This is a genomic window from Massilia sp. UMI-21 (genome assembly GCA_015277795.1).
In the GTDB taxonomy this organism is placed as follows: domain Bacteria; phylum Pseudomonadota; class Gammaproteobacteria; order Burkholderiales; family Burkholderiaceae_D; genus Telluria.
In genome coordinates this window covers 4,362,394-4,475,473 of the sequence record CP063848.1, presented here as the reverse complement: position 1 = coordinate 4,475,473, position 113,080 = coordinate 4,362,394, and the positions used below count along the sequence as shown (strand labels likewise).

At 65.8% G+C, this 113,080-nt stretch carries 104 protein-coding genes, 3 tRNA genes and 1 other RNA gene (1 of these 108 cut by a window edge); 51 read left to right on the top strand and 57 right to left on the bottom strand.

The annotated features are described in order from the left end of the window. Window positions 1–788: the end of a glucokinase gene (locus IM543_19770; protein QOY93753.1), read on the top strand. 1,069 nt of this gene lie to the left of the window's left edge; the window shows 788 of its 1,857 coding nt (coding positions 1,070–1,857); its start codon lies beyond the left edge, outside the window; the stop codon is at window positions 786–788. Window positions 789–826: 38 nt separating this feature from the next. Here the strand turns inward: IM543_19770 and IM543_19765 are convergent, their stop codons facing one another. The 4 genes from IM543_19765 to groES all read right to left on the bottom strand — a co-directional run bounded on the left by IM543_19765 (window position 827) and on the right by groES (window position 6,049). Beyond that, window positions 827–3,256, bottom strand: a complete 2,430-nt coding sequence (locus IM543_19765) for a VCBS repeat-containing protein (GenBank protein QOY93752.1) — start codon at window positions 3,254–3,256, stop codon at window positions 827–829. A 152-nt stretch (window positions 3,257–3,408) separates the two neighbouring features. Continuing rightward, window positions 3,409–3,873: a hypothetical protein gene (locus tag IM543_19760; protein ID QOY93751.1), complete on the bottom strand. Its 465-nt coding sequence runs from the start codon at window positions 3,871–3,873 to the stop codon at window positions 3,409–3,411. A gap of 175 nt (window positions 3,874–4,048) precedes the next feature. Further along, the gene (gene groL / locus IM543_19755; protein ID QOY93750.1) at window positions 4,049–5,695 is read right to left on the bottom strand and encodes a chaperonin GroEL; all 1,647 of its coding nucleotides are present in this window, start codon (window positions 5,693–5,695) and stop codon (window positions 4,049–4,051) included. A gap of 63 nt (window positions 5,696–5,758) precedes the next feature. Beyond that, window positions 5,759–6,049 carry a co-chaperone GroES gene (groES, locus tag IM543_19750; GenBank protein QOY93749.1) on the bottom strand — a complete coding sequence of 97 codons (291 nt, stop codon included), beginning with the start codon at window positions 6,047–6,049 and terminating at the stop codon, window positions 5,759–5,761. Window positions 6,050–6,441: 392 nt separating this feature from the next. On the opposite strand from groES, the gene IM543_19745 reads away from it, so the two are divergent. The 5 genes from IM543_19745 (at window position 6,442) to IM543_19725 (ending at window position 8,569) form a co-directional block, all read left to right on the top strand. Continuing rightward, window positions 6,442–6,687 carry a hypothetical protein gene (locus tag IM543_19745; GenBank protein QOY93748.1) on the top strand — a complete coding sequence of 82 codons (246 nt, stop codon included), beginning with the start codon at window positions 6,442–6,444 and terminating at the stop codon, window positions 6,685–6,687. Beyond that, a complete protein-coding gene (locus IM543_19740) occupies window positions 6,684–6,995 on the top strand; it encodes a cell division protein ZapA (GenBank protein QOY93747.1) in 312 nt (103 codons plus the stop codon). Before IM543_19745 ends, IM543_19740 begins: the two co-directional genes overlap by 4 nt. 45 nt (window positions 6,996–7,040) lie before the next feature. Further along, window positions 7,041–7,221: non-coding RNA, 6S RNA (ssrS, locus tag IM543_19735), on the top strand. Between the two features lie 65 nt (window positions 7,222–7,286). Beyond that, on the top strand, window positions 7,287–7,766 hold the full coding sequence (locus IM543_19730) for an EVE domain-containing protein (GenBank protein QOY93746.1): 480 nt from the start codon (window positions 7,287–7,289) through the stop codon (window positions 7,764–7,766). Further along, window positions 7,766–8,569 (top strand): sulfite exporter TauE/SafE family protein, encoded by an 804-nt coding sequence (locus IM543_19725; protein QOY93745.1) that lies wholly within the window; start codon window positions 7,766–7,768, stop codon window positions 8,567–8,569. The genes IM543_19730 and IM543_19725 overlap by 1 nt, the downstream gene beginning before the upstream one ends. A 69-nt stretch (window positions 8,570–8,638) precedes the next feature. On the opposite strand, the gene IM543_19720 is transcribed toward IM543_19725, so the two are convergent. The 4 genes from IM543_19720 to IM543_19705 are packed head-to-tail and all read right to left on the bottom strand — an operon-like array spanning window position 8,639 to window position 13,597. Beyond that, the gene (locus IM543_19720; GenBank protein ID QOY93744.1) at window positions 8,639–9,529 is read right to left on the bottom strand and encodes a DUF2167 domain-containing protein; all 891 of its coding nucleotides are present in this window, start codon (window positions 9,527–9,529) and stop codon (window positions 8,639–8,641) included. Window positions 9,530–9,582: 53 nt separating this feature from the next. Next, window positions 9,583–11,805, bottom strand: a complete 2,223-nt coding sequence (locus IM543_19715; GenBank protein ID QOY93743.1) for a xanthine dehydrogenase family protein molybdopterin-binding subunit — start codon at window positions 11,803–11,805, stop codon at window positions 9,583–9,585. Then, window positions 11,805–12,293 carry a (2Fe-2S)-binding protein gene (locus IM543_19710; protein ID QOY93742.1) on the bottom strand — a complete coding sequence of 163 codons (489 nt, stop codon included), beginning with the start codon at window positions 12,291–12,293 and terminating at the stop codon, window positions 11,805–11,807. The genes IM543_19715 and IM543_19710 overlap by 1 nt, the downstream gene beginning before the upstream one ends. Next, window positions 12,290–13,597 (bottom strand): c-type cytochrome, encoded by a 1,308-nt coding sequence (locus IM543_19705; protein ID QOY93741.1) that lies wholly within the window; start codon window positions 13,595–13,597, stop codon window positions 12,290–12,292. Before IM543_19705 ends, IM543_19710 begins: the two co-directional genes overlap by 4 nt. Before the next feature lie 82 nt (window positions 13,598–13,679). On the opposite strand from IM543_19705, the gene IM543_19700 reads away from it, so the two are divergent. Both IM543_19700 and IM543_19695 read left to right on the top strand, forming a co-directional pair. Beyond that, window positions 13,680–14,024 carry a hypothetical protein gene (locus tag IM543_19700; GenBank protein ID QOY93740.1) on the top strand — a complete coding sequence of 115 codons (345 nt, stop codon included), beginning with the start codon at window positions 13,680–13,682 and terminating at the stop codon, window positions 14,022–14,024. Window positions 14,025–14,120: 96 nt separating this feature from the next. Next, window positions 14,121–16,295 carry a response regulator gene (locus IM543_19695; GenBank protein QOY93739.1) on the top strand — a complete coding sequence of 725 codons (2,175 nt, stop codon included), beginning with the start codon at window positions 14,121–14,123 and terminating at the stop codon, window positions 16,293–16,295. Window positions 16,296–16,301: 6 nt separating this feature from the next. Here the strand turns inward: IM543_19695 and IM543_19690 are convergent, their stop codons facing one another. The 4 genes from IM543_19690 to IM543_19675 all read right to left on the bottom strand — a co-directional run bounded on the left by IM543_19690 (window position 16,302) and on the right by IM543_19675 (window position 20,712). Beyond that, the gene (locus IM543_19690) at window positions 16,302–18,599 is read right to left on the bottom strand and encodes a hypothetical protein (GenBank protein QOY93738.1); all 2,298 of its coding nucleotides are present in this window, start codon (window positions 18,597–18,599) and stop codon (window positions 16,302–16,304) included. 94 nt (window positions 18,600–18,693) lie between these two features. Then, entirely contained in the window at window positions 18,694–19,503 is an 810-nt protein-coding gene (locus IM543_19685) for a prolipoprotein diacylglyceryl transferase (GenBank protein QOY93737.1), read from the bottom strand. Between the two features lie 7 nt (window positions 19,504–19,510). Then, the gene (locus tag IM543_19680; GenBank protein ID QOY93736.1) at window positions 19,511–20,410 is read right to left on the bottom strand and encodes a LysR family transcriptional regulator; all 900 of its coding nucleotides are present in this window, start codon (window positions 20,408–20,410) and stop codon (window positions 19,511–19,513) included. A gap of 77 nt (window positions 20,411–20,487) precedes the next feature. Further along, window positions 20,488–20,712, bottom strand: a complete 225-nt coding sequence (locus IM543_19675) for a TIGR04438 family Trp-rich protein (protein ID QOY93735.1) — start codon at window positions 20,710–20,712, stop codon at window positions 20,488–20,490. A 174-nt stretch (window positions 20,713–20,886) separates the two neighbouring features. Here IM543_19675 and IM543_19670 point away from each other — a divergent pair, with 174 nt between their 5' ends. Beyond that, the gene (locus IM543_19670) at window positions 20,887–21,195 is read left to right on the top strand and encodes a c-type cytochrome (GenBank protein QOY93734.1); all 309 of its coding nucleotides are present in this window, start codon (window positions 20,887–20,889) and stop codon (window positions 21,193–21,195) included. A 79-nt stretch (window positions 21,196–21,274) separates the two neighbouring features. On the opposite strand, the gene IM543_19665 is transcribed toward IM543_19670, so the two are convergent. From IM543_19665 to folD, 9 genes are all read right to left on the bottom strand, one after another. Beyond that, window positions 21,275–21,997 carry an SIMPL domain-containing protein gene (locus tag IM543_19665; protein ID QOY93733.1) on the bottom strand — a complete coding sequence of 241 codons (723 nt, stop codon included), beginning with the start codon at window positions 21,995–21,997 and terminating at the stop codon, window positions 21,275–21,277. Between the two features lie 95 nt (window positions 21,998–22,092). Further along, on the bottom strand, window positions 22,093–23,661 hold the full coding sequence (locus tag IM543_19660; protein QOY93732.1) for an FAD-dependent monooxygenase: 1,569 nt from the start codon (window positions 23,659–23,661) through the stop codon (window positions 22,093–22,095). 133 nt (window positions 23,662–23,794) lie between these two features. Next, window positions 23,795–24,484, bottom strand: a complete 690-nt coding sequence (locus IM543_19655) for an MFS transporter (GenBank protein QOY93731.1) — start codon at window positions 24,482–24,484, stop codon at window positions 23,795–23,797. Window positions 24,485–24,563: 79 nt separating this feature from the next. Beyond that, a complete protein-coding gene (locus IM543_19650; protein ID QOY93730.1) occupies window positions 24,564–26,741 on the bottom strand; it encodes a gluconolaconase in 2,178 nt (725 codons plus the stop codon). A 95-nt stretch (window positions 26,742–26,836) separates the two neighbouring features. Further along, the gene (locus IM543_19645; GenBank protein QOY93729.1) at window positions 26,837–27,370 is read right to left on the bottom strand and encodes a transposase; all 534 of its coding nucleotides are present in this window, start codon (window positions 27,368–27,370) and stop codon (window positions 26,837–26,839) included. 84 nt (window positions 27,371–27,454) lie between these two features. Next, on the bottom strand, window positions 27,455–27,820 hold the full coding sequence (locus IM543_19640) for a hypothetical protein (protein ID QOY93728.1): 366 nt from the start codon (window positions 27,818–27,820) through the stop codon (window positions 27,455–27,457). After that, entirely contained in the window at window positions 27,817–28,242 is a 426-nt protein-coding gene (locus IM543_19635; protein QOY93727.1) for a DNA polymerase III subunit chi, read from the bottom strand. Before IM543_19635 ends, IM543_19640 begins: the two co-directional genes overlap by 4 nt. Window positions 28,243–28,290: 48 nt before the next feature. Beyond that, on the bottom strand, window positions 28,291–30,396 hold the full coding sequence (locus IM543_19630) for a M3 family metallopeptidase (protein QOY93726.1): 2,106 nt from the start codon (window positions 30,394–30,396) through the stop codon (window positions 28,291–28,293). A gap of 17 nt (window positions 30,397–30,413) precedes the next feature. After that, complete coding sequence (gene folD, locus IM543_19625) at window positions 30,414–31,322, bottom strand: bifunctional methylenetetrahydrofolate dehydrogenase/methenyltetrahydrofolate cyclohydrolase FolD (protein QOY93725.1); 909 nt, start codon at window positions 31,320–31,322, stop codon at window positions 30,414–30,416. 377 nt (window positions 31,323–31,699) lie between these two features. On the opposite strand from folD, the gene aceE reads away from it, so the two are divergent. The 3 genes from aceE to lpdA all read left to right on the top strand — a co-directional run bounded on the left by aceE (window position 31,700) and on the right by lpdA (window position 37,964). Next, entirely contained in the window at window positions 31,700–34,396 is a 2,697-nt protein-coding gene (gene aceE / locus IM543_19620; protein ID QOY93724.1) for a pyruvate dehydrogenase (acetyl-transferring), homodimeric type, read from the top strand. Between the two features lie 75 nt (window positions 34,397–34,471). Beyond that, window positions 34,472–36,112 (top strand): dihydrolipoyllysine-residue acetyltransferase, encoded by a 1,641-nt coding sequence (gene aceF / locus IM543_19615; protein ID QOY93723.1) that lies wholly within the window; start codon window positions 34,472–34,474, stop codon window positions 36,110–36,112. A gap of 10 nt (window positions 36,113–36,122) precedes the next feature. Next, window positions 36,123–37,964 carry a dihydrolipoyl dehydrogenase gene (gene lpdA, locus IM543_19610; protein ID QOY93722.1) on the top strand — a complete coding sequence of 614 codons (1,842 nt, stop codon included), beginning with the start codon at window positions 36,123–36,125 and terminating at the stop codon, window positions 37,962–37,964. Window positions 37,965–38,029: 65 nt separating this feature from the next. Here the strand turns inward: lpdA and IM543_19605 are convergent, their stop codons facing one another. From IM543_19605 to IM543_19590, 4 genes are read right to left on the bottom strand one after another with little or no spacing between them, the layout of a single operon-like run. Further along, window positions 38,030–38,800, bottom strand: coding sequence for a response regulator transcription factor (locus IM543_19605; GenBank protein QOY96770.1), 771 nt, complete (start codon window positions 38,798–38,800; stop codon window positions 38,030–38,032). After that, on the bottom strand, window positions 38,779–39,966 hold the full coding sequence (locus tag IM543_19600; GenBank protein QOY93721.1) for a histidine kinase: 1,188 nt from the start codon (window positions 39,964–39,966) through the stop codon (window positions 38,779–38,781). Before IM543_19600 ends, IM543_19605 begins: the two co-directional genes overlap by 22 nt. Then, window positions 39,963–41,456 (bottom strand): carotenoid oxygenase family protein, encoded by a 1,494-nt coding sequence (locus IM543_19595; protein QOY93720.1) that lies wholly within the window; start codon window positions 41,454–41,456, stop codon window positions 39,963–39,965. Before IM543_19595 ends, IM543_19600 begins: the two co-directional genes overlap by 4 nt. A gap of 9 nt (window positions 41,457–41,465) precedes the next feature. Then, window positions 41,466–41,879 (bottom strand): DUF2141 domain-containing protein, encoded by a 414-nt coding sequence (locus IM543_19590; protein QOY93719.1) that lies wholly within the window; start codon window positions 41,877–41,879, stop codon window positions 41,466–41,468. Window positions 41,880–42,112: 233 nt separating this feature from the next. Between IM543_19590 and IM543_19585 the strand changes: the two genes are divergently transcribed. Continuing rightward, on the top strand, window positions 42,113–42,430 hold the full coding sequence (locus tag IM543_19585; GenBank protein ID QOY93718.1) for a hypothetical protein: 318 nt from the start codon (window positions 42,113–42,115) through the stop codon (window positions 42,428–42,430). A gap of 68 nt (window positions 42,431–42,498) precedes the next feature. Here IM543_19585 and IM543_19580 read toward each other — a convergent pair whose 3' ends face one another. Together IM543_19580 and IM543_19575 are read right to left on the bottom strand one after the other, a co-directional pair. Next, window positions 42,499–42,684, bottom strand: coding sequence for a hypothetical protein (locus tag IM543_19580; protein ID QOY93717.1), 186 nt, complete (start codon window positions 42,682–42,684; stop codon window positions 42,499–42,501). A 133-nt stretch (window positions 42,685–42,817) separates the two neighbouring features. Further along, window positions 42,818–43,468: a TetR/AcrR family transcriptional regulator gene (locus IM543_19575; protein ID QOY93716.1), complete on the bottom strand. Its 651-nt coding sequence runs from the start codon at window positions 43,466–43,468 to the stop codon at window positions 42,818–42,820. 115 nt (window positions 43,469–43,583) lie between these two features. On the opposite strand from IM543_19575, the gene IM543_19570 reads away from it, so the two are divergent. The 9 genes from IM543_19570 to IM543_19530 all read left to right on the top strand — a co-directional run bounded on the left by IM543_19570 (window position 43,584) and on the right by IM543_19530 (window position 55,024). Next, entirely contained in the window at window positions 43,584–44,732 is a 1,149-nt protein-coding gene (locus IM543_19570) for an HlyD family secretion protein (protein QOY93715.1), read from the top strand. A gap of 21 nt (window positions 44,733–44,753) precedes the next feature. Continuing rightward, window positions 44,754–46,358 (top strand): DHA2 family efflux MFS transporter permease subunit, encoded by a 1,605-nt coding sequence (locus IM543_19565; protein QOY93714.1) that lies wholly within the window; start codon window positions 44,754–44,756, stop codon window positions 46,356–46,358. A gap of 33 nt (window positions 46,359–46,391) precedes the next feature. After that, window positions 46,392–47,840 carry an efflux transporter outer membrane subunit gene (locus tag IM543_19560; GenBank protein ID QOY93713.1) on the top strand — a complete coding sequence of 483 codons (1,449 nt, stop codon included), beginning with the start codon at window positions 46,392–46,394 and terminating at the stop codon, window positions 47,838–47,840. A gap of 79 nt (window positions 47,841–47,919) precedes the next feature. Further along, a complete protein-coding gene (locus tag IM543_19555) occupies window positions 47,920–48,969 on the top strand; it encodes a hypothetical protein (GenBank protein ID QOY93712.1) in 1,050 nt (349 codons plus the stop codon). Between the two features lie 56 nt (window positions 48,970–49,025). Next, window positions 49,026–50,741, top strand: coding sequence for a hypothetical protein (locus tag IM543_19550; protein QOY93711.1), 1,716 nt, complete (start codon window positions 49,026–49,028; stop codon window positions 50,739–50,741). A 182-nt stretch (window positions 50,742–50,923) separates the two neighbouring features. Continuing rightward, the gene (locus IM543_19545) at window positions 50,924–52,096 is read left to right on the top strand and encodes an MCP four helix bundle domain-containing protein (protein QOY93710.1); all 1,173 of its coding nucleotides are present in this window, start codon (window positions 50,924–50,926) and stop codon (window positions 52,094–52,096) included. Window positions 52,097–52,200: 104 nt separating this feature from the next. After that, window positions 52,201–52,935: a hypothetical protein gene (locus tag IM543_19540; GenBank protein ID QOY93709.1), complete on the top strand. Its 735-nt coding sequence runs from the start codon at window positions 52,201–52,203 to the stop codon at window positions 52,933–52,935. A gap of 152 nt (window positions 52,936–53,087) precedes the next feature. After that, window positions 53,088–54,083, top strand: a complete 996-nt coding sequence (locus IM543_19535) for a BON domain-containing protein (GenBank protein QOY93708.1) — start codon at window positions 53,088–53,090, stop codon at window positions 54,081–54,083. A gap of 116 nt (window positions 54,084–54,199) precedes the next feature. Beyond that, window positions 54,200–55,024, top strand: a complete 825-nt coding sequence (locus IM543_19530; GenBank protein QOY93707.1) for an HDOD domain-containing protein — start codon at window positions 54,200–54,202, stop codon at window positions 55,022–55,024. 9 nt (window positions 55,025–55,033) lie between these two features. Here the strand turns inward: IM543_19530 and IM543_19525 are convergent, their stop codons facing one another. Further along, window positions 55,034–55,981: a LysR family transcriptional regulator gene (locus tag IM543_19525; GenBank protein QOY93706.1), complete on the bottom strand. Its 948-nt coding sequence runs from the start codon at window positions 55,979–55,981 to the stop codon at window positions 55,034–55,036. An 88-nt stretch (window positions 55,982–56,069) separates the two neighbouring features. Between IM543_19525 and IM543_19520 the strand changes: the two genes are divergently transcribed. Next, the gene (locus tag IM543_19520) at window positions 56,070–56,654 is read left to right on the top strand and encodes a cysteine hydrolase (protein ID QOY93705.1); all 585 of its coding nucleotides are present in this window, start codon (window positions 56,070–56,072) and stop codon (window positions 56,652–56,654) included. Here IM543_19520 and IM543_19515 read toward each other — a convergent pair. The 4 genes from IM543_19515 to IM543_19500 form a co-directional block, all read right to left on the bottom strand. Then, a complete protein-coding gene (locus tag IM543_19515) occupies window positions 56,633–57,799 on the bottom strand; it encodes an MFS transporter (GenBank protein QOY93704.1) in 1,167 nt (388 codons plus the stop codon). The genes IM543_19520 and IM543_19515 overlap by 22 nt on opposite strands. Before the next feature lie 99 nt (window positions 57,800–57,898). Further along, window positions 57,899–58,510 (bottom strand): YigZ family protein, encoded by a 612-nt coding sequence (locus IM543_19510; GenBank protein QOY93703.1) that lies wholly within the window; start codon window positions 58,508–58,510, stop codon window positions 57,899–57,901. Window positions 58,511–58,632: 122 nt separating this feature from the next. Next, window positions 58,633–58,708 (bottom strand) — tRNA-Lys (locus IM543_19505). Between the two features lie 159 nt (window positions 58,709–58,867). After that, on the bottom strand, window positions 58,868–59,383 hold the full coding sequence (locus tag IM543_19500) for a hypothetical protein (GenBank protein ID QOY93702.1): 516 nt from the start codon (window positions 59,381–59,383) through the stop codon (window positions 58,868–58,870). A 167-nt stretch (window positions 59,384–59,550) separates the two neighbouring features. On the opposite strand from IM543_19500, the gene IM543_19495 reads away from it, so the two are divergent. The 5 genes from IM543_19495 (at window position 59,551) to IM543_19475 (ending at window position 67,447) form a co-directional block, all read left to right on the top strand. After that, the gene (locus IM543_19495) at window positions 59,551–62,385 is read left to right on the top strand and encodes a type VI secretion system tip protein VgrG (protein ID QOY93701.1); all 2,835 of its coding nucleotides are present in this window, start codon (window positions 59,551–59,553) and stop codon (window positions 62,383–62,385) included. 2 nt (window positions 62,386–62,387) lie between these two features. Continuing rightward, window positions 62,388–63,185, top strand: coding sequence for a DUF4123 domain-containing protein (locus IM543_19490; protein ID QOY93700.1), 798 nt, complete (start codon window positions 62,388–62,390; stop codon window positions 63,183–63,185). Continuing rightward, complete coding sequence (locus IM543_19485; protein QOY93699.1) at window positions 63,182–63,952, top strand: DUF3304 domain-containing protein; 771 nt, start codon at window positions 63,182–63,184, stop codon at window positions 63,950–63,952. Before IM543_19490 ends, IM543_19485 begins: the two co-directional genes overlap by 4 nt. Continuing rightward, entirely contained in the window at window positions 63,949–66,060 is a 2,112-nt protein-coding gene (locus IM543_19480; protein QOY93698.1) for a DUF2235 domain-containing protein, read from the top strand. The genes IM543_19485 and IM543_19480 overlap by 4 nt, the downstream gene beginning before the upstream one ends. A 376-nt stretch (window positions 66,061–66,436) precedes the next feature. Next, the gene (locus tag IM543_19475; protein QOY93697.1) at window positions 66,437–67,447 is read left to right on the top strand and encodes a hypothetical protein; all 1,011 of its coding nucleotides are present in this window, start codon (window positions 66,437–66,439) and stop codon (window positions 67,445–67,447) included. A gap of 140 nt (window positions 67,448–67,587) precedes the next feature. Here IM543_19475 and IM543_19470 read toward each other — a convergent pair. From IM543_19470 to IM543_19455, 4 genes are all read right to left on the bottom strand, one after another. Then, window positions 67,588–67,663, bottom strand: a tRNA-Lys gene (locus IM543_19470). 63 nt (window positions 67,664–67,726) lie between these two features. Beyond that, complete coding sequence (locus IM543_19465; GenBank protein ID QOY96769.1) at window positions 67,727–69,493, bottom strand: type II/IV secretion system protein; 1,767 nt, start codon at window positions 69,491–69,493, stop codon at window positions 67,727–67,729. Between the two features lie 79 nt (window positions 69,494–69,572). Further along, window positions 69,573–70,355: a spermidine synthase gene (locus IM543_19460; protein QOY93696.1), complete on the bottom strand. Its 783-nt coding sequence runs from the start codon at window positions 70,353–70,355 to the stop codon at window positions 69,573–69,575. A gap of 82 nt (window positions 70,356–70,437) precedes the next feature. Further along, the gene (locus IM543_19455) at window positions 70,438–70,944 is read right to left on the bottom strand and encodes a glycine zipper 2TM domain-containing protein (protein ID QOY93695.1); all 507 of its coding nucleotides are present in this window, start codon (window positions 70,942–70,944) and stop codon (window positions 70,438–70,440) included. A 399-nt stretch (window positions 70,945–71,343) separates the two neighbouring features. Here IM543_19455 and IM543_19450 point away from each other — a divergent pair, with 399 nt between their 5' ends. From IM543_19450 to IM543_19430, 5 genes are all read left to right on the top strand, one after another. After that, window positions 71,344–71,751 (top strand): barstar family protein, encoded by a 408-nt coding sequence (locus IM543_19450; protein QOY96768.1) that lies wholly within the window; start codon window positions 71,344–71,346, stop codon window positions 71,749–71,751. 74 nt (window positions 71,752–71,825) lie between these two features. Then, a complete protein-coding gene (locus IM543_19445) occupies window positions 71,826–72,473 on the top strand; it encodes a phosphoribosylglycinamide formyltransferase (protein QOY93694.1) in 648 nt (215 codons plus the stop codon). 25 nt (window positions 72,474–72,498) lie between these two features. Then, window positions 72,499–73,842, top strand: coding sequence for an RsmB/NOP family class I SAM-dependent RNA methyltransferase (locus tag IM543_19440; GenBank protein QOY93693.1), 1,344 nt, complete (start codon window positions 72,499–72,501; stop codon window positions 73,840–73,842). Window positions 73,843–73,851: 9 nt separating this feature from the next. Further along, window positions 73,852–75,177, top strand: a complete 1,326-nt coding sequence (locus IM543_19435) for a mechanosensitive ion channel (protein ID QOY93692.1) — start codon at window positions 73,852–73,854, stop codon at window positions 75,175–75,177. A 115-nt stretch (window positions 75,178–75,292) separates the two neighbouring features. Beyond that, window positions 75,293–76,507, top strand: a complete 1,215-nt coding sequence (locus IM543_19430; GenBank protein ID QOY93691.1) for a fatty acid desaturase — start codon at window positions 75,293–75,295, stop codon at window positions 76,505–76,507. Between the two features lie 76 nt (window positions 76,508–76,583). On the opposite strand, the gene IM543_19425 is transcribed toward IM543_19430, so the two are convergent. The 4 genes from IM543_19425 to radC form a co-directional block, all read right to left on the bottom strand. Continuing rightward, a complete protein-coding gene (locus IM543_19425; GenBank protein QOY93690.1) occupies window positions 76,584–77,318 on the bottom strand; it encodes a hypothetical protein in 735 nt (244 codons plus the stop codon). Between the two features lie 183 nt (window positions 77,319–77,501). Then, window positions 77,502–77,669, bottom strand: coding sequence for a 50S ribosomal protein L33 (gene rpmG, locus IM543_19420; protein ID QOY93689.1), 168 nt, complete (start codon window positions 77,667–77,669; stop codon window positions 77,502–77,504). 13 nt (window positions 77,670–77,682) lie between these two features. Continuing rightward, the gene (rpmB, locus tag IM543_19415; protein ID QOY93688.1) at window positions 77,683–77,919 is read right to left on the bottom strand and encodes a 50S ribosomal protein L28; all 237 of its coding nucleotides are present in this window, start codon (window positions 77,917–77,919) and stop codon (window positions 77,683–77,685) included. A gap of 174 nt (window positions 77,920–78,093) precedes the next feature. Then, window positions 78,094–78,765, bottom strand: coding sequence for a DNA repair protein RadC (gene radC, locus IM543_19410; GenBank protein ID QOY93687.1), 672 nt, complete (start codon window positions 78,763–78,765; stop codon window positions 78,094–78,096). A 111-nt stretch (window positions 78,766–78,876) separates the two neighbouring features. Between radC and IM543_19405 the strand changes: the two genes are divergently transcribed. From IM543_19405 to IM543_19380, 6 genes are all read left to right on the top strand, one after another. Beyond that, on the top strand, window positions 78,877–79,326 hold the full coding sequence (locus tag IM543_19405; protein QOY93686.1) for an FKBP-type peptidyl-prolyl cis-trans isomerase: 450 nt from the start codon (window positions 78,877–78,879) through the stop codon (window positions 79,324–79,326). 13 nt (window positions 79,327–79,339) lie between these two features. Next, the gene (gene ispH, locus IM543_19400; protein ID QOY93685.1) at window positions 79,340–80,281 is read left to right on the top strand and encodes a 4-hydroxy-3-methylbut-2-enyl diphosphate reductase; all 942 of its coding nucleotides are present in this window, start codon (window positions 79,340–79,342) and stop codon (window positions 80,279–80,281) included. Window positions 80,282–80,480: 199 nt separating this feature from the next. Then, on the top strand, window positions 80,481–81,410 hold the full coding sequence (locus IM543_19395) for a branched-chain amino acid ABC transporter permease (GenBank protein QOY93684.1): 930 nt from the start codon (window positions 80,481–80,483) through the stop codon (window positions 81,408–81,410). Between the two features lie 16 nt (window positions 81,411–81,426). Then, a complete protein-coding gene (locus IM543_19390; GenBank protein QOY93683.1) occupies window positions 81,427–82,638 on the top strand; it encodes an ABC transporter ATP-binding protein in 1,212 nt (403 codons plus the stop codon). Then, window positions 82,635–83,405: an ABC transporter ATP-binding protein gene (locus IM543_19385; GenBank protein QOY93682.1), complete on the top strand. Its 771-nt coding sequence runs from the start codon at window positions 82,635–82,637 to the stop codon at window positions 83,403–83,405. The genes IM543_19390 and IM543_19385 overlap by 4 nt, the downstream gene beginning before the upstream one ends. Continuing rightward, on the top strand, window positions 83,402–84,124 hold the full coding sequence (locus IM543_19380; protein ID QOY93681.1) for an ABC transporter ATP-binding protein: 723 nt from the start codon (window positions 83,402–83,404) through the stop codon (window positions 84,122–84,124). The genes IM543_19385 and IM543_19380 overlap by 4 nt, the downstream gene beginning before the upstream one ends. Window positions 84,125–84,181: 57 nt before the next feature. Here IM543_19380 and phaP read toward each other — a convergent pair whose 3' ends face one another. After that, on the bottom strand, window positions 84,182–84,766 hold the full coding sequence (phaP, locus tag IM543_19375) for a TIGR01841 family phasin (protein QOY93680.1): 585 nt from the start codon (window positions 84,764–84,766) through the stop codon (window positions 84,182–84,184). Between the two features lie 259 nt (window positions 84,767–85,025). Here phaP and IM543_19370 point away from each other — a divergent pair, with 259 nt between their 5' ends. After that, window positions 85,026–85,721 (top strand): nitroreductase, encoded by a 696-nt coding sequence (locus IM543_19370; protein QOY93679.1) that lies wholly within the window; start codon window positions 85,026–85,028, stop codon window positions 85,719–85,721. Window positions 85,722–85,872: 151 nt separating this feature from the next. Beyond that, window positions 85,873–87,066 carry a peptidase S11 gene (locus IM543_19365; GenBank protein QOY93678.1) on the top strand — a complete coding sequence of 398 codons (1,194 nt, stop codon included), beginning with the start codon at window positions 85,873–85,875 and terminating at the stop codon, window positions 87,064–87,066. Here IM543_19365 and IM543_19360 read toward each other — a convergent pair whose 3' ends face one another. Then, entirely contained in the window at window positions 87,067–87,861 is a 795-nt protein-coding gene (locus IM543_19360) for an IclR family transcriptional regulator (GenBank protein QOY93677.1), read from the bottom strand. Between the two features lie 155 nt (window positions 87,862–88,016). Between IM543_19360 and IM543_19355 the strand changes: the two genes are divergently transcribed. The 7 genes from IM543_19355 (at window position 88,017) to IM543_19325 (ending at window position 94,096) form a co-directional block, all read left to right on the top strand. Then, window positions 88,017–88,403 carry a diacylglycerol kinase gene (locus IM543_19355; GenBank protein QOY93676.1) on the top strand — a complete coding sequence of 129 codons (387 nt, stop codon included), beginning with the start codon at window positions 88,017–88,019 and terminating at the stop codon, window positions 88,401–88,403. Window positions 88,404–88,530: 127 nt separating this feature from the next. After that, complete coding sequence (locus IM543_19350) at window positions 88,531–89,169, top strand: peroxiredoxin (protein ID QOY93675.1); 639 nt, start codon at window positions 88,531–88,533, stop codon at window positions 89,167–89,169. A gap of 239 nt (window positions 89,170–89,408) precedes the next feature. Then, a complete protein-coding gene (locus IM543_19345; protein QOY93674.1) occupies window positions 89,409–90,182 on the top strand; it encodes a sulfite exporter TauE/SafE family protein in 774 nt (257 codons plus the stop codon). Window positions 90,183–90,302: 120 nt separating this feature from the next. Further along, window positions 90,303–91,151: a sulfate ABC transporter permease subunit CysT gene (cysT, locus tag IM543_19340; GenBank protein QOY93673.1), complete on the top strand. Its 849-nt coding sequence runs from the start codon at window positions 90,303–90,305 to the stop codon at window positions 91,149–91,151. Next, entirely contained in the window at window positions 91,148–92,077 is a 930-nt protein-coding gene (gene cysW / locus IM543_19335) for a sulfate ABC transporter permease subunit CysW (GenBank protein ID QOY93672.1), read from the top strand. The genes cysT and cysW overlap by 4 nt, the downstream gene beginning before the upstream one ends. Continuing rightward, complete coding sequence (locus IM543_19330) at window positions 92,074–93,156, top strand: sulfate ABC transporter ATP-binding protein (GenBank protein ID QOY93671.1); 1,083 nt, start codon at window positions 92,074–92,076, stop codon at window positions 93,154–93,156. The genes cysW and IM543_19330 overlap by 4 nt, the downstream gene beginning before the upstream one ends. Before the next feature lie 10 nt (window positions 93,157–93,166). Further along, window positions 93,167–94,096 carry a CysB family HTH-type transcriptional regulator gene (locus tag IM543_19325; GenBank protein ID QOY93670.1) on the top strand — a complete coding sequence of 310 codons (930 nt, stop codon included), beginning with the start codon at window positions 93,167–93,169 and terminating at the stop codon, window positions 94,094–94,096. A gap of 12 nt (window positions 94,097–94,108) precedes the next feature. Here the strand turns inward: IM543_19325 and IM543_19320 are convergent, their stop codons facing one another. The 5 genes from IM543_19320 to IM543_19300 all read right to left on the bottom strand — a co-directional run bounded on the left by IM543_19320 (window position 94,109) and on the right by IM543_19300 (window position 98,412). Further along, window positions 94,109–95,155, bottom strand: coding sequence for an aldo/keto reductase (locus IM543_19320; GenBank protein ID QOY93669.1), 1,047 nt, complete (start codon window positions 95,153–95,155; stop codon window positions 94,109–94,111). 18 nt (window positions 95,156–95,173) lie between these two features. Then, a complete protein-coding gene (locus tag IM543_19315; protein ID QOY93668.1) occupies window positions 95,174–96,211 on the bottom strand; it encodes a quinone-dependent dihydroorotate dehydrogenase in 1,038 nt (345 codons plus the stop codon). A 59-nt stretch (window positions 96,212–96,270) separates the two neighbouring features. Beyond that, window positions 96,271–96,999, bottom strand: coding sequence for an arginyltransferase (locus tag IM543_19310; protein QOY93667.1), 729 nt, complete (start codon window positions 96,997–96,999; stop codon window positions 96,271–96,273). 83 nt (window positions 97,000–97,082) lie between these two features. Further along, window positions 97,083–97,814: a leucyl/phenylalanyl-tRNA--protein transferase gene (locus IM543_19305; protein QOY93666.1), complete on the bottom strand. Its 732-nt coding sequence runs from the start codon at window positions 97,812–97,814 to the stop codon at window positions 97,083–97,085. Between the two features lie 16 nt (window positions 97,815–97,830). Continuing rightward, window positions 97,831–98,412, bottom strand: a complete 582-nt coding sequence (locus IM543_19300) for an NUDIX hydrolase (GenBank protein ID QOY93665.1) — start codon at window positions 98,410–98,412, stop codon at window positions 97,831–97,833. A gap of 173 nt (window positions 98,413–98,585) precedes the next feature. On the opposite strand from IM543_19300, the gene IM543_19295 reads away from it, so the two are divergent. From IM543_19295 to IM543_19285, 3 genes are all read left to right on the top strand, one after another. Beyond that, window positions 98,586–98,662: transfer RNA gene (locus IM543_19295), tRNA-Met, on the top strand. A gap of 445 nt (window positions 98,663–99,107) precedes the next feature. Further along, complete coding sequence (gene ltrA / locus IM543_19290; GenBank protein ID QOY93664.1) at window positions 99,108–100,475, top strand: group II intron reverse transcriptase/maturase; 1,368 nt, start codon at window positions 99,108–99,110, stop codon at window positions 100,473–100,475. Window positions 100,476–100,695: 220 nt separating this feature from the next. Further along, window positions 100,696–101,109, top strand: a complete 414-nt coding sequence (locus tag IM543_19285) for a DUF1851 domain-containing protein (protein ID QOY93663.1) — start codon at window positions 100,696–100,698, stop codon at window positions 101,107–101,109. 15 nt (window positions 101,110–101,124) lie between these two features. Here the strand turns inward: IM543_19285 and IM543_19280 are convergent, their stop codons facing one another. The 10 genes from IM543_19280 to IM543_19235 all read right to left on the bottom strand — a co-directional run bounded on the left by IM543_19280 (window position 101,125) and on the right by IM543_19235 (window position 113,037). Further along, on the bottom strand, window positions 101,125–102,009 hold the full coding sequence (locus tag IM543_19280; protein QOY93662.1) for a DNA-3-methyladenine glycosylase 2: 885 nt from the start codon (window positions 102,007–102,009) through the stop codon (window positions 101,125–101,127). Between the two features lie 9 nt (window positions 102,010–102,018). Then, window positions 102,019–102,909, bottom strand: a complete 891-nt coding sequence (locus tag IM543_19275; protein ID QOY96767.1) for a DMT family transporter — start codon at window positions 102,907–102,909, stop codon at window positions 102,019–102,021. Window positions 102,910–103,011: 102 nt separating this feature from the next. Next, window positions 103,012–104,037: an XdhC family protein gene (locus tag IM543_19270; protein QOY93661.1), complete on the bottom strand. Its 1,026-nt coding sequence runs from the start codon at window positions 104,035–104,037 to the stop codon at window positions 103,012–103,014. Between the two features lie 134 nt (window positions 104,038–104,171). Beyond that, window positions 104,172–105,251, bottom strand: a complete 1,080-nt coding sequence (locus tag IM543_19265; protein QOY93660.1) for a M48 family metalloprotease — start codon at window positions 105,249–105,251, stop codon at window positions 104,172–104,174. Between the two features lie 23 nt (window positions 105,252–105,274). Next, window positions 105,275–105,724, bottom strand: a complete 450-nt coding sequence (gene dut / locus IM543_19260; GenBank protein QOY93659.1) for a dUTP diphosphatase — start codon at window positions 105,722–105,724, stop codon at window positions 105,275–105,277. Between the two features lie 26 nt (window positions 105,725–105,750). Continuing rightward, window positions 105,751–106,971: a bifunctional phosphopantothenoylcysteine decarboxylase/phosphopantothenate--cysteine ligase CoaBC gene (gene coaBC, locus IM543_19255; GenBank protein QOY96766.1), complete on the bottom strand. Its 1,221-nt coding sequence runs from the start codon at window positions 106,969–106,971 to the stop codon at window positions 105,751–105,753. 42 nt (window positions 106,972–107,013) lie between these two features. Beyond that, complete coding sequence (locus IM543_19250; protein QOY93658.1) at window positions 107,014–107,550, bottom strand: lipoprotein signal peptidase; 537 nt, start codon at window positions 107,548–107,550, stop codon at window positions 107,014–107,016. Between the two features lie 87 nt (window positions 107,551–107,637). Then, complete coding sequence (gene ileS, locus IM543_19245; protein ID QOY93657.1) at window positions 107,638–110,559, bottom strand: isoleucine--tRNA ligase; 2,922 nt, start codon at window positions 110,557–110,559, stop codon at window positions 107,638–107,640. 102 nt (window positions 110,560–110,661) lie between these two features. Further along, window positions 110,662–111,633, bottom strand: coding sequence for a bifunctional riboflavin kinase/FAD synthetase (locus IM543_19240; GenBank protein QOY93656.1), 972 nt, complete (start codon window positions 111,631–111,633; stop codon window positions 110,662–110,664). Window positions 111,634–111,810: 177 nt separating this feature from the next. Then, window positions 111,811–113,037: a hypothetical protein gene (locus IM543_19235; GenBank protein QOY93655.1), complete on the bottom strand. Its 1,227-nt coding sequence runs from the start codon at window positions 113,035–113,037 to the stop codon at window positions 111,811–111,813. Between the last annotated feature and the right edge of the window lie 43 nt (window positions 113,038–113,080).

The following is a 113,080-nucleotide window of genomic DNA, read 5'->3' as shown; positions in this document are numbered from 1 at the left end:
GCCCGGCCGAGCAGCGGGTGGCAAGCCTGGTGCTGGAACAGCCACGCCTGGTGCTGAACGAGCCGATCGCCGAGATCGCGCGCCTGGCCGATGTGAGCCAGCCGACCGTGATCCGCTTCTGCCGCTCGCTCGGCTTCCAGGGCCTGGCTGACTTCAAGCTCAAGTTCGCGAGCAGCCTGACCGGTTCGATTCCGGTGCGCCACAGCCAGGTGCGCATCAGCGACAGCACCCACGATCTGTCGGCCAAGGTGATCGACAACACGGTGTCGGCGATCCTGCGCTTCCGCGACCAGCTCGATGTGCGTGCGCTCGACCGCGCCATCGAACTGGTGAGCCGGGCGCGCCGCGTCGAGTTCTTCGCGATGGGCAATTCGCGCGCGGTGGCGCTGGACGGGCAGCACAAGTTCTTCCGCTTTCGTATCCCGACCTCGCTGTACGGCGACTCGCACCTGTTCAAGCTGGCGGCCGAGCTGCTGCAGCCAGGCGACGTGGTCATCGCGGTGTCGAATTCGGGCAGCATCGCCGAGCTGCTCGAGGCCGTGGAGATCGCCCGCGCCGCCGGCGCCGACGTGATCGCGATCAGCAACAGCCAGTCGCCGCTGGCGCGCAAGGCCAGCGTCTGCCTGGCGGTGGACCATGCCGAGGACAGCACCATCTTCCTGTCGATGATCTCGCGCATCCTGCAGCTGCTGCTGATCGACATCCTGGCGGTCGGGATCTCGATGGACGGGCAGCATGGCGAGGCGAAAGCCGCGCGCAGCCTGCTGATCTCGCACCTGGATGGCTGATTGCTTGCCTGGACGGCGCCCGCCGTCCAGGCGATGGATCAGCCGTACGGCGTGTAGGCGAAGCCGTTCGCGATCAGGTCGGCCAGTGCCGCCTTGTTCTCGGCGCTTTCGCTGAAGCCGACCAGCACCTCGGCCACGGTCAGCGTTTTCGTATCCAGCATGCCGGTCCACCAGTCGATGCCGGCCTTCTCGCCCGGACGCTGCAGGACGTTCTCATAGAAGCGCGAGACGATCTCGAGGTTGCTGGGCGCGGTGCCGTAGGCATCCTTGAACTCGCTCGATGCGACGAAGCCTTCCGCCACCGTCTTGAGCGCGGCGCCGCCGTCCATCACGTTCATCCAGTAGCCGAGGCCACCCAGGTCGGGCGTGCGTGCGAAGGCGGCCTGGTAGACGCGGTAGGCCTGGCCGCCGGTGCCGTCGGTATCGAGGGCGAGGGCGCCGTCGCTGAATACCAGGCGCTCGATGTTGCTCAGGGTGTCGACCACGCCGCCGCTGCTCACGGTGAAGCCGCCGGCCGCCTTCTTGACGCTGTAATCGGCGCGCGCGCCGCCGTAGACCATCTTGTCCAGTCCCGCGCCGCCGTCGGCCTTGTCGGCGCCCTTGCCGCCATAAATGGTTTCGCTGGCGGCGCCGCCCACCACCTTGCCGCCGCTGTCGCCGAAGCGGTAGACCTGGCTGGCGCCGATCCGGTCGGCGAAGCTGTTCACGAGCACCGAGAAGCCCGCCGAGGTGGCTTCGACCAGGTCGGTCTTGCCGTCGCCGTTCACGTCCATCGCCAGCACGTGCTGGTTGGGCGTGCCGGTCCAGCCGATGCTGAACTTGCCGCTGCCGTCGTTCATGTACACGCGCGAGAAGCCGGCGTTCTGGCCGTCCACCACGATGTCCTGGAAGCCGTCGCCGTCGACGTCCACGGCGGTGGCCGAGAAGTACCAGGCGGTTTCCGTGCCCACGGTCTTCGACTGCGGCAGGCGCAGGTCGGTCTCGTCGCGGAACTTGCCGTTGCCCTCGTTGACGAGCAGCTGCAGGTAGGGCAGCTTGTAGAAATCGTCGTGGCTGCCGTCGTTGGTCGTGCTCAGCATCAGGTCGGGCAGGGCATCGCCGTTCAGGTCGATGGTTTCGATGCCGATCACGACCTCCTGGAAGCCGCCGGGGCGGGGCAGGGCAATCGGGGTCGCGTTGGCGAAGCTGCCCTTGCCGTCGTTGAGCAGGACCTGGCTCGGGTTCGGGTTGGGTCCCCAGGTGCCGAGCACCATGTCGTCCCAGCCGTCGCCGTTCAGGTCGCGCAGCATCGACCAGGTATTGCCGGCATCGTAGCCAGGCTGGCGCAGGCCGGCCGGCAGCAGCGACTGCATCGGCGTGAAGCGGCCGGCGCCGTCGTTGATCAGGATCTGGTTGGCGTTGCCGGTCGTCTCGTTCAGGGCATTGACCAGGATATCGATGTTGCCGTCGCGGTTGATGTCGCCCAGCGCGGTGCCGTGGTTCTGCTTCAGGGCCTGCGGCAGGCTGGCGGTGACGTTCTCCAGCTGGCCGCTCGCCCGGTTCGACAGGAACAGCCCATTCTGTCCGCCCGGGAAAGGCGCCTTGTCGAGGCCGAAATCGGGGGTGAAGATGTCGGTGATGCCATCCCGGTTGAAGTCGGCCGCGAAAATGCGGGGCACGAAATTCGCGTAAGGCACGCCGCCCTTGAACAGGCTGGCGGTCTGGTCGGTGAAACCGCCCTTGCCGTCGCCGAGCAGGATTTGCAGCGGCACGGCGGTCTCGCCCATGTCGCCGCGGGTGCGGGTCACCAGGATGTCGGCCACGCCGTCGCCGTTGAAGTCGCCCGCGCGCAGCTGGTTCACCGCGCCCATCTCGAACGAGGGCACGACCGCCTGCTGGCGCAGGAAGCCCTGGCTGTCGTCGAACATGTCGCGGGTGTAGCGGGCAGTGGTGCCGTCCGGACCCAGCAGCTCGATGGCATTGACGCCTTGCAGCGTGTCGGTGCCGGTCTTGCCGGCGGCTTGCTTGAGCACGGTGAAGGTGTCGGTGGCGGCCGAATAGCTGATCTTCACTTCCGAGGGAGCGACTTCCCAGTACTTGACGGTGTCCTGGCCGCCGCCGCCGGTCACCCGGTCCGAGCCGCCGCTGAGCCAGAATTCGTCGTTGGCGCTGCTGCCGGTGATCTCGTCGCTATGGGACGAATCCTGGATCGTGTGGACGTTGATCAGCGTGTCGACCGTGCCGAAGCCGTCCTGTGCGACGCCGGTCGCCAGGTTGACCTTGATGCCGGCCGGCGAGTTCCAGTAGGCGACCCCCGCCCAGGGCTGCAGGGAAGTGATGGTGTCGTTGCCCTGTTCGCCGATGACAGTGCCGGACGAGACGACGATGTTGTCGTCGCCCTTGCCGCCGAAGATGTTGGTCCCGCCCGGAATGCCGAGCTTGTCCTGGTCGATGGAATCGTTGGCGTCGGTGCCGATATAGTCTGCCATGGCTGTCTGTTCGTTATTAAAAAACAGCCATTAAAGTTTCTACAGCGCAAAAAGTCAAACCCTTTGGCGGCCACTGTGGCGTTCGCGTCAATGCCATCCGGCGCCGTAGTATGGATATGCTCGGCAGGCGGATTTCGTGGAACGAAAAGAAATCAGTCCGCGCTCTTGAGCCGCACCCGCGCGATATTGCGGCGCCAGTCCTGCAGGCTCTGGAGGCTGTCGGTCTCGGCGTCTTCCACCAGGATCTCGTCGCCCTGCTGGGCGACCAGGAAGCTCTCGCGGCGGCGCACGTCGTCGGCGCGGTTCTCGACAAAACTGAGCTGGTAGTACTGCTTGCCGTTGATCTCGCGCAGGGTCGGATCGTCCTCGATGACCGCGCCGTGGGCCTTGCCCTTCGAGCGCTTCTCGATCTGCCCGGACCAGGCCTTCAGTTCCGGCAGGGCGAGCAGGGCGGCCATGGCCTGTTCCCTGGTCTGTGCCGGGGCTTCCTGGACGGCGGCAGGGGCAGGCTTGGGCGCCTCGCGCTCGGCGCGTTTGCAGCCGGCCGCCGCCAGCGCCACCAGGACGGCGGCGGCCAGCAGCGACAGGGAAGGGCGGACGGGGGCGGGAGGGAACATGGGATGCCTCGTGAAATGACAGGGCAGTCTACACCGGGCGGTGTCTCCCAGCAATATGGGTGGCTGCCACGCCGGCCAAAAGAAAAAGCCTGCAAGGCGCGAACCTTGCAGGCTTTTCGGAACAGGGCGGCGCCGGAAGAACCGGCGCCAAGTCCCCCTTACAGGTCGTGGCAAATTACATCATGCCGTCCATGCCACCCATGCCACCCATACCGCCCATGCCGCCCATGCCGCCGGCCGGCTTGTCTTCGATGACTTCCGAGACCATGCAGTCGGTGGTCAGCATCAGGCCGGCGATCGACGCTGCGTTCTGCAGGGCCGAACGGGTGACCTTGGCCGGATCCAGCACGCCCATTTCGACCATGTCGCCATAGGTGCCGTTGGCGGCGTTGTAGCCGTAGTTGCCGGTGCCGGCGATGACGGCTGCGACCACGACCGACGGCTCGTCGCCGGCGTTCTGGACGATCATGCGCAGCGGCTCTTCCATGGCGCGCAGGACGATCTTGATGCCTGCGTCCTGGTCAGGGTTGTCGCCCTTGATGTCGATCGACGAACGTGCGCGCAGCAGGGCCACGCCGCCGCCCGGGACGATGCCTTCTTCCACGGCAGCGCGGGTAGCGTGCAGCGCGTCTTCCACGCGTGCCTTCTTCTCTTTCATCTCGACTTCGGTGGCGGCACCGACGCGGATCACGGCAACGCCGCCGGCCAGCTTGGCCACGCGCTCTTGCAGTTTTTCGCGGTCGTAGTCCGAGGTCGCTTCTTCGATCTGGACGCGGACCATCTTGACGCGCGCTTCGATCGATTCAGCCGAACCGGCGCCGTCGATGATGATGGTGTTTTCCTTGCCCACTTCGACGCGCTTGGCCTGGCCCAGCTCTTCCAGGGTGACCTTTTCCAGGGTCATGCCGACTTCTTCGGCGATCACCTGGCCGCCGGTCAGGATGGCGATGTCTTCCAGCATGGCCTTGCGGCGGTCGCCGAAGCCCGGGGCCTTGACGGCGACGGTCTTCAGGATGCCACGGATGTTGTTGACCACCAGGGTCGCCAGCGCTTCGCCTTCGATGTCTTCGGCGACGATCACCAGCGGACGGCCGGCCTTGGCCACTTGCTCCAGCACCGGCAGCAGGTCACGGATGTTCGAGATCTTCTTGTCGCACAGCAGGATGAACGGGTTCTCGTGAACGGCGACCTGCTTGTCCGGGTTGTTGATGAAGTACGGCGACAGGTAGCCGCGGTCGAACTGCATGCCTTCCACGATGTCCAGCTCGTCGTTCAGCGACTTGCCGTCTTCGACGGTGATGACGCCTTCCTTGCCGACTTTTTCCATTGCTTCAGCAATGCGCTCGCCGATCGAGGTTTCCGAGTTGGCCGAGATGGCGCCGACTTGCGCGATCTCTTTCGAGGTGGTGGTCGGCTTGGCGATCTTCTTCAGTTCTTCGACGGTGGCGGCGACGGCCTTGTCGATGCCGCGCTTCAGGTCCATCGGGTTCATGCCGGCGGCAACGAATTTCATGCCTTCGCGGACGATGGCTTGCGCCAGCACGGTCGCGGTGGTGGTGCCGTCACCGGCGTTGTCGCTGGTCTTGGAAGCGACTTCCTTGACCATCTGCGCGCCCATGTTCTGGAGCTTGTCCTTCAGTTCGATCTCTTTCGCGACCGAGACGCCGTCCTTGGTGACGGTCGGAGCGCCGAACGAGCGCTCCAGCACCACGTTGCGGCCTTTCGGGCCGAGGGTGACCTTGACTGCGTTGGCGAGGATGTTGACGCCTTCGACCATCTTGGCGCGCGCTGCGTCGCCGAATACTACTTCTTTAGCTGCCATGTTCTGTTCTCCGAATGATTTCGTGAATGTATTACGGGAGGAATGCGGAAAAGCTGGGACCGATTACAGGGCCACGACGGCCATGATGTCTTCTTCGCGCATGACCAGCAGTTCCTGGCCATCGACCTTGACGGCCTGGCCCGAGTACTTGCCGAACAGGACGCGGTCACCGACCTTCACTTCCAGCGGACGAACCGAGCCGTTTTCCTGCACCTTGCCGTTGCCGATGGCCAGGATTTCGCCCTGGTCAGGCTTCTCGGCGGCCGCATCTGGGATGATCAGGCCGGATGCAGTCTTGGTCTCCTGGTCGAGACGCTTCACGATTACGCGATCGTGCAGAGGACGAAGGTTCATGCAAAACTCCTTATTTTTCAGTGGTTTGACTAGCTATTCATGACCGCCGCCGGGTGGCGGCGGCCTGGGAATTTGGTAACAGCTGTTTGTTAGCACTCTCTGCTACCGAGTGCTAACGCATCGTGATTATAGGGACGATAACAAGCCATTTCAAGCGGGAATGTGAGGGACCGAACCGACTTTTTTGCGAAAACACACACAATGGATGGGTTGTACAATAGCCGTTGTGGCGTCCTGGACAATAGCCGGGCAGCTTACACCGGATGGCGCCGGCGCGCCGCACGGATGCCGAACGATGGCCATGGACGACCTGCGCGGGCCGGACGCCGTCCTTCCCGGGATCGACGTGCGATTCGGTTGACGGAAAAACCATCTCAGTCCTATAGTGTCGAATGATTTCTGAATTTCAAGACCTCTCCGACAAAATCGACCGGCTCGCCCAGCTGTCCCAGTCGCTGCGTGCCGAGAATTACCTGCTGCGCCAGGCCAACAGCCTGCTGAGCGCCGAGAACATCGCGTTCAAGGAACGTTTGATCGAGGCCCAGCGCCGCGTCGAAACGTTGCTCGAGCAGTTCCCCGCGCCGGAGGCTCCCGCGCCTGACGAGGACACCGGCGAATCGAACGAGGGCACGCAATGATTTACCTGGATTGCAGCATCATGGGCCAGCATTACCGCCTGGCCTGCCGCGAAGGCGAAGAGCGCACCCTGCGCGAAGCGGTCAGCTACCTGGACGGCAAGATGTGCGCCTTGCGCGACTCGGGCAAGGTCAAGGGCACCGACCGCATCGCGGTGATGGCGGCGCTGAGCGTGGCGGCCGAATTCCTGTCGGTGAAGTCGCCACAGGGCCCGCTGTCGGACATGTCGATCCTCGAAGTCAAGCAGAAACTGGAGGCGATGCACACCGTCCTCGACAAGGCCCTGGCGCCTCAGGAAAATCTGTCTTAAGTTTCGGATTCGGTTGACATGCTCGGCCAACAGAGTAAACTGCGCTCTACCCTGCGGTGTTCGAGATTTGTCATATATTCCTTGAACCATTCTTTCGCATAGGTTGTGGGACATGCTTGGTGGGCGCGAGCGTCACTAGTCTGACGAACCCGAAATTGAGCTGACTGCGACCACCTTGAGCCTTTTGGTTCGGGATGCCGGCAATAACGACACAGGCGGGGCTACACACACGAGCGGTTGCGCACTTCGGTACGCAGCCGCTTTTTTTTGGTTTTCGTTGGTGGAGATGGGATGCGCTATTGGTTGATGAAATCGGAGCCGGACGAAGTCAGTTTCGACGACGTGCTGGCCGCGCCGGAGAAGACCGTGTCCTGGTTCGGCGTGCGCAACTACCAGGCGCGTAACTTCATGCGCGACGCCATGTCGGCGGGTGACGGCATCCTGTTCTACCACTCGAGTTGCGCGGTGCCCGGCGTGGCCGGCATCGCGGAAGTGGCGAGCGGCCCGTATCCGGACGCGAGCCAGTTCGACCCATCCTCCCCCTACCACGACCCCAAGGCGAAACCCGAGGAACCGCGCTGGATCTCGGTCGACGTGCGCGCCGTGGAAGCGGGGCGCTACCTGCCGCTGAGCGAGTTGCGCGGCATCCCCGCGCTGCAAGACATGGTGCTGCTGCAGAAGGGCAGCCGGCTGTCGGTGTCGCCGGTAAGCCAGGCCGAGTGGAACGCCATTGTCGGTATGCTCAGGGCAAACCCGGAAGGGAAGCGCTGATGGACATCGGCCTGATCCTGGCGCTGCTCGCGATGGGCACCTTCGGCGGCTTCGCGGCCGGGCTGCTCGGCATCGGCGGCGGCATGGTGCTGGTCCCCTTCATCACGATGATCTTCACCGCGCGCGGCTTCGCGCCCGAGCTGACCATCCACATGGCGATCGCCACCTCGCTCGCGACCATCCTGTTCACGTCGCTGTCCTCGGTGCGCGCGCACCACCAGCACGGCGCGGTGCTGTGGCCCGTGGTGAAGCTGCTGGCGCCGGGCATCCTGGTCGGGTCCTGGGTCGGACCCTGGATCGGCAAGCAGATGGATGCCTCGGTGCTGGCCGCCTTCTTCGGCGTGTTCGTCGCCTTCTCGGCGACCCAGATGCTGGTCGGGAAAAAGCCGGCGGCCTCGCGCACGCTGCCGGGCAAGCCGGGCATGTTCGCGGCCGGGGGCGTCATCGGTACGCTGTCGGGCATCGTCGGCGCCGGCGGCGGTTTCGTGTCGGTGCCCTTCATGACCTGGTGCGGGGTGCGCATCCACAATGCGGTCGCCACCAGCGCGGCGCTGGGCTTCCCGATCGCGCTTTCGGGCACGCTGTCGAACATCTGGTTCGGCTGGGGCGAGCCCGGGCTGCCGGAACTGTCGCTCGGCTTCGTCTACCTGCCGGCGCTGGCCATCATCGCGCTGGCCAGCGTCACCATGGCGCCGCTCGGCGCGCGCACCGCGCACAAGATGCCGGTGCGCCGGCTGCAGAAGGTGTTCGCGGTGATCCTGTATGCGCTGGCGGCCTACATGTTCCGCAAGGCGTTCCAGTAGCGCCGCGGCGCCGGCTCAGGCCCCGATCCCCGCCAGCAGCGGCACGCCAAGCAGCCAGACCTTGGGCGATCAGGCTTCCGGCGCCTTGCCCAGGTCGACCGCGGCCGGCTTCTCGCGGCGCATGAACTTCCACAGGAAAGAGGCGAGGCCGGCGACGGCCAGGATGATCAGCTTCTTGAAGGCCACCAGCAGCGCCAGCAGCTTGCCGAAGAAGCCCAGCTTGGCCGCGACGCCGCCCGCGACCAGCGCCGCGATGCCGTATTCGGCCACCTTGTCGGTGCTGGCGTTGAAGTCGGCATAGCGGTGGCCCTGGTTGAAGTTGCTGAAGGCGGTCACCTGCCGCATCTCGCTGCGGATCTGCGCGAGCTGGTCGAGGCCGGCCACGGCGTTCAGCACCAGCACGCCCTCGCGTCCGAGCACGCGGATGTTGTAGTTCAGGCCGTTCGCCTGCGCGCCCTCGGTGCGCAGCTCCTTGGCCCAGTACAGCTTGTGCTGCGCCTTGTCGTAGTGCGGCTTCTCGGCCCAGCCCACCACCGTCATCGCGGGATAGCCCTGTTCCTTGCGTTCCTTGTTTTCCTCGGCCATGCCGTCCTGGATTTCCTTCAGCAGCTTGCCGTAGTCGATGCTGTCGGCGTCGTCGTCCTTGACGTGGCCGTCCTTCTCGTAGGTGACCACGACGCCCCAGCCTTCGTCGCTGAGCGGACTCACGCCGGACGGCAGGACCATGCCGAGCGTGGTGGCGCCGGGCGGATTGCCCCAGCCCTGTTCCAGCAGGCGGGCGGTGTCGGCCGGCGCCAGGTAGCGGAAGGCGGGCGGCAGGTCGAGCGTGGCGATACCGCCGGGCAGGGCGATCTTCCCTTGCTGGAAGTGGAGCGAGGCGAGGAATTGTTCGGCGGTGTCCTGCGCGGCAGCGGCGCCCAGGGTCAGGAACAGCAGGACGGCGGTAAGGAGTCGTTGCATGGCGGATTCCCGGGAAAAGGAATCCATACTACCGAAAAGACGTACATACAAACTCACCCATTGTCACCGTGCCGGCGCATGCGCGCGCGGTCCAGCGGCAGGTCGCGCACGCGCTCGCCGCAGGCGTCGGCCACCGCATTGGCCAGCGCCGCCGCGGCCGGTCCCTGGGCCGCCTCGCCGGTGCCCAGGAAAGGCTGGCCCGGGCGGTCCAGCAGGTGCACCGCGACCCGATCCGGCACCCCGTCGAAGCGCAGGATCGGGTAGCCGCCCCAGTCCTGGCTCAGTACCTGGGTGGCGTCGAAGCGCAGCTGTTCCAGCAGGGTCCAGCTGGCGGACTGGATGATGCCGCCCTCGATCTGGTTGCGTACCCCGTCCGGACTCACCACTTCGCCGCAGTCGACGGCAGCGTCCGCGCGGACGATGCGCACGAAGCCGGTGTCCAGCGCCACCTCGACTTCCAGCGCCACGGCGCAGTAGGCCGCGGAATTCTTGTAGCGGGCAAAGGCGAAGCCGCGTCCACGCCTGGCCGTGCGCTGGTAGCCGTTCCAGCCGAACTTCGCCGCCGCCAGCTTGACGACCTCGATGGCGCGCGGGTCCGCCAGGTGGCGCAGGCGGAAGGCCACCGGGTCGGCCGCGGCGAGCCGCGCCAGCTCGTCCATGAAGCTTTCGATCGCGAACACGTTGCAGTAGGCGCCGAGCGAACGCAGCGCCGAGGTGCGGAACGGGCCGGCCGGCTGGAAGCGGTGGGTCACGCGCGCATTCGGCAGCACGTAATAGGGGATGGCGTTGCGGTCGCCGCCGCCGTCCGGCTGCGGGATCGGCGTGGGCGGCGGCGGCGCGAACGGGCGCGCCAGCAGGGTGGCGGCCAGCAGGTTGCCGGCCCTGCCGGGGCGGGTGGCGTGGGCGCCGCTCCAGACCTCGTACTGCCAGTCGACGATGCCGCCTGTTGCATCGAGCGTGGCGGCGACATCCGCCACCATCGCCGGGCCGTAGGGCTCCCAGCCGTGTTCGTCCTCGCGCATCCATTGCACCCGCACCGGCAGCCCGGGGAAGGCGCGCGCCAGCAGCACCGCGTCGGCTGCAGCGTCGTCGGCGCCGTTGTGGCCATAGCAGCCGGCGCCCTCGCCGTGCATGCAGCGCAGGCTGTCCACGGGCACGCCCAGCAGCTCGGCCAGCGCGCGGCGCAGCGGGAACACGCCCTGCGAATGGGTCCACACCGTGTAGCGGCCTTCTTCCAGCAGCGCGATCGCGCACGAGGGGCCGACCGAGGCGTGCAGCTGCCAGGGCCGGGTGTAGCTGGCGCGGAGCCGGCGGCCGGCGGCGTTGGCGGCGCCGCGCGCCAGCACCTGCGTTGGCTGCGAGGGCAGGCTGCGCACCAGCGCTGCGAGCTCGCGTCCGGCCGGCAGCCTGGCCGGCAGCTCCCAGCGCGCCGCGCGCGCCAGCGCCCGGGCCGCCTTGATCGCGCGGAATTCCTCGTCGGCGATCACGGCCAGGAAGCGGCCGTCCTGCACCACTTCGAGCACGCCGGTCAGCTTCGCCACCGCGGCCGTGTCGACACCGAGCAGGCGCGCATCGGGGGAGGGCGGGCGCACCACGCGGCCGTGCACCATGGCCGGCATGCGGATGTCCTGGACGTAGGCCAGTTGCCCCTTGAGCTTGCCCGGGATGTCGACCCGCGGCAGCGTGGTCCCGATCCAGCGGCGCGCGTCGGGTGCCGGCGGCGGCACCGGAGGCGGCAGCGTGGCGCCGGCGCGCACGTGCAGGTCGCTGCCGGCCACCAGTTCGCTGAAGCTGACGCGCCGCCCGCCTGGTGCGCGAAACACGCTGTTGTCCTGCGCCAGCGCCGCGGCCGGCACCCCCAGGCGGAGGGCCGCCTTTTCATGCAGCAGGGCGCGCACCTGCGCCGCCGCGTGGCGGATCGCGGTGGCGCTGTCCTGCATCGAATGGCTGCCGGCCGTGTAGCCCTCGTCGGGCGTGCGCGCGGTGTCGGCGGTGATCAAGACCAGGCGCCCCGGATCGATCCGCAGTTCGTGCGCGGCCACCTGCAGCAGGGCGGTCTTGATGCCCTGGCCCAGTTCGACCTTGCCGGTGAAGACGGTCACCCGGTTGTCGCTGCCGACCCGGATCCAGGCGTCGAGCCAGGGATGCTCTGCCAGGCTGCCGGGCAGCGCGGCGGTGCCGGGCGCGGCGCGCAGCGGCAGCGCGAACGACAGGGTCAGGGCGCCGCCCGCCGTCAGGACGCGGCGCCGGGCCGGGTCGGGAGTCGTGCGCGGCATCAGTAGTTCCGGATCGGCTGGGCCGCGAGCACGTCGGCGGCGCGGCGCACCGCGCGCAGGATGCGCATGTGGGTGCCGCAGCGGCACAGGTTCGGCTGCATCCAGGCGCGGATCTGCGCGTCGCTGGGCGAGGCCACCTGCTCGAACAGGGCGGTGGCGCGCATGATCATGCCGGCGATGCAGTAGCCGCACTGCGCCGCCTGCTCCTCGATGAAGGCCTGCTGCAGCACGGAACTGGGTACCCAGCGCGTGCCGCCCGACTCCACCGTGCGCACCGCGCGGGCGCCGACCAGCGACACCGGCACCAGGCAGGACATCACCGGCTCCTTGTCGAGCATGACGGTGCAGGAGCCGCACTGCCCCAGGCCGCAGCCGAACTTGGCGCCGTTCAGTTTCAGGTCGTTGCGCAGCACGTAGAGCAGCGGCGTGTCGGCGTCGACCTCGACCTGCTGCGGCTTGCCGTTGACCTGCAGGGTAAATTTGCTCATGGCTTCCTCGCTTGTTGCACCGCCTGCTCGAGTTCCGGCCACGGCGCGGCCTGCGCGCCGTAGCGGCGCAGGTAGGCGGCCAGCGCCGTGAGCTGGGCGTCGCCCAGCACCGCGCCGAACGCGGGCATCCAGCGTCCCGCTTCGCCTGCCGGCGGCGCGATGCCCTGGCGGATGATCCGGATCAGGCTGCGCGGATCGGGGTCGTACAGCGCGACCGCTTTCTGCAGTTGCAGCGCGGCGCCCGAGCCGGGGCCGCGGCCGGCCTCGTGGCAGCTGGCGCAGGCCATCGCATAGGTGTCGTAGCCCAGGCGCATGCGCGCCAGGTCGGGATCCCGGTCGTCCGGCGCCGGCAGCGGGCCGTCCGCCTGCGCCGGGGTGGCGCGCGCCGGCGCCGCTTTCAGGTAGCCATGGATGTAGGTGGCGATGGCGGCGACGTCGGCGCCGTCGGCCCGGCCGAGCTGGATCGTCACCTCCTGCATCGGGCCGGCGGCGATGGCGTGCCCGGGGGCGATGCCGCTGCGCAGGTATTGGGCCAGATGCGCCTGGGTCCAGGGTAGTGGCGACGGCGAGTGCGCATTCAGCGCCGGCGCGTACCAGCCTTCGGCTTCGCCGCCTTCCAGCCGGCGCTCGAGATCGGGGCCGCCCAGCAGCGTGCGCGGCGTGTGGCACGCGCTGCAGTGCGCCAGGGTGTTGGCCAGGTAGGCGCCGCGGTTCCAGGCGGCCGACTGCCCGCTGTCCTGGCGCCAGGGCGACTGGTCCAGGTAGAGCAGGTTCCAGAACGCCAGCAGCGGCCGGAAGCCGAACGGGAAGCGCATTTGATTTTCGCGCGCCGGGGCCGCGATGGCGGGGCGCGTCATGAAGTAGGCGTACAGCGCGCGCATGTCGTCCTGCGCCAGCTTCGTATAGTGCGGGTAGGGAAAGGCGGGGTAGAGCAGGTGGCCGTCGCGCGCGACGCCCTGGCGCATGGCGCGGTCGAAGGCCGCCAGGTTCCAGTCGCCGATGCCGGTAGGCGCGTGCGGCGTGATGTTGGTGCTGTAGACGGTGCCGAAGGGCGTCTCCAGGCCCAGGCCGCCGGCGAAGGGCCGGCTCGGGTCCGCCGTGTGGCAGGACGCGCACATGCCGAGCCTGGCCAGATTGGCGCCGCGCTGCACCACAACCTGGTCGACGCGCTTCGCCGCGCTGTGCGCGGCTTGCGGGGCGATGGCGGGGCGCCACATGAGGAAGGCCGCGGCGAGCGCCAGCAGGACCAGCGCCGCCAGCGCCAGCCCCCATCGAACCTTGCGCGCGCGTGCCGGCCGCTTCATCTCGTGTTGCTCTCCTTGAAAGTGTGCGCACGGAGGATAACATGGGGCGAACCGGAGGGCGCCGCGGTGGTATGCTGGCGCCATGACTACCGATTCCGACATCGAGCTGTCCGGCCCCTTCCAGGCCAAGGACGGCAACGGCCGTACCCTCGACATCAAGGCGATCCGCATTTTTGACGAGGGCTACGGGATCATCGACGTATATGTCGACTTCAAGGCCAGGCTCGAGCCCGGGGCCCACAAGGACACGGTGCTGGTGCGCCAGATCGTCGAGCGCCTGCGCGCGCTCGGCTACAAGGGGCCGGACTTCGGCCATGGCGACCCGGGCCTGCAGGAGAGCAGCCTGATCGTGCTGGAAGCGCCCGAGGAATTCACCGCCTTCGCCAAGAGCCGCGGCTGGAAGAACCTGGCCGAAGACTTCGAGTAAGCGCCTGCCGCGCGCTGCGGCGGACCCGGCACTGACGCCGGCGATTTGCGCCGGTGTGTGCCTATAATGTGTTTTTTTTCGACACCGGTCCACTCCATGCTGCTGCGCCAAGGCTCCACCGTTTCGCTCCGGCGGCTGCTGGTACTGCTCACCGCTTTCGGGCTGTTGCCGCTGGCGCTGCTGGGCGTATGGGGCCTGCAACTGGTCGGCGAATACCAGCAGCGCGAGCAGCAGCGCTACCTGCTCGACCTGGCGCGCGCGCTCTCGAGCGCCGTCGACGCCGAAATCGATGGCGCCGTCGCGGTCCTGGGCGGCCTGGCGCGCTCGCCGGCGATGGCGGCCGGCGACCTGCGCACCGTCCACGACAGCGCGCGTATCCAGGTGGCGGCCCAGCCCGAGTGGCTGGCCGTGATCCTGACCGACGCCAGCGGCGCCATTCTGTTTCGCAGCAACGTGCCCTTCGGCGCACCGGCCGGCATCGTCGCCGACCCCGCCAGCCTGCGGCTGGCGACCGCCAGCCGCCAGCCGCTGGCCGGTCGCGTGGCGATGGGCAAGGGTGGCCGCGCCGCGTTCCCGGTGCGGGTCCCGGTCACCGATGATGCCGGCCGCCGCTACGTCCTGACTGCCGTGGTCCAGCCGGGCCGCATCCTGCGCGTGCTGGAGCGCCAGAAGGTGCCGCCCAGCTCCGTGATCGCGGTGATGGACGGCAGCCATGCCATCGTCGCGCGCTCGAAAGGCCAGCAGCGCGCGGCCGGCGGGCGGCCCAGTCCCTCGCTGCTGGCGCTGATGCGCGGCGGCCGGCAGGAGGCGGTGGGCGACACCGTCACGCTGGAAGGCGCGCAGGTGAGCACGGCTTTCACCCGTTCGCGCTACGGCTGGGTGGTGGCGATCGGCGTCCCCCCTTCGGCGCTGGCGCCGGCCTCGCTGCAGGGCATGGCGCTGTATGCGGTCGGGCTGGCCGCCTCGCTGCTGGCCAGCCTGCTGCTGGCAAGCATGCTGGCCAGCCGCATCGTGCGCTCCTTCCGCAGCCTGCAGCGCGGCACCGCGGCGCTTGGCGCCGGCCTGCCGGTCTCGGTGGCGCCGTCGCGCATCACCGAGATCGACGAGACCGGACGCGCGCTGATGGCCGCGGCCGGCCAGCGCGACGCCGACGAGGCCGAGCGCGCGCAGCTGCTGGCGTCGCTCGAACGCGCGCTCGAGGACAGCCGCGCCGCCGCCCGGGTCAAGGACGAATTCCTGGCCATGCTCGGCCACGAACTGCGCAATCCGCTCAGCCCCATCGTCGCCTCGCTCGACCTGATGGACCTGCGCAACGAGGCATCGAGCCAGCGCGAGCGCGTCATCCTGCGGCGCCAGGCCGGCCATCTCAAGCGCCTGGTGGACGACCTGCTCGACGTGTCCCGCATCACCAGCGGCAAGCTGCGCATCGAGCTGCGGCCGGTCGACCTGGCCGAGGTGGTGCGCCATGCGGTGGCGGCCTTCCCCGGCCTGGCCATCGATGTCCAGGCGCCGGGCGCGGCCTGGGTGCAGGGCGACGAGAGCCGGCTCACGCAGGTATTGAACAACCTGCTGTCGAACGCGGCGCGCTTCGGCAAGGGCAATGCGCAGGTGCGGCTGACGGTCGACGACGCCGCCACGACCGCGCGCCTGGCGGTGTGCGACGACGGCGTCGGCATGGACCGGGCCATGCTGGAGCGCGTGTTCGAACCCTTCTTCCAGGCGCCGCAACCGCTGGCGCGCCATACGGGCGGGCTCGGGCTGGGCCTGGCGATCGTGCGGCGCATCGTCGAACTGCACGGCGGGACAATCGCCGCCAGCAGCGAGGGCGTGGGCAAGGGCAGTTGCTTCGAGGTGGTGCTGCCGCTCGGCGCCCAGGCTGGCGGGGGACGAAAAAGCGCGCCGGCCGCGCTCGCGGAGGGCCAGGATGTGCTGCTGGTGGACGACAATCCCGATGCGCTGGCCGCGACCGCCGAGGTGCTGGCCTGCCTCGGGCACGCGGTGCGCACCGCGGACACGGCGCTGGCGGCGGTCGGGGAGGTGCGGCGCCGGGCGCCGGGCGTCGCGATCCTGGACATCGGCCTGCCGGACATGGATGGCTACGCGCTGGCGGCGCTGCTGCGCAAGGAGCAGCCGGGCTTGCGGCTGGTGGCGCTGACCGGCTACGGCCAGCGCGGCGACGTGGCGCAGGCGCTCGACGCCGGCTTCGACATGCACCTGACCAAGCCGGCGACGCTGGAAGACCTGCAGGGCGCGCTGAGCGCGGCCCGCTAGCCGCGCTCAGCGCGCGATGCCGATCATTTCGAACACGACGCGGGGCGATTGCGGATCGTTGGAATACAGTTCGTAGGTACCGGTGTAGGTACCGGTGACCAGGGTTTTTGTCTCCCAGTGCGAAAGCGGCTTGAATCCCATTTGCAGCTTCAGCGTGCCGCCCGGTGGTACGACGTGCACGATGTTCCCGACGTTCCCGAATCCGCTGGTGTCGTTGGGCGCGGGGGCGTCCATCGTGAAGCCCAGTCCACCCCAGCTGTCTCCCTCCGCACTGACCGGCTTGTTGGTGGACGTCACGTTTTCGGGCATGATGGACAGGCGCAGGCGCAAGTCGGCGGTGCCGGGGTTGGTGACGACGATGGTGCGGGAAGTCTTCGCGCTGGCGATGGAGTCGCCGAAGGCCAGCTCCATGATCGTGGGATGCGCGTTGAAATGCTTGCCGTCGATAACCAGCTTGGGCTGTGCGCCGCCAGGTTTCGCCCGGTGCGTGATGAACGGGTCGCCCTGCAGGCTGAGGGCGGGGCCGTTCATCTTGCCGGTCAAGGCTTCGGCGAAGGTGGCGCCGTAGGACAGCGACTGGTACATCGACTCGACGTAGCCCTTGTCTGCATCCGTCGAGGAGAAGACGACGGCGGTCGCTCCCATGACGAGCAGGGCGTCGCCGGTGGCCAGCATGGTCGTGCCGAATGAACCCGGTTGCAGGAAGTTCTGGGTCGAACAGGACTGCAGGTTCACGAACTTGGCGCGGATCGTGGAGGCGCCCAGCTCGGAGGCCGGGAAGGGGACGGAATCGGAGGAATAGAACTCGCGCGTGGGATCGGGGCCTTCGGCGACCACCAGGCCCCTGTTGCCGTGGCCATTGAAGCTGCACATCTCGGCATTGCTTTCCAGGCAGGCGCGGAAGCTGCCCAGGCGTTGCGCGCCGGTCCCGCTGTTCAGGTAGCTGACCTGGCCTGCGCCATACAGCGGCACGTCGGTCCACCAGCTGAGGGGATCGGGCCGTTCGAAATCGATGCGCAGCCAGAGCGCCTCGACGTGGCTGTAAGCCGGCTTCCAGCGCGCGTTCGCAGCGTCGGCGGCGCGGTGATAGGCGATCATCTGCTCCAGCTTCGCCCGCAGTTGCGCGTCCTGGCGCGCGCTGTCGGTGCCGCGCAGGATCGAGACCGTCATGCCGTTGCGGCAGGCCCGGTCCTCGCTGGTCATCCATAGATGGTCGGTCCCGCCCGGAATCTCCGACACCCTGTCGGTGCCCGGGGTGAAGCTGTAGCGGGTGCAGGCAGGCACCCGAAACGGATCGAGGTTGGGGACGGTGTCACCGTTGCTCAGGTCGATGTCCGTGGGGACCGCCACGTCGCCGACCAGGATGGCGCCATCCATCGCGCGCAACTGTTCACGCACCGCCGCGGCACTCCGGGCGGCTTCCCGCACCACGACGCTCCAGTGCGGACCATGGCGCCCGCTGCGTCCATTCAGGTCGGCAGCAAGCACGGTCGCCAGCGTGTCGAGGAGCGAACGCAGCGCGATGGCCTGGGCCGGCGCGACCAGCAGCGCCACCGTGTGGGGGACGGCCGGCACTTCGGCGTAGCCGTCCTGGACGATATAGGCACGCTGTGCGGAAAGCGCGGCAATGCCGGCGTCGACCCGGGCCGCGATGGCGGCCGCGGAGCTGTCGCTGTGCACGACACCCAGCATGTCGCGGACCAGCGCATTGCTGCCGGCGCCCGAATACAGCGCCCGTGTGGTTGGGCTATCGACCGCGCCGGTGAACACGGCGGCAGCGTCGGTCTTGCGCTGGAAGGTCGCCAGGTCGCTTCCCTGGGCGCCAGCCAGGATGCGCATGAGCGCTGCGGCGCGGTTCAGGCCATGCTGCCGGATGATCCCCGTCCAGTAGTCGAGCCCGGCCGGTTCCGCATCGCGGTTGAACCCCTGCCTGTACAGCGCCTCGATCAACAGGGCCGGCGAGTCGCCGTACAGGGATTGCGCTTCGGCGCTGTCCGACAAACCGTCGACGAGCGAGCGGATCCGGGCGTCGCTATCGTAGGCGGCGGCAAGGCCGCGCAGGTCGGCCGGCGCATGCAGGCGGAGCAGGACATCGGCATGCCAGGCCAGGCCGGCAGGATCGGCGGGGCGGCCGAAGAAGGCGACATACAGCTGTTGCACAAGAGGGAGGTAGGCGCTCGCCGAGGCCTGCGCATGGTGGACGGCGGCGAGCGTGGCCAGGCGTGGAAGCGGCGCATCCTGGGCGTTGCCGCCGCAGCCGCCCAGCGCCAGTATGGCGGCCAGGACGGCGAAAGACTTGTACATGGTGGGTCCGGTGTGACGGCTGTCGAATCCATCATCGTCACACCGAAGCGCCGGGCAGGCAAGGACGGGCGGGCAGTTTATGCCCGCGGCATGGTCAGGCGTGCGCCGGGCGCCCGTTCGGCTGGCGGTAGGCCCAGGCCAGCATCACCAGGGCGCCGACGATCATCGGCAGCGACAGCACCTGGCCCGAGGTGATCGGCATCCCGAGCACGGTGGTTTCCCAGTCCGGCACCCGGAAGTACTCGGTGGTGAAGCGCGCACAACCGTACAGCAGGGTGAACATGGCGCCCACCGCCAGGCGCGGGCGCTGCTTGCGCGCGTAGGGCCACAGGATCAGGAACACGACGATCCCGTCGAGCAGCATCTGGTACAGCGGCGACGGATGGCGCGGGCCCTCGACGCCCGGCCACAGCATGGCCCAGGGCAGGCTGGGGTCGGCCAGGCGGCCCGGCAGTTCGGCGTTGATGAAGTTGCCCAGGCGGCCGGCGGCATAGCCGAGCGGCACCATCGGCGCGATGAAGTCGTACACGTCGAGCAGGTTGCGCTTGCTCTTGCGCGCCCACAGCGCCATGGCGATCAGCACGCCCAGGAAGCCGCCGTGGAAGGACATGCCGCCGCGCCAGACCATGAAGATCTCGAGCGGATGCTGGAGGAAGTAGAGCGGCTGGTAGAACAGCACTTCGCCCAGGCGTCCGCCGAGCACCACGCCCAGCATGCCGTAGAACAGCATGTCGTCCAGGTCCTCGGCCTTCCAGCCCTGCGCCGCGATGTGCGGCTGGCGGATGCGCACGCGCCCCAGGATCAGGAACAGGGCGAAGGCCAGCACGTACATCAGGCCATACCAGTGGATCTGCACCGGTCCGATGGCGAAGGCAATGGGATCCGGCTGCGGATGAATCAGCATAATGGGTTCAATCTTTCTCGAGTAGTTCCAGGAAGCCCCTGAGCACGGGCGAGGCATGCTCGCGGCGCCAGGCCAGCCCCAGCTCGGCCAGCGGCGTGGGGTCGAGCAGGGCACGGTATTCTACGCCTGCGCGCATCAGGTTCGACACGGATTGTGGCACAAGTGCCAATCCCATGCCGCCGGAAACCAGGCTGACGATGGTCTGCATCTGCAGCGCTTCCTGGCCGATGACGGGGGTGATGCCGGCCGCGCGGAAGCACGACAGGATGGCGTCGTGCAGCGCCGGCGCCGCCGCGCGCGGGAAGATCACCAGCGGCAGCGGCGGCAGCTCGCGCAGGCGCACCGGCCCGTCGCCGCGCAGCAGCCCCGCCGGCACGCACAGGATCAGGGGCTCTTCCAGCAGCTTCATGTAGGCGAGCGCCGGGTTGGACAGATCGTCGGCCTGGCCCGTCAGCGGCGGGATCACGAAACCGGCGTCGATCCGGCCGCGCAGCAGGTCCTCGGCCTGCACGTCGGAGGTCGCTTCGCGCAGCACCAGGGCCACGTCCGGGAAGGCGGCGCGGTAGCGCTGCAGGATGGACGGCAGCACGCTGTAGTCGGCGGTGGAGACGAAGGCCAGGGTCAGGCGGCCTGCCTCGCCGGCGGCAACGCGGCGCACCAGTTCCGGCAGGGCCGCGGCGTCGCCCAGCAAGCGGCGCGCTTCCGGCAGCAGGGCGGCGCCGGCGGCGGTGAGCGCCACCAGGCGGCGGTTGCGCAGGAACAGCGAAGCGCCGAGCAGGTCTTCCAGTCCGGCGATGCTTTGCGAGAGCGGCGGCTGCGTCATGTGCAGGCGCTCGGCGGCACGGCCGAAATGCAGTTCTTCGGCGACCGTGACGAAATGGCGGAGCTGGCGGAGTTCGAGGTTCATTGATACGCGCCGTGTATGAATTTGGTCCGGTGATATGCGCAACATATCACACAAACGACGGTATCTTGTTGGCCGTGCTAGCGGCGCTTGAGGAAGCTTTGTTTCACGCGCGCCGCGCGGCGGCTGTTGAGGACGTGATGTTCTTTTTTCTTGTCGAGGCCCAGGGCTTTCTCGACGAACTCGAACCAGACGAAGGCGAACACCATCAAGGCGATAATGGTCCACCATGACAGGTCGGCAAAGCGCCAGACCTCGAACAGGCGCAGGCCGCTCAGGGCGGCGATCAGCAAAATCAGTGGCATGGAAGACTCCTTCACCGTGCATATTACAAAGAAATTCATTGCCTTGTGGAAAATTTCTGCTAGATGTGGGAATTCGTCAACATTGGCCTGTTACTGTCGTTACAGAGTGTATCGCTGCATGAAGCTGGGTGAAATTAACGGTAGAATGCATTTGTCATAAACCTGGAGAAACAAATGAAACGCTCGTTGCTGTTGTGTGTGGTGATGTCGGCCTTCGCGTCCACGGGCGCCTATGCCCAGGCCGATCTGGCGAAAGCCAAGAATTGCATGGCTTGCCACGCAGTCGCCAACAAGCTGGTCGGTCCGGCCTACAAGGACGTTGCCGCCAAGTATGCAGGCCAGAAAGGCGCCGAGGACAAGCTGGTGCAGAAAGTCATCAAGGGCGGCGCGGGCGTCTGGGGTCCGGTCCCGATGCCGGCCAATCCGCAGGTGAGCGAGGCCGAAGCCCGCAGCCTGGTGAAATGGGTGATGTCGCAGAAGTAATCGCTGCCCTGCGATGAATCGAGCGCGCCTGCGTCAGCATGGCGCGCTTTTTTTATGGCGTGCACGTCGCGCGCTGCCCCTATTTGCCGCCGATCCGGTAGATCACATCGACGCTCTGCGCCAGCCGCATCGCCTGCACCAGCGCCATGTCCGCCCTGGGGGGTGTGCGCCGGTCGCCGGTGTAGCGTCCGTTCGGATCGCTGGCCATGCCCATGGCCTGCGACAGGTTCTTCAGCGCGCCGGTCGACACGCCGGTGGCCGGCCCCAGCCTGGCGCCAACTCCGCGCGCGACGTTCTGGGCCTTGAGCTTGGCGGTGCCGAGCGCCTGGGCGAGCAGATCGCTCTCGACCTTGTCGCGGTCGCTGCGGCTGAAGGAGACCGCCAGCGATTCGATGTTTTTTACCACGAACAGCGCACGCAGCAATGGTGTCCACTGGCCGATGTCGCGTACGGTGACGTGCATGGCGACCCGGGTCTCCATCGGCACCGCTTGCCCCTCGGGCAGGGCGTCGACCTTGCGCGGGCGGCGCACGATATCCTGCACCAGCACGTCGTCCGCCGCCACGCCATGCTGGCAGAACAGCGCGCGGCTGACCTCGAGCTGCCCGGTGACGAGCTTCCAGGCGGCATCGGGATCCGCGTCGTAGGACACGATGTCCAGATCGAGCTCGCCGATGTCGGGCATCACATAGACCTCGGCTCCGGCATTCACGTGGATGAACGGATGGTTCGGGAGCTCGGCCGCCATGCCGGGGAAGGCAGTGGCGGCCAACAGCAGGGCGGCGGCGAATCGAGTCAGCATGGGCACTCCGTGGTGGGTAAGGAATGCCCGACAATAGATTATCTAGACACACTTGTCTACAACTTCCGGCGGCGTGTTCGCTGTTTATGCCTGGCTCATGGCGTGGTCGGACCAGGCTGGCACAGGCGGAAGCGCCGGTAGTCGATTTCGAAGAAATAGTCTTCCAGCGCCTGCGCCGAGGCGCCCGGGTCGCACAGCGCCACGTAGCCGTCCGGCCGCAGCAGGTAGCCGGCGTTGCGGCAGAAGCCGGCCTCGTCGTGCGCCGGGGTCCAGTCGAATTCGCGCAGGAGCATGCCGTGGCGCTTGCACCAGGCGCGCAGGTCGGGGTAGGCCTGGCCGTAGACCTGCACCTGCCAGTCGATCCGCGCCGGCGGGGCGAAGTTGTCCTGTCCCGCGCCGGCGGGCGCCACCCAGGGCAGCCGGTCGCCGCCGTGTATCCGGCCCGCCACGCCGCTCGACAGCGGGCTGTCGTGGTAGCTGATCGTGGTCTGCGACAGGATCCGGAAGATCATCTCGCGCACCGACGCGATGCCGTAGGCGGCGCTGGCGAACATCGGCGCGATCCGGGTGCGCACGAAGTCGGCGAAGCCGGAGTCGAGCGTGACGAAGCTGAACAAGCGGTCGGTGGTATCCACCAGCTTGCGGGCAAACGCGATGCGCTCCCGCTCGTAGGTGTCGAGCAGGCTGTCCGACGCGTCGCCGCGCACCACCGCGGCCAGCTTCCAGGCCAGGTTGATGGCGTCGCCGATGCCGGTATTCATGCCCTGGCCGCCTGCCGGGCTGTGCACGTGGGCGGCGTCGCCCAGCAGGAAAGCGCGGCCCTTGCGATAGTGGTCGGTCACCCGGTGGTGTACCCGGTAGGTCGAGAACCAGTGCACCTGCTCGACCTCCAGGCCCAGGCTGGCCATGGCGCGGTGGCTGACGTCGTTGAAGCTGAGCGCGCCGGCCGCATCGGTCATGTCGCCGTGCTCGTCGCGGATGGTCCCGACCAGGCGTCCGCGCCCGTGGTCGTCGTAGCCCAGGAAGATCACGAAGTCCGAGGTCTCGAGCGACAGGTGGATTTCGCCGTTGGCCGCCTGGCCGCGCGACTGCACGTCGGCGACGTAGAAGATGTGGTCGTAGGTGCCGCCGACGAAGCCGGTGCCGAGCCGGCGCCGCACGAACGAGCGGGCGCCGTCGCAGCCGGCCAGGTAACGCGCCGCGACCTGCAGGTCGGGCCCGTCGGCGCAACGCAGGCTGGCCAGCACCTCCTCGTCCTTTTCCTCGAAGGCGGCCAGTTCGGTGCGCCGCCGGATCGTCACGCCGGCGGCGTCGAGGTGGCGCACCAGCAGCTGCTCGTGCGCGTCCTGCGGATAGATCAGCACGTAGGGGTAGGGTGTCAGGCGGGCGCCGGCATCGCGCAGCGACAGCTGGGCGCGCCGCTTGCCGCGCACCCACAGGTTGATGCGGTGATTCGGCCGTCCCGCCGCGGCCACCTCGTCGGCCAGGCCGAGCGGGCGGTACAGCTCCAGCGTGCGCGCCTGCACCGCCATCGCACGCGAGGTCATGCCCGGCCCGTCGGTCCGGTCGACGATGCAGACCCGGATGCCCTGTTTTGCCAGCGCCAGCGCCAGCACCATGCCGGTGGGGCCTGCGCCGGCGATGAGCACGTCGTATCGGTCCATGATGACCTCCTGTTGCAAGCTCCTTGCACACCCTGTCTTTGGACAGATGCCGGAACGGCCGAAATGTTCCGCTCAAGGGGAGCTGCGCCCGGAAAATGGCTGGTCGAGACAGGGCGCCCCCTCGATGGGCGGATCAGAGCAGCCAGCGCCAGATGCCCGCCGCCCGGCCGGCCAGCGGTATATGCGCCCAGGTCGCCAGCAGCCAGACGACCAGTCCGCCGCCGAGCGCGTGGGCGCCGAAACCGCCGAAGCGCGCCCGGCCCTGGACGATGGCCGCGAACGGCCAGTAGCTGGTGCGCCCTTCCCAGGCCGGCCAGCCCTGCGGATCGAGCACTGCCTTCTTGCGGTCCTGGAGCGCCGCGCCGAGCAGGGACAGCACGATGATGGCCACGGCGACGATGAGGTTCCTGGTCACCGGATACACCAGGATGTGCACCATGCCCCAGATGGCGAAGGCCCACAGCATCGGATGCCGGGTGATGCCGTACACGCCGCGCGCCTGCGCGCCGGCCGCATTGTTGGCGCCGGGCAGGGCCGGGTTGCGGACAAACGAGCCGAGCAGCAGGATGGAAGCGGCCAGCATCAGGACCGTGGCCAGCGCCCAGATGCCGTCGCCGACGTCCCACAGCGGCGCCGTGACCGGCGCCTTCGGGTAGGCCCAGCCGATCGCGCCCAGGGTGCCGAAGGCCACCAGCGAATACACGGCCAGGAAAGCTTTTTCGCCCATGGCCCTGACCAGGGGGGCACGCAAGGGATGCGACAGCAAGAAATGCGATCCGACGAAGGCGCCGGCGCTTGCCAGCAGCAAGAATGTTCGGTCCATGCGCAGCTCCTATGTATTGACGGGTGGTCCCGACTATAGCAAATGCGCTCGTCGATGTCCTATGAAGACGTCTGGCGCTTCATTCAATCACGAGCGGCAAATCGCGCCCTTCGCGCGCCACCTGGCCGGCGTAGTCGGCGGCGTGGATGCGCAGGACGTACTCGCCCGGGGCGATGCCGCCGAGCTGCCAACTGCCGGCCTCCACCTCGCCGTCGCGCAGGCGGTTGTGGACCGCGTAGGCGAACTGGGTCGCCTTGCTGCCGTACACGGTGATGCCGCTGCTGGGGGCGTACACCAGCTTGACGGCTTCCGGATTGCGCGGCAGGCGGTCGTACACCTGGGTGATCAGCGGGCGCTCGAAACCGGCCACGGGCGTGCCGTCGGCATGCAGCAGCTGGTAGCCGAGCTTGTACAGGCCGAGGCGGCGGCGCGCCAGGTTGCCGTTCACCTGGTCGTAGGCGTCGACCACGATGTGCACCTCGCCCAGCGAGCGCGGCACGCGCAGGCGTTTGTCCGCCACCGGGCGCTTGCGCGTGCCCACGGGCGCACGCAGGCGCTTGCCGGCCGTGTCGAACAGGGCGATGCTGTTGATGTGCGGTGCCACCGTGTCGGTGAAGCCCACGAACGGCAGGCTGAGCGGATTGACCACCGCGCCGCCCTGGTAATAGTCGAGGTGGACGTGGGCCATCGCATTGATGGTGCCGAGCGGGTCGCCCACGGCGAAGCGGGTGCCGCGCGGCACCCGCACGCGTTCCGGCCTGCCGCGCTCGCCCGTCAATATCCGGAAGCGCGCATCGAGCGGCTTGCCACGGCGATCGCGCCCCACCCGCATGTGGATGTAGGACAGCGGACCGATGCTGATGCCTTCGCTGAGCGAGTCGAAGCCCCAGTTGGCGTAGGGGTCCGACACCTTTGCGGGGAGCACGGCCAGCACGGTCGAACCGACGTCGGCGCGCACGTCGAGGCCGGCGTGGAAGTGGTCGCGGCTTTCGCCGTTGTAGCTGCCGCGCACCTCGCCCATCACGCCGACCACCTCGTGCACGCTGTCTTGCGGGCCGACCGGCCAGGGCATCGCTTGCTGGCGCGCGACGGCCACCGGTTGCGGCCGCGCCGGCGCCGCTTCGCCCGGCCGCGGGCGCGCCAGCCGGTGCAGGCGGTGGGCTTCGGCATCGGCCACCACCAGGCTGCCGTCGCGCTCGACCGCGATGCCGCGCGGGCCGTAGAGCTGGACCTTGCCGTCGGGCCCGAAGCCGTCGCCGGAGGCCGGCAGGTCGGCATCCGGCAGCGGACCGATCTCGCCGTCGGGCGTGCGCTGCAGGATGCGCCCGCCGGAACCGGCGGCGATATACAGGTAGCCGTCGCGCGTCAGCGCCAGGCCGACCGGGCGCCGCAGCGCCGGGCGCCGCAGCGGCGCCCGGCGCTCGCCTTCGGGCGGGACCGCGATGGTGGTGACCGTGCCATCCAGGGCGATCCGGCGGATCGCGTTGTTGCCGGTATCGGCTACGTAGAGCGTGCCGTTGGTCGTGACCGCGACCGCGCTCGGGGTGTCGAAGGCGGCGGCGCTGCCCACGCCGTCGGCGTTGCCGGGCTTGCCGCTGCCGGCGATGGTCGTGACCGCGCCGTCGCGGCCGATGCGGCGGATGCGGTCGTTGTAGGTATCGGCCACGTAGACGACGCCGGCGTCGTCCACGGCCAGGCCGACCGGCCCGTTGAATTGCGCCGCGCGTCCGACGCCGTCACGCTCGCCCGGGCTGCCGTTGCCGGCCAGGGTGGTAACGCCGCCGTCCTTCGTGATCTTGCGGATGGCGTGGTTGCCGGTATCGGCGACGTACAGGTTGCCCAGGTGGTCGAAGGCGATGGCGGACGGCGTGTGGAAGGCCGCGGCGCTGCCGACGCCGTCCTGGAAGCCTTCGCGGCTGCCGGCGAAGGTGGCCACGCTGCCGTCGGGCGCGATGCTGCGGATGCGGTTGCTGATGCCGGCATCGGCGACGTAGACCGTGCCGCGGCGGTCGAGGGCGACGCCGAACGGGTCGTCGAAGCGGCTCGCCGCGGCGGGGCCATCAAGCATGCCGGGAATGCCGTCGCCGGCCAGGGTCGTGATGCGCGCGGGCCAGAAGGGCAGCGTCTTCGCCACCTTCGGGGTGAACACGGCGATGGCGCCCGGCTGGCGCTCGATGGTGTCGGTGAAATACAGGACGGCGCCGGCAATGGCGACGCCCGCGCCCGCGAGCGCGGCGATCAGGATCTTTCGGTTCACTGGAGCTGCCGGATGATTGCAGAGGCTGCAATCTTACCGTAGGGTGGACGGCTCCGCCGTCCGCGCGTCCAACTGACGTGCGCACTGGGGCGGCGCTATTCGAACTCCATACTGTCGCACGCCGCGTTGCCGCCCCATTCAATCGGATACACCCCATTGCGAACAAACCGCCCAAACGTCGTATACGGCCACGCCGATGCACTGCTTACCAATCCATGCTTGACCGGGTTGAAGTGAATGTAATCGACATGGCGTTCCATGTCGGCTTCGTTCCGGATCTGGTGCTCCCAGAATCGGCGCTGCCAGATCGCAGCCGCGCCTCGGTCCTGACGGGATCTCGACAGCGTCATGGGATACAGCCGCCCGCACGAGAACGAGACATGGTGCTTGATTTGCGACCAGCGGGACGAGAAGTCGGCGTCACCCTCGGGCAAGGTCCAGATGCAATGCAGATGATCAGGCATCAACACCATCGCATCGATAGCGAACGGCAGACGCGCACGCACGCGTTCGATGGCGTGGCGCAAGGCAAGCCGCACGGGCTCATCGCACAGGATGGGGCGGCGACGATGCGTGACGACCGTGAAGAAGTAGGTCGTACCGGTCAGGGAGCGGCGGTAGTAGGGCATCGACGCATGTTAGTTTGGCGCCGAAATTGTAGGGTGCGTCAGATCAAGCGGGAGTTGAACGCGCGGCCGGCAAAGCCGCCCACCCTACGTGCGCAGATACTCGAGCTCTTGCGTCACCGCCTGGCGCACGACCTCGCCCAGCGCCTCGTGCAGGCCGGTGCGCAGGTCGGCGGTGAAGCTGTCGAGGGTGCGCTGCATGGCGTCGGCCATGGCGTCGCGCACGCGCTGTTCGAGCACGAAGTCGACCCGGCCCTGCAGCTGCTGCAGCACGCGCTCGGTCACGCGGCGCTCCAGCACGCTCCATTCCTCGCCGGTCCAGCGCTCGCTGGCGCGGCGTTCCAGCCCTTCGGCCGCAGGCGCAGGCGCCGGCGCCGGCGTGGGCGCCATCGGCTCGGTGACGACTTCGGTCAGTACCGGGATGCTCGGGTCGAACGGGGCGTTCTGGTTCATGACTGTCCTGCGACGAAGTGGGTAAGCGGATAGTTCTGCTTCTTGTAGGCGACATAGCGCTGGCGCCCGGCGGCGGCGTCGTCTTCGTCGATCGAGATGATCTCGAACACGCGCGCGAATTGCCCCAGTTTAGCGGGCGTGCGGCGGGTGAGGTTGACCAGCATCTCATGATGCGGCAGTTCGGCGCCTTCGTCGGCGGTCACGATCACCGGCGTCTCGGCGGCCAGCGGGTCGCCGGCCAGCACGTGCGGGATGAAGTCGGTGCTGGACAACGTCCACAGCGCCGCGTTCAGCGCCTCGGCCTGCGCGGCATCCTCGGCCAGCAGCACGACCCTGGCTTTGGATGCATACGCCTTGCGGGCCAGGCGGCAGGCGTAGGCCAGCTTGTCGGGGATGTTGGTATGGAAGTCGATGCGGGTCATGTGCTTGCAAAAGAAGGGGGCGGCCATGAAGGGCCACCCTTTGGTGGATCAGGCGCCGATGTTGCTTTGCGCGCCGCCGCCCTGGATCATGCCGCTATGGCGCAGCAGCGCATCGATCGAGGGTTCGCGGCCGCGGAAGGCCCGGAACGACTCCAGCGCCGGACGCGAGCCGCCCACCGCCAGGATCTCCTGCTGGAAGCGCTTGCCGGTCTCCTGCAGCTGGCCCGACTCCAAGGCCTCTTCGAACGCGGCATAGGCGTCCGCCGACAGCACCTCGGCCCACTTGTAGCTGTAGTAGCCGGCCGCGTAGCCGCCCGAGAAGATGTGGCCGAACGAATGCTGGAAGCGGTTGAAGCTCGGCGGGATCATCACCGAGAACTGCCGGCGGATGTCGTCGATCAGCCCCTGCACCGTGCGCTCGGCTTTCGGATCGAAATCGTAGTGCAGGTGCATGTCGATCAGCGAGAACTCGACCTGGCGCAGCGTCATCATCCCGGACTGGAAGTTCTTCGCCGCCAGCATCTTGTCGTACAAGGCGCGCGGCAGCGGCTCGCCGGTTTTGACGTGCGCGGTCATCTGCTGCAGCTTGTCCCACTCCCAGCAGAAGTTTTCCATGAACTGCGAAGGCAGCTCCACCGCGTCCCATTCCACGCCCGAGATGCCCGACACCGACAGTTCCTCGACTTCGGTCAGCATGTGGTGCAGGCCGTGGCCGAACTCGTGAAACAGGGTGATGACTTCGTCGTGGGTGAACAGCGACGGCTGCTGCTTGCCGTCCACCAGCGCCGGCGGGGTGAAGTTGCAGGTCAGGTAGGCGATCGGGGTCTGCACGATGCCCCCGAACGTGACGCGGCGGCCGCGCGCATCGTCCATCCAGGCGCCCTGGTTCTTGCCTTCGCGCGCATACAGGTCGAGGTAGAACTGGCCGACCAGCTGGCCGTCGCGCTCGATGCGGAAGAAGCGCACGTCCGGATGCCATACCGGCGCGTCATCGGATTTGATCTGCACGCCGAACAGGTCCTGGATGACCGTGAACAGGCCCTGCACCACTTTCGGCTCGGGGAAGTATTCCTTCACTTCCTTCTCGGAGAAGGCATAGCGCCGCTCGCGCAGCTTCTCGGACGCATAGGCCACGTCCCAGGATTGCATGTCTTCGATACCCAGCTCGTCGCGCGCGAAGGCGCGCAGCTCTTCCAGGTCCTTCTCGGCGAACGGACGGGCGCGCTTGGCCAGGTCTTCGAGAAACTCGACCACGTGCTGCGGGCTCTCGGCCATCTTCGGCACCAGCGAGACCTCGGCGAAGCTGGCGTACTCCAGCAGCTGGGCTTCTTCATGGCGCAGCTGCAGCAGCTTGACGATGTTGGCGGTGTTGTCCCACTCGGCGGCCTTGCTGAACATGGTGCCGGCATCCGAGGCCTTGGTGCTGCTGGCGCGGTAGATGGTTTCGCGCAAGGCGCGGTTGTCGCAGAACTGCAGCACCGGGTAGTAGGATGGGAAGTGCAGGGTGAACTGCCAGCCGGCCTTGCCGTCCTTCTCGGCCGAAGCGCGCGCGGCGGCCTTGACGTCGTCCGGGATGCCCGACAGTTCGTCTTCGTTCTCGACCAGCAGCTTGTAGTCGTTGGTGGCGTCCAGCACGTTCTGCGAGAAGCGGGTGCTTGTTGCGGACTGCTGTTCCTGGATCTCGGCGAAGCGTTCCTTTTTATCGTCGGGCAGTTCGGCGCCGCCCAGGCGGAAGTCGCGCAGCGCGTTCTCGACGATGCGCTTGCGCGCCGGGCTCAGGCTGTCGTAGTCTGCGCCGGCGCGCAGCATCTTGTACTTGGCGAACAGCGCCTCGTTCTGGCCGATCGAGGTCCAGAACTCGATGACCTTGGGCTGGTTCTCGTTGTAGGTGGCGCGCAGCTCGGGCGTGTCCGCCACGTGGTTCAGGTGGTTGACCACGCCCCAGGCGCGGCCCAGGCGCTCGGTGGCTTCCTCGAGCGGCACCACGAAGCTGTCCCAGCTGATCTGGTCGGAAGGCGCTTCCAGCCGGGCGACCACGTCGGCCGCCTGCTTGATGAGTTGCTCGATGGCCGGGGTCACGTGCTCCGGCTTGACCTGGTCGAACCGGGTCAGGCCCGAAAAATCGAGGAGGGGATTGCTGGTAGCGATGGTCATGGCGTTCCTTTTAGGGTTCAGGCCACGCCGGGCTTCGGTTCCATTCCCGTTGCCTGGCTGGGGCAGTGTTGGCTACTGGAGTGCACGCGTTCTGCGGACTCCACGGTGTTCATCAACAGCATGGTGATCGTCATCGGTCCGACGCCGCCCGGGACCGGGGTGATGTGCGCCGCGACTTCGCGTACGCCGGCGTAATCCACGTCGCCGCACAGCTTGCCCGCGTCGTCGCGGTTCATGCCGACGTCGATCACGACCGCGCCCGGCTTGACCATATCGGCGGTCAGGGTGTTGCGGCGGCCGACGGCGGCGACCACGACGTCGGCCTGGCGGGTGTACAGGCCCAGGTCCGGGGTCGCGCTATGGCAGATGGTGACGGTGGCGTTGGCTTGCAAGAGCAGCAGGGCCATTGGTTTACCGACCGTGTTCGAGCGGCCGATCACGACCGCGTGCTTGCCGCGCAGGTCGATGCCGGTGGTGTCGATCAGCTTCATGCAGCCGTACGGGGTGCAGGGGCGGAAGCCCGGCAGGTTGGCGACCAGTTCACCGGCCGACAGCACCGAGTAGCCGTCGACGTCCTTGCTGGTGGCGATGGCTTCGATGACCTTGCTCGGGTCGATGTGCTTGGGCAGCGGCATCTGCACCAGGATGCCGTGGATGCTCGGGTCGGCGTTCAGGGCCGCGATGCGCTCGAGCAGGGCCGCTTCGCTCAGGTCGGCGTCGTACTTTTCCAGCACCGAGTGAAAACCGACGTCGCCGCAGGCCTTGACCTTGTTGCGCACGTAGACGTGGCTCGCCGGGTCCTCGCCGACCAGGATGACCGCCAGGCCGGGCTGCTTGCCGGCGGCGGTCAGTTTGGCGGCGCGCTGGGCGATTTCGCCGCGCAGTTGTTGGGAAAGGAGGACTCCGTCGATGTTCTGGGCTGGCATGTTTTGGCTCACGGCTAGGCAAAAAGCAAATTATAAGGCCGCCATCCATATCGCGCGCCGCGACGGGCGAAGCATTGTCATATTTAGTCGTTGGCTGGGCCGAAGGTGGGAGCACGTGCCGATCGCTTCGTTTCAGGATGGACGTAGGGTGGACGGCTTCGCCGTCCGCGCGTCCAGCCAGCGGATGCGCAGCCGTCCACCCTGCAAAATGTGCAGGTGCAGCATGCAATCCCGCATTATGAAATCACATATCGCAATTTGAAAAACCCAAAGCCCACTGGTAGAATCGAAGAGTTTATTTTCAGATATTTGAATTTCACCATACGCCACCAGCCATTCCAGAGAGCGGTCGGGGCGCAACTCAAGGAGACGCATTAATGTCAGCTCAACTCGACCAGTTGACGGCACAAGCTGCCAACGACCCCGACACCATCGAAACCCAGGAATGGCTGGATGCGCTGGAGGCGGTGATCGAACATGAAGGCACCGAGCGCGCGCACTACCTGATGGAACGGATGGTCGACCTGGCGCGCCGCCGCGGCGCCCACATTCCGTTCTCGAGCAACACCGCCTACGTCAACACGATTCCGGCCCACCTGAACGTGAACTGCCCGGGCAACCTGGAATACGAAGAGCGCCTGCGCTCGTGGATGCGCTGGAACGCGATGGCGATGGTGGTCAAGGCCAACCGCGCCGACGGCGACCTGGGCGGCCACATCTCCTCGTTCGCCTCGCTGGCCAACATGCTGGGCATCGGCTTCAACCACTTCTGGCACGCCCCGACCGAAGAGCACGGCGGCGACCTGCTGTACATCCAGGGCCACTCCTCGCCCGGCATCTACGCGCGCGCCTACCTGGAAGGCCGCATCACCGAAGAGCAGATGCTGAACTTCCGCCGCGAAGTCGACGGCAAGGGCCTGTCTTCGTACCCGCACCCGAAACTGATGCCGGACTTCTGGCAGTTCCCGACCGTGTCGATGGGCCTGGGGCCGCTGATGGCGATCTACCAGGCGCGCTTCCTGAAGTACCTGCACGCGCGCGGCATCGCCGACACCGAGAACCGCAAGGTCTGGGTCTTCTGCGGCGACGGCGAGATGGACGAGCCGGAATCGATGGGCGCGATCGGCATGGCCGCGCGCGAACGCCTCGACAACCTGGTCATGGTGGTCAACTGCAACCTGCAGCGCCTGGACGGCCCGGTGCGCGGTAACGGCAAGATCATCCAGGAACTCGAAGCGGACTTCCGCGGCGCCGGCTGGAACGTGGTCAAGGTCATCTGGGGCTCGCAGTGGGACGCCCTGCTGTCGAAGGACAAGGACGGCATCCTGCAGCGCGTGATGATGGAAACCGTCGACGGCGAATACCAGAACTACAAGGCCAAGGACGGCGCCTACGTGCGCAAGCACTTCTTCGGCAAGCACCCCGAGCTGCTCAAGATGGTCGCCAACATGAGCGACGACGACATCTGGCGCCTGACCCGCGGCGGCCACGACCCGCACAAGATCTACGCCGCGTTCAAGAACGCGCAGGAGAACAAGGGTTCGCCGACCGTGCTGCTGGTGAAGACCGTCAAGGGCTTCGGCATGGGCAAGTCGGGCGAGGCGCGCAACACCGCGCACCAGACCAAGAAGCTGGACGACGCCGCCATCCGCGAGATGCGCGACCGCTTCAACATTCCTATTCCCGACGACAAGCTGGCCGAGATCCCGTTCTTCAAGCCGTCCGACGACGCGCCTGAAATGCAGTACCTGCACGAGCGCCGCAAGGCCCTGGGCGGCTACCTGCCGCAACGCCGTGCCAAGGCCGACGAGAACCTGGTGGTGCCGCCTTTGGCCACCTTCAAGGCGGTGATCGAGCCGACCCCGGAAGGCCGCGAGATCTCGACCACCCAGTCCTATGTGCGCGTGATCACCAGCCTGCTGAAGGACCCGAGCATCGGCCAGCGCATCGTGCCGATCCTGGTCGACGAATCGCGTACCTTCGGCATGGAAGGCCTGTTCCGCCAGATCGGCATCTTCAACCAGCAGGGCCAGCTGTACGAGCCGGTCGACCGCGACCAGGTGATGTACTACCGTGAAGACAAGGCCGGCCAGATCCTGCAGGAAGGCATCAACGAAGCGGGCGGCATGAGCTCGTGGATCGCCGCGGCGACCTCGTACTCGTCGAACAACCGCCAGATGATCCCGTTCTACACCTTCTACTCGATGTTCGGCATGCAGCGCGTGGGCGACCTGGTCTGGCTGGCGGGCGACATCCGCGCGCGCGGCTTCCTGATGGGCGGCACCGCCGGCCGCACCACGCTCAACGGCGAAGGCCTGCAGCACGAGGACGGCCACAGCCACATCATCGCCGCGACCGTGCCGAACTGCCTGCCCTACGACCCGACCTTCGGGCACGAAGTGGCGGTGATCATCCAGGACGGCCTGCGCCGCATGGTGACGGAACAGGAAGACGTGTTCTACTACATCACCATCATGAACGAGAACTACGCGCATCCGGGCCTGAAGCCGGGCCAGGAAGAGGGCATCCTGAAGGGCATGTACCTGCTGCAGGAAGGCGCGAAGGAAGCGCAACACCGCGTCCAGCTGATCGGCTGCGGTACCATCCTGCGCGAATCGATTTTCGCCGCCGAGCTGCTGGCCAAGGACTGGGGCGTGGCCGCCGACGTGTGGTCGGCGCCGTCGCTGACGCTGCTGGCCCGTGACGGCCAGGATTGCGAACGCTGGAACATGGTCAACCCGGAGCAGGAGCAGCGCGTGCCCTACGTGACCTCGCTGCTGCAGAACACCTCCGGGCCGATCGTCGCGACCACCGACTACATGCGCCTGTTCGCCGAGCAGATCCGCGCCTTCATGCCGAAGGACCGCAGCTACAAGGTGCTGGGCACCGACGGCTTCGGCCGCTCGGATTCGCGCGTCAAGCTGCGTGAGTTCTTCGAGGTGAACCGTTACTATGTGACCGTGGCGGCGCTGCGTTCGCTGGCGGACGAAGGCAAGATCGACCGCGCCATCGTGTCGCAGGCGATTGCCAAGTACGGCATCGACCAGAACAAGCCGAATCCTGTGACCGTGTAATGCTCATCCGTCGTCCCGGCCCCGTGCCGGGATGGCGGGCTGAGGCTAACTCAAAGAATAATTGGAGCTAACACTATGAGCATTGTGGAAGTCAAAGTCCCTGATATCGGCGACTTCAAGGAAGTGGAAGTCATCGAGCTGATGGTCAAGCCGGGCGACACGATCAAGGTCGACCAGTCGCTGGTGACCGTCGAGTCGGACAAGGCGAGCATGGAAATCCCGTCGAGCCACGCCGGCGTGGTAAAGGAAATCAAGGTCAAGGTCGGCGACAAGGTCGCCGAGGGTTCGCTGGTGCTGCTGCTGGAAGAAGCCGGCGACGCCGCCGCACCCGCGGCCGCCGCTGCCCCGGCAGCTGCCGCTGCCGCACCGGCGGCCGAAGCTGCCCCGGCACCTGCCGCTGCCGCTGCCGCTCCCGCAGCAGCGGGCGGTATCGTCGAAGTCACGGTGCCCGACATCGGCGACTTCAAGGAAGTCGAAGTCATCGAACTGATGGTCAAGCCGGGCGACCAGATCAAGGTCGACCAGTCCCTGATCACGGTCGAATCGGACAAGGCGAGCATGGAGATCCCGTCCAGCCACGCCGGCCTGGTGAAGGAAATCAAAGTAAAAGTCGGCGACAAGGTCGCCAAGGGTTCGCTGGTGCTGCTGCTCGAATCCACCGGCGGCGCCGCTGCCGCCGCGCCCGCGGCCGCCGCCGCTCCGGCGCCTGCCGCAGCCGCAGCGCCGGCACCAGCCGCCGCGCCGGCACCGGCAGCCGCCGCGCCGGCGCCAGGCGTCACCGGCTCCAAAGCCCACGCGTCGCCGTCGATCCGCAAGTTCGCCCGCGAACTGGGCGTGGACCTGGCGCGCGTGCCGGGCACCGGCCCGAAAGGCCGCATCACCCAGCAGGACGTGCAGGGCTTCGTCAAGGGCGTGATGGCTGCCGGCCCGACAGCAAGCGCACCGGCGCAATCGGGCGGTTCCGGCAACGGCATGCAGGTGCTGGCCTGGCCGTCGCTGGACTTCTCGAAGTTCGGCCCGACCGAGACCGTGGCCCTGCCGCGCATCAAGAAGATCTCGGGCCCGAACCTGCACCGCAACTGGGTCATGATCCCGCACGTGACCCATTTCGAGGACGCCGACGTCACCGACCTGGAGCAGTTCCGCGTCGATTCGAACGCCGCGCTGGCCAAGCAGAAGTCGACCGTCAAGCTGACCATGCTGGCCTTCGTCATCAAGGCCTCGGTTGCTGCGCTGAAGAAGTTCCCGCAATTTAATTCGTCGCTGTCGGAAGACGGCGCCAGCCTGATCCTCAAGCAGTACTACAACATCGGCTTCGCGGCAGACACCCCGAACGGCCTGGTGGTGCCGGTCGTGAAGGATGCCGACAAGAAGACGATCTCGCAGATCGCGGTCGAAATGGGCGAACTGTCCGCCGCCGCGCGCGACGGCAAGCTGTCGCCGAGCGCGATGCAGGGCGCGACCTTCACCATCTCGTCGCTGGGCGGCATCGGTGGTACGGCCTTCACGCCGATCATCAACGCACCGGAAGTGGCGATCCTGGGCCTGTCGAAGTCGGCGATGAAGCCGGTATGGGACGGCGCCGCCTTCCAGCCGCGCCTGATGCTGCCGCTGTCGCTGTCCTACGACCACCGCGTGATCGATGGCGCCGGCGCTGCCCGCTTCGCCGCCTACCTGGCCGACGTCCTGGCCGACCTGCGCAAGACCCTACTGTAAGGAGCCGAGCATGAGCACTGTTGAAGTAAAGGTTCCGAACATCGGCGACTTCAAGGACGTCGAGATCATCGAACTGCTGGTGAAGCCGGGCGACAGCATCAAGGTCGACCAGTCGCTGGTTACCGTCGAATCGGACAAGGCCAGCATGGAGATCCCGTCGACCCATGCCGGCGTGGTCCAGGAAATCAAGGTGAAGGTCGGCGACAAGGTGAACGAAGGTTCGCTGCTCCTGATGGTCGAGGAATCGGCTGCGGGCGCGGCAGCGCCTGCGCCGGCTGCGGCCCAGCCGGCGCAGGCCGTCGCGCCGGCCGCCGCGGCGCCGACCGCCGCCGCCAAGCCGACCGACTCCTACGCACCGGCGCACCCGGCGCCTGCCGCCACGCCGGCGGCAGCGCCGGCGCCGGACGCGGCCAGCTACAGCGGCCAGGTCGACATCGAATGCGAGATGATGGTGCTGGGCGCGGGTCCGGGCGGCTATTCGGCCGCCTTCCGCGCGGCGGACCTGGGCATGAACACCGTGCTGGTCGAGAAGTACGCGACCCTGGGCGGCGTCTGCCTGAACGTGGGCTGCATCCCGTCCAAGGCGCTGCTGCACGTGGCGCACATCATGGACGAGACCGCGCACATGGCCGACCTGGGCGTGAGCTTCGCCAAGCCCGATGTGGACATCGACAAGCTGCGCGCCTACAAGGATGGCGTGATCAAGAAGATGACCGGCGGCCTGAATTTCATGGCCAAGGCGCGCAAGGTCAATGTGGTGCAGGGCGTGGGCCAGTTCCTCAGCCCGAACCACATCGAAGTCACGGCGGCAGACGGCAGCAAGAAAGTCGTCAAGTTCGCCAAGGCGATCATCGCCGCCGGTTCGGCGGTGGTGAAGCTGCCCTTCGTGCCGGAAGACCCGCGCATCGTCGATTCGACCGGCGCGCTGGAACTGCGCCAGGTGCCCAAGCGCATGCTGGTCATCGGCGGCGGCATCATCGGCCTGGAGATGGCCACCGTGTACTCGACCCTGGGTGCGCGCATCGACGTGGTCGAGATGATGGACGGCCTGATGCAGGGCGCCGACCGCGAGGCGGTCAAGGTCTGGCAGAAGTACAACGCGCACCGCTTCGACAACATCATGTTGAAGACCAAGACCGTCGGCGTGGAAGCGCTGCCGGAAGGGATCAAGGTATCCTTCGAAGCCGCCGAAGCCGGCGCCGCCGCACCGGAACCGCAGCTGTACGACCTGGTGCTGGTGGCCGTGGGCCGCAGCCCGAACGGCAAGAAGATCGCCGCCGAGAAGGCCGGCGTGGCGGTGACCGACCGCGGCTTCATCGGCGTGGACGGCCAGATGCGCACCAACGTGCCGCACATCTTCGCCATCGGCGACCTGGTGGGCCAGCCGATGCTGGCGCACAAGGCGGTGCACGAAGCCCACGTGGCGGCCGAGGCGGCGCACGGCGAGAAGGCGTATTTCGACGCCAAGGTGATCCCGTCGGTGGCCTATACCGATCCGGAAGTGGCGTGGGTCGGCCTGACCGAGGACGAAGCCAGGCAGAAAGGCATCAAGGTCGAGAAGGGCCACTTCCCGTGGAACGCCAGCGGCCGCGCGGTCGCCAACGGCCGCGACGAAGGCTTCACCAAGCTGCTGTTCGACGCCGAGACCAAGCGCATCATCGGCGGCACCATCGTCGGCACCAATGCCGGCGACATGATCGGCGAAGTGGCGCTGGCCATCGAGATGGGCGCGGACGGCGTGGATATCGGCAAGACCATCCACCCGCACCCGACCCTGGGCGAATCGATCGGCATGGCGGCGGAAGTCTACAAGGGCGTCTGTACCGACCTGCCGCCGGCGCGCAAGAAGTGATCGTTCCCTGAACGATGCGGTGAAACGGGACCTGGCTCGCACTGGTCCCGTTTTTTTTGCCTGCGCTACATCTGCTTGAACAGGTCCACGTAGTTGCGGCTCACCACCAGCTGTTCATCGCGCCCTTTCAGGCGCACCTGCAGGCGCCCGCGGAAGTCGGTGCGCGTGCCCGCCACCTGGCGCGCCGCGACGATCACCCCGCGGTGGATCTGCCAGAACTGCTGCGGGTCCAGCTGTTCCTTCAATTTGCTCAGCGGCGTGCGGATCAGCGCTTCGCCATCGGACAGGAACACGCTGGTGTACTTGTCGTTGCTCTGGAAGTAGATCACCTCGTCGATGGCGATCAGCCGCGTTTCCTGTCCCTTGGCCGCGCGGATCCACTGCAGGGGCGGCGGGGCCGCGGGCACGCCGAGTTGCCGCAATGCCGCCTGCAGGCTCGCCAGCGCATCGGCGGCCGGTGCCGGCGCGGCCAGGGCGCCCTTCAGCCGCGCCACCGTGCGCGACAGGCGCTCCAGCCCGATCGGCTTGAGCAGGTAATCGAAGGCCGCCTGCTCGAAGGCCTGCAGCGTGTAATGCTCATGCGCGGTGGTGAACACCACGCGCGGCGGACGGCTGCCGTCGCACAGGCGCGCCGCCAGCTCGATGCCGTTCAGTCCCGGCATCTGGATGTCCAGGAACACGACCTGCGGCGCCAGCTCGTCGATCAGCGCCAGCGCCTGCACGCCGTTGGCGGCGCGGGTGACGCGCAGTTCCGGCCAGGCCAGGGCCAGCTGCGATTCCATGTAGTCGAGCAGATGCGGTTCGTCGTCCGCGATCAGGGCGTGGGGATGGTCGATGATGGCACCAGGTGGTTGGCTGACAGGGGAAGCAGGAGGCGCGCGGTGACGCCGCCTGCGGGATTCTCGACCAGCTGCAGCTGGGCGCTCTTGCCGTACAGCTGGCGCAGGCGCTCGCGCAGGTTGGACAGGCCGACGCCGCTGCCGGGGCGGGGAGCCGCCGTGCCCGGGTGCAGGCCCATGCCGGTATCGCACACTTCGATGCACAGGGAGTCGCCGTCCACGCGCGCGCCGATCGCGATCTCGCCGCCTTCCAGCATCGGCTCGATGCCGTGCATGATCGCGTTCTCGACCAGCGGCTGGAGCAGCATCGGCGCGATCGGCAAGCTGCGCAGGCCGGCAGCGACGTCGACGCGCCAGCGCAGGCGCCCTTCCAGTCGCACACCCAGCACGTCGAGGTAGGCGCCGGCCAGCTCCAGCTCTGCGCCCAGGGTGGCATGCTCGGCACGGCTGGCCGACAGGCTGGCGCGCAGGTAGTCGATGAAGCGTTCCAGCATGCGGCGCGCCTTGGCCGGCTGCCGGTCGATCAGGCCGAGCACGTTGGCCAGGGTGTTGTACAGGAAGTGCGGTTCGATCTGGGCCTGCAGCGCGCGCAGGCGCGCCTCGGCCACCAGGCGCCCGGCGGCGGCGATCTGCTCCTGCTGGCGCGCCGTCTCGGCGGCGCGGCGCAGGCGCCGTTCGCCCGCCACCAGCACCAGCACCATCAGGCCGGCCGTCATCAGGCCGAACAGCAGCAGGTACACCAGGGCGCCGCTGGTCTGGTAGAAACGCAGCGGACTCTTGCCGACCATGAGCGCATTGCCGAAGGGGATGCCGATCACACTGGCCGCGGCGATCGCCAGCACCTGGGCGCTGCGAAATAGCCGGATGTTCTCGCGTGGCAGATATCGTTCGAGGAGATGCAGCGCGCCGTGGATCATGAAGCCGATCAGGTTGCTGATGACGAGGGTGGCCAGCAGCAGGCGCACGAACCCGATGCCGGCGCGGCCGAACAGCAGTTGCAGCACCGTCAGCGCCAGCCCGAGCAGGCTGCTCCAGATCATCGTATAGAGCAGGTTGCGCCCGAGCGAGGACGGCCAGCGGCGGAACAGCGGAATCAGTTCCAGCGGATGGCCGCGCTCGCGCATGGTGTCGTGGCGCTCGGAAAGGGAGGGTGTATTGATCATGCAGATAAGAAATTACCATGAAAGCAGTGCGGTGTGCGATAGGGCAGGCGTGCCAGCGCCAGCGGACCGTCCGCCACATGCGCCGCGTCGAACACCGTCATCACGCCGACCCCCTTGCGCAAATCCTGGGCCACGCCCACCAGGTAGCCGTCGGTTTCCGAGCGCGCGTGGCGGCGCGGCACCAGCACATGCTCCTCGACCTGCCAGCCGGCGCCGAAATGGTAGCCGTCGACCTTGCCGGTGTCGGTGTCCACCAGGTTCACGCTCGAGAGGACGGGGCCGTCACCGCCGAGCAGCGCCAGGCGGCGGTGGCGCCTGCCCACCACCTGCGGCATCACGCGCGGGAACTCGCTGGCGCCGAACAATCGGCTGGTCGCGGCCTGGCCGGTGGCGTAGTCGAGGCACACCTGCAGCGTCGCGCTGCGGTTCCGGAGGCTGGCGCGGCGTTCACCGACCATCAGGCCGCCGAGTTCGGCCAGCACGTCGCCCTCGTGCAGCACCACGTCGAAGCGGGTGCAGTCGCCATCTTCCCAGGCGTTCCCGAAATGGAAAACCATGCGCGGGGGCAGCTCGAATATCGTGCGCACCGCAAGCGTGTCCTTGGCCACCACGACCACGCGCAGCGGGCGCGCATCCGGGCCGCTGCCGGCCCATACGTGGCGTTCGGCGAAGCTCAGCTCCCTGTCTGGCGTGAGATCGTAGGGCGGCACCAGGAAGATCAGGTGCCTGGCACTGACCGCGAAGTCGTGCACCATGGCCTGCCGCGGCACCGGCACCAGGCCGGTGCGCCGGACCTGGCCATCGGTCCCGATCTGGTACAGCGCGATGCGGTCGGAACCGGGCAGGGCGCCGAAATTCCACATGCCGCCCTGCGGATCGATTTTTGGATGCGCCGAAAACGGCATCGCGCGCAGATCGTCGCGCCAGGTCTTCAGGCCGATGGTCGCCAGGGTCCCCGGATCGACTTCCGTGGCCGAGCCGCCTTCCCACAGCGCGTACACGCGGCCGGCGAAGGGGAGCAGGTTGGTATTGGCGGCGTTCAGGCTGTCGTTGTCGCGAAAGCCCCGGCGCGCGACATAGGTGCCGAAGGACGGATACAGGAATTGCCCGGCCTGCGACTCGTCGAGGAAGCGGCGCGTCTCGACGAAGCGGCCCAGGTGCTGGACCCGGCCGTCGGCAATCGTCCAGCGCTGCGCGAAACCGTCGCCGTCGAACCAGTGGTGGTAGCGCTCGCCGCCCAGCTCGAAGCGGCCCGGGCCGTTACGGTAGAAACTGCCGCGCAGCTCGGCCGGCAGACGGCCGCTGAGGGCCGCTTCGCCGGCCTGGCTGCCCACCGTATCGGCATACACCGCCAGTGCGGGCGTGCGGTCCAGGGCGGCGTGGAAGCGGCGCCAGCTTGCCGCGTCGGCGCGCGCGCCACCCGCCAGGCCAAGTGCGCCCAGGCCCAATCCGCTGCGGGTCAGCCCTGCGAGAAAGCGGCGGCGGTCCATGGCCGCTCCTCAGCGCAGGCTGATGGTGGCGGTGGCGCCGGCCGCGGGCAGGGCGAACCGTACCTGTTCGAATGTCGGCGGCCCCATGTTGCCGCGGGCATTGTTACTGAAAGCGTGGTCTTCGGTGGGAATGCCCATCGCATTGCTGTCCATCCGGCCGTTGTCGTTGGCGTCGTGGAACAGGGCGATGCCGTATTCGCCCGGCGGCAGGTCCTTGATGTGGGCGCTGACAGTGCCGGCCTCGGCCGTCACGCGGGCCGCCCTGGCCGGTCGCTTGAGGAAGCTGTCGGCCGAATCGTAGACGGCAATCATGACCTTGCCCTGCGCCGACCGGAGGTCGTCGACCTGGATGCGCAGCTCGGCTGCGCCGGCGGCGCCGGCAAGGAACATGGCAACAAAGGCGGTGCTATGGATCGGGTGCATGGCGGTCTCCTGTGTGGGTTGATGGCGCCATTGTGCGAAGTCGGCCAGGCGCGCGTCCGCGCTTGCGACGAAGCGGCCCTGGTCCGGCGCGAACTGCCTTCCGACGGCGCGAACGGCAGGGCGAGGATTTCAATCGTGACAGCCGCGCGCGCCGATCTGACTTGCTATGATGGGAAAGTGTGGCGGCAAGCCACTTGCCGCCGGTCGCGTGTCAACGCTACAGGGAGACTGCTATGTACGAATACGGCAATGAATACGTCGGGACGGTGTTTGTGCTGCCCGAAACGCGCTGTTTCGAGCTCAGGACCACGGTCCACGGCGAGCCACAGCTCGTCCACGGCACCATTTCCCAGCAGCTTGCGGCACGCTTCGCGGAAGCTGCGCCGAACAGGATCGACCCGCGCCAGGTCGCGCTCCAGCCGTGCCGGGTCGAAGTAACCACCCGCGAAATCCACGAACGCCACCGCGCCCCGCGCAAGGTGTACTGCCTGACCCGCCTGTTCGACTTCGAGACCGAGTCCCAGCGCGATCCTGCGCCGGCCCTGGCCTGAAGCGCCCGGGCAGGGCGTAAAAAAACCGCCCGGCTTGCGTGGGGCGGCTTTGTTGGGTAAGCGCTTGCTTACGTGAATGCGATGAAGCGCTGCGGAATGTCGATGGTGCCTGCCTGGGCTGCGGCAGCGTAGGCACGCATTTCTGCAACGACTGCTTCCAGTTGCTCGTTGTCGGGATTCTGGAGGAAACCCTTCACGCGCTCCTGCAGGGCTGCCTGCTGGTCGCGCCATTCGTAACGAGAAGACTTGCTCATGCTTCCTCCTCGCGGCCAACGGTCGCTGTTGTTTTATTGTTCATGACATCCTCCTTGATAAGGATGTCAGAATGTCACAAGTACTTGCTCCAGGTCGGTGCGATGCCGCACAGACCCAAGTTTGACCATCTGGTCAAAAAATGCTGCGGTAAAACAACTCTAGCCGTTCGGAAAGCAGGCGATGCGCTTCTTCGCGGCCTGGTTCCCGCTCCGGGAACAGGTAGCGCACCACCGGGTCGCCGACGATGCAGGCGATCAGGTGCGAGGGCAGCAGGGTCAGCGGCACGTCGACCCGCAACTGCGCGCGTACGTCCGGGCGCGCAAAGTAGCGCTCGAGCATCTCGCGCGTCATGCGCGGGCCGGCTTCATAGAACGCGTCCGCCAGTTCCGGATTGCTGCCGGCTTCCGCCATGACCACACGCTGCAGGGTCATCGCATCGGGCTCGCACAGCATGTCGTAGAAATAGCCGGCGAACTCGCCGATGACTTCGCGCACCGGGCGCTGGTCCACGTCCATCTTCTCGGCCGGGAAAAAGCGCGCGCGCCGCGCTGCCAGCACGGCCTTGAGCAGGCCGGCCTTGCCGCCGAACTTCACATAGATGGTTCGTACCGCCACCCGCGCCTCGCGGGCGATGGTTTCCAGGCTCACGCCGGTGTAGCCATGCTTGAGGAACAGGCAACCGGCGACCTCGATCAATTCCCGGGTGCGCGCCGCGACCTCCGAGGCCTTGGGGCGGCCGGCGGACTTCAGGGGCGGGCTGGGATCGGGAATCGCTTTGCTCATGGTGGGTAATGTAATCGACCTCAAAATGAAATGCAACCGTTTCATTTCTTGACTTCGCCAGGCGCTTGGCGAATAATGCGCACGACCCATTTCATTTTCAGCGGAGTTCCACCCCATGGCAGAATCGCACACCCCGGCTGCAGGCCAGCCGGCAGTCCCGACTACCGGATCGGCACCGGCGGCGCCCGGCAAGACGCCGCCCAACAAGCGCGTGCTGGGCGTGGTGGCGCTGATCGCCCTGGTCGCCCTCGGCGCGGGCGGGCGCATGTGGTACCGCAGCAGTCACTTTGTCGAGACCGAGAATGCCTATGTCACCGGCCGCGTGCACCCGGTGTCCTCGCGGGTGGCGGGCGTGGTGACGCGCGTGCTGGTCGACGATAACCAGAAGGTGGCGGCGGGCGACGTGATTGCCGAGCTGGACCCGGCCGACCACCACGTGCGGGTCGAGCAGATCGAGGCGCAGATCGCCAGCGCCCAGCAGCAGATCGCCCAGGCCGACGCCCAGGTGGCGCAGGTGCGGGCGCAGGCCGACGCCGCCGGCGCCCAGGTCCGCCAGGCCGAGGCCCAGCTGGTGCGTGCGCGCCAGGACGCCGAGCGCTTCGGCCAGCTGTACAACGAGACCATGAAGGCAGTCTCGAAGGCGGAAGTCGATGCCTCGCGCGCCGCGCGCGCCGCTGCCGACGCCGATGTGGCGGCCCGCCGCGACGGCGCCGCCGCGGCGCGCGCCCAGGTGCTGGCCGCCGCTGCCGGCCGCGACGTGCTCGAGGCCCAGGTCAAGGTGCTGCAGGCGCAACTGAAGGACGCGCGCCAGCAGCTGGCCTACAACCGGATCGTGGCGCCGGTGGCGGGCCGCGTCGGCAGGCGCAGCGTCGAAGTCGGTTCGCGCGTGCAGCCGGGCCAGCAGTTGCTGGCCGTGGTCGAGGACGAGGTCTGGGTCACCGCCAATTTCAAGGAAACCCAGCTGGCCGGCCTGGCGCCGGGCCAGAAGGTCGAGCTCGAAGTCGACGCGCTGCCCGGCAAGCACCTTGAAGGACGCGTGCACAGCTTCTCGCCGGCCTCGGGCAACCAGTTCGCGCTGCTGCCGGCCGATAACGCGACCGGCAACTTCACCAAGATCGTCCAGCGCGTGCCGGTCAAGATCGTGCTCGACCCGGCCGACGTGAAGAAATACGCCGGCCGCCTGGTGCCGGGCATGTCGGTGGTGGCCGAGGTGGAACTGGGCCAGGAGCCCGCGCCCACCCGGACCGCGGCTGTGGCGCACTAAGTCGTCCCCCAAGGATCCGCAATGACCAGCCTCAGCAAGGCCGCCGTGCCCGCCGCCGCCCCGGGCGCGCCGGTCGACGGCGCCCATATCGACGCGCGCACCTGGATCGCCGTGGCCGCCGGCATGCTGGGCGCCTTCATGGCGGTGCTCGACATCCAGATCACCAATTCCTCGCTGCGCGACATCCTCGGCTCGCTGTCGGCCACGCAGGAAGAAGGCTCGTGGATCTCGACCGCCTACCTGTGCGCCGAGATCGTCGTGATCCCGATGACCGCGCTGTTTACCCGCGCACTCGGCGCGCGCAACTACATGATCGGCACCACCGCGCTGTTCCTGGTGTTCTCGACCCTGTGCGGCGCGGCGTGGAACCTGGAAAGCATGATCGTGTTCCGCATGCTGCAGGGCTTCACCGGCGGCGCCCTCATTCCGATGGCGATGACGCTGGTGGTGACGCGCCTGCCCGCATCCAGGCGCGCGGTCGGCATGGCCATCTTCGGCCTCACCGCCACGCTGGCGCCGGCCATGGGCCCGACCCTGGGCGGCTACCTGTCCGAGCTGTACGGCTGGCCCTCGATCTTCTACATCAACTGGGTCCCGGGCGTGCTCCTGATCGCCGGCATGCTGTATGGGATGGACAAGGAAAAGCCGAACCTGAAGACCCTGTTCCATGCCGACTGGCTCGGCATCGGCCTGATGGCGATGGGCCTGGCCTGCCTGACCATCTTCCTGGAAGAGGGCAATTCGAAGGACTGGTTCGAGTCCTCGTTCATCGTGAGCTTCGCATCGCTGTCGCTGGTGGGCATCCTGGGCTGGGTGGCGGTAAGCTTCTCGCGGCCCGACCCTTTCGTGAACCTGCGCCTCTACGGCCAGCGCAACTTCCTGGTCGCGACCGTGCTGTCGGCGGTCACCGGCATGGGTTTATATGGATCCTCTTTCCTGCTGCCCCTGTACCTGGGCCAGATCGCGGGCTACACGCCGATGCAGATCGGCGAAGTCATCGCCTGGGTCGGTCTGCCGCAGCTGCTCGTGATGCCGTTCGCGGCGGCGCTTTCCTCGAAAGTCGACAACCGCATCCTGTGCTCCTTCGGCCTGCTGCTGTTCGGCGGCTCCTGCCTGATGAACGCCTTCATGGACGCCAGCACCGGTTACGACCAGCTGATGGTCACCCAGATCATCCGCGCGATCGGCCAGCCCTTCGTGATGCTGACCCTGTCGAACTTCGCGATGCAGGGACTGCCGCCGAAGGACATGCCGTCGGCCTCGAGCCTGTTCAACATGACCCGCAACCTGGGCGGCTCGATCGGCATCGCGCTGCTGGCGACGGCCCTGACCACGCGCGAGCACTTTCATTCGGCGCGCCTGGGCGAAGCGGTCTCGAACTACGCGCTGCCGACCCAGCAGCGCCTGGAACAGCTGACCCAGGGCTTCATTGCGGGCGGCATGGACCCGGCTACCGCAAGCGGCCAGGCGCTGGCCATGCTCGACCGCATCGTGCGGCGCGAGTCCTATGTCATGGCCTACAACGACGGCTTCTGGATCATCGGCCTGGTGCTGATCGCCTGCATCGCCGCGATCTGGCTGGCGGACAAGGTGAAGTCGCCGGGCGGCGCGTCGGGCGCCCACTGATCAAGAATGAAGAGAGTCATGAAGAATATGCCTATGTTGAACAAGCTCGTACTGGTCTCCGCGCTCGCCGCCGCCCTCGGCGGCTGCGCCACCGTCGGTCCCGATTTCCAGGCCCCGGCCGGCGCGTCCGATGCGGCCTTCCGCCATGCGGCGCCGGCGGCTGACGCGGCGCGCCTGCCCTCGCGGTGGTGGACGGTATTCGGCGACGCCACCCTCGACCGCCTGGAGCAGCGCGCCCTGCGCGACAATCCGGGCGTGCAGGCGGCGGCGCAGCGCCTGCTGCAGGCCCGCGCCCAGCTGGGCGTATTGCGCGCAGGCCAGGCGCCGAACGTGGCGGTGGGGGCGGGCGTGTCGAACGCGCGCACCTCCGCCGAGACCGCGCAGGGCATCGCGCTGGGCGGCCGTTCGATCGAAGGCAACAACTTCAGCGTCGGCGCCTCGTTCTCGTATGAGCTCGACCTGTGGGGCCGGGTGCGGCGCGTGGTGGAAGCGGCCGACGCCCAGGCGCTGGCGGCCCAGATCGATCGCGACGGCGTGCTGCTGCTGCTGTCGAGCCAGGTGGCGGGTTCGTACTGGCAGCTGCGCGGCCTGGACGCCGAGCTGGCGGTCCTGAAGAACGCGCTGGCCGCACGGCGCGAAGCCCAGGACATCGTCGAAGCCCGCTTCAGGGCCGGCCTGACCAACGAACTGGATGTCTCGCGCGCCCGCATCGAGCGCGCCAATGCCGAAGCCGACCTGCACGAGGTGCAGCGCCAGCGCAATACGGTCGAACACGCGCTGGCCACGCTGGTGGGCGCCTCGCCCAGCCAGCCCTTGATGGCCGCAGCGACGGACAGCGCGCAGCTGCCGCTGCCCCCGGGCATTCCGGTCGGCCTGCCGGCCAGCCTGGTGGGACAGCGTCCCGACCTGGCGGCCAGCGTGGCCCAGTTGAAGGCCTTCAACGCCCAGGTGGGCGTGGCCGAAGGCGCGTTCTATCCGTCGCTGTCGCTGACCTCGAATGTCGGCTTCGCCTCCAAGCACCTGGAAGACCTCGTCAGCGGCGGCGCGCGCCAGTTTTCCGTCGGTCCGCTGGCGCTGTCGCTGCCGGTGTTCGATGGCGGCCGCAACCGCGCCAACCTGGCGCTGTCGACGGCGCGCTACGAAGAAGCGGTGGCCAACCACCAGACCCGTCTGCTGGGCGCCCTGCGCGAAGTGGAAGATGCGCTGTCGGACCTGCGGCAGCGCCAGCAGCAGGGCGAGGTGCAGGCGCAGGCGCGGCAGGCCGCGGCACGCGCGCTGCTGGTGGCGCAGGCGCGCTACGAACGCGGGGTGTCGACCTACCTCGACGTGACCGATGCCCAGCGCACCTCGCTGGCGGCGGACCGCGCGGCGGCCCAGATCCGCACCCAGCGCCTGCTGGCCACCGTGGCCGTGGCGCGTGCGCTGGGCGGCGGCTGGGAGCAGGGCGAGCCGGTCGCCACCATCGCCACGCTCGAAGAGTAAACAGGGGCGGCACCGTCCTTGCCTGGGGGGATGCATGGCGCGCTACAATGCACCATCGTCACCCCACCACCGAGGAACCATGTCCCTGCCTGCACGTGCCCTGCTCATCGCCGCCCTGCTGTCCTCGAACGCGGCCTTCGCCTCTGCTCCCCCAGCGCCCTGGCAAACCATCCCCAGCGGCTCCAGCGCCGAACTGCGCGGCCTGTCGGTCGTCAGCGACAAGGTCGCCTGGGCCAGCGGCGCCAGGGGCACGGTCCTGCGCACGGTCGACGGCGTGCACTGGCAGGCGATGCAGGTGCCGGAGGCCGGGCAGATCGACTTGCGCGACATCCAGGCATTCGATGCGAAGACGGCCGTCGTGATGGGGGCGGGGCCGGGCGCGGCCTCGCGCATCTACCGCACGACCGACGGCGGCGCCAGTTGGCGCCTGGTCGTCACCAACGGCGTGGCCGAGGGTTTCTGGGACGCGATGGCCTTCTGGGACAAGGACAACGGCATCCTGTTCGGCGATCCGGTCAAGGGCAGCTTCCAGGTCTACACCACCGCCGACGGCGGCGCCAGCTGGCAGGAGGTCGCGGCCAAGGGGCTCGACGCGCTGCCGAACGAGGGCGCCTTCGCCGCCAGCGGCACCTGCCTGAGCGTGGCCGGCCAGGACGATGCCTGGATCGCCACCGGCGGCAGCGCCAGCTCGCGCGTGTTCCACTCGCCCGACCGCGGCAAGACCTGGCGTGCGTCCTCGACGCCGATTCCGGCCGGCGCGGCCGCGCGCGGGGTGTTCTCGGTGGCTTTTCTGAATCCGAAAGAAGGCTTCGCCGCCGGCGGCGACTACAAGGAAACCCGCATGGCCGGCATCAACGGCGCCTACAGCGCGGATGGCGGCGCGAGCTGGACGCCGGTCGAGGTGGCGCCGGCCGGCTATCTGTCGGTGGTGGCGCCGGTACCGGGCGCGCCGCGCACCCTGGTGGCGGCCGGCCTGGCGGGATCGGGATACTCGCGCGATGCCGGCCGGAGCTGGACCCCACTCGACAAGACGCCGGTGAACACGGTCGGCTTCTCCAGCCCGACCCGGGGCTGGGCGGTGGGCCCGAAGGGCTTGCTGATGAAGTACAGCGGGCCCGCGCTGCGCTGAGCCGGGCCGGACCGAACCAATTACAATCCTTCGACTACAACTATTCCAGAGACACCATGAACAAGCTACTTGCTCCTCTCGTGCTGTGCGCGGCCATCGGCGCCGCCTTTGCCAATCCGGCCTGCGCCGAGCCGGCCACGGTCGCGCAGCTGAACGGCATGGCCAAGCGCTTCGCGCCGGCCGAGCTGAAGGCCGATACCGCCAAGCTGTCGAAGGGCGACCGCGCCGCGATGGCCAAGCTGATCGAAGCCGCCAGGATCGTCGACACCCTGCAGCTGCGCCAGCGCTGGTCCGGCAACGCCGCCCTGTGGACCGCCCTGCAGAAGGACAATTCCGAACTCGGCCGTGCGCGCCAGAACGCCTTCTGGCTGAACAAGGGCCCGTGGTCGATCATCGACGACAATACTTCCTTCATGCCGGCCGAGTATGCCGGCATCAAGATCCCGGCCAAGAAGCCGCTGGGCGCCAACTTCTATCCGGAGAATGCGAGCAAGGAAGCGCTGGAACGCTGGATGAACGGCTTGCCCGCCGCGCAGAAGGCCGATGCGCAGTGGTTCTTCACCGTGATCCGCACCGGGCCGGACGGCAAGTTCCGCACCGTGAAGTATGCGGACGAATACCGCGCCGACCTGGAACAGCTGGCCAGGCTGTTGCGCGAAGCGGCGGCGCTCACCGACAATGCCTCGCTCAAGAAATTCCTGAGCCTGCGCGCCGACGCCTTCCTGTCCAACGACTACCTGGCCTCGGACTTCGCCTGGATGGACCTGGACTCGCCGGTGGACATCACGATCGGCCCCTACGAAACCTATAACGACGAGCTGTTCGGCTACAAGGCGGCCTTCGAAGCCTACGTGAACGTGCGCGACCAGCAGGAGACGCAGAAGCTGGCCTTCTTCGGCAAGCACCTGCAGGAACTCGAAGACAATCTACCGCTCGCCAGGCAGTATCGCAACCCGAAGGTCGGCGCCATCGCGCCGATGGTGGTGGTCAACCAGGTGTATGGCGCCGGCGACGGCAACATGGGCGTACAGACCGCGGCCTACAACCTGCCGAACGACGAGCGCGTGATCCGCGAGCGCGGCTCCAAGCGCGTGATGCTCAAGAACGTGCAGGAAGCGAAGTTCGAATCGACCCTCAAGCCCATCTCGAAGCTGGTGCTGCGCCCGCAAGACCAGAAGGACCTCGACTTCGATTCCTTCTTCACCCACATCCTGGCGCACGAGATCATGCACGGCCTCGGCCCGCATACGACCAGGAAGGACGGCAAGGAATCGACCCCGCGCCAGGACCTGAAGGACGCCTACTCGACCATCGAGGAAGCCAAGGCCGACATCACCGGCCTGTGGGCGCTGGGCTACATGATGGACAAGGGCCTGCTGAAGGACACGCTGGGACAGGGGCCGGCCGCCGAGCGCAAGCTGTACAACACCTTCCTGGCATCCGCTTTCCGCACCCTGCACTTCGGGCTGAGCTCCTCGCATGCGCGCGGCATGGCGATCCAGGTGAACTACCTGCTCGACAAGGGCGCGTTCGTGGCCAACGGCGACGGCACCTTCTCCGTGGACTTCAAGAAGATCAAGGGCGCCGTTGCCGATCTCGACCGTGAATTCCTGACCATCGAAGCCACCGGCGACTATGCCGCGGCCAAGCAGATGATGGCCAGGTATGTGGTGATCCGTCCGGAAGTGCAGAAGGCGCTCGACAAGCTGAAACCGGGCGTGCCCAATGACATTCGCCCCAGCTTCGTGACGGCGGCGGCGCTCGTCAAGTAGGCGGGACGCTGGCGCGCGAGGCGGCAGATTGGCATGGACGCAACACTGCCGCCGGTTTTACTTAACTTGAACTGAAAGCACCGTCAATCCATACAGGGAGCATGTTATAGTCACTGCATTGCTTAGGAGAAAGTATCAGCGTCCCCCAGGCGCAGTTCCCTTTGCCATCAATGACACCCAACATGACGACGAAGCCCCTTTCCACCGGCGCGCGGCTGGCCATCGGCTACGGCGCCGTGGTCCTCCTGATGATCGCCCTGGCCGTGCTGGCGGCAGCACGCGCGGGGCAGATCGAGCAGCTGCTGTTCCGTATCGATGAAGTCAGCGGCATCAAGCAGCGCTACGCGGCCGAACTGCGCACCAGCGTACGCGACCGCGCCATTGCCGTGCGTGACGTCGTGCTGGCGCCGGACCCGGCCGCCGCCGCGGCGCCGATCGGCCGCCTCCAGAGCCTGGCCGACGCCTACGCGCGCGCCGCCTCGCCGCTGGACGCGCTGTTCCACGAACTGCCGGGCATCCTGCCCGAGGAACGCGAGGCGCTGGCCGCCATCAAGGAGCAGGAACGCCGTACCCGTCCGCTGGTCGACCGCGTGGTCGCCCTGCACGCGGCTGGGCATGCGCAGGAGGCGGCCGCGCTGCTGTCGCAGCAGGTGGCGCCGGCCTTCGTGGACTGGCTGGCCAGTACCACGCGCTTCATCGAACTCGAAGGCAAGCTGGCGGCCGAGGACATCGGCGCCGCGCGCGCACTGGCGTCCGGTTTCGCGCAGTGGATCGTCCTGCTGTGCGCCGCGGCGGTGGCCGCCGCCGTGCTGGGCACCTGGTACGTGGTGCGCAAGCTGCCGCGCAAGGAAGCGGCCGGCGCGCCGCTCGACTTTGCCCCCCCGGCGGCCCCGGTCGTGGCTGCGCCGAAGCGTGTCGACGACATCGTCGGCGCCATCGACGGCCTGGCCTTCCGCGCCAATATCCTGGCGCTCGACGCCGCGGCGCGGGCCCTGCGCACCAGCGAACCCGACGAGGGCGATACCGCGGTCGTGCAGGAGTTGCAGGCGCTGGCGCTGCGTTCCACTGCGGTGGTGAAGGACATTCGCGACCTGGTCGGTAGTCCGGTGGCGCACATGGAAGATGCGGGGGCCCTGCAGGCCATCGCCAACGCGGTGGCCCGGGTGACCGCCGTGACGGCGTCGATCGGCGCCGGGCAGGGCCGGACGCCGGACCCGACCGAGTCTTCGCGCCGCACCACGGCGCTGCTCCAGGCATCGACCGCAGCCGCCGCCATGGAAGCCGAGGCGCAGCGCCTGGCCGCGATGCTGGGACCGGTGCTGCCGGGCGAGCAAAGCGCCGCAGGACAAAACTGACAAGCTTGCTGTTCTAAACAGAGAGAAATATTTTCTCAAAAGCGGGCCTCCATCCCGGGCTAGAATTGCCGATAGGCACTTCATTGTCCTCGGGAGAAATCGCCATGCTCACATCCCTGAAATCCGCCGCGCCACTGGCCGCGCTGCTCGTTTCGACCCTTGCATCGACCCTCGCATCGACCCTGTTTGCACCGGCGCTCCACGCCGCCGAGCTGACCACGCTGGAAAAGCGCTGGCTCAGCGCCGCCGAGCCGGTGCTGGCCTACTCCCAGCAGCTCAATCTTCCGCTCGACATCACCGTCCAGCCCCAGCCGCGTCCGGGCGACGTGCCGCTGGCGATGGGCTTCGACGGCGGGCGCTGCAAGCTGGTGATGTCTCTGCGCAACAATCCGGACGCCGAAACCGTACTGGCCGGCATCGCCGAAGCGGAGCAGGGTGCGCTGATCGAAGCAATGGCGGCGCACGAGATCGCGCATTGCTGGCGCTATGCCCAGGGCGCCTGGCATGCCTTGCCTGCCGGCTTCGTGGAGGTGGGCGAGGAGCGCGCGCTGGACGCCTCGCTGCTGGCAGCCTCGAAAGCCATGCGCGAGACGCGCCGCGAGGAAGGCTTCGCCGACCTGGCGGCCCTGGCCTGGACCCGGCACAGCAACCCGGACGAGTACGCGCGGGTCTACCGCTGGCTGGCTGGCGTGCGTGACAAGGTCGCCGTACCGCGCAGCGGCCACGATACGCGCGCCTGGGTGCGCCTGGCGGGCGACGATGCCGTCTTCGGCGCCGCCGCGGCGCCCTTCGACAATGTGGACGGGCTCTGGCGCAAGGGCCTGCTGGCCATCGAATAGGCGTGCGCAGGCTTGCCCGGGCGGCTTTGGTGCGTTCGCCGTGGCCGTCCTGGCAAGAAAGGTGGGCGGCAAGGTTCGCTGTCGCACAGATGCTGCCGGGTCCGGCAGCGTCTAATGATGTCATCACAACAACCGATTACAAGGGACACATCATGAACCGACTGCTCGCCGCCCTGCTGGCTTCCATTGCCGGCGCCACCATTGCCGCCGCTCCTGCCTTCGCCCAGAACGACACCGCCGCCTATCGCAAGGCCATGGACAAGATCGAGGCCGACCACGATGTCCTGAAGGACAAATGCGATGCGCTCACCAAAGAGGACGTCTGCGAAGAACAGGCCGACGTGTCCCGTGCAAAGGCCGAGCTTGCCGCTGTCACCAAGTACAACAACACCGTGGAAAACCGGAATGCCGCACACCGCAAGCTGGCCGAGGCCGAATACGAGCTGGCCGAAGAGAAGTGCGACGCCATGAAAGGCGGCGACAAGGACGGCTGCATGAACACTGCCAAGTCGGCGCGCACCGCCGCCCTGGCCAAGGCCGGTGGCGAGCGTGACACCCGCACCGCGGCCACCGCCGCGGCCGGCAGCGCCGGCCTGGTCGCCTCCACCGATACCAAGGATCCGGTGAAGGCGGCGGCCGTCGCGAAGTGCGAGGAGAAGGGTAACCAGACCGCCTGCCTGGTCGAGAACAAGGGTACGCCGGACACCGCGCTCGAGCGCGCCGGCGAGAAGACCCGCGCCGCCGCCGCCACGGTCGTGGCAAAGACCAAGGATGCGGCCCGCACCGTGGCCGACAAGACCAGGGAAGTGACCGGCGCCGCTGCCGCCAAGACCGAGCGCGCTGCCGAGAACGCCGGCGACAAGACCCGCAACACCGCGTCGACCGCGGCCGACAAGACCGAGAACGCGACCGAGCGCGCCGCCATCGCGATGTCGGATACGGCGATCACCGCCAAGGTCAAGGCCGGCCTGGCCGCCGCCGCGGATACCAGCGCGCTGTCGGTCAACGTCGAGACCGAAAAGGGTACGGTCATGCTGAGCGGTTTCGTCGACTCCAAGGCCGAGGCCGAGCGAGCCGAGAAGGTCGCCAAGGGTGTCGAGGGCGTGAGCCGCGTCAAGAGCACGCTGAAGGTCAAAGACAACAAGTAAGCGGACCGTACTGCCGCCTTGCGCAACCCGCACGCCTGTCGTGCGGGTTTTGCTTTTGGAAGAGCGGCCGGCCCGTTACTGCCGGCTTGGCGGAAAGCCGGGGGTATAATTCCCTTGTGAACAAACTCGAAGCCTTCGGATACATCGCCGCCCAGGCCGCGCGCGGGGACATCACCTTTCCCACCAGCGTGAACGCCGTGCTGCGCCTGCAGGTCGCGCTGGACGATCCGGATTGCCATGTGGATGAGGCGATCCGCCTGGTGCTGTCCGAGCCGCAGTTGGCCGCGCGCACGGTGGCCCTGGCCAACACGGCCGCCTTCGGCGCTGGCGGGACGCAGGTGAGCAATGTGCGCGCAGCCGTGCTGCGCATCGGCTACCGCCGCCTGCGCGGCCTGGTCGCCGCGCTGATGGTGCGCCAGTTCGGCCACCGCATCGCCGACCGCGTGCTGCGCGCCAAGGCCGAACAATTGTGGAGCCACAGCGTCCAGGTCGCGGCCCTGGCGCAGGCGCTGGCGCGCCATGTCACCGATGTCGATCCCGATACCGCGCTGTTCGCCGGCATCGTGCACGAGGTCGGCGGCTTCTATCTGCTGTCGCGCGCCGACGAATTCCCGGGCCTGCTCGAGGACGATACCGAGAACTGGAGCGTGCTGGTGGAAGACGTGGCCGGCCTCGAAATCATGCGCAAGCTGGCGATCCCGGCGGACGTCGCCGAGGCCGTCGGCGGCATGCGCGACGGCGTGCCTGGCCCGCAACCGCACACCCTGCGCGACACCTTGCTGCTGGCAAACCGCTACGCGCTGGTCGACTCGCCGCTGGGTGGCTTGCCGCAGCGGCAGGACGATGCGGCGCCCGGGCCGCTCGACGCGGCCACGCTGCAAATCCTGCGCGACGAGGCCGCCGAGACCGCCCAGGCGCTGGGCGACGCCGCGCTGGTCTGATCCGCCCGACTATTCCTGTTCCCATCCGATGATGCCGGCGCGGCCGGCCTGCGTGAGCTCGGCCAGCCTGCGCTCGCGCAGCGCGCGCACCACGGCGCGCACGGCGGGCCGGCGCATCACGTCCGGCAGCGCCGCGATGGCGAACTGGCGCCGCGCCATGCTCGGCAAGGGCAGCGGCAAGGGCAGGATTCGCACCTCGGGCGGTTCCGGGAAGGTGGCCAGGCGCGGCAGGATCGCATATCCCATGCCGCGCCCGACCATGGCGGCGATGCTGGTGTCGTTGGACAAGGTGCGGCCGGGCTCGGGCGCGAAACCGGCCGCGCGGCAGCGCGCCAGGATCTCCTGCGCGCCGGCGCAGGCCAGGCCGATGAAGGGCAGGGCGCCAAGCGCGGGCCAACCCGAAGCGTCCCGCGCCTGGGCCAGCGCGGCGGGAACCACCAGCACATAGTCGTCGTGCAAATAGGAATAGGAGGCCAGCGCGGCGGCCAGCGGCAGCTGGGCGATGCCGATGTCGGCGACGCCGTCCTGCAGCGCGGCGGTGACCTCGGCGCGCTGCTCGCAGCCGTCGTCGATCTCGACCCGCAGCCGCGGATGACGCTGCGCCAGCGCCTCGACCACATGGGGCAGCAGGTGGGTGCCGATGCTGCGAAAGCAGGCGATGCGCACGGTGCCTGCCAGGCCGCCGTCGGCCAGGGCCGCGTCGCGCAGGCCGGTTTCCAGGCGCAGCATCTGGCGCGCCTTGGCCAGCACCCGCCGTCCGGCCTCGGTCGGCACCGAGCCGGCACGGCCACGAACCAGCAGACCGACGCCCAGGTCTGCCTCGAGTTCGGCGATCGCGTGGCTGATGCGCGATTGGGTGCAGCCCAGCTCCGCAGCGGCGGCGCTGAAGCTGCCATGATCGGCCACGGCCACCAGCATGTTCAGTTGGCTCAGTTTCATGCCATCGAAATCCTTCATATGAAGCTGCGTATTATCCGCCATGTCGGTTGTGGCATTCCGGCCGGGCGCGCAGGATGGCGCTTCCAACCACGAAAGGAAGCTTCACATGAACCCATTGCCGCCCAACGCAGCCCTGATCAGCATCGACGTACAGCAGGCCTTCAACGATCCCCGCTGGGGACAGCGCAACAATCCGGATGCCGAGGCGCACATTGCCGCGCTGCTGGCAGCCTGGCGTGCCACCGGGCGCCCGCTGTTCCACGTCCAGCACCGCTCGGCCTCGCCAAACGGGCTGTTCCGGCCGGGCACGCCGGGCTACGCCCACAAGCCGGAAGGGCAAGCCTTGCCGGGCGAGCCGGTGATCGTCAAGGACGTCAACAGTGCCTTCATCGGCACCGACCTCGAGGCGCGCCTGCGCGCGGCCGGCATCGAGACCCTGGTGATCATGGGATTGACCACCGACCACTGCGTGTCGACCACGGCGCGCATGGCCGGCAATTTCGGCTTCGCCACGCTGCTGGTGGCCGACGCCAGCGCCACTTTCGAGCGGACCGGTCCGGACGGCCGTCACTTCACGGCCGAACAGATGCACGCGACCGCGCTGGCCAGCCTGCACGGCGAATTCGCCACCGTCGTCCGCACGGACCAGGTGCTGGCGGCCGCCGGCGCTCAGGCGGCGGCGCGTGCCTGACTGCGGCCCTGTGCCAGCATGGTGGAGGCCAGCAGCACGCCCGCCAGGGCGAGCCCGGCCGCGACCCACTGCGGCGCGACATACGAATAGCCCAGGGTGAGCGGGATGCCGCCCAGGAAAGCCCCGGTGGCGTTGCCGATATTAAAGCCCGACTGGCCCAGCGAGGAGCCGAGCATCTCGGCCTCGCGCGAGTGCGCGATCAGGAGCATCTGGATCGGCGGGCCCAGCGCCAGCGCGTTGGCGCCGGTGGCGAAGGCCAGCAGCAGCATGGCCGGCTGCGAGCCGGCGAACAGGCCGTTGCACAGCAGCAGGGCGGTCATGCAGGACAGCAGGAGCAGGACCGCCCGGAGCGGCGGCACGCGGTCGGCCAGCCTGCCGCCGAGGTGTACCCCGACCGTCATGCCGACGCCGACCACGGTCATCACCAGCGGGATGGTCGACGGCGCGAAGCGCGTGACCTCGGTGAGCAGCGGCGCGATGTAGCTAAAAAAAGCGAAGAAGCCGCCGGTGCCGATCGAGGTGATGGCCAGCGCCAGCCACAGGGACGGGCTGCGGAAGATGCGCAAGTCCTGCCTCAGGCTGGTGCGCGCCCCGGCCGCGATGTGCGGCACCAGCCGCTGCAGCGCCAGCACCGTGAGCAGGCCGATCGCGGCCACCACCAGGAACACGGCGCGCCAGCTCATGGTATGGCCGAGCCAGGTGCCTGCCGGCACGCCGAGGACGTTGGCCAGGGTCAGGCCGGTGAACATGGTGGCCAGGGCCGCCGCCACCTTGCCCGGGTCGGCCAGGCGGCTGGCAACCACCGCGCCGACCCCGAAGAAGGCGCCATGCGGCAGGCCCGCCATGAAGCGCGACAGCATCAACACCTCGTAGTTCGGCGCGAAGGCCGACATCGCGTTGAACAGCGCGAACATCGCCATGAACCACATCAGCACGCTGCGCGGCGGCCGGTGCGCCATCAGGCTGACCAGGGTCGGCGCGCCGACCACGACGCCGAGCGCATAGGCGGTAATGAGATGCCCGGCTTGCGGAATGCTGATCCGCAGGCCATTGGCGACATCGGGCAGGATGCCCATCATGACGAATTCGGTCATGCCGATGCCGAAGCCGCCGAGGGCGAGGGGAAGCAGGCTTTTCTTGATCAAGGTGCGCAGACATGGCAGGGAGGGCCGGGCACTATAGCGCGTCGCACGCGCGCAGTCCGCTTATCAGTCGTGATGACAGGTATTGCGCGCCGAAATGAACTAGGCGGTCGACGCGTCCGCCGCGTCCGGTTGCGGCCAGCCGATGCGGCCGTGCCCTGCATTGTCGAGGCGGGTGCGCAATGCCCCGGCGTCCTGGACCGGCAGGCTGAAGTCGAACAGCACCTCGTCGCCGTGGGCCACTTCGAGCAGGCGCGCGCCGGCGGCATCGAGTTCGCGCCGCACCATGCCTTCGAGCGCATAGGGCGCGCTGCAGCGCAGCCCCTGCAGCTTGATGATCGGCACCTTCTGCGCCTGCAGCAGGGCCTGGGCCACGCTGTCGGTATAGGCGCGTACCAGGCCGCCCGCGCCCAGCTTGACCCCGCCGAAGTAGCGCACCACGGTGGCCAGCACGCCCTCCAGGTCCTGGTGGCGCAGCACGTCGAGCATCGGGCGGCCCGCGGTGCCGCTCGGTTCGCCGTCGTCGACGGCGGCGGACTGCCCGCCGGCCAGCAGCGCCCAGCACACATGGGCCGCGCCGGGATGGTCCGCGCGCAGGCCGGCGACCACCTGCTGGGCGCCGGCGCGGTCGGGCATCGGCTGGACGCAGGCCAGGAAGCGGCTCTTCTTGATGACGAGTTCGACGTGGACGGGAGCTGCGATGGAATAGGGCATGGCGCCGATGGCTGGAAGCGCGAAATCGCGGCGAAATCGCGGCGATTGGCAAGTAAAAAACAAGCAGGTGAAAAACAAAAAAGGCGTCACGATCGCTCATGACGCCTTCCTTGCTGAATCTTTGGTAGGCCGTGCTGGGCTCGAACCAGCGACCAACGGATTAAAAGTCCGCTGCTCTACCAACTGAGCTAACGACCCGAAGAAGCCAAGATTATAGCGGCGTTTGCGCGAATATCCAAGTGCTTCGTGACAATTTGTTGGCGCTGTGGCCAAACACGGGCCGGCCACGGCCACGCCAGCACGATTGGCGCTTCCGCACCAGGCCCCGGCTTCGGGGCGCGCGGCGTCGTGTGCCGCTCATCCCTCGACTTCCTTGTCTTCGGCCTGGACCTCGTGCATTGCCTGCGGTTCGAGCTTTTCGGCATCGACGTTCATGCGCACGAACAGGCCCCAGGTGGCAAGGATGGCGGCCGCCGCCACGCCGATGGCGGCCGCGTGCAGCAGGTATTCCGGACGGCTGTGCATGAACTGGAAGACGCCGATCAGGCATTCGATCGACAGCGATACCACGACCACGATCAGGAAGCGCGACAGGAAGCGGCGCACCCGTGTCGGCGAGCTGATGTTGACCGAGCGCTGCACTTCTTCTTCGAGCACGGTCTGCCCCAGTTCCAGCGAGGCGACCGCGATCGTCAGCAGGCCCACGCACTCGAGGATGAGCTCGAAGCGGTCCCGCACCTTGTACGTGTCGCGGGGATCGAGCGCCGACCAGGTTTCGATTCCTGCCAGCACGATCAGGCCCAGGCCGCAAATGAAGAACAGGGCGACGATCAGCATGTAGCCGGCGAGGAAGATGTTCTGGACGAATTTCATGACGCGGGACAGTGGGTATGTTGCAAAGAGCTTAAGCGTATTCGCCTTGGGATGCGCGTTCGTTTCGACCCGGCCTTGCAAGTGATGACGCGGCGCAAGAATTTCTCTTCCGACTGCTTATATCGTGGTGGTTTCGGCTGCCGAGTCCACGGGGAATTGTTACGGTCATGAGCACGACGCTGAGGGATCAGATCTTCGCCGCCCTGGCGGAGTTCAGTAGTGCAAGCAGGCTATATGCGCTGAAGGTCGGCGGCAAGGAGGAGGCCGGCCTGCTGGTCGAGGCCTTCGTGGCCGACGACGCCCTGCAGGAAATCGGCATGCGCGACGTGATCGCCTTGTCGACCGACGCAGGCCTGGACCTGGAAACCTTGCTCGGCCAACCGGCGACCCTGGAAATCTGCCTGGCGGACGGCAAGCGCGAGCGTTTCGCCGGCGAGATCTGCGAAGCGGCCATGCTCGGCAGCGACGGCGGCCTGGCCCGTTACCGCATCCGCATCGCCCCCTGGCTGTGGCGCCTGGGTCAGGTACGCAACAGCCGGGTGTGGCAGGACAAGCGCGTCGTCGACATCGTCGATGCGGTATTCGCTGCCTACCGGCCCTTGGCGCGCTGGCGCTGGAGCGAGGATACCCGGCCCTTCCTCGAAGAGGTGCGAGCGCGCAGCTACTGCTGCCAGTACCGCGAATCCGACCTCGATTTCGTGCGCCGCCTGCTTGCCGAGGAGGGCTTGTGCTGGCGCTGTGAAGAGACCGACGACGGTCCGGGGCTGGTGTTGTTCGCCGACAGCAGCCGGCTGTGCGCCGTGCCCGAGGACGGCAGCAGCGCGGCGCATGGCGGTATCCGCTTCCACGGCGCGCGCGCAGTGGAGCAAACGGACAGCATCCAGGCGCTGACGGCGCAGCGGCGCCTGCATGCGTCGCTGACCACCGTGCTCAGCTACGACTACAAGGCGAAGCAGGCCGTGGCCGCCAGTTCGCCCTCGCATTTCACCTACGGCAAGCTACCGGAACTCGAGTCCTTCGATGTGCCGGGGCAGTATGCCTACGCTGGCTGGCAGGAGGCCCAGCATTACGCGAACCTGCGCATGCAAGAGCAGGAGGCGCGCGGGCAGCTCTGGCACGGGCGCTCGACCGTGCGAACCCTGCGCGCGGGAACCCGGCTGCAGGTGCTTGGCGCGCCCCTGCAGCAACTGGGCAAGTCCGCCTCGTTCACCGTACTGCGCGTGTTCGGCATCGGCGTCAACAACATGCCGCCCCCGGTCCGGAACGCGCTTGCCGAACTGTTCGGGCCGATTCCCGAGTTGCTGGACGATCTGCGGCCCGCCGATCTGCCCGATGACATCGGCCTGGCGCTGGCCCAGGCGCAGGCGAGCGGCTATGCCAATTGTTTTCGTGCGCTAGCCACCGACCTCGTCTGGCGTCCGGCCCAGGAGCATCCGAAGCCGGTCGCCTTCGGCGCCCAGAGCGCCATCGTGGTCGGTGCGGACGGCAGCGACCAGCCGAACGGCGCCGATGAGCTGTATTGCGACCGGCTGGGGCGGATCCGGATTCGTTTTCATTGGCAGGATGGCGGGAATGCGGCTTGCTGGGTACGCGTCGCGCAGCGCTCGGCTGGCGGCGGGATGGGCCAGCAGTTCTTGCCGCGTATCGGACAGGAAGTGCTGGTGCAGTTCCTGGAGAACGATATCGACCGGCCGATCGTCGTCGGGGCGCTCTATAACGGGCGCGGGGAAGGCGGTGTGGTCGCCACGTCTGGCGGACGCCGCGATGTTGAAACAGACCTGTCCTGTTTCAGGAACGCACATGACCATGCCCGGTCGGGGCAGGGGAACCTGTGCGGCGGGAATGGCCCGGTGTGGCATGGCGCGTCGGCAGATAGTGCCGGGCATCGGAATCCGGCGTCGCAGTGGGGGATTCGGAGCAAGGAATTCGGCGGGTATGGGTATTCGCAGCTGGTATTCGATGACAGCGATGGGCGCGGGCGGGTGCAGCTCAAGAGTACGCATGCGGGGAGTGAGCTGAATCTTGGGCATCTGGTGCATGCGGCGGATAACTATCGGGGCAGTTTTCGAGGGAGTGGTGCGGAGTTGCGGACGGATGAGTATGGGGCGGTGCGGGCGGGGGCGGGGTTGTTGGTGTCGAGTTACAAGCTCGAACACAGTGCTGCGTCACGGGATCCTTCTGGCGAAAACGCTGCTGGTGTTGCATTGATGCAGCAGGCTGATGCAATGGGAAAGGCTTTCAACTCGGCGGCATGTACACACAAGGGCGTGGCTCTCGCAGCGCATGTGGGATCAACAAAAGCGAATGAGAGCGTATTGGATCCAGCAACGGCGACGCTCAAGGCAATGTCCAATTGTCTTTCTGGCGTAAGTAGCTCGAAAAAATTTCAGGCATCGCTTGAGGAGACTGGTGCGGAGAACACGAGCGTAAGTGGTGGAAAAGCACCAAATTTCACTGATCCCATCGTGGCGGTCGCCGCACAAAACGGGTTTGGCACCAATGCCGGACAGGATGTGCAATTGGAAAACGGTGAGGCGGCTATTTTTCTTAGTGGACAGGATGCTCAGTTGTCCGTCGGGGCGCAGGTGCAATGTCAATCAAAGCAAGCAATTGGGTTACTCAGTGGGACGATCAAGTCAGGTGCAGCCAACGTCGGAATGCAAATTGTCACGGCCAAAGATGCTGTCGACATTCAATCACAAGCGAGTGAACTAAAGATAAATGCAAAAAGCCTGCTGAATCTTTTCAGTGCAAGTGCTCACATCGATTTCGCAGCAGCGAAGACAATTAATGTCACGACAGCGGGCGGTGCCAGCATAACAATTGAAGCAGGAAATATTTTAATGAAATGTCCAGGTCTGATCAAAGTTCAAGCGGGTAAGAAAAGCTTTGTCGGCCCTGCTAGAACAAGTTATCCCATGCCTGCTCTGCCGGGCAGTATTTGTGTTGAATGCTTAAAAAAATCTCTGGATGCTGGCCCAGCATTTACCTTGGTTGAGTGAATATGCTGATCGATAATTTTTCGCCTCAGTCCATCAACGCCCTGTATGGCAGCGCTCTTGATCCCCACGTTTCATCGTACCTATTGATTGACGGCGCGTTTAAGAGTGGCGCACATCGAGTCTTCGATGAGAAGGAGAAAAGGATCCTATTCGATATCCTCCCAGGCTGTAACGATACTACGAGAGATGTTTCTCCATTCGTTGTCGCGTTTGAACCAGGTGATCGCAGGCTGCGTGTATTGTTTGAGCGTTTTAGCGGGCGGCCAATGGTAAGTGTCATCGAGACATCAGAGAGTTTGACCAAACTCTCTACTCGTCTTGCAGCCTGGTGCGTCATCGAAGTAGACAACCAGCGCTTTAACTTGAGGTTTTCAGATACCCGCCGTCTCCCGGCCATACTCAATATCCTTACTCCTCAGCAGCGTGCGAAGTTCACCGGGCCGATGAAGCGGTGGCGTTATATAGCGCGGAACGGAGAATGGGAAGAGCTTCCAGTGAACGGCGGCAGTCAAGAGAGCGCAGTTAATCCTATTTTGAATGGATGCCAGTTTGCTGTTCTCGTAGACGATAGCCGGGCTGATGAGTTTTTAGTGCTGCTGTGTGACCGTGGACGCGAGGTATACAACTTTCCCTCGCGCAGCCATTCTCTCGTGACAACTGCGCTGCGAGCCGCTGCTATTGCAAAACTTGAAGAGGATAAGGTCCTTCAATGGTGTATGTGGTTCTGGGAACGTGACAAGTGTGACGACGATACGGTGGCAGCAACTTTGCTGCAGACTTGGCAAAGGGACACTCAATGAACGGAACAAATAAGCAAGAATGGTACTGGGAGCGGCGTGTAGGCTTGTTGCCGGCTTGTCTGGCTATGATATTTCTTCTCTCCGCGTGTGAAAAGCCTACTGTCGATGTGAATGTACACGGCGTTAACTACACGAAGGATACCTTCAGCTATGTCGTATCCGATCCCGTAAAGCCAGACACCGGCAGCGGCGGCGAATTAGTCGATCCATTCGGCGCCGGTGGTATGACGTGCTGTGTAACCCTCCCAAAAAAATGGCGTCCGGGTATCAAACTGCGGGTTCGAACGACATATTGGGTAGAAGAAGGTCCTGAGCGACAAATCCAGGTGTTCAACGGCGAGCACGTCGTTGATGTACCAAATTATCTGGACGGAAAACCGGGCGAACTGTGGGTGTTACGTGAGGCAGACGGACAAGTCAGCGTTATTTCAAGCGACGTGCAGCCTGATCACCCGGGATGGCCAGGAAAGGTCAAGGGGTGGCCGATACCTTCGCTGGAATATCGCCTTGAGCGATGGGAGTTGTTCAGGAAGCATCAGCAAATGTATGTGGACACCTTTTCTCAATTATTAGATGAGCTGGAGAAGTCGCCGGATGCACGTGCTAAAGAAGCGTGGGCGCAAGAAATTAAATATCACAAAGAGTCGTTGAATAGCTTTTCTGGACCTGAAGACCCACGCTACCGGGAGTATTTAAAAAAAGATTACCTGAAAGATCTGGAGTATAGCCGTGCGGAACTCGCAAAAATAATGGAAATGAAGCCATGAGCGCGAATCTTTCTCCACAATTAAGTGCTGAATACGAATGCGCCGAAAATCTTGAAAATTTTTTTACGACTGGTGAACAGCGTAATATAAGAATATTCGAAAGGCGTGAGCAAACCTCGGTTGGCAAGCCGTCCGATTCATGTAACACGAACCTGTTTTTTGGGTTTTTCTTCGACGGCACCAAAAATAACTATATAAAGGCAAACGCAACGAACAACCATTCGAACGTCGCGCGCCTGTACGACTGCTTTCCAGGGAAAAGCGTGCCAGGAATACTGCCTGAAGATACTGACTGGAAGCATAACCCGTCGAGATACGCGCATTTTTTTAAGATATATGTCCCCGGGGTTTCTTCCCCCTTTGTCCAGGTCGGCGATACCGGTGAAGGCTGGGACGAAATCACTGGCGGTGCTGGCGGGAGGATGGGCGAGCACAGAATCATCTGGGCCTTGGTGCAGGCAATAAACAATGTCCATCGTTATTTCTTCAGTGCGCCATTAATTTCGCAAGAGGAAACGGACAGTCTTCTTAAGCGCGCCATTTTAAATAAGCGCACTCGTGCAGCGATGCTTAATAGACCATCGCAAAACAGCGCAGACTCGGAAGAAAAAGAGAGGCCCTGCGACAGCGTTACTCGAATATGCTTCGAGAACGTTTTGCGAAAGTTGCATGTGGCTGTCTCGCAGCACTGGCTTGACAAACGCACTGGCAAGCCGGCTAAAATTAATCCTGCCATCGTAAAAACCATTTATGTTTCGGTATTTGGTTTTTCACGTGGGGCAACACAGGCCCGGGCTTTCACTAATTGGTTTCTCTCACTGTGCGAGCTTGACGCACAACTATGCGGTAAGGCCGGGCGCAGAACACTCGGCGGCTTTGAGGTGCAGTTCGACTTTCTTGGCATTTTCGACACGGTGGCATCTGTAGGGCTGGGCAATACGCTCGGTGGTTTCAAGGGGCACGGCGCATGGGCGGACAGCGAAGACAGCCTTCGTATTCCATCAGGAATTAGGTGCCTTCATCTGGTTGCGGCCCATGAGTTAAGGCGCAGCTTTCCGGTGGACTCGATTTCTGTACATGGTTCGCTTGCGAGCGGTTGCCAGGAGATCGTTGTTCCCGGCGTTCATTCAGATATTGGGTGCGGCTATTGCCCAATGGAGCAGGGCCGGGGTACCGACCCGAATGGCGACGATATGCTGGCGCGGATTCCGCTGCTGCTGATGTACAAGGCTGCACGCATGAATGGCGTACCTTTGAAACTTGAGTTGGCTAATCCTCCAGCACGGCTGAGATTCAAGTTAAGGAAAGAAGCGATAGAGGCGTTTAACGCTTACATAGCGAACTGTGAGCACAAGCACGGACCTATTCACCATATCATGCGTGAGCAGGCACGCAAGCAAATGGAATGGCGTGTCTATCGCCGCATCAGCGGCAAGAATGCAATTCAACAAAGCGCAAGTTTTCTTCGTGCTTCCAATTTCGACAAGAATGATATGTACAGTGCAGCGCGTGAATTCGAAGATGAAATCGCCGAGTTCTTGGCATGGAAGAGTGGTAAGGGGAGTCGTTTTATCCCGTCCATCCAGCGTGCTGGATTCAGCAACGACCACGAAGCGGAATGGGAGGAAATAGCTACTTGGTGGGGGAAGGTATCGGTGCCCGATCGAGCAGTCATCGATTTTTTTGATAACTATGTTCACGATTCACGAGCGTGGTTTAAGCTTTTTCCAGGGAATCCGGACTCGGAGGACAAAGCACACGCGCAGTTGAAGGGCTGGGTTGCGAGGCGCGAGCTTGGACAAGCCAACATATCGTCGCCCGTGCTTGTTGGCAAGACCGATTACAGAACCGTATCGGACCGGTTGAGTCCGGCGCAACGAGTTGCGGCAGATGAATATAAGAAAACAGCCAGGATTCCGCGCATGATCACCGAGGGACGAGAACCATGGAAATCGCGTATTGGTTGGCTTGCCGGGGCGGGGTATTTGCGGTTTCGTAAGATCTACGGCGGCGTAGATACGGTGTTGCTGTCTTCGCTTTCCTCGACAGCAAGTGGCCCCACGTCTTCAATGGACGGTTCTGACAAGGGAAAAGCCGCGCTAGCTTGATAGCCAATATCGCGAATGATGCCGGCTCTATTGTTAAACCAGATAGTTGAATCGATTATGGTGGCTGATGCTTATTTTGACGACACGGGGAACAATCGAAAGGCGGACTGTATCTCAGTTAAAGCGATCAGACATACAAATAACACACATACGTTGTGCGCTTGCATCTTACTTATCTAGACACATTATAGCGCTAAGAAGATCGATATTGTAAGTTTATGTTCTGGGGGCGTCCATTTTGTGTAAATTAGGGATGGCAAATTCGAGCGCCCGTAATGGCTGATCGCATTTTCAAGGCTGTTGAACAGCTTGCGAAAGGTTGGTTCAGGCGATCAATACACGTTGAGGCTGGCTTGGCGGCGACGGCGGACTTATCATGATTAAGCTTCTTGTAGTGTTATTTTCATTGATTTTGTTGGGATGTGACATTGATTCAACGGGGCGGCAGGAAACAATGCCAAAGAATGATATGCAAAGATTCTGCGTAGGTCGGCATTCTATCGAAATTCCTGTGTCGTTTTCAATTTCCCCCATTGTTACGGGAATTCTCGAGTTGCCAGAGGCAGGGCCTCAAGATCCATCCTTAGATATTGTTATTCAATTTGATGGCATGACAAAAGAGAGGTTCAAAAATATAGTCCAGGAAAGGAGATTGAAGTTACAAGACTCCGAGAGTGACACTGTGGATGTTCTACGATACGATAAGGAAATATCGGATGAAATGATTCTTTTCCGCGTTCAAGAAATTGAAGATGCATACTTTAGCGAGCTTTATTTTTTGCGCGGCCCTGCCATGATCAAGCTTCGGTTGGAGTCTTTCCGTAACGGATTCATCCAAGCTGAAGAGAAATTGCTTAGGTTGTCTAGCGCAATAAAGGAATGGAAGTCCTTAGGTAGAAATGAGCGGCAAGGTTTTTGTCTTGGTCCGGTGATTCTTTCTGCAGAACTATCTCAGGAGAGCGCGAACTTTGGCTTTCGCGACAATAGCGGTCTGTCGCTTGAGGTTAATATAGATACATACGCTCGCGACGATGCGTTACCTCTTCTAGCGAGGATGTCGCGCGATCGCTCGGTTCTGCGAGATCTTAAAATTCGCACGGAAGTACTCCGAGCTCGGGAGCGATCCATTGCAGGCATGTCGGCTGATGAGTGGCTCGGTATCGGCTATTTAGGGAGGGGAGAGGACGAGCGCACATTTAAGTTCATGCTCGAGACCAAGCGCAAGAGTCCTGGTAAGACTGCTCCTCAGATTTCCCTGTCGTTAGATTCTGCACAGCCTCTCAATGACGGCACTCCTACGACTACGAAATTAGGAAACGAAGATGCTCTCGAAATGTGGGATCAAATTGTTGACTCCATCGCGCTAGCTAGAGAGCCAAAGTCGTGACTCAGGAGGCAAACGTGCGCAGCTGGACAGGGCGTCATTCGGTCGCGCCTTAATTGTCTTGCTACTCCCTCGGCAGATATGCCAGAAAACAAAAAAGGCGCTACGATCACTCGTAACGCCTTCTTTGCTACAACTTATTCTGGTAGGCCGTGCGGGGCTCGAACCTGCGACCAACGGATTAAAAGTCCGCTGCTCTACCAACTGAGCTAACGACCCGAAAGAGGCAACATTATAGCCGGGCATCCCGGTTTGCGCTAGTGGCAGTTGTACAACCCGGTTTCACACCAGCGCCGCGGTCACCTTCAGTATCTCGTCGGCCGTGGTCACGCCCTCGACCACCTTCATCGCCCCCGCGATGCGTAGCGGCCTCATGCCATCCAGCACGCTCTGCTGGCGCAGCTTCTGGATCTCGCCCGATTCGCGCACCACGCGCGCAAAGCCTTCACTCACCGTCAGCAGTTCATAGATACCCGTGCGGCCACGATAGCCGGTCTGCCGGCACTCCGGGCATCCGACCGGACGATACACGGTCGACGGCTTCGGGATATTCCAGGCGCCTCCGATGCTCTGCCAGACCTCGTCGCTGAGTTCTCCGCCGGGCGCCTTGCAGTCGGGGCAGAGCGTGCGCACCAGGCGCTGCGCCATGACGCCGATCAGGGTCGCTTCCAGCAGGTAATCGGGCACTCCCAGCTCCAGCAGGCGCACCACGGCGGCCGGCGCGTCATTGGTGTGCAGCGTCGACAACACCAGATGCCCGGTCAGCGCCGCCTGGATTGCCATGTCGGCGGTGGGCAAATCGCGGATCTCGCCCACCATGATGATGTCCGGGTCCTGCCGCATCAGCGCACGCACCCCGTCGGCGAAGGACAGGTCGATCCCCGGTTGCACCTGCATCTGGTTGAACGAGGCCTCGACCATCTCGATCGGATCTTCCACCGTGCAGACATTCACCTCGCTGGTCGCCAATGCCTTGAGCGTCGTATACAGCGTGGTGGTCTTGCCCGAACCGGTCGGACCCGTCACCAGGATAATTCCATGCGGCCGATTGGTCAGCGCATCCCAGCGCGCCGCGTCGTCCGCTGGAAAGCCCAGCTCCGGCAGCGTCTTGACCACCACCTCGGGGTCGAAAATACGCATCACCAGCTTTTCGCCGAAGGCCGTCGGCAGCGTCGACAGGCGCAGTTCGACTTCCTGGCCGCCCGCCGTGCGGGTCTTGATGCGGCCGTCCTGCGGGCGGCGCTTTTCGATCACGTCCATGCGCCCCAGCAGCTTGATGCGCGCGGTCATGGCGATCATGACCACGGCCGGCACCTGGTAGACCTGGTGCAGCACGCCGTCGATGCGGAAGCGGATCACGGCGAATTCGCGTTTCGGTTCCAGGTGAATATCCGAGGCGCGCTGCTCGAAGGCGTAGCTCCACAGCCAGTCGACGATGTTGACGATGTGCTGGTCGTTGGCGTCGAACTGCCTGTTCGATTTGCCCAGCTCGACCAGCTGCTCGAAATTGTTCCGCATGGCCAGGTCTTGCCCGGTAAGGCGGTTGGCGTCGCGCACCGATTTGGCCAGGCTGAAGAATTGCGAGATGTACTGGGCGATATCGAGCGGGTTGGCGAGCACCAGTTCAATCTTGCGACGCGAGAGCTTGGCGATCTCGGTTTCCCATTCGACATTGGCCGGATCGGCCGTCGCCACCACCAGCGTCGAGGCGCTCATGTCCACCGGCAGGATGTTAAAGCGTGCCGCGTAGCTGGCCGACATCACGTCCGCCACCTTGGCGAAGTCGATCTTGAGCGGATCGATGCGAATGAAGGGCAGGCCGACCTTGGCCGCACACCATTCGGTCAGCGCGTCGAGCGTGAGCAGCCGGTGCGGCGGCTGGCCCGATACCAGCTTGCATTGCGCGACGGCGGTCAGGGGATGCATCGATCCGGCCGCATTCTTCAGGATGGCCTGCGCCTGCGCGAACTGCGCCTTGACGTCTTCCTTGGTGACGATGCCGTCCGCCAGCAGCCAGGAGAAGATCGACTGCAGGTCGAGCGCGCGCAGGCGCGGCGCCCTGGGCGTCGAGGTGGCGGCATTCTGGACGGCATGCGGTTTCACGTGCTACTCCCGAGTAAAAGGTGTTTCAGTTGGCTGCAAGGAGTCCCTTGACCCAGGACTTGGCCGGCAGCTTGGTGGCGGCCACGATCTGGGCCGCGCGGGCGGCGAGCGCGTCCTTGTCCAGCTGCGGACGGTTCCTGAAGCACAGCGCCACCACATTGCCTTCGTGGACTTCCGGCAGGCAGATCACCTGCTCGAAGGCGAACTTCATCGCCTTCAGGTTCTTGGCAAAGCTCGGATGGTCGCCGAACAGGTTGACCGTCATGATGCCGCCCTCGGCCAGGCAGTCGTTGCAGGCCTGGTAGAACTCGGGCGTATCGAGCACCGGGCCGCGCGCGGTGGCGTCGTACAGGTCGCACTGCAGCACGTCGAAGGCGCCGTGGTTGACGGGGTCGAGCACGAAATCCATCGCATCCATCTCCAGCACCCGCAGGCGCTCGTCTTCTGGCGGCAGCTTGAACATCGAGGCGCAGATGCCGATCACCGACGCGTTCAGTTCGACGGCGGTCACGCCCGCCTCGGGAAACTGGCGGTAGCAGAATTTGGTGAGGGTGGCGGCGCCGAGCCCCAGCTGGGCGATCGCCCGGGGCGACGCGATGAACAGCATCCAGGCCATCATCTGCTGGGCGTATTCCAGCTCCGGCCAGTCCGGCTTGCGGATGCGCATCGCGCCCTGCACCCATTCGGTGCCGAAGTGGAGATAGCGGACGCCGTCCTGTTCGGACAGGGTGACGGGAGCGAACCTGGGCTTGCGCGCGGGACGGCGCGAAGACTCGGCCTGTTCGATGGATTTACGTTTGATGAGCATAGGGCAACCTGGTTGAATCGCCCTATTATCGGGGGAGGGGTTCCCACCGCGCAAGCACGGGAACCCCGGCAGGATCAGAAGATCAGTAATCGATCGGCTGGACCGACACGCGCAGGCGCACGCGGTTGCCCGGGTCGCGGTTCATCAGGGTGGTGTAGGACTGGCCGCGGTATTCATAGGTCACGTCGTAGCCGTTGGTGCGCGTTTCGTAGGCATCGACCGTGCGGCACTGGCGCACGGCCTGCTCTTGCACGCCTTGCGGGCGATTGTCGTTTTCCGCACGGTCGCCGATCATGGCGCCGGCGATGGCGCCCGCCGCCGTCGCGGCGACACGACCGCTGCCGCCGCCGACCTGGTTGCCGAGCAGGCCGCCGACGATACCGCCGACGATGCCGCCGCCGGCGCCGCGTTGCTGCTGGGTCGGCACCTGCACGTAGTCGGTGCGGCATTCCTGGCGCGGCACGCGAATCTGTTCCACACGCGGCTGCACGCGCACCACGCGGCCGAAGTCTTCGAAATCCTGGGCCTGGGCCAGCGGCAGTGCGGCAAGACCCGTGGCGGCAATGATCAGTTTGGCTTGAAAGTTCATGTTCTACCTCGTTTTGGACAGGTTCGACGGGTCTGGTCTGGCGCGAACCGACCGGACTTTTCTAACTCCTATGGTAATCCGATCCGCATTGGCTGCTGGATCCTCGTGGCAACAAAATGTAACAGCAACGCAAGCATGTTCCGCCCGCCGGCAGAATGAAGGCGCTGGAATTGGCGGGGCGGTTGATGCATATGCGCAGCTACTAATTTTTACAAATGAGATTCCCTGAATCACATTTGGGTTGCTTCCAATACCACAAAACGTTACCCTTACACAAATTAGGGTCTTATTGGCGTATGGAAACGACAGCGGGAGATGAGGATGCGGCGGATGCCAAGCATCGAGACGCGTGGTGCTTCCGGCCCCGCTCTACACCGACCTGGTCAGTTTGAGGAAAAAATGAGTTTGTTGATGAGAGTGCCGCCCAATCTTGTGCAGTCGATCCGCGCCTTCCGCGTCGCCGAGCTGCAGCAGGAGGCTGCGCGCCTGGGTCATCACTTCTTGTATGCGCATTGCGCCAACACCCTGACCAAGCAGCAGGTGTGCGCCCGCATCGGCGAAAACTTTTATTTCCCCAAGCCCTGCAGCAAGAATTTTGACGCGCTGCGCAAGTGCCTCACCGAGACGGTGGCCGAGGCCGGTCCGCAGACGGGCTTCCTGGTCGTGCTGGAGCAGTTGCCCAGCGCGCAAAAGTTCGACAAGGAAGCACGCGAGAACCTGCTCGACGTGTTCCGCGACGCCGCCGAATTCTGGGCCGAGAAGAAAGTCCCTTTCCGGGTATTCTACTCCTTCGCGATCCCGGCCTGAACGCTCGCCGGGCTGGCAGCCCAAGCCCCCCGCCCGCCGCGGTTGCCCGCCGGCGATACGGTACAATGCGGGGTATGAAAAATATCGTGATCCTCATTTCCGGCCGCGGCAGCAACATGGAAGCGCTCGTGCGCGCGCTCGAAGCCCAGGGCTGGCTGGCCCGCATCGCAGCCGTCATCAGCAACAAGCCGGAAGCGCAGGGACTGGCATTCGCCCAGGCCCGCGGCATCCCGACGGCGGTGGTGGCGAACAAGGAATTCGCCACCCGCGCCGAGTTCGATGCGGCGCTGCAGGAAACGATCGACCGCTTTGCCCCCGACCTGGTCGTGCTCGCCGGCTTCATGCGCATCCTGACGGCGCCCTTCGTCGCGCACTACGCCGGCCGCATGCTGAATATTCACCCGTCGCTGCTGCCGCTGTTCCCGGGCCTGGGAACGCACCAGCAGGCGATTGATGCGGGCGAGAAAGAACACGGCGCGACCGTGCATTTCGTGACGGCGGAACTGGATCACGGTCCGATCGTGGCGCAGGCACGGGTGCCGGTGCTGCCGGACGACACCGAGGAATCCTTGTCGGCCCGCGTGCTGGTCGAGGAACACAAGCTTTATCCGTATGCCGTGCGTCTGTTCGTCGAAGACAGGCTCAGTATCGAAAACGGCGTGGTCCGCCACCGCGGAGGTGCCACTTCCGACCAGGCGCCCGCCGCAACCACAAGCATTTGATCAGTTTAGAAAATTAAGGAACACCATGAGATTGCCTCCAGCGATCATCGGCAATACCGAAGAAGTACTGCGCGAGATCCTGCGCTTCATGTCGCCCGCCGACGTTACCCTGTCGCGCTACTTCAAGGACCACCCGCGTTTCGGCGGCCGCGAGCGCGGCGTCATCGCCGAGGCGGTGTATGCCGTCCTGCGCAATAAATCCTTCTACACCGACTTCGCCGGCGCCGGCAACACGCCCTCGATGCGCAAGCTGGCGCTGCTGGGGCTTGCCGAAACCGCCGGCATCGACGCCCTGGGCGGCCTGAGCGAAGACGAAACCCATCTGCTCACCCGCGTCAAGGAAGTCGACCGTTCGCTGCTGCCGCCGCAGATGCAGGCCAACCTGCCGGGCTGGCTGTACGACAAGCTGGTGGCGCAGTTCGGCCAGGAAGAAGCGCTGGCGCTGGCCGCGGTGCTCAACACGCCGGCCCCGCTCGACCTGCGCGTGAACTCGATCAAGGCCAACCGCGACGACGTCGTCGCCGAGCTGGCCAAGGCGCCGATCGCCGCCGAACCGATGCCGTACGCGCCGCTGGGCCTGCGCGTGCTCAAGAAGCCGGCGCTGCAGAACCTGCCGCTGTTCAAGGAAGGCGCGATCGAGGTGCAGGACGAGGGCAGCCAGGTGCTGGCCCAGATCGTCGGCGCGCGCCGCGGCGAAATGGTGGTCGACTTCTGCGCCGGCGCCGGCGGCAAGACCCTGGCGCTGGGCGCGACCATGCGCAACACCGGCCGCCTGTATGCCTTCGACGTGTCGGAAAAGCGCCTGGCCAAGCTCAAGCCCCGCATGGCGCGCAGCGGCCTGTCGAACGTGCATCCGGTCCTGATCGCGCATGAGCGCGACGCCAAGATCAAGCGCCTGGCCGGCAAGATCGACCGCGTGCTGGTCGACGCCCCGTGCAGCGGCCTGGGCACCCTGCGCCGCAACCCGGACGTGAAGTGGCGCCAGCGCCCGGAAGCCATTGCTGAGATGCAAGAAAAGCAGACCTCGATCCTGGACGGCGCCGCGCGCCTGGTCAAGGCCGGCGGCCGCCTGGTGTACGCCACCTGCAGCCTGCTCGACGAAGAGAACGACGTGATCGTCGAACAGTTCCTGTCCACCCACCCGGACTTCGAACTGGTGCCGATGAACAAGGTGCTGGCCGAGCAGAAGATTCCGCTCGAGATGGACCAGTACCTGAAAATGCTGCCGCACAAGCACCAGACCGACGGCTTCTTTGCTGCCGTGCTCGAGCGCAAGGCGAAAGCCAAGGCGGCAGAGACCGACAAGACGGCCGAAGCGAGCGATGCGGCCGGCAGCGTCGCGTCGCCCGACAGCAACGAAGTAGCTTAACGCCGGGACATGCCGCTCCAGCAAATGCTGGCCGACCTGCTCGGCGACATCAGGCAGCCTGCCACGTTGTGGCAGGTGTTCGCCATTGTCCTGTGCGTGACGCTTGGCTGGGGGCTGGCGCGGCTGATCCACCGCTCCTGGCTGGAAAACCACGAGCAGACCGGCCTGATCGGTCTCGGCATGGGCAGCTTCGGCCGCGTACTGGGGCCGCTCCTGATCCTCGGCCTGCTGGCGCTGGCGCGCCTCGTCATGGACGCGCTGCACGGAACGCAGCACAGCCACCCGCTGCTCGACATCGCGGTGCCGCTGGCGGCCTCGCTGGCGGTGATCCGCACCTTCTTCTACCTGCTGCGCCGCGTATTCGCGCGTCACGGCCCGCTGGGCGAGGCGCTGCGCACCTTCGAGAAGATTTTCGCGCTGGTGGTGTGGGTCGGGGTGGCCCTGCACATCACGGGCGTGCTGCCCGACGTGATCCGCTTCCTGGACGGCACGGAGTTCCCGGTTGGCAAGGACAAGGTCTCGCTGGCCGAATTGCTTGAGGGCGCCGTGTCGATCGTGGTGCTGATGATGCTGGCGCTGTGGGCCGGCGCCGCGCTCGAAGAGCGCCTGATGCAGGTCGACCGCATGCACAGCTCGAGCAAGGTGGTGCTGGCGCGCATGAGCCGGGCGCTGCTGATCCTGGTCGCCGTGCTGTTCAGCCTGGCGCGGGCGGGCCTGGACCTGACCGTGCTGTCCGTGTTCGGCGGCGCGCTCGGTGTCGGCCTCGGTCTCGGCATGCAGCGCATCGCGAGCAATTATGTATCCGGCTTCATTATCCTGCTGGAACGCAGCCTGACGATCGGCGACCCGATCACGCTCGATAAATATTCGGGCAAAGTCGCGCGCATCAATACGCGCTACACGGTGCTGCGCGGCGCCGACGGCACCCAGACCCTGCTGCCGAACGAGATGCTGATCACCGGGGTGGTGCTGAACCAGTCCGCGACCAACCGCAACGTGCGCGCCGTGACCAGGCTGACCGTGTCCTACGACAGCGACCTGTCGCTGGTGATGCCGCTGCTGGAAGCCCAGCCGCGCGGCGTGCCGCGGGTGTTGGACGAGCCGGCGCCGAATGTGCTGCTCAATGCCTTCGGGCAACACGGTTACGAACTGGAAATCGGCTTCTGGCTGGGCGACCCGGAAAACGGACAGAGCGGGCCGATCTCCAACGTGAACAAGAAAATCTACGCACTTGTCCAGTCGGGCGAGATCAAACTTGGTCATCCGTCCATGGATACGCGCCTGCTCGATGCCCATATCACATCGCTTGTGGCGCGAACCCCGAATCCGTCTTGAAATAACGCATGAAATACGGCATGAATTTCGATGAGCGTGCCGCGAGTCACTGGAACCGCGTAAAATGTTGGTCGCCGCCGTGAATGCCTGGCGGCCCGATATCCATGGAGACTGAATGAATTTCTTTAGTAGCGAACCCGTGCAAGCCGTGCTGACCTTCCTGTCGACCGGCCTGCTGGATTTCACGGCCTGGCAGGTCGTCATCGCCACGCTGGTGCTGACCCATATTACGATCGCCGCCGTCACCATCTACCTGCACCGCCACCAGGCGCACCGCGCCCTCGAGTTGCACGCGATTCCGAGCCATTTCTTCCGCTTCTGGCTGTGGTTGACCACCGGCCAGGTGACCAAGGAATGGGCATCGATCCACCGCAAGCACCACGCCAAGTGCGATACCGAAGAAGATCCGCACAGCCCGCAGACGCGTGGCATCCGTAAGGTGCTGTTCGAAGGTGCCGAGCTGTACCGTGCTGAAAGCAAGGTCAAGGAAACCATGGAGAAGTACGGCCACGGTACGCCGGACGACTGGATCGAGCGTCATGTTTACACCAAACACAGCGCTGCCGGCGTCGTGCTGATGCTGTTCATCGACTTCGCGCTGTTCGGCATCGTCGGCATTTCGGTGTGGGCGGTCCAGATGATGTGGATCCCGATCACTGCCGCCGGCATCATCAACGGCATCGGCCACTACTGGGGCTACCGCAATTACGATTGCAGCGATGCGGCCACCAACGTCTTCCCGCTGGGCATCCTGATCGGCGGCGAGGAACTGCACAACAACCACCATACCTTCGCCACCTCGGCCAAGCTGTCGAGCAAATGGTACGAGTTCGACCTCGGCTGGGGTTACATCCGCATCCTGGAAACCCTGGGGCTGGCCAAGGTCAAGAAGGTGGCGCCGGCGCCGAAGTTCGCCAAGGACAAGCTGGTGGCCGACCTCGACACCCTGCAGTCGGTGATCGCCAACCGCTACGACGTGATGGCCAAGTATGCCAAGTCGGTGCGTCACGCTTTCCGTGAAGAATTCGAACACCTGAAGCACAAGGCCGAGCTGGAAGCGCGCTTCCTGAAGAGCTCGCGCAAGCTGATGCAGCGTGAGCCGGCCAAGCTGGAAGCCTCGCACAAGCAGCAGCTGGTCGAGCTGTTCCAGCACAGCAAGGCGCTGGAAACCATGCACCAGATGCGCGTGGAACTGGGCGCGATCTGGGAGCGTTCGCACTCGACCCGCGACCAGCTGCTGCAGCAGCTGCAGGACTGGTGCACGCGTGCCGAAGCCTCGGGCATCAAGTCGCTGCAAGAGTTCTCGCTGCGCCTGCGCAGCTACGCATAAGCGGGTTCATCGCACAACAAAGGCGGCTCCTTCGGGAGCCGCTTTTTCGTTGGCGCGCCGCTTGCGCGCACGGTTCTCAGATCAGCAGCACCTGCGCGTCCTCGGGCAGTATCAGCCGGGCACGTGGGTCGAAGTCTTCATTGCCGGTAAAGCGGTGGCAAAAGACCGGGGAATTGGCGTGGTTGCGCGCCGGTTCGCCCGTGGGATAGCTGGCCAGCAGGCGCTTGCCGTCGACCACGTCGACATGGGCGTTCGGCGACAGGCTGCACACCGACACGCCCAGCCGGCGCGTGGCGGCCCACATCAGCAGGCGATGATGCCAGGGCACGAGCGGGTCGATGGCCGCATGGACGTCGCGCAGCAGACGCCGCACTTCGCCCATGGTCCAGGCGTCGAGCGGGAGGGTAGGGACCAGGACCAGGTTGGCGCGCAGGTCGGCCGGGTTCTTGTTGATCGAAAAGCTGCCGTCGTGCTGCGCGATCCGGTCGGCCACCGGCACGATGTACAGGCCGTGTTCGCCCGCGCGCACCGGCAGCGATTCGCCCCCGCCTTCGAGCCAGACCGCCAGGTCGTCGGTGCGCACGCCGGGCCGGACCGGACGCAGCTGGAATGCCAGCGCGGCACGTCCGGCGAGGCTTTCCTGGACCGCCTTGGCCATTGGGTAGAACAATTCCTTGTACGGCAGCAGGCGCGTGTGGGTCGCCTTGACCTCGACGGTGGGAAGCGCGTCCGGCGCCGGGGGCGTCTGGGCGCGCGCCGGCAGGGCGCCCAGGGCGCAGGCGGCGGCAAGCAGAGTCAACAGCTGGCGCATGCTGGTCGTGGTGGAGTCGGCGAGACCTCATGCTTTCACGGCCGGGCCCAAAGCGCAATACAGGCACGATGAGGACGCTGCGTGCGCTCAAGGCCGCTGTTGTATTCATGTCTTGCCGGGTGCTGCGGACATAAAAAAAGCCGCCAGTCGAAACGGGCGGCTTCCTTGTAGAAACAAGATCGATTACTTGATCTTGGTTTCCTTGTAGATCACGTGCTTGCGTGCCTTCGGGTCGAATTTGGTGATTTCCATCTTCGCCGGCATCGTGCGCTTGTTCTTGGTGGTGGTGTAGAAGTGACCGGTACCTGCGGTCGATTCCAGCTTGATTTTGTCGCGGCCAGTTTTTGCCATGATAGCTCCCTAATTAAACTTTTTCGCCACGGGCACGCATGTCGGCCAGCACGGCATCGATGCCGAGCTTGTCGATCACGCGCAGACCGGCGTTGGACAGACGCAGGGAGACCCAGCGGTTTTCCGATTCCACGTAGATGCGACGGTTCTGCAGGTTCGGCAGGAAACGACGCTTGGTTTTGTTGTTAGCGTGGGAGACGTTGTTGCCAACCATCACACCCTTGCCGGTAACTTGGCAGACACGTGCCATAGTGCACTCCTTAAATATATTCCAGGATTGGAAAAACGAGAGTATAGCGTGAAAACTGAAGACAAATCAATCACTTGCGAAAAACAAGTGTGTCTTTCGCAAATTCACATATTTAACAATTCAGGATGAGCTCTCCGGCTCGCGTCGGCGAGCGGATTTTCGGAACGGGGCGGCTTACAGCTGGCCGTGTTCGGCGAACGAATGCACCTGCGCGCCGGCCACCACGAAGTGGTCGAGCACGCGGATATCGACCAGGGCCAGTGCCTGCACCAGCGCCGAGGTCAGGCGCAGGTCGGCCTCGCTCGGCTCGGCCACGCCGGACGGATGGTTGTGCGCCAGGATCACCGCCGCGCAATTGCATTGCAGCGCAGCCTTGACGACTTCGCGCGGGTAGACGCTGGTGTGGGTCAGCGTTCCGCGGAACATTTCTCTATAGGTGATCAGGCGGTTCTTCACGTCGACGAAGAGCACCACGAAGGATTCATGCGCCTGCAGCGCGAACTGGTGACGCAGGTAGATCCGGACCGCCTCCGGCGAGCAGAATGCCTCGCGCTCGAACTCCTCGGCGGTGGCGCGTCGGGTCAGTTCGACCGCCGCCTGCAGCTGGGCGTACTTGGCCGGGCCGAGCCCGTGCAGCGCGCCGAATTCGCCGGCGCTGGCGTGCAGCAGGCGGTGCAGCGAGCCGAAATGGTCGAGGATGTCGCGCGCCAGCGCCACCGCGCTTTTTCCCGCGACGCCCACGCGCAGGAAGATGGCCAGCAGTTCGCTGTCCGACAGCACGCCCGGACCGCCGCGCAGCAGTCGTTCGCGCGGGCGTTGCTCCTTCGGCCATTCCGTGATTCTCATGTCTGATCCTTGCCATCAAAACGGACACGCCGGGGCAGATGCGCGGGGCGTGGCTTAGTGGCTTACAATAGCGGTTTGCCTGCACCAGGCCAGCCAGTCATCGCAAACAACATGTCCAAAGCACCAGTCGTCAACGAATCGTCCTACCTGACCCTGCATTATCGGCTTGCCACCGCCGACGGTACTGATCTTGTCACTACCTTCAACGGCACGCCGGCCACCTTGCTGCTGGGCCAGGGCCAGCTGGCACCCTTTCTCGAAGCGCGCCTGATCGGCCTGCCGGAAGGGGCCCACCAGACCTTCCAGCTGAGCGCGCTCGACGCCTTCGGCGAACGCAACCCCGACCTGATCCAGCCGGTGTCGAAGGCGACGCTGGCAGAAAACTCGGTGCCGGACGCCGACTACCAGGTGGGCGAGCTGATCGAATTCAACGCGCCCAAGGGCGGCCGCTTCGCCGGCGTCCTGCTCGAAATGCGCGAGACCACCGCGCTGTTCGATTTCAACCACCCGCTGGCCGGCCAGCCCCTGCAGTTCGAAGTGAAACTGATTTCGGTTCTGTAAACAGGAAACCTTCATGGAAAACGAAATTCTGCTTGCCCAGCCGCGCGGCTTCTGTGCCGGCGTCGACCGCGCCATCGAGATCGTCGAGCGCGCCCTGCGCCAGTTCGGCGCGCCGATCTATGTGCGTCACGAAATCGTACACAACGCCTACGTCGTCGAAGACCTGCGCAACAAGGGAGCGATCTTCATCGAGCAACTCGAGGATGTGCCGGCCGGTAACACGCTGGTGTTCTCGGCCCACGGCGTCTCGAAAGCGGTGCGGGCCGATGCCGAAGCGCGCGGCCTGACCATCTTCGATGCCACCTGCCCGCTGGTCACCAAGGTGCACGTGGAGGTGGCCAAGATGCGCAGGCAGGGCTGCGAGATCGTCATGATCGGCCACGACGGCCATCCGGAGGTCGAAGGCACGATGGGCCAGGCGGAAGAGGGCATGCACCTGGTCGAGACGGTGGACGACGTGGCGACGCTGCAGGTGAATAACCCGGACCAGCTGGCCTATGTCTCGCAGACCACGCTGTCGGTCGACGATACCGCCGATATCATCGACGCGCTCAAGGCGCGCTTCCCGAACATCATCGAGCCGAAGAAGGGCGACATCTGCTACGCCACCACCAACCGCCAGGAAGCGGTCAAGTTCCTGGCGCCGCAGGTCGAGGTGGTGATCGTGGTCGGCAGCCCGAACAGCTCGAATTCGAACCGCCTGCGCGAAGTGGCGGAAAAGAAGGGCACCCCGGCCTATATGGTCGACAATGCCGGCAAGATCGATCCGCAATGGATCGTCGGCAAGAAGCGTATCGGCGTGACCGCCGGCGCCTCGGCCCCGGAAGTGCTGGTGCAGGCCGTGATCGACCGCCTGAAGGAACTGGGCGCGGCCAGCGTGCGCGCGCTCGAAGGCGTCGAAGAGAACGTCGTGTTCCCGCTGCCGAAGGGGCTGGACGGCGTCAGGGCCGCGTAATGACGCGGGGTGGCCGGTGCGCCGCCCCCCGGACAAAAATTTGTTTCGTAGTATGTTTTCCGCTGCAAGTTTGCCATCTGCCAAGTTATGATGGCGGCCATCGGAACATGAACGCCAGGCCATGAACGGCACTGCGGGGCGACCCGGAGTGCCGTTTTTCTTGGCCCTGACTACAGAGCGGAAAGAGCGAACGCCTACGATGGAAATATTTCTCCAACAACTCCTGAACGGCCTGGTGCTGGGCAGCATGTACGCCCTGGTGGCCCTCGGCTACACGATGGTCTATGGGGTGCTCAACCTGATCAATTTCGCGCATGGCGACGTGCTGATGATCGGCGCGATGATCGGCCTGAGCATCCTCAAGCTGCTCGACGCCCATGTGCCGGGCCTGCCGGGCTACGTGCAGCTGGCGGTCGCGATCGTCGGCGCCATTCCGGCGACCATCCTGGTCAACATCCTGATCGAGCGCGTCGCCTACCGCCGCCTGCGCAATGCGCCGCGTCTGGCGCCCCTGATCACGGCGATCGGCGTCTCGATCCTGCTGCAGACCTTCGCCATGATGATCTGGGGCCGCAGCCCGCTGCCGTTCCCGCAGCTGCTCTCGCCCGAACCGGTGTCGATCGGGGGCGCCCTGATCTCGCACACCCAGATCCTGCTGCTGGTGCTGGCGGCAGGGGCCATGGTCGCCCTGGTGCTGCTGGTCGAGCGCACCCGCATGGGCCGCGCGATGCGCGCCGTGGCCGAGAACCCGCGCGTGGCCGGCCTGATGGGGGTGGACTCGAACCGCGTGATCGTCGCCACCTTCGCCATCGGCGCCGCCCTGGCGGCCGTCGCCGGCGTGATGTGGGGCGCCAACTACGCCTCGATCACCTTCACCATGGGCGTGCTGCCGGGCCTGAAGGCATTCTGCGCCGCCGTGCTGGGCGGGATCGGCAACATCTACGGCGCCATGATCGGTGGCATCCTGCTGGGCATCATCGAGGCGCTCGGGGCCGGCTACATCGGCGACCTCACCGGCGGCTTCCTGGGCAGCCACTACCAGGACATCTTCGCCTTCGTCGTGCTGATCCTGGTGCTGACCCTGCGCCCGTCCGGCATCATGGGCGAGCGCGTGGCCGACCGCGCCTGAGCGAAAGGACCCGAACATGGCACTCCTGACTTTCGACGTCCAGCACAAGCCGCGCCAGGCTTACCTCAGCATGGCAGCCGTGCTGGCCGTGATGCTGGCCTTCCCCTTCTTCGCCTCCCAGTACGGCAACTCCTGGGTGCGCATCATCGACATCGCGCTGCTGTACATCATGCTGGCGCTGGGCCTGAACATCGTGGTCGGCTTCGCCGGCCTGCTCGACCTGGGCTACATCGCCTTCTTCGCGGTGGGGGCCTACCTGGTCGGCCTGTTCGCCTCGCCGCAGTTCGCGGCCCTGCTCGAATCGGTGATCTATTATTCGCCGGCGCTGGGCGAAGCCCTGGTGGCCCTGTTCGGGCCCGAGATCGCCCAGGAGGGCATCCACCTGTCGGTGTGGGCGATCGTGCCGCTGGCGGCGCTGGTGGCGGCCCTGTTCGGCGCGCTGCTGGGCGCCCCGACCCTGAAGCTGCGCGGCGACTACCTCGCCATCGTCACGCTCGGTTTCGGCGAGATCATCCGCATCTTCATGAACAACCTGAACGACCCGATCAACTTCACCAACGGGCCGCAGGGCATCAACATGATCGACCCGATCCGCGTGTTCGGCGTCTCGCTGGCGGGCGAGGCGGGTTCGCAGGCCACGGTCCACATCGGGAGCTTCTCGATGCCCTCGGTGAATGCCTACTACTTCCTGTTCCTGCTGCTCACCATCGCGACCATCTTCGTCACCAGCCGCCTGCAGCATTCGCGCCTGGGCCGCGCCTGGGTGGCGATCCGCGAAGACGAGATCGCGGCCAAGGCGATGGGCATCAATACCCGCAACGTCAAGCTGCTCGCCTTCGCGATGGGCGCGTCGTTCGGCGGCGTGGCCGGCGCGATGTTCGGCGCCTTCCAGGGCTTCGTGTCGCCCGAGTCGTTCTCGCTGACCGAATCGATCGCCGTGCTGGCCATGGTGGTGCTGGGCGGGATCGGCCATATCCCCGGCGTGGTGCTGGGCGGCGTGCTGCTGGCGGCGCTGCCGGAAGTGCTGCGCCACGTGGTCGAGCCGGCGCAGCAGGCGCTGTTCGGCACCGTCCTGATCGAATCGGAAGTGCTGCGCCAGCTGCTGTACGGCCTGGCGCTGGTGCTGATCATGCTGATCAACCCGGCCGGCCTGTGGCCGTCGCCGAACAGGGAAGAGCGTCCCAACGCCGCACTTGCAGATGAGCAGGAAGAAGGGGCCAAGGCATGAGCGAGATCCTCCTGAACGTGAGCGGCGTGAACAAGCGCTTCGGCGGCCTGCAGGCGCTGACCGAGGTCGGCATCCGCATCGAGCGCGGCCAGATCGTCGGCCTGATCGGCCCCAACGGCGCCGGCAAGACCACCTTCTTCAACGTGATCACCGGCCTGTACCAGCCGGACAGCGGCCGCTTCGAACTGGCCGGCAAGCCATATTCGCCCTCGGCCCCGCACCAGGTGGCCAAGGCCGGCATCGCGCGCACCTTCCAGAACATCCGCCTGTTCGGCGAGATGAGCGCGCTGGAGAACGTGATGGTGGGCCGCCACGTGCGCACCCGCCAGGGCGTGTTCGGTGCGATCCTGCGCCACAAGGCGGCGCGCGACGAGGAGGAGGCGATCCGCCGGCGCGCCCAGGAACTGCTGGAGTTCGTCGGCATCGGCGCGTATGCCAACCGCACCGCCAGATTCCTGTCCTACGGCGACCAGCGCCGCCTGGAGATCGCGCGCGCCCTGGCGACCGATCCGCAGCTGCTGGCGCTGGACGAGCCGGCGGCCGGCATGAACGCCACCGAAAAGCTGGCGCTGCGCGAGCTGCTCGTGAAAATCAAGAACGACGGCAAGACGGTGCTGCTGATCGAGCACGACGTCAAGCTGATGATGGGCCTGTGCGACCGCATCACGGTGCTCGAGTACGGCAAGCAGATCGCGGAAGGGGTCCCAAGCGAGATCCAGAAGAACGAGGCCGTGATCAAGGCTTACCTCGGCGGAGCGCACCAATGAATGAACACATCCTGACAGTGTCCGGCCTGAAGGTCGCCTATGGCGGCATCAAGGCGGTCAAGGGCCTCGACCTGGAGGTGAACAAGGGCGAGCTGGTGACCCTGATCGGCGCCAACGGGGCCGGCAAGACCACCACCCTGAAGGCCATTACCGGCACCCTGCCGCCGTGCAAGGTCGAGGGCGAGATCCGCTACCTCGGCCAGCCGCTGCGCGGCACGCCGTCGTTCCGCATGGTGCAGCGCAAGCTCGCCATGGTACCGGAAGGACGCGGCGTGTTCACCCGCATGACGATCCACGAGAACCTCCTGATGGGCGCCTACACGCGCACCGACAAGGCCGGGATCGCACTCGACGTCGAGCAGTGGTATGCCGTGTTCCCGCGCCTGAAGGAGCGCGCCGGCCAGCTGGCCGGCACCCTGTCGGGCGGCGAGCAGCAGATGCTGGCGATGGCGCGCGCCCTGATGTGCCGGCCGACCCTGCTGCTGCTCGATGAACCTTCGATGGGCCTGTCGCCGATCATGGTGGAAAAGATCTTCGAGGTGATTCGCGACGTGTCGCAGCAGGGGATCACGATCCTGCTGGTGGAGCAGAACGCCAGGCTGGCGCTGCAGGCGGCGCACCGCGGCTACGTGATGGAGTCGGGCAGCTTGACCATGACGGGGGATGCGGCGCAGATGCTGGACGATCCGCGGGTGCAGGCGGCGTACTTGGGAGAGTGACAGACGACAAAAAGCCGGGACAGGTCCCGGCTTTTGACTTACCTGACGAGTCGCAGCTTAGGCGGCAGCCGACTGGGTCGCAGCGGATGCGGTAGCGGTAGCCTTGCGAGCAGTCGCCGAAAACTGGCTCACCGCGGCGTTGACGTTGTTTTCGATCGCTTCGGCAGCCTGCTTGCTGGTCTTGCTGAACTGCTCGTAGCCGGCGTTGGCGTTGCTGATCGCGGTCTTGACGGCGGCAACGAAGCTTTCCGAACCGGCCGGGGCGTTCTTGCTCACTTCGTCGACCAGGGCGATGACCTTGCGGTTGGTTTCGACGATCTGGCTCTCGGCGGCCTTCGAGAACTCGGCGCCGGTGCCGCTGGCGATGGCGGCCAGCTGGCGGTTGTACGACAGGGCTTTTTCTGCACTCGGCTGGGCTTGCGAAGCGGTGAGCGAGAAGAATTCTTGTGGATCCTTGGCGCCCAGCAGCTGGCGGGTCACGTTCGACGACTCTTCCAGGGCGCTGCGGGCGGTACTGATGTTCAGCTCGACCAGCTTCTCCATGCTTTCGAAGGTCTTGGCGGTCAGCGAGGACATCAGTGCGAACTGCGATTCCAGGTTGGCTTTGGTAGCATTCGAGAACTGCTCAGGAATTGCAAACATGTGATTCTCCAAATTCAGTGCGTTTAGTGGATGAAATGTTGCTTGGACCGGTGAGGCAGGGTTTTCTTCGCCTGATTTCTACGAAACTCTTTTTTGTGCACCGCAACAGGGCGAATTTTCAACCATGTCGCGGACCGAGTCAAGCAAATTTGACGCGGCGCACCATGAAGCGTGCATAAAATTCTTCAATGCATTGTTTGCAAGAAATTTCTACTGTTTTAGTTTGATTTGTCACAATAATCTTGCACAAGGAGACCCCATGATTTCCAGTCCGCAACAGGAAGCCGTCGATGCGGCGATCAGCTCGCGCCGTTCGATCCGCGCCTTTCTTCCCACCCCGGTCGAGCGCGCCGACGTCGAGCGCATCCTCGAGGTGGCCGCGCGCGCGCCTTCCGGCACCAACACCCAGCCGTGGAAAGTCTACGTGCTGACGGGACAGGCGCGCGAGCGGCTGTCCGAGGCGATCCTGGCGGTCAACGCCGATCCGGAGCAGGCGCGCCGGCATACCGAGGAATATCCCTACTATCCGCGCGAATGGGTCTCGCCCTTCGTCGACCGCCGCCGCAAGGTGGGCTGGGACCTGTACGCGCTGCTGGGCCTCACGCGCGACAACAAGGCCGGCATGGCGGCCCAGCACGCCCGCAACTACCGCTTCTTCGATGCGCCGGTCGGGCTGATCTTCACGATCGACCGGATCCTGGAGCAGGGCTCCTGGCTCGATTACGGGATGTTCTTGCAGAACATCATGGTGGCGGCGCGCGGCCGCGGCCTCGACACCTGTCCGCAGGCCGCCTTCACACAATACCATCGCGTGATTGCGCAGCAGCTCGGGTTGCCGGAGAATGAAATGGTGGTGTGCGGGATGGCGCTCGGCTGGGCCGCCCCGGACAAGGTCGAGAATTCACTCGTGACCGAGCGCGAGCGCGTCGAGCACTTCGCGCGTTTCATCGAGTGAAGCTACCGACGATTCGAATGTAAATACTTGATTGATAAGGCTTGTGCTTGTGGCGGTGTTGCTGCACGGAATCTAATTTTTGCTTGCGATCAGGCGGCGTTCCGCTACACTGAATTCCGTATCTCATCAGTTTGCGTCGAAGGGTTTCCAGATGTTTAAACTTGCATTGGCTGCCATCGTTTCGCTGCTGTTTGCGTTCCAGTCGGTTCAACCGGTTCACGCCGCCGGTGCCGGTGCCGGGGCAGGCGCTGGCGCCGAGACCAGGACCGTCAAAAAGAAGGTCGTCAAGAAAAAGCCACGCAAGGCCGCGGCCCGCAAGAGCGCGCGCGTCAAGCGCAAGGACCTGGCCCAGGCCATTGCCGACGACAACCGCCAGCGCATGGTCCGCCGTGTGCAGATGGTGCGCGGCAAGCGCAAGGTTACTTACCACCTGGCGCGCCGCGCCGCGCCCGCCGCCGTGGCGGTCGACCAGCGCAGCCTTGGCGACGCCGCCGGATTGCGCCGTACCGCCGACCCGCTGTCGCTGCGTTCCAACGTCGCCTTCGTGCTCGACCAGAATAGCTCGGAAGTGCTGTTCGAAAAGAACGCCAATATCGCCCTCCCGATCGCCTCGATCACCAAGCTCATGACCGGCCTGGTCGTGGTACAGGCCGGGCAAGACCTCGACCAGGTCCTGCGCATCACCGACGCCGACGTCGACCGACACAAGTATTCGAGTTCGCGCCTGCCGGTGGGGGCGCGCATGACGCGCCGCGAACTGCTGCACATTGCCCTGATGAGTTCGGAAAACCGGGCGGCCTCGGCGCTCGGACGCAACTACCCGGGCGGCATCGCGGCCTTTGTCCAGGCCATGAACGACAAGGCGCGCGAACTGGACATGAAGGATACCCGCTACGTCGATTCGAGCGGCCTGTCGAGCCGCAACGTGTCGAGTGCGCGCGACCTGGCGCGGCTGGTTGCCTATGCCCACCAGGAGCCGCTGCTGCGCGAATATTCCACCACGCCGAACTCGGTCGTGAAGGCAAGCGGCCGTCCGATGCGTTATGCGAACACCAACTACCTGGTGGCGCTGCCCGACTGGAACATCGGCCTGCAGAAAACCGGCTTCATCAACGAAGCGGGGCGCTGCCTGGTGATGCAGGCGGCCATCCATGGCCGCAATGTGATCATGGTGTTCCTGGATTCGAAAGGCAAGATGTCGCGCACTGCCGACGCCGGGCGGGTACGCCGCTTCCTGGAATCGCTTGCCCCCGGCAAGCTCGATGTGCTGGCGCCGGGTACCCTGGGCAGCACCGATACGGCGATCATGCACAGCGCCACCGTGGCGGCGCCCGCACTGCACTGATCAGATCGCTGGATTCGGACGATAGCCCAGCGTTGCCGAAATGCTGGAAGCGGTCTGCACCAGGTCTTCCAGCCATTCTTCCTGCAGGCGGTCGGCCGGGGCCGAGATCGACAGGCCCGCCACCAGCTTGCCGCTGTCGTCGTGGATGCCCGCCGCCATGCAGCGCACGCCCAGCTCCAGCTCCTCGTTGTCGCGCGCATAGCCGCGCGCCCGCACCAGGCTCAGTTCGCGCTCGAAGCGCGCCAGGTCGGTGATCGAATTCTTGTTGTGGCCAGCCAGGCCGGTGCGCGTGGCATAGGCGCGGATCGCCTTGGCGTCGTCGATCGACAGGAACAGCTTGCCGGTCGAGGTCAGGTGCAGCGGCGCCCGGCCGCCGATCGCGCGCACCACCTGCATGCCCGAGCGCTCGGAATAGGCGCGATCGATATACACGATCTCGTCGCCCTGGCGCACCGACAGGTTCACGGTCTGCTGGGTCTTCTTGTGCAGGGCGCGCATGTAGTCGAGCGCCGCTTCGCGTACCGACAGGCGGCTCTTCACCACATTGCCCAGTTCCAGCAGGCGCATGCCGAGCCGATAGGTGCCCGGTTCGACGCGGTCGACGAAGCGCGTGACCACCATGTCGTTCAGGATGCGATGGGCGGTGGACGGATGCAGCCCCGACACCTTCGACAATTCCTTCAGGCTCACCGGATCGGAATAATTGGCCAGTGCGTCCAGCAGCGCCATCATGCGCTCGATCACCTGGATCGAGGTCTTGGCCAAAGCCGGGGCGGATGCCGCCGACGCTTCCATTTGAGGGGTTTCCATTTTCATGATGTGGTTGGTGCAGTGCAGTATTCATCACTTTATACCATGATGCGAAACGCCGATGCAAACAGATGGGCGCTAGTGTGCAAGGTCGTCGTGGCGCGGCATAATGATGTTCCAGCATCTACATCATTCAATTCATGTCCCACCCGATCAGCGAATTCAAGACCAAGCGCGGCATCGCGCGCATCCTTTCGGCTTGCCGCAATACCGCGGACGGGCTGGCCTGGGCATGGCGCAGCGAAGCCGCCTTCCGCCAGGAGGTGGTCCTCATCGCGTTCGCCACCGTGGTGGCCCTGCTGCTGCCGGTATCGGGCTTCCAGAAGCTGGTGCTGATCGGCGTGCTGATCCTGGTGCTGATCGTCGAGATCATCAACTCGGCCATCGAAGCCATCGTCGACCGCATTTCGCTCGAACGCCATCCCTTGTCGAAAGTCGCCAAGGACATGGGCAGCGCCGCGGTCGCCCTGACCCTGCTGCTGGCCTTCGGATGCTGGAGTGTGGTGCTGTACAGCCGGTTCTTCTAACAAGGAACAATGCTAAGGACGATTGGAGAACAAGCAAATAACAAAGCTGTCGTTTGCTACACTGCCAAGTGCTCGTAGACTATGTCGCGACACAGCCACCCTTGTCCAATCACCATGGAGAAATGAGATGACCTTACGCCTCGGCGATACCGCCCCCGATTTCGAGCAGGATTCCAGCATCGGCAAGATCCGCTTCCATGAATGGGCGGGCGATTCCTGGGTGGTGCTGTTCTCGCACCCGGCCGACTTCACCCCGGTCTGCACCACCGAGCTGGGCCTGACCGCCAAGCTCAAGCCCGAATTCGACAAGCGCAATGTCAAGGCGATCGCGCTGTCGGTCGACCCGGCCGACCAGCACCGCGCATGGATCAAGGACATCGAAGAGACCCAGCAGACCGTGGTCGGCTTCCCGATCATCGCCGACGCCGATAAATCGGTCTCCGCGCTGTACGACATGATCCACCCGGAAGCCTCGGCTACCGCCACGGTGCGTTCGCTGTTCGTGATCGACCCGGCCAAGAAGGTGCGCCTGATGATCACCTACCCGATGAGCACCGGCCGCAACTTCGACGAAGTGCTGCGCGTGATCGACGCCCTGCAACTGAGCGACGGCTACACCGTGGCCACCCCGGGCAACTGGAAGGACGGCGACGACGTCATCATCCCGCTGACCGTGCAGGATCCGGCTGTTCTTCAGGAGAAATATCCGAAGGGCTATACGTCGCCGCGTCCCTACCTGCGCCTGACTCCCCAGCCGAACAAGTAATCCGTAGGGTGGACCGGGCCGCGAAAGGCGGCTTCGCCGTCCGCGCGTTCAAACGGTCCATGAATAAACGCGACGCATGTCATTCACATGTGATTTGAACGCGCGGACGGCAGAGCCGTCCACCCTACAACCCATCCGTCATCGCAAGCATCCCGTCCGTCGTCGCATAAGCAAATAAGAAACCTGTTGTTGGTTTCACTGCCGAGTGCCCTTACGCTGTGGCTTACGGGGGGTAAGGCATGTCGACGACATACATCATCGCAGGGTTTGCAGTAGGGCTACTGGTCGGCATGACCGGCGTGGGCGGCGGTTCGCTCATGACACCGCTGCTCACGCTCCTGTTCGGCGTGTCGCCCTCGGTCGCGGTCGGCACCGACCTGGCCTTCGCCTCGATCACCAAGGGTGTCGGCACCGTCACCCACCGCTTCAACCGTACCGTCCAATGGCCGATCGTCGGCCGCCTGTGCCTGGGCGCCTTGCCGGCCGCGCTGCTCGCGACGCTGGCGCTGAAGTATGTCGGCGGGCTCGATGCCCGGATCGGCCAGATCATCCGCTATGCGATCGCAGGCTCCGTGATGCTGACCGTGGTCGCGCTGATGTTCCGCGCCCGCATGCTGGCCTGGGTCCATGCGAAGCCGGGGCGCCAGCTGCAGGGCAGGGCGCTCACCAATGCCACCGTGGTCTCGGGCGCGGTGCTGGGCGTGCTGGTCACCGTCTCCTCGATCGGCGCGGGCGCGATCGGCGCCACCTTGCTGGTCATGCTGTATCCGCGCCTGACGTCTGCCGAGGTGGCCGGCACCGACATCGCCTACGCGGTCCCGCTGACGGCCATCGCCGCCGTCGGTCACTGGTGGCTGGGCTCGATCGACTGGATGCTGCTGCTGACCCTGCTCATTGGTTCGGTGCCGGGCATTACGCTGGGCGCGATGGCGGCGCGCAAGGTACCCGAACGCGTGCTGCGCGGCTTGCTCGCGACCACGCTGACCGGTGTCGCGGCCAAGCTGGTCTTCTGAACCCTTTGCCCCCTCTTAATAGCCGAAACCGTCTATACAAATGAGGAATGCTTCGTTTGTAATATAAAGATGGCGTGAGATTATGGCAGCCCGTTAGAAGAATTTGTAATAAGGGTTTGCATGACATCGATCGCACAGCCGCGCAGGTCGCCGGGCCGGGTAATACCGGGTTTCGGCCTGTCGCTCGGCTTCACGCTGTTCTACCTTGCGCTGATCGTCCTGATTCCGCTCTCGGCCGTCTTCCTGAACACCTTCACCATGAGCTGGGAAGCGTTCTGGAGCGCCGTCACCTCCGAGCGCGTGGTGGCCTCGTACAAGCTGAGCTTTGGCGCCTCGCTGATCGCCGCCTTCATCAACGTGATCTTCGGCGGCATCGTGGCCTGGGTGCTGGTGCGCTACAGCTTCCCGGGCAAGCGCATCGTCGACGCCCTGGTCGACCTGCCGTTCGCGCTGCCCACCGCGGTGGCCGGCATCACGCTCACCGCCCTGTACTCGCACAACGGCCTGATCGGCGAGCAGCTCGCCAGGCTCGGCATCAAGGTGGCGTTCACGCCGCTGGGCATCGTGCTGGCGCTGACCTTCATCGGCCTGCCCTTCGTGGTGCGTACGGTGCAGCCGGTGCTCGAAGAAGCCGAGCGCGAGCTGGAAGAAGCCGCCGCCAGCCTGGGCGCCTCGCCGCTGCAGACCTTCTGGCGCGTGGTGCTGCCCTCGATCGTGCCGGCGCTGCTGACCGGCTTCGCGCTGGCCTTCGCGCGCGCCACCGGCGAATACGGTTCGGTGATCTTCATCGCGGGCAACCTGCCGATGGTCTCCGAGATCACGCCGCTGTTCATCATCACCAAACTCGAGCAGTACGACTACGCGGGCGCCACCGCGATTGCCGTGGTCATGCTGGTCGTCTCGTTCATCCTGCTGCTGGCGATTAACCTGCTGCAGGCATGGACCCGCAAACGGGCAGGGAAGAAATGAGCGCAGTCCTCGACAAGACCAAGCCGGCCCCCACGGCCCCTGCGCCGGCGCGGCGCCGGAGCACCAATGTGCTGGAACCGGACTGGGTGCGCTACCTGCTCATCGCCGTCGCGCTGGGCTTCCTGACCCTGTTCCTGTTCGTGCCGCTGGCGGCGGTGTTTACCGAGGCGCTCAAGCGCGGCTGGGACACCTACCTCGAATCGATCCGCGACCCGGACGCGCTGGCGGCCATCAAGCTCACGCTGATCGCGGCCGGCATCTCGGTGCCGTTCAACCTGGTGTTCGGCGTGGCCGCCGCCTGGGCCATCGCCAAGTTCGAGTTCCGCGGCAAGAGCATTCTCCTGACCCTGATCGACCTGCCGTTCTCGGTCTCGCCGGTGATCGCCGGCCTGATGTTCGTGTTGCTGTTCGGCGCCCAGGGCTGGTTCGGCGAATGGCTGCTTGAAAACGACGTCAAGATCCTGTTCGCGGTGCCCGGCATCGTGCTGGCGACCATTTTCATTACCTTCCCGTTCGTCGCGCGCGAGCTGATTCCGCTGATGCAGCAGCAGGGTACCGAAGAGGAAGAAGCCGCGCTGGTGCTGGGCGCCTCGGGCTGGTCGACCTTCCGGCGCGTGACGCTGCCGAACATCAAATGGGGCCTGCTGTACGGCGTGATCCTGTGCAATGCCCGCGCGATGGGCGAGTTCGGCGCGGTCTCGGTGGTGTCCGGCCACATCCGCGGCGAGACCAACACCATGCCGCTGCAGGTCGAGATCCTCTACAACGAATACAACTTCACGGCCGCGTTCGCGATCGCGTCGCTGCTGGCGCTTCTGGCGCTGGTGACGCTCGTCGTGAAGAGCCTGATCGAATGGCGCCTGCACCAGGCCCGGCGTGACACCCTGGCCGCCACCAACGAACGCATCATGGAGCATCCGGCATGACCATCGAAGTCCAACACATCCGCAAGCAGTTCGGCCAGTTCACGGCGCTCGACGACGTGTCGCTGCAGTTCCCCGACGGCCAGCTGACCGCCTTGCTGGGCCCGTCCGGCTGCGGCAAGACCACCCTGCTGCGCGTCATCGCCGGCCTCGAGCACCCCGATTCGGGCGCCGTGCTGCTCGACGGCCAGGACGCCTCGCACCGCCACGTGCGCGAGCGCCAGGTCGGATTCGTGTTCCAGCACTACGCGCTGTTCAAGCACATGACCGTGTTCGAGAACGTCGCGTTCGGCCTGCGCGTCAAGCCGCGCAAGGAGCGCCCGTCCGAACAGCAGATCCGCGACAAGGTGCGCCAGCTGCTCGAACTGGTGCAGCTCGACTGGATCGCCGACCGCTATCCGCCCCAGCTGTCGGGCGGCCAGCGCCAGCGCATCGCACTGGCGCGCGCATTGGCGGTGGAGCCGCGCGTGCTGCTGCTCGACGAGCCCTTCGGCGCGCTGGACGCCAAGGTGCGCAAGGAACTGCGGCGCTGGCTGCGCCGCCTGCACGACGAATTGCACGTGAGCTCGATCTTCGTCACCCACGACCAGGAAGAAGCGCTCGAAGTGGCCGACCAGGTGGTCCTGATGAACAAGGGCCGCATCGAGCAGCTCGGCACGCCCGACGCCGTGTACAACAAGCCGGCCTCGCCCTTCGTGTACGGCTTCCTCGGCAACGTCAACCTGTTCCACGGCCGCGTACACGAAGGCGTGCTGGCCAGCGGCGAGGCGCAATTCAAGGCGCCGGAGCATGCCGGCGTGCGCGACGGCGAGGGCATCGGCTACGTGCGTCCGCACGATCTCGACGTCGAGCGCTACACGCCGGGCGCAGGCGACCAGGGCGGGGTGGTGGCCCGGCTGCGCCGCGCTCACGCGATCGGCCCGCTGGCCCAGCTCGACCTGGAGCGTGCCGACAACCAGCAGCTGATCGAGGCGGTGATGCCCAACGAATTGTTCGCGCGCCACGGCTTCGTCGAGGGCGACACCCTGGTGCTCAAGCCGCGCCGCATCGACATCTTCGTGGACGCCGGCGAGGGCATCTAGAGGCGCGCCCATGAACTTCCAGCAGCTGCGATCCGTGCGCGAGGCCGCACGCCGTGACTTCAACCTGACCGAGGTGGCCAATGCGCTGTTCACCTCGCAGCCTGGCGTGTCGCGCCAGATCCGCGAGCTCGAGGAAGAGCTCCGCATCGTGATCTTCGAGCGCAACGGCAAGCGCCTGACCGGCCTCACGCCGCCGGGCAAGAGCATCCTGAAAATCGTCGAGCGCCTGCTGGTCGAGGCCGAGAACCTGCAGCAGGCCAGCGCCGACTTCGCCGCCCAGGACAGCGGCACGCTGACCGTGGCGGTCACCCACACCCAGGCGCGCTATGCGCTGCCGCAGGTTGTGCAATCGTTCCGCCAGGCCTTCCCGGGCGTGCGCATCGCCCTGCAGCAGAGCGCGCCGGAACACATCGCGGAATGGGTGCTCTCGGGCAAGGCCGATATCGGCATCGCCACCGAGGGCCTGTCGGCCTTCCCCGAGCTGGTTTCGTTTCCGTGCTACCGCTGGAGCCACCTGGTGGTGGCGCCGGACCCGCATCCGATCTTTTCGGCGGCGACGCCGCTGCGGCTGGAAGACCTGGCCGCCTATCCGCTGATTACCTACGACGTCGGCTTCACGGGCCGCAGCCATATCGACGCCGCTTTCGTCGAAGCCGGGCTGGCGCCGGACATCGTGCTCACCGCCATGGATTCGGACGTCATCAAGCAGTACGTGGCGCTGGGGATGGGCGTGGGCATCGTGGCCTCGATGGCGTTCGATCATGGCCGCGACAAGGGGATGCGCGCGGTCGAGGCGTCACACCTGTTCGCGCCGAACGTGACGCGCCTGGCCGTGCGGCGCGGCGCCTTCCTGCGGGCGTATGCGTATCACTTCATGGAGCGCTTTGCGCAAGGCTACACACGGTCGGATATCGAGAAGGCATTGCAGGCGGCGCAGTAGCACCGCCCAGGCTTACTGGCCCACGTTGGTGTAGCGCGCATGGATCTCGTCGATCCCCCGCATCACCTCGGGCGACAGCACCAGCTCGGCCGCGTCGATGTTCTCCTTCAGTTGCGCCAGGCTGGTGGCTCCGATGATGGTCGAGCCCACGAACCAGCGCGAATAGCACCAGGCCAGCGCCATCTGCGCCGGCTTCAATCCGTGCGCGCGCGCCAGCGCCGCATACTCGGCGGTGGCCGCCAGCACGGCGGGGCGCACGTAGCGCGGGCTCCAACCCTTCGGGAACACGGTCAGGCGGCCAACTGCCTCCGGATCGTCGAGGTACTTGGCCGTGAGCTGCCCGAAGGCCAGCGGGCTGTAGGCCAGCAGGCTCACGCCCTCGCGGTAGCAGGCCTCGTCCATCAGGCTGGTCTCGAAATGGCGCGCCGTCAGGTTGTAGAGGTTCTGCACGGTGGCGATGCGCGGCAGTCCGCGCAGCTCGGCCTGCTTGATGTACTGGCATACGCCCCAGCTGCTCTCGTTCGACACGCCGATGTGGCGGATGGTCCCGGCCTGCACCATCTCGTCGAGCGCGCCGAGCGTCTCGGCGATCGGCACCGCCGGCCGTTCGCCTTCCGGATCAAACCTGTTGGCGCCGAAGATCGGCAGGTTGCGGCTCGGCCAGTGGATCTGGTACAGGTCGATGTAGTCGGTATGCAGGCGGCGCAGGCTGTCCTCGACCGCCGCGCGGATGTTGGCCGCGTCGAGGTTGTGGTTGGCGCCGCGGATCCAGGGCATCATCTTGTTCGGGCCGGCGATCTTGGTCGCCAGCATCACTTCGGCACGGCGCCCGGTCTTCTTCAGCCAGTTGCCGATGAAGCGCTCGGTCGAGCCCTGCGTATCGGCGCGCGCCATCACCGGATACATCTCGGCCGTATCGATGAAGTTGATGCCGCGCTCGAGCGCGTAGTCGAGCTGGCTGTGCGCCTCAGCCTCGGTGTTCTGCTCGCCGAAGGTCATGGTGCCGAGGCACACCTTCGAGACCATCAGATCGGTTTGTCCCAGCTGCCTGCGTTCCATGTCTTTCTCCTTTTCCGCTTAGCGGCGCAGGGCGTCTGCGCACTCGCGCACCAGCGCCGGGCCGGTGTAGATCAAGCCGCTGTAGAGCTGCACCAGCTGGGCGCCGGCGTCGATCTTGGCGCGCGCGTCCGCGCCGTGCATGATGCCGCCCACGCCGATGATCGGCAGCGCGTCGCCCAGCTCGCTCTTCAACAGGCGGATCACCGTGTTCGACAGCTCGAACACCGGCGCGCCCGACAGGCCGCCGGCTTCTTCGCCATGCGGCATGCCCTGCACGGCGGTGCGGCTGAGCGTGGTGTTGGTGGCGATCACGCCGTCGATCTTGTGGCGCAGCAGGGCGCCGGCGATGTTGCGCACCTGGTCGCCATCGATGTCCGGCGCGATCTTCAGCGTCACCGGCACGTAGCGCCGGTGTTGATCTGCAAGACGCAGCTGCTCTTCCTTCAGCTGCGCCAGCAGCGCGTCGAGCTCGGATTCGCCCTGCAGCTGGCGCAGGTTCTTGGTATTCGGCGACGAGATGTTGACCGTCACGTAGCTGGCGTAAGGGTAGACCTTGCGCAGGCAGTGCAGGTAGTCGTCGGCGGCGCGTTCGATCGGCGTGTCGGCATTCTTGCCGATGTTCAGGCCGAGCACGCCCTGCTTGTCCTGGTAGAAGCGCGAGGCCTGCACGTTCGCGACGAAGGCATCGACGCCGCCGTTGTTGAAGCCCATGCGGTTGATGATGCCCTGCGCCCGCGGCAGGCGGAAGATGCGCGGCTTCGGGTTGCCGCCCTGCGGCCGCGGGGTCACGGTGCCGATCTCGATCGAGCCGAAGCCGAGCGCGGCGAGGCCGTCGATGTAGGCGCCGTCCTTGTCGAGGCCGGCGGCCAGGCCGACCGGGTTCGGGAAGCTGATGCCCATGACCGTGCGCGGGTCCGGCGCAGGCTTGGCGGACAGGCGCGTGAGGCCGAGCGCGGCGGCGCGGCGCAGCAGCGGCAGGGTCAGGTTGTGGGCGGTCTCGGCGTCGAGCGAGAACAGCAGCGGGCGGGCGAGGGAATACAGGAGCTTGTCGGACATGGAGGACTCATCGTAAGTGACTCCCGCCATTTTACAGCGCCGCAAAGTCGCGGCGGCCGTCAGCGTTCCAGCACGCTCCACACGCCCTTGATGCGCGCCTCCAGCGGACGGAAGTTGATCTTGTAGGCCATCTTCGGACTCTGCTCGATCCAGTAGCCGAGGTAGACATATTGCAGGCCGAGTTCGCGCGCCTGGTTCACCTGCCACATCACGTTGTAGGTGCCGAAGGAAGCGCCCGCCACGTCCGGGTCGAAAAAGGTGTAGACCGAGGACAGGCCGTCGGACAGCACGTCGATGATGGAGACCATGCGCAGGGTGCCGTCCGGTTCGCGGAACTCGACCAGGCGGGTGTTCACGCGGCTCTGCAGCAGGAACTGGGCGTACTGGTCGCGGCTGTCCTGGTCCATGCCGCCGCCGACGTGGCGGGTGGTCTGGTAGCGCAGGTAGAGCGCGTAGTGCTCGTCCGAGAACGCCAGGTTGGCCACCATCGCCACCAGGTCGCCGTGGCGCTTCCAGGAGCGGCGCTGGGTACGGTTGGGGGTAAAGTCCGCGCACTTGACGCGCACCGGGATGCAGGCCTGGCAGCCGTCGCAGTAGGGGCGGTAGGTGAAGATGCCGCTGCGGCGAAAGCCGTTGCGCACCAGCTCGGAATACACGTCGGCATTGATGAGGTGCGAAGGCGTCGCGACCTGCGAACGGGCCTGGCGCGCATCGAGATAGCTGCACGGATAGGGCGCCGTCGTGTAGAACTGCAGCGTGGCAAAGGGCAGGTCATTTAGGTGCGTCATGCAAAGCGCTCTCGAGACGACGTGATGGACCTATTTTAGCGAAATCAAACCGGTGTCACTGTTAGCCAATCAACCGTGCCGCCTCAGGAGGCTGTCGGCCCCAGCGGTGGAACGACTTCCCAGCGGGCGATGGCCGGCTCGCGGATGGCTGCGCGCAGGTGCGCCAGGAAGGCGCTGCGCGGGATCGGCGCGGCGCCCAGCGAGGCCAGGTGGCCGGTCTCCTGCTGGCAATCGATCATCGAGACGCCCTGGCTGCGCAGGAAGGCGACCAGGTAGGCCAGCGCCACCTTGGAGGCGTCCGTCACGCGCGCGAACATCGATTCGCCGTAGAACATGCGGCCGATGCAGACGCCATAGGCGCCGCCTACCAGCTCGCCATCGAGCCAGACTTCGGACGAGTGCGCATGGCCCATCGCGTGCAGGCCGGTGTAGCCGTCGATGATGTCTTCGGAAATCCAGGTGCCCGGCCCATCCTTGCGCGGCGCGGCGCAGGCGCGCATCACGTCCTCGAAGGCGGTGTCGAAACGCACGTCCCATCGGCCGCCTTCGAGACGGCTGCGCTCGACGCGCCTGAGGGTCTTCTTCAGGCTGTCGCTGAGCTTGAAGCGGGCGGTCTCCAGCACCATGCGCGGGTCGGTGCTCCACCAGAGGATCGGCTGGCCTTCCGAGAACCAGGGGAAGATGCCGTTCTGGTAGGCCAGCAGCAGGCGCTGCGGCGACAGGTCGGCCCCGGCCGCGAGCAGGCCGGGCGCGTCGATCGTCAATGCTTCGGACACGTCGGGAAACGGCGATGTCGGCTCGAGCCAGGGAATCATGGCGGCGCTCGATCGATCAGTCGGGTTCGCGGGGAGCCAGCATCGGGCGCACGATGTCGCGGCTATGGAAACCGTAGGTGCCGCCCTCGCGCACTTTGACGCGATCTGCAAAGAACAGTTCCAGCGTATTGCGTACCGTCGGGAAAGCCAGCTCGTCCCAGGGAATCTCGTCCTGCGTGAACAACTGCACCTCCAGGCTTTCATCGCCCGGCGCGAAGTCCAGCTTGCGCAGACGCGCCAGGTAGAACAGGTGGACCTGGTGGACGTGGGCCACGTTGAGCAGGGTGAACAGCTTGCCGAGCTCGATATCGGCGCCGGCTTCTTCTTCGGTTTCGCGCACGGCGGCCTGCTCGGTGGTTTCCTCGTTTTCCATGAAGCCGGCCGGCAGGGTCCAGTAGCCGTAGCGCGGTTCGATCGCGCGCTTGCACAGCAGTACTTGCAATTTGCCGTCCTGTTCCCAGACGGGAATCGAGCCGACCACCAGCTTGGGATTCTGGTAGTGGATGGCATGGCAGTGCGGGCAGACGTAGCGCGGCCGGTTGTCGCCCTCGGGAATGGCCAGGGCGACCGGATGCGCGCACTCGGAACAGAATTTCATAGGTCAGCGGCAGGTTGAGATTGTGCTTACTTTACACTGATTTACCCGCCTTATGCCGCCGTCGGCACGCTCGCGCGTGCGCACGGCTGAGCGCTGCCGTGCTGCAATCGCACATCGCGCGAGGATTGGATTTGCCTAAAAGACCGTTTCGGCGTATAATTCATTTCATCAGACGCGGGGTGGAGCAGTCTGGCAGCTCGTCGGGCTCATAACCCGAAGGTCACAGGTTCAAATCCTGTCCCCGCAACCAAATTCGAAGCCGTTGATTCGCAAGAATCAGCGGCTTTTTCATTGTGCGCCCAGCATGGGCGCACTCCTGCGGGTGAAAGTCCTGCCGCGAGCTGACCACAGTGAGCGAAGTGAAGCGCAACTGCATGAGGGTAACCGAGTGTGGGAAGGAAGCGTGGATCGTAAATCATGAGCCGAGGAACACGAATCGCATAGAAGGCGTTGCCGATCAGGGCGAGCGGGCCATGAACCGCAAAGCTCTTGTGGTCAAGGAGAGGTGGCGTAGATGCGGCGGTTGTGTGATGAAGGAGTGCGGCCCTTACCTGGGGACGCCCCGCCTTGTGCCTGAAAGGGCGACGAAAAAAAAATCGGAGCGGGGTCTCAGCAGAGGTCATAGTAGTTGGAGGTAGCGCTGGGAAGGCTCGACTCCGCCGACGAAGGACCGAACGAGTAGGAGTGAATCCGATATGTCGATGCAGAAGGCACAGCGTCAGATGCCCGCAAACGCGGGGCGGGAAGCCGTAGGGCAAGGTGAAGCCATGCTCGATGCTTTCAGCGACGAAGCGTTCTGCCCGCGGCATGCAACCGGAGGCACGGGGTCAGCGTTGCTGCAAGCGGCGCTGACGACAGAGAACCTGCGGCGGGCGTTCAAGCGTGTGCGTGCCAACAAGGGAGCGGCTGGCGTGGATGGACTGGACATTGACCAGACCTCGCGTCTGCTGGCAACCGAGTGGCCTCACATACGAGAACAACTGTTGGCAGGGACGTACCGGCCCAGTCCGGTACGTCGGGTGACGATTCCGAAGCCCGACGGTGGCGAGCGCGAGCTTGGCATCCCGACGGTGACGGATCGGCTGATCCAGCAAGCACTATTACAGGTGCTGCAACCGATCCTTGATCCCACTTTCAGCGAGCATAGCTACGGCTTCCGACCGGGCAGGCGTGCGCAGGATGCGGTATTAGCCGCTCAGGCATACGTCCAGTCCGGGCTGAGAATCGTGGTGGACGTGGACCTGTCGAAGTTCTTCGACCGGGTCAACCATGACATCCTGATCGACCGCTTGAAGAAACGCATCGACGACGCTGGAGTGATCCGGCTGGTCCGTGCCTATCTGAACAGCGGCATCATGGAGCATGGTGTAGTACAGGAACGGAACGAAGGAACGCCGCAAGGCGGTCCATTGAGTCCGCTGCTTGCCAACGTCATGCTCGATGAAGTGGACAAGGAACTGGAACGGCGCGGCCATCGCTTTGCGCGCTACGCCGACGACGCGAACGTCTATGTTCGTAGCGTGCGTGCGGGCCAGCGGGTGATGAGGCTGCTGCGGCGCTGCTATGCCAGACTGCACCTCGTGGTCAACGAAGGCAAGAGCGCCGTGGCCAGCGTCTTTGGCCGCAAGTTCCTCGGCTACAGCCTGTGGGTGGGGCGTGGGGGCGAAGTCAAACGCAAGGTGGCGGAAAAGCCGTTGCAAGCGTTTAAACAACGCATCAGGGAGCTAACCCGCCGATCTGGTGGGCGTAGCATGCCGGATGTGGTGCAGGGACTTCGTTCCTATATGCTGGGTTGGAAAGGGTACTTCCAGTTGGCGCAAACCCCAAAGGTATGGCGCGGACTCGATGAATGGTTGCGGCACAGGCTGCGGGCTATCCAGCTCAAGCACTGGAAGCGCGGAAGCACCATGTATCGGGAGCTCCTTAAACTTGGGGCTTGGCCGTCGGCAGCGAGGCACGTAGCGGCGAACAGCCGCCGCTGGTGGCACAACAGCGATAGGTTACTCAAAACAGTGATGACTATCGGCTATTTCGACCGACTCGGTGTACCTCGCCTGTCTTGACCTCAACTACTCGAACCGCCCGGTGCGGACCCGCATGCCGGGTGGTGTGGCAGGGGAGCGGCCCTCAGGGCCGTCCCCTATGCCGATTTCGACACCCATATGTCGATGCAGGTCAAACCGGACGCATCCGTACGGAATGTTGTCCAGCCAGCTTTGTCCAATATGCGAACCGGCCGGCGCGCCTCTCCCTTGCCCCGGCCACGAACCAACAGGACAGGCCATGATCAACGTAGACGACATCAACGACGCCTGGGGATGGGTCGGCTTGACCGCTGTCGAGGTCCTTGGGTCCAATGCATTCGGCAACCTCATCATCCGCGACGACGAAGGACGCTTCTGGCGCCTGCGTCCGCAAGACCTGTGCTGCGAGCCGGTCGCCGACAGCCGCGCCGCGCTCGACGCGCTGGCCTACAACCAGGATTTCCTGAACGACTGGTACATGCCCGAGGTCGTGCACCTGGCGGAATCCACGCTCGGCCCGCTTGTCGAGGGGCGCAAGTACTGCCTCAAGATCCCCAGCGCGCTCGGCGGCCACTACGGCCGCGACAACCTGGCCACGGTACCGCTGCCCGAGCTGATCCGTTTTTCCGGAGAAAGTGCGCAGCAGTTCGAAGATTTGCCGCGCTGGAACTGATTTCTGCGAGTTGTTTCAGTCGGCCTCGCCGAGGCTGGCCCACAGGTAGGCCGCCGCCATCGTGCGATGCGGCGCGTAGCGTTCCAGCAGGCGCTGCGTGGCCGGGATGTCCGGGCGGGCCTCGCCGCCGAGCAGGCGGTGGAAGGCGGTGCGGATGGCCACGTCGCCTTCCAGCGAGCAATCCGGGTAGCCATAGCCGCGCAGCAGCGCGTAGTTGACGGTCCAGGGGCCGATGCCCTTGATTGCCAGCAGTTCCTGCGTCACTGCGGCCACCGGTCTGTTTCGGTCAAGCACGACACTGCCGTCCGCCACCAACTGCGCCAGGCGCAGCAGGGTCTCGGCTTTGGCGCGCGAAAACTTCCGGCTGGTCAGCTCGTCGAGCGCCAGACGGGCGACGTCGGGGGCTTCCGGATAACACCACAGTCCGCTCGAATGCGCGCGTCCGGCCAGCCCGATGAAGGTGCGGCGCAGCGCGATCGCGAAGGGCAGGTTGATCTGCTGGCCGATGATGGCCCAGGTCAGGGCCTCGAACACGGTGGCGGACTGCACGATGCGCAAGGCAGGCTGGCGCGCCACCACCGGCCCCAGCATGGGATCCTCGTGTGCGAAGGCGGCGAAGGCGGCCGGGTCGATGCGCAGGCCGAGGATGTTGCGCAGCGCCTCGCGCGCCTGCGCCAGCAGCGCCGGGCCGGTCTCGCCGTCGGCATCCACGCTGCACTCGGCGCGGCCCGGGCTGAAGTCCACGTCCAGCACCACCGGCGTACCGCCCAGCAGTACGCCCTTGCGCAGCCCATCGGGCCCCACCTGTTCCGCGAGGCCTTCGGCATCCCGGCTGTGGAAGGCCAGCACGTCCCGGGTGCGGTAGCCGGCCGGCAGGTCGAACGTAAGCCGGGTCTGCATCGTATTTCCTTACTTGGCCGGCGCGGCCGGCGCGCGCAGGAAGGACGGCACGAAGCCGGTCACCAGGGCGGTGCCGACCAGCACGATGCCGGAACCGAGCAAGGTATGCCAGCCGATCACTTCATGCAGGAAGATCGCGCCCCACAGGATGCCGAACATCGGATTCAGGAAGGTCACGGTGAGCGCCGAGGTGGTGCCGACTTCCTCGATCAGCTTGAAGTAGAGGATGTAGGCGATCCCGCTGCACAGCACGCCCAGGGCCAGTACCGCGGCCATGATGCCCGGGGTCGGTTCGCCGGGCGAAGGAAAGAAGGCCAGCGCCGGGATCACGCACAGCGTCGCCGCCCACATCGATCCGTGCGCGTTGGCGAACGGGGCCACCGCCCTGGCCGACTTCGCATACTGGCTGGCGACGCTGTAGCTGAAGGCCGCCACCAGTGCCGCGGCGATGGCGAGGGCGGCGCCGGGGCGCTCCGACACGTGGTCGAAACCGACCAGCAGGCTCACCCCGGCCGTGCCGAGCAGCAGGCCGAGCGCGGCGCGCCCGGATACCCGCTGGCGCGCCCACACGGCGCCGACCAGCGCCCCGAACATCGGCGCGGTGGCGTTCAGCACCGACAGCACCGAGGCCGACAGCGTGCGCGCGGCGAAGGCGAACAGCAGGAAGGGCAGGGCCGAGTTGAACAAGCCCAGCATCAGGTAGTGCTTCCAGTGGCGGCGCAGCTCCAGCGGCGCGCCCCTGCCGCGGCGGCGCATGACCCAGGCGACGGCGGCCAGGAACAGGGCCGCGAACAGCACCCGGTATTCGATCAGCACGGCAGGACCGAGCACCGGCGCGGCAATGCGCATGAAGAGGAAGGAGCCGCCCCAGATGGCGGCCAGCGCCACCAGGCGCAACATGTTCACGGTATTCATCGGAAAGCGGGTCCAGAGCAAAGGAGCGATTATGGCGGCATGGCGCGCCCGGCGCCATCGGCTTCTTGCTGTCGAAGGCCGCTTGCGTTACGCGGCGGCGCTGCGCAGTAGCGGACGGTCGGCGGACAGGTCCTGGCGCGGCGCCGCCGCATGCGGCACCAGCAGCGCGGCCGGCACGCCGTTCTTCACGGCGGTCATCTCGGCCATGATCGAGATCGCGATCTCGCTCGGGGTCTTGCTGCCGATGTAGATACCGATCGGACCATGCAGGCGCGCCAGTTGCGCGTCGTCGAGGTCGAACAGTTTCAGGCGCTCGCGGCGCTTGTCGTTGTTCAGGCGCGAGCCGATCGCGCCGACATAGAAGGCGTCGGACTTGAGCGCTTCCATCAGGGCCAGGTCGTCCAGCTTGGGATCGTGGGTGAGGGCGACCACCGCGCTGCGCGCATCCAGGCGCGCCTCGATCACCAGGTCGTCGGGCATGCTGTGCACCAGCTCCACGCCGTCCAGGTTCCAGTTGCCGCGGTACTCCTCGCGCGGGTCGCACACCACCACGCGGTAGTCCATGCCGCCTGCGATCTGGGCCAGGAAGCGCGACAGCGGGCCGGCGCCGATGATGAACAGGCGCCAGCGCGGGCCGTGGATGGTGGCGAGCACGCCGTGTTCCACGCGCAGCACGGCGCCGGCATCGGCGCGCGCCAGCGTCACGGCGCCGCTCGCCAGGTGCACGCGGCGCTCGACCAGTTCGCCGGCGTGCAGGCGCGCCAGCAGTTCGCGCAGTTGGCTGTCCGGCGACAGCGGTTCGATCGCCAGCTCGATGGTGCCGCCGCAGGGCAGGCCAAAGCGGTGCGCCTCGTCGGCGCTGATGCCGTAGCTGACGATCTCGGGACGGGTCGGGCCGATGCCCTCGCTGCGCACCCTGGCGATCAGGTCGTCCTCGATGCAGCCGCCGGAAACCGAGCCGACCACGCTGCCGTCCTCGCAGATGCCCAGCAGGGCGCCGATGGGGCGCGGGCTCGAGCCCCAGGTCTTGATGACCGTCACCAGCTGGCAGCGGCGGCCCGCGGCGATCCAGGCGCCGCAGGTCTTGAGTACGTCGAGGTCGATGCTGTCCATGGTGCCGGCGGCCTTGGTGAAAGATGAACAATGATACAAAAATCGCGGCAGGCTTGCCGGATGGCGCTGTCGTGCGCGCCCAAACGAACGCGGACGCACCAGGCGTCCGCGTTCGGCAGCGCAACGCGGTGCGCTCAGGGCTTGAGCGGCTGCCTGGCCGACTTTTTGGACTTGACCTCGGCCACCGCCCTGTCGATGGCGGCCAGGCGCTGGGCCATGGCCGGGTGGTTCGCCGTGTGCCCGTTCAGGACCGTCGCCGGATGGCTCTCGGCGAAGCGCTTCCAGAATGCGGCCACCTCGTCGACACGGTAGTCGGCCCGTGCCAGCAGGTAGACCGCCAGGCGGTCGGCCGTGGCGTCGAGCGAGGCCGGCATTGCCTTGATGCCGCCGCTGCCGATCAGCATCGAGGTGTCCGGCGTGATCAGGGTCAGGTGATCGATGATGCTGCCGATGGTGGCGGCATTGCGCTGCCGGGCCGCGTGGCCGAGCATGTTGTGCGCCATCGTGTGCGCCACCACGTAGGCCAGCTCCTGGTCGTTCTGGACGAAATCCATCATGCCGCGCGTGAGCATCACGCGCTGGCCGTCGGCATAGGCGTTGACGTTGTCGGCGTTGCCCAGTTCGATGCCGAAGGCGCAGGCGCGCGTCACGGGAATGGTGAGGTCGCGCTGCGCGCCGCGGCGCTCGATCGTCAGGGGCAGGCTGGCCTGCTTCTGCACGATCGGCCCGAACACGGCGCCCGCCCTGGTCAGCGAACCCGGGCCGGTCGGCAGCGGCTGGCCGCCGGCGGCCACCAGTTCGTCGCCCTGGCGCAGGCCGGCCTTGGCGGCGCCGCTGCCCACCAGCACATTGGTCACCTGCAGGCGTTCGCCCATGCCGAGCACCAGGTGCGCGGCCTCGTTGTAGCTGCCCGGGTAGGTATAGCGGTTCTTGGCGGTGAAACCGAGCAGGTTGCGCGCGTGGCGCGTGCACAGTTCCGCATTGTCGATCAGGAGGGGCGCGGCGACCTTGTACAGGCGGTCCTGCAGGGTCGCCATCCGGGTGAGCGTCTCGGCTGCCGCCGCGATCTCCGGGGTCACTCGCGGCGTCTCCGGCGCCGCCTGTCCCGGAGGAAGCGGCTGGCCCGGCTGCATCGGTCCCTGCGTGGCGCAGGCCGACAGCAATACGGCGGTGGCGATACCCAGCGCAGTCTGGCGCAAACTGATACGGGACATGATCCTCCTTCTTTCTGCTCTTGTTATTGTTTGCCGGTGCTGCCGAAGCCTCCGGCGCCCCGTTCGCTCGATGCGAACTCCTCCACGACATTGAAGCCGACCTGCAGCACGGGCACGATCACGAGCTGGGCCAGCCGGTCGAGCGGCTGCAGCGTGAAGCTGGCGTGGCCGCGGTTCCAGGTCGAGACCATCAGCTGTCCCTGGTAATCGGAGTCGATCAAGCCTACCAGATTGCCGAGAACGATGCCGTTCTTATGGCCGAGTCCACTGCGCGGCAGGATCATGGCGGCATAGCCCGGATCGCCGATGTGGATCGCCAGGCCGGTCGGCACCAGCACCGTCTGGCCGGCTTCGATGACCAGCGGTGCGTCGATGCAGGCGCGCAGGTCCAGGCCGGCGCTGCCGGGCGTGCCGTAGCTCGGGAGCAGCTCCTTCAGGCGCGGGTCGAGGATCTTGAGGTCGATATTCTTCATGCTGTTCTGATGCCGTTCTGATGCAATTAAGTAAGTAGGGAACGCTGTTCCAGGCGCTTGGCGATCTCGGAGACCAGCTGGCGCGCCAGGCTCAGCTTGTCGGCGCGGGGCAGGACGGTGTGGCCGGTCTCGTCGAACAGGATGATGGTGTTCTCATCCTGCCCGAAGGTCTGGGGGCCGATATTGCCCACAAGCAGGGGAATCCCTTTTTTCTCGCGCTTGGCCGGGCCGAATGCCATCAGGTTCTCGGATTCGGCGGCAAAGCCCACGCAATAGGGCCAGCCCGACAGCGAGGTGGTGGCCGCCACCGAGGCCAGGATGTCGGCGTTCTGGACGAACTCCAGCTGGGGCGCGCCGCCGCCTTCCTGCTTCTTGATCTTCTGGCCGCTGGCATTCGCCACGCGCCAGTCGGCCACCGCCGCCACCCCGATGAAGACGTGCTGGCCCTCCACGCCCGCCATCACGGCGTCGTGCATCTGCTGGGCGGTGAGCACGTCGATGCGGCGCACGCCGTGCGGCGTGGGCAAGGAGGTCGGGCCGGTCACCAGGGTGACCTCGGCGCCGGCTTCGCGCGCCGCGCGCGCCACCGCATAGCCCATCTTGCCCGACGAGAGGTTGGTGATGCCGCGCACCGGGTCGATCGGCTCGAAGGTCGGCCCGGCGGTGATCAGGACGCGGCGGCCGGCCAGCAGCTTGTGCTGGAACGCGGCGATCAGCTCTTCGACCAGTTGTTCCGGCTCGAGCATGCGCCCGAGACCGGTCTCGCCGCAGGCCTGGGAGCCGGCCGCCGGGCCGAACAGCGCGATGCCGTCCTCGCGGATTCGCTCCACGTTGCGCTGGGTCGCCGGGTTTTCCCACATCTCGACGTTCATCGCCGGCGCCACCAGCAGCGGCACCCGGCGCGGACGCGCCACGCACAGCGTCGACAGCAGGTCGTCGCAGGCGCCGTGCGCCAGCTTGCGGATGAAGTCGGCCGAGCAGGGCGCGATCAGGATCGCGTCGGCGTCGCGGCTCAGGTCGATGTGGGCCATGTTGTTGCCCATGCGCGGGTCCCACTGGTCGGTATAGACCGGCTGGCCGGACAGGGCCTGCATGGTGACCGTACCGATGAAGTGGGTGGCCGCTTCGCTCATGACCACCTGCACGCCGGCGCCCTGCTTGACGAGGGCGCGGCACAGTTCGGCCGCCTTGTAGCAGGCCACGCCGCCGGTCAGGCCGAGGACGATCTTCTTGCCCTTCAGGTCCATGCTCATGATGCCTCCTGGTTCAGCATTGCTGGGTCGGGGTTGTCAGGACTTGTTCACGCGTCGCAGTTCGTCGACGATGAACAGGAAGGCGCCGACCGAGATGCCGATGTCGGCGATGTTAAACGCCGGGAAGTGGCCCACGCCGGCCCAGTAGAAATCGAGGAAGTCGATCACGTGGCCGTAGGCCAGGCGGTCGATCACGTTGCCGATGGCGCCGCCCATGATCAGGGCCAGCGCGAAGCAGAACAGGCGCTGGTTGGCGTGCTTCTTCATCAGGTAGAGGATGAAGCCGACCGCCACCAGCGCGATGCCGGTGAAGAAGTAGCGCTGCCAGCCGCCGGCGTCGCCCAGGAAGCTGAAGGCCGCGCCCGGGTTGTACACCTTGATCAGGTTGAAGAAGCCGGTCAGCGGCAGCGTCTCGCCGTAGGCGAAGCTGCGCTCGACCGTGAGCTTGGTGACCTGGTCGAACAGGATGACCAGCACGGCGATGCCGAACCAGGGCAGCAGGCTGGCGGAAGGCTTGTAGACGGGCCTGGCGGCCGGCGATGCGGGTTTTTCGCGTTTGTTTTTGGTAGCCATGGTAGAGGAAGTGGTGCCCGCCATGCCGCCCCCGGAGGTCCGGGGGGCGGCATGGCGGTGGAACCCCGCAAGGGGGAGCTGTGCCGCTTACGCGAAGCGGCGCGTTTCGCCGCTGCCGAACAGATTGCTGGTGCAGCGGCCGCACAGGCCTGGATGCGCATGGTCGTGGCCGACGTCGCGACGGTAGTGCCAGCAGCGCTCGCACTTTTCCGCCGTCGACGGGGTCACGGCCACCGCTTCGCTGGCGGCGTCGGCCACCTGCTCGACGGCGGCCTGCGAGGTGATGAACACGAACTTCAGGTCATCGTCCAGGCTGGCCAGCAGGGCGTACTTGTCGCCGGCGGCCTTGATCGCCAGCTCGGCCTGCAGCGAGGAGCCGATGGCGCCCGAGGCGCGCACTTCTTCCAGCTGCTTGGTCACGTCGGCGCGCACCTCGCGCAGTTGCGCGTACTTGGCCAGCAGCGCCGCGGCGTCCGGCAGTTCCGGGAAGCTCCACAGGGTCTGGGTGAAGATGGTTTCGTCGGAATCGAGATAGGCCTGCTGGCCGGCGAACACCGCCCAGGCTTCCTCGGCGGTGAAGGACAGGATCGGCGCCATCACGCGCAGCAGGGAATGCGCGATGTGCCACAGCGCGGTCTGGGCCGAGCGGCGGGCGAGCGAGTCCACGCCGGTGGTGTACAGGCGGTCCTTCAGGATGTCGAGGTAGAAGCCGCCCAGGTCTTCCGAGCAGTAGTTCTGCAGGCGGGCGACCACCGGGTGGAACTCGTAGCGCTCGAAGTTGCCGGCGATGTCACTCTGCAGCTGGGCCATCGAGGCGATCGCGTAGCGGTCGATCTCGAGCAGCTCGGCCACCGGCACGGCGTGCTTGGCCGGGTCGAAGTCCGAGGTGTTCGCCAGCAGGAAGCGCAGGGTGTTGCGGATGCGGCGGTAGGATTCGGTGACGCGTTTCAGGATCTCCTCGCCGATCGACAGCTCGCCCGTGTAGTCGGTCGAGGCCACCCACAGGCGCAGGATGTCGGCGCCCAGGGTATCCGAGATCTTCTGCGGCGCCATCGTGTTGCCGAGCGACTTGGACATCTTCTTGCCGTTCTCGTCGACCGTGAAGCCGTGGGTCAGCAGCGCCTTGTAGGGCGGACGGCCGTTGAGCATCGACGAGGTCAGCAACGAGGAATGGAACCAGCCGCGGTGCTGGTCCGAGCCTTCCAGGTAGAGGTCGGCCGGGAAGGCGGACTGCTCCTTGTGCGAGCCGCGCAGCACGGTCTGGTGGGTCGAGCCCGAGTCGAACCACACGTCCAGCGTGTCCTTGTTCTTTTCGTACTCGAGCGCGTCCGCGCCCAGCAGGTCGCCCGGTTCGAGCTGCTGCCAGGCCTCGATGCCTTTCTGTTCGATCAGCTGGGCGACCTGCTCCAGCAGTTCCGGCGTGCGCGGGTGCAGCTCGCCGGTTTCCTTGTGGATGAAGAAGGCCATCGGCACGCCCCACTGGCGCTGGCGCGACAGGGTCCAGTCCGGACGGTTGGCGATCATGCCCTGCAGGCGCGCCTGGCCCCAGTCGGGGAAGAACCGGGTCTCGGCGATGCCGCCCAGGGCGGTCTCGCGCAGGGTCGGGCCGCCGTCCTTCGGGGTGATGTCCATGCCGGCGAACCACTGGGACGTGGCGCGGTAGACGATCGGGGTCTTGTGGCGCCAGCAGTGCATGTAGCTGTGGTCGAACATCTTCAGTTCGAACAGGGCGCCGGCGGCGCGCAGGGCCTCGCAGATCGGCTTGGACGCTTCCCAGATGGTCATCCCGCCGAACAGCGGCAGGCTCGGGGCGAAGCGGCCGTCGCCCATCACGGGTTTGAGGATCTCGTCGTCCTTCATGCCGTGCGACTTGCACGACTGGAAGTCTTCCAGGCCGTAGGCAGGGGCCGAGTGGACCACGCCGGTGCCGCTGTCGACCGTGACGTAGTCGGCCAGGTACATCGGCGAGCTGCGGTCGTAGAACGGATCCTGCGCGTGCAGCGGGTGCTTGAAGCGGATGCCGCCCAGCTTTTCGCCCAGGGTGGTGGCGATGACCCTGCCTTCGAGCTGGTAGCGCTGCAGGGTGGCTTCGACCAGGTCCTGGGCCATGATCAGGAGCAGGGGCTCGCGTCCACCCTCGACCTCACGCTCGGACTGCACCAGCGCATAGGTGACTTCGGCATTGGCGTTCAGGGCCTGGTTCGAGGGGATGGTCCACGGGGTGGTGGTCCAGATCACGATGAAGCCATTGGCGGTCGGCAGCGCCTCCAGGCCGAAGGCGGCGGCGACTTTTTCCGGTTCCGCGAACGGGAAGCCGACGTCGATCGCCGGATCGCGCTTGTCCTGGTATTCGACTTCCGCCTCGGCCAGCGCCGAGCCGCAGTCGAAGCACCAGTTGACCGGCTTCAGGCCGCGGTAGACGTAGCCTTTTTCGAGCAGCTTGCCGAGGGCGCGCAGCTCGTCGGCCTCGTTACCGTAGGCCATGGTCATGTAGGGGTTTTCCCATTCGCCCAGCACACCCAGGCGGATGAAGCCGGCGCGCTGGCGGTCGATCTGCTCGAGCGCGTAGGCGCGCGCTTTCTGCAGAACCTCGGCAGTGGGAAGATTCTTGCCGAACTGTTTCTCGATCTGGATCTCGATCGGCATGCCGTGGCAGTCCCAGCCCGGCACGTAGGGCGCGTCGAAGCCGGCCATGGTGCGCGATTTCACCACCATGTCTTTCAGGATCTTGTTGACGGCGTGGCCGAGGTGGATGTCGCCGTTGGCATAGGGCGGACCATCGTGCAGGATGAACTTGGGACGGCCGGCGGCGGCCTTGCGGATGCGATGGTAGATCTTCTTTTCCTGCCATTGCTTGACCCAGCCCGGCTCGCGCTTGGCGAGGTCGCCGCGCATCGGGAAGGCGGTGTCGGTCATGTTGACCGGGTATTTGCTCTCTGGCTTCTTGGCGGCCTTCTGGCCAGCATTGTTCTGGACGGCGCTTTTCTGGTCTGGTTTGGTATCGGACATAGGTTTTTCTCTAGGGGATTCGATGTGGTGTCGCGGCGGGCGTCGCTGGCGCCGCAGCGCGCTCGGGCGCGCCGCTGGCGGCAGGCGGGCGTCAGGCGGGCGTCAAATTCGGTCGGTCGCGGTCAGCGCGCCGTTGCGGTGCGCGAAGAAGGCGCGGGCCTGGATGGCGTCGCGCTCGATCGCGGCGGTGAGCGTGGGCAGGTCGACATATTTCTCTTCGTCGCGCAGCTTGGCCAGGAATTCCACCCGCACCAGCTTGCCGTAGGCGGGCTGGCCGTAGTCGAATACGTGGACTTCCAGCAGCATGCGGCCGGCGTCCTCGACGGTGGGGCGCACGCCCAGGCTGGCCACGGCCGGCAAGGGCTGCGCGGCCAGTCCATGCACCTGCACCACGAAGATGCCGTTCAGGGCAGGGCGGTGCGCCACGCGCAGGTTCAGGGTCGGGAAGCCCAGCGTGCGTCCCAGCTTCTGGCCGTGGATCACGTGGCCCGACATGGCGTAGGGGTGGCCCAGCAGTTGTTGGGTGGCGGCGAAGTCGCCGGCGGCCAGCGCCTCGCGGACGGCCGAGGACGAGATGCGGCGTTCGCCCAGCATCACGGCATCCAGGGTCTCGACCTGGAAGCCGTAGTCCCGGCCGGCTTCCTGCAGCATGGCGATGTCGCCGGCACGGCGCGCGCCGAAGCGGAAGTCGTCGCCGACCATCAGCCATTTCACGTGCAGGCCGTCGACCAGGACGCGTTCGATGAAGTCGCGCGGCGACTGGGCGGCGAAATGTTCGTTGAAGTGTTCGACGATGACGCGGTCGATGCCGGCTTCGGCCAGGTCGCCCAGCTTGTCGCGCAGGTTGGCGATGCGGGCGGGGGCCTTCGACAGGTCGCCGGAGCGCATCGCGAAGTATTCGCGTGGATGCGGCTCGAAGGTCATCACGGCCGCTTCGATCCCGAGCCTGGCGGCGGCGCCGCGCACGTGCGCCAACAATGCCTGGTGGCCGCGGTGGACACCGTCGAAGTTGCCGATCGTGAGCGCGCAGGGTGCGCGCGCCCTGTCGTTGGGAAGTCCGCGAAATACCTTCATCAATGTTCCAGTGGCGCAGCCGGCCGGTCCGGCGCGAAATACCTGATTATACGGTAACTCGCATGTTGCACAGCAACGAAGGCCCGGATGCCGGCAGGCAGTAGGGATGTGCCGGGGAAAAAAAAAACGCCGCCTGCGGACAGGCGGCGTTTCGCGATCGCGCGATCAGCCGGACGATCAGGCGATCGGACGGTTGATTGCCATGATCCAGTAGCGTGCCAGGTCGGCGCTGCCGTCCTTGCCCTTCACGCTCTTGAACGTGGTGATCGCCTGTTGCTTCTTGCCGGCCGCGGCATAGGCCTCGCCGAGGCGCAGCTTGGCTTCGTCGGCACGGCGCAGGCCGCCGGCCTTGATGGCCGCTTCCATCATCTTCAGGCCCTTGTCGGCCTGGCCGGCTTGCACCAGCGCGTAACCGAGACCCACCAGCGCGTCGTTGTCCTTGGCGGCGGTGTATTCGGCTTCCAGGGCAGCGACGTTCTTGTTCTGCTCGGCCAGGCTCTTTTCCGCCAGGTCCTTCAGGCGCTTGTGGCGCTCGGCGTCCGAACCGGTGCCCAGGGCGCCGGCCTTGTAGCCCTTGTCGATGATCTTCAGCGCTTCGGCCGGGGCCTTTGCCTGCAGCACCAGCTGAGCCATTTCCATGAACTCGCTCGGCTTCTTCATCAGGTTGTTCGCGAGCTTGAGACGATAGACGTCGACCGACAGGCGGCTCGAGAAGCCCGGCTTGCCCTGCACGCGGTTCAGCAGGTCGTTCCAGTACTGTGCCTTCGGATAACCGGCGGCCAGCTTCTCGATGGTGTTGACGTAGCCGGCCTTGTCATTCTTCTTCAGCTGGATGTTCGCCAGCATGCCGAGCTCGTCTTCGCTCAGGCGGCCGCTCTTCTCGGCGTTGCGCAGTTCCTGCTCCAGCGCGGCGACATTGCCCTGCTTGTAGTAGTTCTGCAGCAGATAGGCGCGCAGCTTCGGATCGTTGTCCTTCGCCAGCAGCTTCTTGATGGTGGCGTTTGCCTTGTTCAGGTCGCCGGCGCGCATGTAGATGCCGACCAGGCCTTCCGAGAATTGGGCACGTTCGTTGGCGCTCAGCTTGCCCGAATCGAGCAGGTCTTCGAACGATTTGGCGGCCGTGTTCCAGTCGCCGGCCGACGAGGCTGCCGAGGCACGTACGCGCTCGATCAGGAAGCGTTCGTCGTTGTTCTTCGCTGCCTTGTCCGCTTCGCGCAGGGCGGCCAGTGCACCCTTGTGGTTGCCCTGTTTCATCAGCGCCTGGGCCTGTTGCAGTGGCTTGCCGACTTCCGGACGCAGGGTAACCGCAGCGTGCGCAGGGGCCAGTCCGACGACAGGGATGGTTGCAGTGAAACCGAGGGCGGCCAGTGCGAGGCCAAGGTGTGCGAGACGGAATTTAATCATCTGAAAACATCCTTCTTCAAAATGGACACGGCAGGGAAACCCT

Bases quoted from the DNA above. Each gene is read 5' to 3' on its own strand.
- IM543_19765 (QOY93752.1), bottom strand. From the start codon at position 3,256: ATGGCAGACTATATCGGCACCGACGCCAACGATTCCATCGACCAGGAC.
- IM543_19760 (QOY93751.1), bottom strand. From the start codon at position 3,873: ATGTTCCCTCCCGCCCCCGTCCGCCCTTCCCTGTCGCTGCTGGCCGCC.
- groL (QOY93750.1), bottom strand. From the start codon at position 5,695: ATGGCAGCTAAAGAAGTAGTATTCGGCGACGCAGCGCGCGCCAAGATG.
- groES (QOY93749.1), bottom strand. From the start codon at position 6,049: ATGAACCTTCGTCCTCTGCACGATCGCGTAATCGTGAAGCGTCTCGAC.
- IM543_19745 (QOY93748.1), top strand. From the start codon at position 6,442: ATGATTTCTGAATTTCAAGACCTCTCCGACAAAATCGACCGGCTCGCC.
- IM543_19740 (QOY93747.1), top strand. From the start codon at position 6,684: ATGATTTACCTGGATTGCAGCATCATGGGCCAGCATTACCGCCTGGCC.
- IM543_19730 (QOY93746.1), top strand. From the start codon at position 7,287: ATGCGCTATTGGTTGATGAAATCGGAGCCGGACGAAGTCAGTTTCGAC.
- IM543_19725 (QOY93745.1), top strand. From the start codon at position 7,766: ATGGACATCGGCCTGATCCTGGCGCTGCTCGCGATGGGCACCTTCGGC.
- IM543_19720 (QOY93744.1), bottom strand. From the start codon at position 9,529: ATGCAACGACTCCTTACCGCCGTCCTGCTGTTCCTGACCCTGGGCGCC.
- IM543_19715 (QOY93743.1), bottom strand. From the start codon at position 11,805: ATGCCGCGCACGACTCCCGACCCGGCCCGGCGCCGCGTCCTGACGGCG.
- IM543_19710 (QOY93742.1), bottom strand. From the start codon at position 12,293: ATGAGCAAATTTACCCTGCAGGTCAACGGCAAGCCGCAGCAGGTCGAG.
- IM543_19705 (QOY93741.1), bottom strand. From the start codon at position 13,597: ATGAAGCGGCCGGCACGCGCGCGCAAGGTTCGATGGGGGCTGGCGCTG.
- IM543_19700 (QOY93740.1), top strand. From the start codon at position 13,680: ATGACTACCGATTCCGACATCGAGCTGTCCGGCCCCTTCCAGGCCAAG.
- IM543_19695 (QOY93739.1), top strand. From the start codon at position 14,121: ATGCTGCTGCGCCAAGGCTCCACCGTTTCGCTCCGGCGGCTGCTGGTA.
- IM543_19690 (QOY93738.1), bottom strand. From the start codon at position 18,599: ATGTACAAGTCTTTCGCCGTCCTGGCCGCCATACTGGCGCTGGGCGGC.
- IM543_19685 (QOY93737.1), bottom strand. From the start codon at position 19,503: ATGCTGATTCATCCGCAGCCGGATCCCATTGCCTTCGCCATCGGACCG.
- IM543_19680 (QOY93736.1), bottom strand. From the start codon at position 20,410: ATGAACCTCGAACTCCGCCAGCTCCGCCATTTCGTCACGGTCGCCGAA.
- IM543_19675 (QOY93735.1), bottom strand. From the start codon at position 20,712: ATGCCACTGATTTTGCTGATCGCCGCCCTGAGCGGCCTGCGCCTGTTC.
- IM543_19670 (QOY93734.1), top strand. From the start codon at position 20,887: ATGAAACGCTCGTTGCTGTTGTGTGTGGTGATGTCGGCCTTCGCGTCC.
- IM543_19665 (QOY93733.1), bottom strand. From the start codon at position 21,997: ATGCTGACTCGATTCGCCGCCGCCCTGCTGTTGGCCGCCACTGCCTTC.
- IM543_19660 (QOY93732.1), bottom strand. From the start codon at position 23,661: ATGGACCGATACGACGTGCTCATCGCCGGCGCAGGCCCCACCGGCATG.
- IM543_19655 (QOY93731.1), bottom strand. From the start codon at position 24,484: ATGGACCGAACATTCTTGCTGCTGGCAAGCGCCGGCGCCTTCGTCGGA.
- IM543_19645 (QOY93729.1), bottom strand. From the start codon at position 27,370: ATGCCCTACTACCGCCGCTCCCTGACCGGTACGACCTACTTCTTCACG.
- IM543_19640 (QOY93728.1), bottom strand. From the start codon at position 27,820: ATGAACCAGAACGCCCCGTTCGACCCGAGCATCCCGGTACTGACCGAA.
- IM543_19635 (QOY93727.1), bottom strand. From the start codon at position 28,242: ATGACCCGCATCGACTTCCATACCAACATCCCCGACAAGCTGGCCTAC.
- IM543_19630 (QOY93726.1), bottom strand. From the start codon at position 30,396: ATGACCATCGCTACCAGCAATCCCCTCCTCGATTTTTCGGGCCTGACC.
- folD (QOY93725.1), bottom strand. From the start codon at position 31,322: ATGCCAGCCCAGAACATCGACGGAGTCCTCCTTTCCCAACAACTGCGC.
- aceE (QOY93724.1), top strand. From the start codon at position 31,700: ATGTCAGCTCAACTCGACCAGTTGACGGCACAAGCTGCCAACGACCCC.
- aceF (QOY93723.1), top strand. From the start codon at position 34,472: ATGAGCATTGTGGAAGTCAAAGTCCCTGATATCGGCGACTTCAAGGAA.
- lpdA (QOY93722.1), top strand. From the start codon at position 36,123: ATGAGCACTGTTGAAGTAAAGGTTCCGAACATCGGCGACTTCAAGGAC.
- IM543_19600 (QOY93721.1), bottom strand. From the start codon at position 39,966: ATGATCAATACACCCTCCCTTTCCGAGCGCCACGACACCATGCGCGAG.
- IM543_19595 (QOY93720.1), bottom strand. From the start codon at position 41,456: ATGGACCGCCGCCGCTTTCTCGCAGGGCTGACCCGCAGCGGATTGGGC.
- IM543_19590 (QOY93719.1), bottom strand. From the start codon at position 41,879: ATGCACCCGATCCATAGCACCGCCTTTGTTGCCATGTTCCTTGCCGGC.
- IM543_19585 (QOY93718.1), top strand. From the start codon at position 42,113: ATGTACGAATACGGCAATGAATACGTCGGGACGGTGTTTGTGCTGCCC.
- IM543_19580 (QOY93717.1), bottom strand. From the start codon at position 42,684: ATGAGCAAGTCTTCTCGTTACGAATGGCGCGACCAGCAGGCAGCCCTG.
- IM543_19575 (QOY93716.1), bottom strand. From the start codon at position 43,468: ATGAGCAAAGCGATTCCCGATCCCAGCCCGCCCCTGAAGTCCGCCGGC.
- IM543_19570 (QOY93715.1), top strand. From the start codon at position 43,584: ATGGCAGAATCGCACACCCCGGCTGCAGGCCAGCCGGCAGTCCCGACT.
- IM543_19565 (QOY93714.1), top strand. From the start codon at position 44,754: ATGACCAGCCTCAGCAAGGCCGCCGTGCCCGCCGCCGCCCCGGGCGCG.
- IM543_19560 (QOY93713.1), top strand. From the start codon at position 46,392: ATGTTGAACAAGCTCGTACTGGTCTCCGCGCTCGCCGCCGCCCTCGGC.
- IM543_19555 (QOY93712.1), top strand. From the start codon at position 47,920: ATGTCCCTGCCTGCACGTGCCCTGCTCATCGCCGCCCTGCTGTCCTCG.
- IM543_19550 (QOY93711.1), top strand. From the start codon at position 49,026: ATGAACAAGCTACTTGCTCCTCTCGTGCTGTGCGCGGCCATCGGCGCC.
- IM543_19545 (QOY93710.1), top strand. From the start codon at position 50,924: ATGACGACGAAGCCCCTTTCCACCGGCGCGCGGCTGGCCATCGGCTAC.
- IM543_19540 (QOY93709.1), top strand. From the start codon at position 52,201: ATGCTCACATCCCTGAAATCCGCCGCGCCACTGGCCGCGCTGCTCGTT.
- IM543_19535 (QOY93708.1), top strand. From the start codon at position 53,088: ATGAACCGACTGCTCGCCGCCCTGCTGGCTTCCATTGCCGGCGCCACC.
- IM543_19525 (QOY93706.1), bottom strand. From the start codon at position 55,981: ATGAAGGATTTCGATGGCATGAAACTGAGCCAACTGAACATGCTGGTG.
- IM543_19520 (QOY93705.1), top strand. From the start codon at position 56,070: ATGAACCCATTGCCGCCCAACGCAGCCCTGATCAGCATCGACGTACAG.
- IM543_19510 (QOY93703.1), bottom strand. From the start codon at position 58,510: ATGCCCTATTCCATCGCAGCTCCCGTCCACGTCGAACTCGTCATCAAG.
- IM543_19500 (QOY93702.1), bottom strand. From the start codon at position 59,383: ATGAAATTCGTCCAGAACATCTTCCTCGCCGGCTACATGCTGATCGTC.
- IM543_19495 (QOY93701.1), top strand. From the start codon at position 59,551: ATGAGCACGACGCTGAGGGATCAGATCTTCGCCGCCCTGGCGGAGTTC.
- IM543_19490 (QOY93700.1), top strand. From the start codon at position 62,388: ATGCTGATCGATAATTTTTCGCCTCAGTCCATCAACGCCCTGTATGGC.
- IM543_19485 (QOY93699.1), top strand. From the start codon at position 63,182: ATGAACGGAACAAATAAGCAAGAATGGTACTGGGAGCGGCGTGTAGGC.
- IM543_19480 (QOY93698.1), top strand. From the start codon at position 63,949: ATGAGCGCGAATCTTTCTCCACAATTAAGTGCTGAATACGAATGCGCC.
- IM543_19475 (QOY93697.1), top strand. From the start codon at position 66,437: ATGATTAAGCTTCTTGTAGTGTTATTTTCATTGATTTTGTTGGGATGT.
- IM543_19460 (QOY93696.1), bottom strand. From the start codon at position 70,355: ATGCTCATCAAACGTAAATCCATCGAACAGGCCGAGTCTTCGCGCCGT.
- IM543_19455 (QOY93695.1), bottom strand. From the start codon at position 70,944: ATGAACTTTCAAGCCAAACTGATCATTGCCGCCACGGGTCTTGCCGCA.
- IM543_19450 (QOY96768.1), top strand. From the start codon at position 71,344: ATGAGTTTGTTGATGAGAGTGCCGCCCAATCTTGTGCAGTCGATCCGC.
- IM543_19445 (QOY93694.1), top strand. From the start codon at position 71,826: ATGAAAAATATCGTGATCCTCATTTCCGGCCGCGGCAGCAACATGGAA.
- IM543_19440 (QOY93693.1), top strand. From the start codon at position 72,499: ATGAGATTGCCTCCAGCGATCATCGGCAATACCGAAGAAGTACTGCGC.
- IM543_19435 (QOY93692.1), top strand. From the start codon at position 73,852: ATGCCGCTCCAGCAAATGCTGGCCGACCTGCTCGGCGACATCAGGCAG.
- IM543_19430 (QOY93691.1), top strand. From the start codon at position 75,293: ATGAATTTCTTTAGTAGCGAACCCGTGCAAGCCGTGCTGACCTTCCTG.
- IM543_19425 (QOY93690.1), bottom strand. From the start codon at position 77,318: ATGCGCCAGCTGTTGACTCTGCTTGCCGCCGCCTGCGCCCTGGGCGCC.
- rpmG (QOY93689.1), bottom strand. From the start codon at position 77,669: ATGGCAAAAACTGGCCGCGACAAAATCAAGCTGGAATCGACCGCAGGT.
- rpmB (QOY93688.1), bottom strand. From the start codon at position 77,919: ATGGCACGTGTCTGCCAAGTTACCGGCAAGGGTGTGATGGTTGGCAAC.
- radC (QOY93687.1), bottom strand. From the start codon at position 78,765: ATGAGAATCACGGAATGGCCGAAGGAGCAACGCCCGCGCGAACGACTG.
- IM543_19405 (QOY93686.1), top strand. From the start codon at position 78,877: ATGTCCAAAGCACCAGTCGTCAACGAATCGTCCTACCTGACCCTGCAT.
- ispH (QOY93685.1), top strand. From the start codon at position 79,340: ATGGAAAACGAAATTCTGCTTGCCCAGCCGCGCGGCTTCTGTGCCGGC.
- IM543_19395 (QOY93684.1), top strand. From the start codon at position 80,481: ATGGAAATATTTCTCCAACAACTCCTGAACGGCCTGGTGCTGGGCAGC.
- IM543_19390 (QOY93683.1), top strand. From the start codon at position 81,427: ATGGCACTCCTGACTTTCGACGTCCAGCACAAGCCGCGCCAGGCTTAC.
- IM543_19385 (QOY93682.1), top strand. From the start codon at position 82,635: ATGAGCGAGATCCTCCTGAACGTGAGCGGCGTGAACAAGCGCTTCGGC.
- IM543_19380 (QOY93681.1), top strand. From the start codon at position 83,402: ATGAATGAACACATCCTGACAGTGTCCGGCCTGAAGGTCGCCTATGGC.
- phaP (QOY93680.1), bottom strand. From the start codon at position 84,766: ATGTTTGCAATTCCTGAGCAGTTCTCGAATGCTACCAAAGCCAACCTG.
- IM543_19370 (QOY93679.1), top strand. From the start codon at position 85,026: ATGATTTCCAGTCCGCAACAGGAAGCCGTCGATGCGGCGATCAGCTCG.
- IM543_19365 (QOY93678.1), top strand. From the start codon at position 85,873: ATGTTTAAACTTGCATTGGCTGCCATCGTTTCGCTGCTGTTTGCGTTC.
- IM543_19360 (QOY93677.1), bottom strand. From the start codon at position 87,861: ATGGAAGCGTCGGCGGCATCCGCCCCGGCTTTGGCCAAGACCTCGATC.
- IM543_19355 (QOY93676.1), top strand. From the start codon at position 88,017: ATGTCCCACCCGATCAGCGAATTCAAGACCAAGCGCGGCATCGCGCGC.
- IM543_19350 (QOY93675.1), top strand. From the start codon at position 88,531: ATGACCTTACGCCTCGGCGATACCGCCCCCGATTTCGAGCAGGATTCC.
- IM543_19345 (QOY93674.1), top strand. From the start codon at position 89,409: ATGTCGACGACATACATCATCGCAGGGTTTGCAGTAGGGCTACTGGTC.
- cysT (QOY93673.1), top strand. From the start codon at position 90,303: ATGACATCGATCGCACAGCCGCGCAGGTCGCCGGGCCGGGTAATACCG.
- cysW (QOY93672.1), top strand. From the start codon at position 91,148: ATGAGCGCAGTCCTCGACAAGACCAAGCCGGCCCCCACGGCCCCTGCG.
- IM543_19330 (QOY93671.1), top strand. From the start codon at position 92,074: ATGACCATCGAAGTCCAACACATCCGCAAGCAGTTCGGCCAGTTCACG.
- IM543_19325 (QOY93670.1), top strand. From the start codon at position 93,167: ATGAACTTCCAGCAGCTGCGATCCGTGCGCGAGGCCGCACGCCGTGAC.
- IM543_19320 (QOY93669.1), bottom strand. From the start codon at position 95,155: ATGGAACGCAGGCAGCTGGGACAAACCGATCTGATGGTCTCGAAGGTG.
- IM543_19315 (QOY93668.1), bottom strand. From the start codon at position 96,211: ATGTCCGACAAGCTCCTGTATTCCCTCGCCCGCCCGCTGCTGTTCTCG.
- IM543_19310 (QOY93667.1), bottom strand. From the start codon at position 96,999: ATGACGCACCTAAATGACCTGCCCTTTGCCACGCTGCAGTTCTACACG.
- IM543_19305 (QOY93666.1), bottom strand. From the start codon at position 97,814: ATGATTCCCTGGCTCGAGCCGACATCGCCGTTTCCCGACGTGTCCGAA.
- IM543_19300 (QOY93665.1), bottom strand. From the start codon at position 98,412: ATGAAATTCTGTTCCGAGTGCGCGCATCCGGTCGCCCTGGCCATTCCC.
- ltrA (QOY93664.1), top strand. From the start codon at position 99,108: ATGTCGATGCAGAAGGCACAGCGTCAGATGCCCGCAAACGCGGGGCGG.
- IM543_19285 (QOY93663.1), top strand. From the start codon at position 100,696: ATGATCAACGTAGACGACATCAACGACGCCTGGGGATGGGTCGGCTTG.
- IM543_19280 (QOY93662.1), bottom strand. From the start codon at position 102,009: ATGCAGACCCGGCTTACGTTCGACCTGCCGGCCGGCTACCGCACCCGG.
- IM543_19275 (QOY96767.1), bottom strand. From the start codon at position 102,909: ATGTTGCGCCTGGTGGCGCTGGCCGCCATCTGGGGCGGCTCCTTCCTC.
- IM543_19270 (QOY93661.1), bottom strand. From the start codon at position 104,037: ATGGACAGCATCGACCTCGACGTACTCAAGACCTGCGGCGCCTGGATC.
- IM543_19265 (QOY93660.1), bottom strand. From the start codon at position 105,251: ATGTCCCGTATCAGTTTGCGCCAGACTGCGCTGGGTATCGCCACCGCC.
- dut (QOY93659.1), bottom strand. From the start codon at position 105,724: ATGAAGAATATCGACCTCAAGATCCTCGACCCGCGCCTGAAGGAGCTG.
- coaBC (QOY96766.1), bottom strand. From the start codon at position 106,971: ATGGACCTGAAGGGCAAGAAGATCGTCCTCGGCCTGACCGGCGGCGTG.
- IM543_19250 (QOY93658.1), bottom strand. From the start codon at position 107,550: ATGGCTACCAAAAACAAACGCGAAAAACCCGCATCGCCGGCCGCCAGG.
- ileS (QOY93657.1), bottom strand. From the start codon at position 110,559: ATGTCCGATACCAAACCAGACCAGAAAAGCGCCGTCCAGAACAATGCT.
- IM543_19240 (QOY93656.1), bottom strand. From the start codon at position 111,633: ATGAAGGTATTTCGCGGACTTCCCAACGACAGGGCGCGCGCACCCTGC.
- IM543_19235 (QOY93655.1), bottom strand. From the start codon at position 113,037: ATGATTAAATTCCGTCTCGCACACCTTGGCCTCGCACTGGCCGCCCTC.